The sequence below is a fragment of the Terriglobia bacterium genome, from assembly GCA_020073085.1.
Classification (GTDB): Bacteria; Acidobacteriota; Terriglobia; order JAIQFV01; family JAIQFV01; genus JAIQFV01.
Map to the genome: position 1 here is coordinate 297,378 of JAIQFV010000002.1, position 115,343 is coordinate 412,720.

Here is a 115,343-nt window from a genome sequence, read left to right on the forward strand (position 1 = left end):
CCTGATGGTTTTAAGGTCGACCGTCGTTTCAGGCGACTGGCGGGACAGCGCGTCGCGAACAAAGTGTGCCTGCCACAGGGCGAGCTGACTTCCCCGGGTGCCGATGATGATGCGTTTTACCATTCTTCTTTGTCCAGGTCGAAGAGATACCGTAACGCCTTGGCGTGGTCCTGGCGTTCGCTTTCATCTGCGGTGCGTTTGAGCCGGATGGTCGGCTCGTGCAGAATCTTGTTCACAATGGACTGCGTCAGGGCATCAATGATATTCCGTTCCCGCTCGCCCAACGGCCCCAGTTTGCGCAAGTGCGCTTCCAGTTCAGCGGTCCGGATCAGTTCCACTTTCTTTCGAAGGCTGGTGACGGTCGGAACGGCGGCCAGCCCCTCGAGCCAGCGCATGAAGAGGCGCACCTCTTCATCGACGATGCGGTCGGCCTTGGGGATGTCCTTCTCACGTTCGGCGCGATTGTTCTCGGCGATCGACTTGAGGTCGTCGAGATTGTACAGGTAGACGTTGTAGATTTCCTGGACGCGGGGGTCGATGTCGCGGGGCAGGGCGATGTCGATGAAGAACAGGGGACGATGTTTGCGCGCCGACATCAGCCGTTCCAGGTGCGCCTTGGTGATCACGAAGTCGGGCGAACTGGTGGAACTGATGATGATATCCGGTGGCAGCAGCGCCTCGTCCAGATTTTCCCAGGGGATCGCGGTGCCCTTGAACTTCGCCGCCAGTTCCTTCGCCCGATCGAACGAGCGATTCGCGACGGCGAAGTTTGTTACGCCGTGCAAGGAGAGAGACTCGACGGTCAGCTCACTCATCTCCCCCGCCCCGAGCACCAGCACGGCACGCCCTTCCAGCTTTCCAAAAATCTTGGCGGCGGTTTCAACGGCGACGGAACTGAGGGACACCGGCCGGCTGCCGATCTCCGTTTCCGCCCGGACCCGCTTCCCTACTTCCACCGCTTTTTGAAACAGCCGGTTCAGAACAATTCCCGTGCTCTTGTTTTCGAGCGCCAGGACGAACGCGTTGCGGACCTGGCCGAGGATGTGGGGCTCCCCCACCACCTGGGAGTCGAGGCTGGACGCGACCCGGAACAGATGCCGCACGGCCTCTTCCTGGGCCCGCTGGTAAAAGCAGCCGTTCAGGGTGGCCGGGGTGATTTGATGGAATTCGCAAATGAAATTCCGAATCTCCTCGAGAGGACTGGTTTCTCCCTCCGTGAGGCCGTAAATCTCGCTGCGGTTGCAGGTCGACAGGATGACGTCCTCGCGGAGCAATCCTCGCTCCGAAAGGGTGGTCAGGGCAGTCCGGCTCTGATCCGAATTGAAAACCACCCGCTCCCGGACTTCCACCGGGGCCGTGGTGTGATTGAGTCCAACTAAAAAGATCGGCATCCGAGTTCAATAAAATTTGTGGAAAGAGGAAAAGAACAGGTTCACCACGCTGTAACTGAAAATGATGATCAGGAAACCGCACACTGAGATGATGGCGGAGCGCTTCCCTTTCCACGTTCCCTGTTTCTCCAAATAGAGGTACCCGGCGTAGACCAGCAGGGTAATCAGCGACCACACGAGCTTGGGGTCCAAGGCCCAGTGGACATGAAGTTTCCGCGCCCAGAGCGACCCCAGCAGGATTCCGCACACCAAGACCGGGACGCCAATGGCGACGGAGGTGCGGTTCATGCGCTCCAAAAGCTCCAGCGAAGGCAGGCGCGAGAACAGAAGCCCGGAGCGGCGAATTCGAATTTGATGGTGCTGCAACAGGTACATCGCCGACAGGATGAAAGAGACCGTGAAGGCGGAGTAGGCAAAAATGTTGGAGGTGACATGGTACGCGAATAGTGCGCCGCGCAATTCGGCGGGCGGCGTGTAGCGTTCCGTCCGGTTCAACAGGGTGGCGAGGATCAGAAGGATGATGGGAATGGGCAGCAGGAACGCCCCGACGGACTTCTGGCGGTGACGGAATTCCAGCGCCAGGTAAATGATCGCCACCATCCACGCAAACAACGAAAGCGATCCATAGAGATCATTGTAAGGAACCACCTGGAACTGGCGCGACCGTGCCAGCATGGCGCCAAAATGAATCGCCATGCTGAGAACCAGAAACCGGGACGCCAGCTTGGCGAAGGCCGGCCTGCGCTCAACCAGGTTGAGTCCGTAAAGCACTTCAGTGATCAGGTACGAAAGGATGGCGATCCAGCTGAGGATGATGTACATGAAGGAGAATCCTGTTCACCGACGGAAGTCTTGGAATGTATGCCATCGCTCAAGATTGCGAAGCAAACTCTCCGGTGCTGTCGATGCTCATGCCAAACGACGCCCCGCAGGGCACCAGGGTCGGGCAGCGGGCACTTCCTTATTGCAGAGACAAGCTTGAACAGAATCACGCGCCCGGTCGAAGGTGACAACCATGCAAATGAGGAAGTATAGCAAAAGAGCCGCTTTCCCACAAACGACGCGGAGCGCGGAAGCGCGTGCGCCGGGCCTGCAATTGGCTTGACAGGTGGGCGGAGCGTCACTATAGTGGGGGTTTTGTAAGCACGCTGGAATCAAACTAGGAGCACACCTGATGCCGAAGAGAACATTTCAACCCAATCGGAGACGGCGCGCCAAAACTCATGGTTTTCGGGAACGCATGTCGACACGCTCGGGCCGCCTGGTTCTAAAGCGGCGACGGGCAAAAGGTCGTAAGCGGTTGATTCCTTAGGCAGAACCGTTTGGGGGATGAGGGTAGATGGTTCCTTGAGATTTCCCAAGCAAATTCGGCTGACTCGTAGAAGTGACTTTCAAAGGGTGTATAAGAACGGCCGTCGGGCAAGAGGATCTCATTTCGTTGTTTTCTTTGATCAGAATCATCTGGCGTACAGTCGTTTTGGAATGACTGTGTCGAAGAAGTTGGGGTCGGCTGTCCGGCGCAACCGGATCAGGCGCATTTTCCGGGAGGCCTTGCGCTTTCACCAAAGAGAGGCGATGCCAGGGTTCGACTTTGTCTTCAATCCCCATCCGTCCGCGGCCAACTTGAAATGCCAGGCGCTTGCGGAGGATGTCGCCCGGGTGCTCTCACAATTGAAGGGAAAGTACGATGCGTCGTTTGGTGTTAAGCGCTCTTAACCTATATCACCGATTCGTCTCACCCGTGCTCCCCCCCTCCTGCAGGTTTGTTCCATCTTGTTCCGTCTATGCCTCCGAGGCGGTGGAAAAGTATGGGATTTTTAAGGGGAGTTGGCTCGTATTGCGTCGATTGGCACGATGCCATCCGCTCGTTCAAGGGGGTTACGATCCCTTGCGTTGACCTGACTTGCGGGAATCAAAAAGGGAGAGGGGGTCGGTCCTCTTCGGAACACGAGATATCGGTTGATCCCTCCCCTATGAATTTTGTATTTCAGGTTTTATCCGCCGATCACTGATAAAGCTCATGGAAAAAAGATTCCTCCTTGCCTTTGTGCTGTCGCTGCTGGTGCTGGTGCTCTCCCAGGTCCTGATTGAAAAGAAATTCAAGCAGACCGCCCGGCCCGCGCAGCCTCCCGCGTCGGCAACACAGTCAATCCCTGCTGAAAAGCCGCCGGTGATCCCCACCCCTGCGGAGATAAAATCGCCCGCAGCGGCGTCATCCGCTACTCCGATCAAAGCTGAACGCGAACACGATATTGTGCTGGAAAATTCGCTGGTCAAGGTGATTCTCTCAAACCGCGGCGGGGTCGTGAAGAGCTGGATCCTGAAACAGTTCAAGGATTCGAACCGGCAGGTTCTCGACCTGGTCGCGGGGGGCGATCCTGCCAAAGGAGGACTGCCTCTTTCGTTGTACTTCCCTGACAACAACGATCTGACGAATGAGGTCAATTCGGCGCTCTTTGCTGAGGCCCCGGGAGACGCGAAAAACATTGCAGGGCAGAGAGCAACCGGGGTTGTCCTGCAATATTCCGAGAATGGCGTTGAGGTTGAAAAATCCCTCTCCCTGAAGCCCAATTCTTTCCTGGCCGAATTGAATATCCAGGCAAAAAGGGCTGGCAGCAGTGTGCCCTGTCTGGTGGAGTGGCCGGCACGATTTGGAGACAATGCCCTGGAGATCCGCGATGACCCGCGCGAGGTCGTGACCCTCACCGAAGGAAGGCCCACCAAGACCTCGCTGGCGAAGGTCAAGGATACCCAGGATCTGGCCGGGGGATTTAAGGTCGGGGGTGTAGAAGACCGATATTTTGTGGCGATCTTCCTTCCTCTTGCACCCATCTCGCGAGTTCAGGTCACTCAGAACGGTGCTCGCCTCGCACTCCCACCCGGGATGAACCGTTTGTACGTCGGTCCCAAAGAGATCAGCATCCTCAGGGGCGTCGATCCTCAACTGGAGTCACTCGTCGATTTCGGATGGTTCGGTATCATTGGAAAGCCATTATTTCTTGCGCTAAGATGGATCTACGGCTATTGTAAGAATTACGGGTTGGCCGTCATACTCCTGACAATCGTCATCAACATGGCAATCTTCCCCTTGCGCTGGAAAAGCATGGTTTCTGCTCAAAGAATGCAGAAACTCCAGCCTAAGATAAAGGCAATCCAGGAGAGATATAAGAAATATAAGGTCAATGATCCCAAGAAACAGGAAATGAATCAGGAGATGATGGCCCTTTACAAGGAGCACGGGGTCAATCCGTTGGGTGGGTGCCTTCCCATATTACTACAAATGCCGATTTTGATCGCTTTTTACAATGTCTTGACGGTAGCCATTGACCTGCGTCAGGTTTCATTCCTTTGGATCCCGGATCTGTCACAGTATGACAAGACCTTCGTTCTGGTGATCATCATGGTCGTCACGCAATTCCTGATGCAGAAACTCACGCCGACCCCATCGGCTGATCCTGCTCAGGCCAAGCTCTTCATGTTGATGCCCCTCGTCTTTGGATTCATGTTTGCGAAAGTGGCGAGCGGGTTGGTGCTTTACTGGTTGACAGGGAATGTGATCGGGATTATTCAACAATTGTACTTGAACAAGCACGGGATGGTAGCGGCGCCCGGCACCGCAAAAAAGTGACGAAGGGAAGGGTTTCAGCGTCCTTAGTATTTCAACTATGGAAAAAGAGACAGAGATTTCTAATCAGACGGATTTTCAAACGCGGCTCATGGGATTTGCCCATAATCTTTTTGAGACGATGGGGTTCCAGGTTCAATGCGCCACCTCCGTGACGGAGGGGATGCTATATCTGGATCTCTCCGGGCGGGATGTGGAAGAACTCATCGCGGACCGGGGTGAACTGCTCCATGCTGTCGAGTACCTGCTCAATAAGATTTTCCAGACGGACGTCAACGAGCATGGCATGATCAACTGCGACGTCATGGGCAAGAAACAAACGCGGATGACCGAGCTTCAACTGATCGCTCGCACTGCGGCGGAAAAGGTCCGGGACACCCGACTGCCGTTCAAATTAAACCCCATGGATTCGCGGGAGCGCCGAATCGTTCATCTCGCCTTGGCGGACGACCAGACCATTCGCACGGAGAGCGAGGGAGAAGGCGAATATCGAAAAGTAGTGATCTATCCCTCAGAGTAGATTCCGCTGTGGGGCCGACGTCCTCGTCGGCCTTTTCCGACCTATTCAGGGAATCCACAGAATTAATCAGAGCTGGCAGTTTGTTCTCGGCTCCCTCCCCCCACTTCCCCTTTCAAACTTCTCTCCCCCTTTCTCCCGCTTGATATAAAATCCAGGGGTGCTGGCCCACGACACGATCGTCGCCATTTCCACGCCCCCGGGACGGAGTGGTATCGGTGTTATCCGACTCAGCGGGGACAACGCCCTGGCGGTGGCGCGGAACCTCATGGCGGCCAAGGGCTCCCCCGAGAGTGTCGCGGCCCTCTCGCCGCGGTATGCCGAACGCATTGACCTTGTGGATCCCTCCAGCGGCGCCTTGATCGATGAGGTGGTAGTGACCTTCTTCAAGGGCCCGAAATCGTATACCGGCGAGGATGTCGTTGAGATCAGCTGTCACGGATCCCCCGTCGTCCTACATCACGTCGTTCAGCTCGCCATGGCCGAGGGGGCGCGGATTGCCGAACCCGGCGAATTCACCCTACGAGCCTTTTTGAACGGACACATTGATTTGGTGCAGGCGGAGGCCATCCAGGATTTGATTGATGCCCGGACCTTTTACCAGGCGCAGGTGGCCATCCAACAGGCACATGGGCTACTGTCGAAAACCCTGGGGCCACTGAAGGACCATCTGATTGACCTCATCTCCCTCCTGGAAGCGGGAATCGATTTTGCGGAAGATGATGTCCCGGTTCTCGCCGACGAAGCAATTAAATCCAGGCTGCAAGTTCTTCAGGGCGAGTTGGATCCCATCCTCCAGAGTTTTTCGGCCGGCCGCATCATCCGGGATGGGCTCACCCTGGCGATCATCGGCCGGCCCAATGTCGGGAAGTCGAGTCTCTTCAACCGCCTGTTATCGAGCGAGCGAGCCATCGTGACGGAGATTCCCGGAACGACCCGGGACCTGATCTCCGAGATGGCGCAGATTCATGGTCTTCCCGTGCGGCTGATGGACACCGCCGGGATCCGCGAGTCAATGGACCGGGTGGAACGCGAGGGCGTGGCCCGATCGTACGCCGCCCTGGCGGAAAGTGATCTGGTCCTGCTGGTGTTGGATGCCTCCGGGCGGTGGGATCCCGGAGAAGGGGACCTCGTCCGGGAGGTCCGGCCCCTGAAGCACGTGATCGTGCTGAACAAGTGCGACCTGGGCGTGCGGATTGAACCCTCCCGGCCGGAGTTCCTAGGCCGCCGGGTGCTGTCGGTTTCCGCCAAGACCGGCGACGGGATTGAGTCTCTTCAGGGGGTTATTTTCGAAATGGCTACCGGCCGGTCGGTAGGTAACGTCCTCCCCCAGTCCGTGGTGACCAACCTGCGTCATCACCAGTTGCTTTCGGAGTGCGAGGCAAAGCTTGGAGAGGCGCGGCAGGGGGTGGACGCCAAGGACCCCCATGAAGTAATCCTTCTGGCCCTGTATGGTGCGCTGAAATCGCTCGACACGATCACCGGGGCCACCACTGCCGAAGACATCCTGGGGAATATCTTTTCGCGCTTCTGCGTCGGAAAGTGAGCGAACCCGCGGGTGCCGCAGGCATGCGTTTTGTGGATGCCTGCGAATGAGCGACGAATGAATTCGTCACTCCCTCGGGTGCCGCAGGCATGCGTTTTGTGGATGCCTGCGAATGAAAACGAATGAATTCGTCACTACCCCGGGTGCCGCAGGCATGCGTTTTGTGGATGCCTGCGAATGAGCGACGAATGAATTCGTCACTACCCCGGGTGCTCCGACAGACCGGCGTGCGAAGGGTAAACAAGCTCCATCCGACGCAGCCTCAACGCGCCCTCCCCGAACGGCCCCCGCTTCCGTCAATGAGACGATACGTCGTAAAACGATATAATGAATTCCGAGGACAAGTGATTTTTTTCACGGAATGTCGGAGTGCCGACCTCCCCCGGCGCCGGCGCTTCCCTTTTGTCAGGCTCCGTACTAGAATGCAGGGTCCGAAGTGAGGGTGCGCTCGGGAGCGCCTGAAAGTTGATGGAAGTCATGAAATCTGCAGCGGACGAAAAATATGATGTCGTGGTGATCGGGGCCGGTCATGCCGGCTGCGAGGCGGCCGCCGCGGCCGCAAAGATGGGCCTGAAGACCGCCCTGCTGACCATGAACCTCGACCTCATTGCACAGATGTCGTGCAACCCCGCGATAGGCGGCATTGCCAAGGGCCACCTGGTCCGGGAAATCGACGCGCTGGGCGGGGTGATGGGGGAGGTGATCGATCGCACTGGGATCCAGTTTCGGCTGCTCAATACCAGCCGCGGTCCGGCTGTCTGGAGCCCCCGCGCCCAGGCGGACAAGCAGAAATACCGGGTGGAAATGCGCCGGGTCCTGGAACAACAGCCTCTTCTGACCATCAAGCAGGCGGAGGTCGTGGATTTGATTCTGGAGCACAATGGGGTCATGATCCGGGCTTCAGAATTGATGTTGAGTTCCCCGGAAAAGACCCATTTTGAAGGGAAACTGGATATCCGGGATTACCAGGCGCTGAGGGATGAGATTCTGCCAGGCGACAAGATCAGGGTCCGTGGCGTGGAATTGATGGACACACGCGTGATTGAGACCGGGGCCGTCATTCTGACCACAGGGACATTTCTCAACGGCTTGATTCACGTCGGAGAACGCCGCTATTCAGCGGGACGCAGTGGCGAACCCCCCTCCTGTCTGCTGGCCGAAGCGGTGAAGCGCATCGGTTTTCGTACCGGGAGGCTTAAGACCGGCACCCCCCCCCGTCTTGACGGGAGAACCATCGACTACACCCGATTGACCCCCCAGCCGGGCGACCTCCGGCCGACGCCGTTTTCCTTCCGGACGAAGGAACTGTCGCTCCGGCAGGTGAATTGTCACATCGCTTATACCACCCCCGAGACTCATGCCATCATTCGCCGCAATCTCCATCGCTCTCCGCTATACAGTGGTCAGATCCGCACCCTCGGCCCGCGCTATTGCCCCTCCATCGAGGACAAGATTGTCAAATTTGCCGACAAAGAGCGCCATCAGCTCTTCTTGGAGCCCGAGGGCTTGGACACCTATGAGGTCTATCTCAACGGATTGTCCACAAGCCTTCCCGTCGATGTTCAGATGGGGATGGTCCACTCCATCGCAGGATTGGAAAAGGCCGAATTAATACGCCCCGGATATGCCATTGAGTATGACTTTGTCCAACCGACGGAACTTCTATCCACGTTGGAAACCAAGCGGGTGGAGGCTTTATATTTTGCGGGTCAAATCAATGGCACCACGGGCTACGAAGAGGCGGCAGGGCAGGGGATCATGGCGGGTATCAACGCCGGCCTGAAGGTTCAGGGGCGAGAGGCGATAACGCTCGACCGGACACAGGCCTACATCGGGATCATGATCGATGATCTCGTGACGAAGGGGACAAACGAGCCCTACCGGATGTTTACCTCGAGGGCGGAGTACCGCCTCCACCTGCGGATCGACAATGCCGACCTCCGGCTCACCGACCTCGGCCATGAGGCGGGCCTGATCACTCCGGAGGAATACGCGGAATTCAAGAAGAAGCGGGAGCGGATCGCAAAGCTGAAGGAGCTGTTGCACTCCATCGCCGTGCCAAGGGACTCCAAGATGCGGGAGCAGGTGGACGCTCTGGTGGAGTCACGACTGACCGACAAGCCGAAACTCGCACAGTTCTTGAGGAAGCCGGAGATCCGCCTCGTTGAGGTAGCTCCCCTGATCACCGAATTTTTGAATTCGGAGATCAATACCACCCATCTGATCGACGAGGGAGAACTTCTCGTCGCCGCCATCCAGGTCAAGTACGAGGGATACCTCAACCAGCAGGTGCGGGAGATCGAGCGTATGCGGCGGTCCGCCATGAGGCCGATCCCTGCCGATTTCAACTATTCCTCGATTCCAGGGCTTTCCCGCGAAATGATTGAAAAACTGACCCTTGTCTCGCCTCAAACCTTGCATCAAGCGGGTCGAATCCCCGGGGTCACCCCTGCGGCAGTGCAACTGGTCGCAGTGTACCTGGAATTGGGGCGGCGCCAGAAGGCGGGTACTTCTCTGTCTGCGGAAGATGAATCCGACTCTCAGCCCTCCGCCTGAGAGGGGTGGTTCCACACCCGGGCGTGCCGGAGCCCCAATCGGTTTTTCATGAGGATTCCCGACTCCAGTTGTCGATTCATCGCCTTCGTTTCTGTCCGGAGGTTTTGAACTTCCAGTATTCCTGACCTCCAAATTTTGGATTCCCGTATCCTGTTTGACACCAACGCGGTCAGTCCACCCAACAGGGCTTGCATGCTCACCCTAGACCAGATGGCTGTTATCTTTCAACAGTTTGAGGTGTCCTTATCTACGGTGCAGATAGAGCAAGTCCGAAAATACACGGAATTGCTCGAGAAGTGGAACGCCAAGATCAATTTGACGCGAATTGTCGAGGCAAGACGCATTTACGAGGAGCACTTTGGCGAGTCCTTTTATATCTCGCGGTTTTTGCCCGAGCCGTGCCGAAGCCTGTTGGATGTGGGATCCGGGGCGGGCTTTCCCGGGGTGGCGCTGAAAATTATAAATCCCCGGCTGTCCTTGACCCTGGTAGAGTCGTCCACGCGAAAGGTTTTGTTTATGAATGAGGTGATCTCCATGCTAGGAATGGCAAGTGAGGCCACCGTGATACAAGCCCGTTTCCAGCAATTCGTCGAGGAGGGTGAAGGGGTTTTCGATGCCGCCACCGTGAGGGGGGTCAAGATTTCTCAAGAACTGATTGATTGTTTTAACGCGGTTTTGCGCCCGGGTGGACGGTTGATCGTGACCACGAGCCTGGCTTGGGCGAGGGAGTTCCAGAGACTCCGGCCGGACCGGATGGCCTGGGATGAGGTACATCAGATCCCGTCGGGCTCTTCACGCGTCGTCCTGGTCGGAGAAAAACGTTCCACGTGAAACCCGAAGCGGGTAAATTCCAAATTCCAAAGTCCAAAATCCAGATAAAGCCCAAAATCCAAATCTCAAACGGCTGGATCCACATAACTCCGGCTTGATAGAAACCCATGCAAGAACCTAAAAAGAGGTGAATTCCTATTTTGGAAAATTGCTTCGTTGATGTTTCTTGTTTGGGTATTGGAATTTGGTTTTTATTTGGATTTTGGACTTTGGACTTTGGGATTTACCCGCTCCGGGTTGTTCCACGTGGAACATCCAAGGCCTAAAACCGGGCGCGGACCATTTTACATTTTGTTGAGGCGGGTATTTGTGGTAGATTCCGACGCATCGACCATGGGCCAAGTCATTGCCATTGCCAATCAAAAGGGTGGAGTCGGAAAAACGACGACGGCGATCAATCTGGCCGCCGCCCTGGCATCGGCCGAAGCCCGCACGTTGCTGGTGGATTCTGACCCGCAGGCCAATTCCACCAGTGGTCTGGGATTTGGGCGTGACCCCGCGCGTCGGTCCATCTATCATGGACTGACCCTGTTCGAACCCTTTGATTCGCTGGTCCAGGCGACGGAGATGGAACATTTGTTCCTGATCCCGTCGGAAAGGAATCTGGTGGGGGCCACCGTGGAACTGGTCGGGATGGAAGACCGGGAGATCCGACTTCGCAATGGGCTCGATCCCCTGCGGGCGCAGTATCGCTATGTCTTGATTGACTGTCCTCCCGCGCTGGATCTTCTCACGCTGAATGCCCTGGTGGCGGCCGACTCCGTGCTGATTCCCATCCAGTGCGAATACTTTGCCCTGGAAGGAATCTCCGAGATCCTGGACACGATGGAGAGGATCCGGCAGCACCTCAATCCCCAGCTGGAACTGGAAGGGGTTCTGATCACAATGTATGATGACCGCACCAACCTGGCGACCCAGGTGCGTCAGGACCTGGTGGATTTCTTTGGGGAGAAGATTTTTACCACGGTCATCCCGCGCAATATCCGGCTGGCTGAGGCCCCCAGCCACGGCAAGCCCATCATTCTGTACGACGCCCGCTCCCGCGGGGCGGAAAGTTACATTCAACTGGCAAGGGAGATCCTCGAGCATGACCACCACAAAGAAGGCGCTCGGGCGGGGGCTTAGCGCCCTGATTCGGAGCGGTGACAGCGGCCAGGAAGGCGTTCGGGAGGTCGACATCGACCTGCTCGAGCCCAATCGTTTTCAGCCGCGGAGCGATTTTGACGAGGCCAAACTCAACGAACTGGCCCAGTCCATCAAGTCCAACGGCGTCTTGCAGCCCCTGCTGGTGCGAAAGGTCCAGGATCGCTACGAGATTGTGGCGGGGGAGCGGCGATGGAGGGCGGCTCAGCTGGCGGGTTTGTTTCGAATCCCCGTGGTCGTTCGCGCCATCCGGGATGAGCGGTTGCTGGAAGTGGCCCTGGTGGAAAACATCCAGCGGGAGAACCTGAATCCCATCGAAGCGGCCAAGGCGTTCCAGCGGCTCCATTCGGAGTTGGGCCTCTCCCATGAAGAAATCGCGCATCGCACCGGGAAAGACCGGACCACGGTCACCAACTACATTCGTCTTTTGAAGTTGCCCCGGGAGGTGCAGCACTTGATCGCGGAGGGTAAGCTGTCGATGGGCCATGCCCGGGCGCTTCTGGCATTGGAATCAGCCGCGGAGCAAAAGGAGCTGGCCCAGAAGGCGGCCCAGGGCAACTGGTCGGTCCGACAGGTGGAGCGGGCCGCGTCCCGGCGGCATGCTCCCAGACCCACCCCCTCAACGCACGTCGTGCCCCTCCAGGATCCGAATGTGGCTCATGCCGTCGAGGAGCTGGAGCGGGCCTTGGGAACCCGGGTCCGGATTTCACCGGACGGAACTAAAGGGCAAATCGAAATTGAGTACTATTCCCAGGATGATTTGATCCGGCTCTACGAATTGATCGTCCGGCCGGCTCAAAATCCTGAAGGCTGAGGTCGTGTTATGAACTGGAAAAAGGACAAAGGACCCGACGTGGTCACCGGGTTTCTGGACCAGGGGGTCTTCTTTGAAGGACACCTGGAGTTTTCCGGCACGTTGCGGGTCGACGGTTCCATCAAGGGAACTATCAAAACCGATGACCATCTGCTGGTCGGGGAGCACGGCGTCCTGGAAGCTGAAATCCATGCCGGGACAGTCTCCATCGGGGGCAAGGTCACCGGCGTCATCCATGCGAAGGAGCGGGTCCAGATTCATTCCAAGGGGCGGGTGAGTGGAGAAATCCATACCCCTGTCCTCGTCATCGAAACCGGTGCCATCTTCGATGGGAAGAGCTTCATGACGGAGCCCATGGAGTCTCACCCCGGCGTCGAGCAACCGGACCGCGTCGCAGCTCACGCAGGATGACGCGTTCGGAGAAGGAACGCCCGTTCCGATTTCGGATTGCGGGTTTTGGATTGCGAAAGAGAGGGGTAAAGACGCAGTTCCATGCGGTTTTTCCCGAGATCATCCACTGCGAAAGGACGAGGAACTCCAAGCCTGTTTTGCTGGGATTATGAGCACAACAAATAAAACCGTCAGGTTGACTAGCCTGGTAAAAGCCGCGGGTTGAGCCGCTAAGATTGGTCCAAAGGATTTGGACCAGATTCTCAGCCGGCTTCCCCGGCAACATGACAAGAATCTGTTGGTTGGCTTTGAAACCAACGACGATGCCGGCGTGTACCTGATCGCACCCGATCAGGCCCTGGTTCAGACCGTGGATTTTTTTACTCCAATTGTAGATGATCCCTACCAATTTGGCCAAATTTCTGCGGCCAATTCCCTGAGTGATGTCTACGCGATGGGTGGGACTCCCATCTCATCTCTTACTATTGTAGGATTTCCAAGGAGTGGATTGGATTTTGGAATTCTCGAGAGTATCCTTGCTGGAGGGATGAATAAGATGATGGAGGCCGGGTGCACCGTTGTGGGGGGCCACTCCATCGGGGATGAGGAGATTAAGTTCGGATATGCCGTTACGGGACTGATTGACCCCGGAAAGGTGATTCGAAATGTGGGAGCCAAAGAGGGGGATGTTCTCGTTTTAACCAAACCCTTGGGAACCGGGGTGATCGGCACCGCGTTGAAGCGGGAAGCGGTGGACGATTCAGTGGTTCAAGCATCGGTCCGCTGGATGATCCAGTTGAACCGCCAAGCCTCCAAGATTGCACGGGGCTACGAACTTCACGCCATGACCGACGTCACGGGATTCGGACTTCTGGGCCACGCTCGAATGATGGCGCAAGGTAGCAGCGTGACCCTCGAATTCGATCACACCCGGATTCCCGCCATTGAGGGGGCGATGGATTGTATCGAGAGGAAGATGATCCCGGGCGGGCTGGTCAATAACCGGAAGTACCTGGAGCCTCTCGTCGAATTCACGGCGGCAGTGCCTGAATCGATCCGCACGCTTCTTTACGATCCCCAGACCTCGGGGGGCCTGCTGATTTCCTGCCCCGTGGATCAGGCCGAGCCCATGATTCTCGAGATGCAACGTCACGAAATACCCGCCAGCGCCATTGGTAAGGCGGTTGAAATGGGTCCGATGCCTCTCCGGGTGATCTGACCAGTGGGTCCGGGAAGAGGGTGGGACGGAGCCCGGGCTGGGCGTTTCCATCGCCCGTGGAATTGCTCCCAAATGTGCCAAGCTGGAAAATTCTTTTGCGCGGAATCAGGTTCAACTCATACGGAAACAGAGGTAATTTGTGACGGGGAAACCCGTTGACACTGTTCTCTGCCCTATGCTAGATTCTGCGTTCTTTATTTCACAAGGACTTCCCCGTAGAGCAGAAGAAGAAAACCGATGCTTGAGCTCAACGCCACGATTGTAGTGGTCATGGTCCTGTTTGCGGTCCTGGCATGGGCCGTAAGCAGGCTCTATCTTCGTCCGGTGGGCGCGCTTCTCGAAGAGCGCCGGCAATCCACGGAAGGGGCCCTCGAGAAGGCCGGGCAGAGCACGGCGAAGATGGAAGAGACCCTGCGGCGGCACCATCAGCTGATCCAGCAGGCGCGACAGGAAAATTACAAGCACCAGGAGGAACACCGCCGTCAGGCGCTCGAGACCCGGCAGCAGACGGTTCAGCAGGGGCGGGAGGAGTACGAGCGGATCCTGGCAGAGGCCCGCCGCGAGATCACCGCGCAAACCACGCACGCCAAAGAGTGGATGGCGCGGGAGGCGGCAACCCTGTCCCGGGCGATTGTGCAGAAGCTTCTTGCCTAGTTCTGAAATTTCATTCGTCAGACCCGAGCGTAAACATGGTTGAGGCAGGACCTCGAAATATCGCACTGCGACACCTGGGAATGCTCCTGATCGCCGCCATCCTGCTGTGGCCGTCCGCTTCCCGGTCCGATCTCGCCAGCCATCATTTCCTGGATGGGCGCGCGAGGGCCACGTCCGAAAATAACCACTCGGAAGAGGGCGGGCTGAAAGAATCGCTTTTCAAATGGGTGAATTTCCTCGTCCTCTTTGGCGGCCTCGGATACTTCCTGCGAAAACCGATGCAGCAATTTCTGGCGGCACGCCGCGAGGATATCCGCAAGTCGCTGGAAGAGGCCCGGACTGCCAAGGAAAAGGCGGAACGGGATTTGGCGCAGGCCCTGGCCCGATTGGAGCAGGTTGAGGAGGAGATGGCCTCGCTGAAGACAGCGGCCGTGGCGGAGATGGAGGCGGATCGAAGGCAGATTCTCGAAGGCGCCCGTCGGGAAGCGGAACAGATCATCGCCTCGGCCCGCGACGAGGTGGCCCTTCTGGTGAAGAACGCGCAAAAAGATCTCCGGGAGCATTCAGCGGCGCTCGTGGTTGAATTGGCGGAGCAGCAGATCAAATTGCAGATCCGGCCAGAGAATCAGGGACGGCTGTTCCAGCAGTTTGCTTCTTCGCTCGAAGCGAAGACCCGTTCAAACCCTGATCCGGCCAGGAAGAGTTGAGATCGAATGGCGTCCGTTGCAATCCGATATGCCAAGGCCCTTGCGGATGTCGTGCTCGCGAAGCACGAGGTGGAACGGGTTCGGTCAGAGCTCCAGGGTTTTTCCTCCCTGCTGTCTCGATCTCCTGAACTCGTCAATGTGATGATCAGTCCCGCGGTGCCGGTTCCACAGAAGAAGAGCCTCCTCCAGGCCCTCACAGCGCGGGCGGGCTACAGCACGACCACTCGTAATTTCCTCAATATTCTGATCGACCATCACCGCATCAACGTGTATGAGGAGATTCTGGCCGCGGTCCATCGGGAACTTGACCAGCGGCTGGGGATTCAGACGGTGGAGATCACGACGGCCACGCCGCTCGACGAAGAACAAAAGGTGATCCTCGCCGCCCGCCTGCGGGATCTCATCCGGAAAGAAATTCAACTGGAGACTCAGACCGATCCCAAGCTGATTGGCGGGGTGGTGGCGAGAATAGGAAGCACCGTTTATGACGGATCGATTCGCGAACAGCTTCACCAGCTCCGGATGCAATTGAGCGGGGGATAGGCGGACCGTTTTTATTCTGAATGGACAGGGAGTTCTGATTCATGGCGGAAATCAAAGCCGAAGAGATTTCGAAACTGATACGCGAGCAGATTGAAAACTATGAGCAGGGGATCAGTGTGTCCGAGGTGGGGAGCGTCATCAACGTCGGGGATGGCATTGCCCGCGTCCATGGTTTGGAAAAGGTCATGGCGGGCGAGTTGGTGGAGTTCCCTCGAGAGGGAGGAAACTCCATTTCGGGAATTGCGTTGAACCTGGAGGAGGACCAAGTCGGCGTCGTCCTGCTGGGAGAGGCCTCCGAAGTCATGGAGGGTGATTTGGTGCGCCGGACCAAACGCATCATCTCGGTGCCGTGTGGCAAGGCCCTGATTGGCCGCGTGGTCAACCCCCTGGGGCATCCCGATGATGACAAGGGACCGATTGCGGCGGACGCCTTCAATCCGGTCGAGCGGCTGGCCCCCGGCGTGGTGGATCGACAACCCGTGAGGGAACCCCTGCAAACGGGATTGAAGGCCATCGACGCCATGATCCCGATCGGCCGCGGCCAGCGCGAGTTGATCATCGGGGACCGTCAGACCGGCAAGACGGCAGTCGCCATCGATACCATCCTGAACCAGAAAGGCGGCGACGTCATCTGTATTTATGTGGCCATCGGCCAGAAGCGGTCCACGGTGGCCCAGGTCGTCAAGACGCTGGCCGACTACGGGGCCATGGAATACACCATCGTGGTGTCCGCTTCCGCCTCCGACCCCGCCCCCATGCAATACATCGCGCCCTATGCGGGTTGTGCCATGGGGGAATACTTCCGCGACCAGGGCCAGCACGTCCTGCTGGTTTATGACGACCTCTCCAAGCATGCCGCCGCCTACCGGGAAATCTCCCTGCTGTTGCGCCGGCCACCCGGTCGCGAGGCCTATCCCGGAGACGTATTTTATCTTCACTCCCGCTTGTTGGAGCGGGCCGCAAAACTGAACGATGCCAACGGCGGCGGTTCCTTGACGGCGCTCCCCATCATTGAGACGCAGGCCGGCGACATCTCAGCGTACATCCCGACCAACGTCATTTCGATTACCGATGGTCAGATCTTTCTGGAAGCCGATCTCTTTAATTCCGGCATCCGCCCGGCGATCAATGTCGGCCTCTCCGTGAGCCGCGTGGGAGGCAACGCGCAGATCAAAGCGATGAAGCAGGTGGCGGGGACCCTGCGGTTGGAACTGGCTCAATACCGCGCGTTGGCAGCCTTTGCCCAGTTCGGCAGTGACCTCGATAAGGCCACGCAGGCCCAGCTGGCCCGCGGCCAACGCCAGGTGGAAATCCTCAAACAGGCCCAGTATTCGCCCCTCCCGGTGGAACGGCAGATCTTGATTATTTATGCGGCGACGAATGGCTTCCTGGACGACATTGCGGTGGAAGACTGCCGCCGGTTCGAGCAGGAGCTGAACACCTATGTCGACACGGCCGCCCCGTCGCTGGCTCGAAAGATCGTGGACAAGAAACAGCTCGATGGGGAATTGCGGGAAGAGATCAGCCGCACCCTCACCGTGTTCAAGGAAAAGTTTGCCCTCCAGAAATCCGCGGCCGCCTGAGGCGGGGAAGCGCATTTACCCGGCAGAGTAAAGGACCAGCCCTTTCGTTATGGCGAACATCCTCGACATCCGACGCCGCATCCGGAGCGTCAAGAACACGCAGCAGATCACCAAAGCGATGAAGATGGTGAGCGCCGCGCGGTTGCGCCGCGCCCAGGAGCGGATTGTGAATGCGCGTCCTTACGCGAACCGGATGCTGGCCGTGTTGAATTCCCTGGTGACCCGGGTCCAGGAGACCCTCTCCGAGGAGGAAGCTGAAAGGATCCATCCGCTGCTCGCCGAACGGGGAGATGACAAAATTGAGTTGGTGATCATCTCGGGGGACCGCGGGCTCTGCGGGGGCTTCAATACCAACATCATCAAGGCCGCGCAAGGGTTCCTCGACGGCCATGCGGACAAGCAACTCGACCTGGAGCTGGTGGGCCGAAAGGCGCGCGACTATTTCAAGCGTCGCCGCTGGAAGATTCACCACGAGTACGTCAACATCTTCTCCCGGCTCAAGTATGAGCATGCGCAGCAGATCGCCCAGGCGATCATCGAAGAATACTCCCGCTCCGAGCTCGACGCGGTCTATCTGGTCTATAACGAATTCAAGTCGATCATCCAGCAGCGCATCGTCGTCGAACGGTTGTTGCCGGTTGCCAAGCTCGAAAGCGCCGGACTGGAAAGCCAGGCGGATTATATTTACGAACAGACTCCCCGGGTGATCTTCAACGACTTGTTGCCCAAGCACGTGGAGGTGCAGGTCTACCGCGCCCTGCTCGAATCGGCCGCCGCGGAACATGCGGCCCGGATGACGGCGATGGATTCCGCCACCAACAATGCCGCCGAGATGATCGATTCGCTGACCCTCAACATGAACCGCGCCCGCCAGGCGGCCATCACCAAGGAAATCATCGAAATTGTGAGTGGCGCGGCGGCGCTATGAACCCCGGCTGCAAAGCCATCCTGAATTTATGACTGTGTGGAGAGAAGCATGAGCCAAGGCAAGGTCGTCCAGGTCATTGGGCCGGTTTTAGACGTGGAGTTTGAAGAGCAGCACATGCCGAAGATCTACAATGCGCTGCGGGTCACGAGCGCGGGTTTCGAAGTGCCCCAACCCATCGATGTGATTGCCGAGGTTCAGCAGCACCTCGGGGAAGGCCGGGTACGCGCCGTTTCGATGCAGCCGACGGACGGGATGGTCCGCGGGATGATCGCGGAGGATTTGGGGCAGGGGATCACCGTGCCCGTCGGGAAGTGCACCCTCGGCCGCGTCATGAATGTCGTCGGCGAACCGGTCGACAAGCTGGGGCCCATCCACGCCGAAAAGCGCTATCCCATCCACCGACCCGCTCCAGGGTTCGATGAACAAAGCACAAAACTCGAAATGTTCGAGACGGGAATCAAGGTCGTTGATCTGGTCGAACCGTATCTTCGGGGGGGGAAAATCGGATTGTTTGGCGGCGCCGGCGTCGGCAAGACCGTCATCATCATGGAGCTGATTAACAACATTGCCCTCAAACACGGCGGAGTCTCGGTGTTTGCCGGCGTGGGGGAGCGCACCCGCGAGGGGAACGACCTGTGGCTGGAGATGCAGGAATCCGGAGTGGTCAACATCAAGGAATTTGAGAAATCCAAGGCGGCGCTCATCTACGGTCAAATGACCGAGCCGCCGGGGGCCCGGCTGCGCGTGGGTTTGACCGGGTTGACGGTGGCGGAGTATTTCCGCGATGAGGAGGGACAGGACGTTCTGCTGTTCATCGACAATATTTTCCGGTTCACCCAGGCGGGGTCGGAAGTGTCAGCCCTGTTGGGACGAATGCCCAGCGCCGTCGGTTATCAGCCCAACCTGGCCACCGAATTGGGAGAACTTCAGGAGCGCATCACCTCAACGAAGAAGGGTTCGATTACCTCCGTGCAGGCGATTTACGTCCCCGCTGACGATTACACCGATCCGGCCCCCGCCACCACATTCACCCATCTCGACGCCACCACCAACCTCTCGCGCGAGATCGTTGAGCTCGGGATTTATCCGGCCGTCGATCCGTTGGCATCTTCATCCCGAATCCTCGACCCGCGCATCCTCGGCGCCGACCATTACAGCACCGCCCGCGCCGTGAAGTTGATTCTGCAAAAATATAAAGACCTCCAGGACATCATCGCGATTCTCGGGATCGATGAGCTGAGCGAAGAGGACAAGATCGTTGTGGCCCGCGCACGCAAGATCCAGAAATTCCTCTCGCAACCCTTCTTCGTGGCGGAACAATTTACCGGCCTCGAAGGGAAATACGTGAAGCTGGAAGACACGATCCGGGGATTCAAGGAAATTGTGGATGGGAAGCATGATGATATCCCGGAACAGGCCTTCTACCTGGTGGGGACCATCGAAGAAGCGCTCGAGAAAGCGGAAAAACTAAAAACCTCGGGACAGGAGAAATAAAGACAGCGGTTTCTTCGGAGGCTCAATCGGAGTGAGGCGGCATGTTGCCTGATAAAATTAGACTGGATATCGTCACCCCTGACCGTCTGGTGCTCCTGGAATGGGTCGATGAGGTGCAAATCCCCGGCCAGGAGGGCTACCTGGGAGTCCTTCCGGGTCACGCTCCTCTGATCACCGAACTTAAGATCGGTGAGGTCTCGTATCGGCAGGGGACGGAAGTCACCTATCTGGCCGTCGCGTGGGGGTACGCCGAGGTGTTGCCCGACAAGGTGACTATCCTCGCGGAGACAGCCGAGCGGGCCGAGGAAATCAATATCCAGAGGGCACTCGACGCCAAGGCCCGTGCCGAAAAACGCCTGGCAAAGGTCAATGATACCGAGATCGATTTCAATCGCGCCCAGGTTTCCCTCGAACGAGCCCTGATCCGTATCCAGGTCGCAAAGCACGCAAGCAGCCGCGTCTGACTCCGGCGTGAGGTGGACCCCAAAATTTTTTCGTCCACGATCTGATCGCCTTCCCAACACCCCCACTCCATTTCGAATTTACAGCTCAAACCTCGACTTTCCCCTGATCCCGCGGAGAGGGTCCAATTTCCGCGTGGCATCAATTGCCTTAACCGGTGCAGTAATCTCGCCCCGAGGGAACCCCTCATCCGTTTCTTCCTTCTGAAATTCAGACCTCACGAATTCACGATTTGTATGACAATAATATACTACATTATTAGTATTAATGATTTGTTGACTGAACCATGGAGTCTTGCAGGCTATATATTGATTCATGATACCGCAAAAGTTGCCTGAAATATCACCATGTATTTGTCAGTCTCCTGTCGAAGTCGCAAGATCATCCTCCGGGTAAGAGATTGACTGAGTTAAAAAAAACGACGTCATGTATTAATACTATATTAGTAGTTTATAAACTATAAATTATTTGTATTCATTAACAAAGCCATGTTCCATTCTGTAGAATGTGGCACTATCCAAGAATAGAAATTCCTGGAGCTCTATATTTCCTACTTGGGAAAGATCCCCTAATAGTCTTACACCTCAGGCCTCGTTGTTTCTGTCATGGGGGGTTACAGGCCCACGAAAGCACCGGCCTTCAATGAAAGAGCAGGGAAGAGCGTTGGAATCCTCGATGGATGACAGGAACCCGGATGGGGACCTTCAATCGAATTCATGAGATTGACGGAATTAAGGGCAAAATCACTTCGAAGGCGAACTATAGGTTGAGGGGGGCTTAGTCTGTGCCAAAGAGCGCGTTTGTTTCAAGAAGATTTAGTTTCACAAGTCTGCTCGCGATCTTCGTTTTGATATTCACGGTGGCCGCAGTCTCTGCAGTGGTCCTGTTTGGTTATGTAGAAGGACCCCCGGCAGGAGAAAACGGCTGGCCGGGCGGGTCAGGTCCGAATTGTACGGTGTGTCATTTTTCGTTTGCCCTGAATGATCCCACCAGCAATAGCGGGATAACCACTTCCGGATTCCCGACTTCCGGCTATGTCCCCGGTCAACAATACACCCTGAACATCACGGTCGGACTGGTTGGGCCTCAGACCTCGCCGCCGCGAAGGCGTTTTGGATTTCAGATTTCCGCCCGGTCTAGTTCGACTTCCGGCAACCCCCAGGCGGGAACTTTTGCTTTAATAGGGAATACAGGATTCGACACCCCGGGAGGATTAGGCACCACCACGTCTCCCACCCCAGTGAATGGAATTGTCTACGTGTCGCACAATGCCGCTGGAACCTGTACGGCTGCCACTTCCTGTACCTGGCAGGTCAGTTGGACCGCTCCTGCTGACGCGTCCTTGGGTACGATCGAATTCGATATTGCCGGGAATTCTGCTAACGGGGATTTGACCAACCAGAATGATTACATTCTGACCAAGGCAATTTCGGTGTCCGCGACGGTTCCCAGTCAGGCGCCACAGTTTGGTCCAACGAACCCGAGTTTCCCACACATTGGAAGCATCCGGGGAGGGACAACCGTGACTCTGGACGGGTCCAACTTTGTGAACGGGGCGGTCGTGTTTTTCGGATCGAATCAGGTCAGCGCCTCCTTTATAAGCTCCTCCCAACTGACGGCGGTTTCGCCTCCATCCAGCGCCGCAGGTCCAGTGGACTTGAAAGTTCAGAATCCGGATGGCAAATCGTCCACAATCGATGGCGCGTTTACGTATTTTGATGATTCAACCTTGAAGATTGCCTATGCGGTGGCCACTCCGGCGCCTTCCAAGCAGGCCGATGTGGCTGCCGGCGGTGAGGCCCCCGCCGGAAGTGGAATCTTTAGCTTCTCGCAGAACAACGTCCTGGTTACGACGGTGGGAACGGCTTCAGCGACCCCCACAAGATCCTTCTTGATGTTTGCCTCTTCGAAGCCTTTCAAAAGCGTGAACGGCCCGATCCCGAACAATACGGGGATCGCGATCATCAACCGCTCCGGAAGCACCGCGAACCTGACCTTCACGCTCATCAACAACGATGGAACCATCAAAGCGGGTCCGCAGCCCGGGCCTGCGCTTGCTGACGGGGCGCACCTTCAGGGGTTTGTAACGGACTCGAATTTCTTTGGCGCCGCGGCGGACAATTTTGAGGGGACCTTAAGGGTGGACAGCACGCAGCCGGTCAGCGCGCTGACATTACAGCTGACCAACAACCAGTTGCCCAGAAATGAAGCGCTGTTTACCTCTTTTCCAGTCGCCGATCTCACGCAAGCCCCCGCCGTGGGTGCAAAACTGGTCTTCGCGCACCTGCTGGGCGGGGGTGGATTTCAAACCGTGATTGTGCTGATGAACACCACCAACAGCCCGATCTCCGGGAATGTCCTCCTCTTCAAAGACAGCCCCTCGATGCCCGGTTTTGATTTCGGCACCGGACCGATCGCTCAGATCCCTTACTCCATTCCTCCGTTCTCGGAGCAATCCGCGACCTCGATCGGGACAGGGGCTCTGACGGATGGGTTTGCCGTGGTCGTCCCCGACGCCGGCAAGGCCACCCCTGTTGGAACCGGGGTCTTTGTCTTCACTCAAGGTGCGTTCACGGTTACCACGGCGGGGGTTCCATCTTCCCCGGCAATTCAGTCGGGATTGATCTTCGTGGATACCCATCCGACCTCCAGCGGGCTGGCCCAGGATACGGGGGTTGCGCTGGCGAATCCGTCATCGACCCAGACCGCTGATGTGTCGTTCAAGCTGCGCACTCTGGTTGATGGGCAGGTGGTGGCGAGCAAGGACCTGAGTCAGGTCCCTGGCCACCATGCGCTGGCGCCGAACAGCCATGACGCCTTGTTTGTCGACCAGATCTTCACCGGCGGGGAAGCGAGCAATTTTACCGGAACCCTTTCCATTGAAACCGCGAGCCCGGACGGCATATCCCCGTTGACCCTCCTGCAGACGAACAATCAGCGCGGGGATGCGCTCCTCACCACGCTGCCGGTGGCAACGGAATCTGCTTCCACGGCGCCGGTATTCTTCCCTCAGCTGGTTGCTTTTGGGGGATTCCAAACACAATTGATTCTGCTGAACCCGTCGGGAAGCGCCGCATCGGCCGGGACTTTAAACTTCCTTAATGAGCTGGGATCTCCGTTGGTCTTGCCGTTGAACGACGAGGTCAACAGTTCCTTTGCATACAATCTCCCGTCCAAGGGAGGATCAACCTACAAATAGGATCCTTGTGGGGGACACAGGAGTGCGCCCTTTCCGTGTCGCCTCAGGGAACTGGGCGACGATCCGTGTCTGTGGACGCGTCCCGCGTCCAAATGACTCGAGCGGCAGGGAGAATGCGGACGACCTTCCGCCAGGGCGACGCATCCCTCGACGTGTGCGGACTCCTGCGACCCGCCTTGTCAATTCCGGGTGGATGTGTTAAAAAAGAGCCCCTTGTCCGCTCCGAGTGCGCCGTGGCGAATCGGAGTGTGTAAGCCCGCCGAGAGTTGGGAGGTCGTCCAACGGTAGGACTGCAGACTCTGGATCTGCGTATCGGGGTTCGAATCCCTGCCTCCCAGCCAAGTTCCTTTTGACCGCACTGCTCGTCCGGATCCATGGGTTCCTTCACCTTCCAACTTGGAGTGGCGTGTCGCCTATGAGCGTTCCAGTATCCATTCACCACATCCGTGACCATTACGACCAGCTGTCCACATATTACCGGACCCTGTGGGGAGTACACCTCCACCATGGGTACTGGGAGGACAATGAGCCCCAGTCGGTGGCTCAGGTAAACCTCGTCAAGAAACTCGCAGGTCTGGCGGAACTCGCTCCTTCCATGCGGGTGCTCGACGTAGGCTGCGGGATGGGGGGATCATCCCTGTGGCTGGCCGAACACCTGGATGCCGCCGTCGCCGGGGTTACGCTCAGTGAGGTGCAGGCGAAAATGGCGAGCAAAAATGCGGAGCGCTTAGGACTGGAAGGACAAGTATCTTTTCATCTTGCCGATGCCAGCCATCTGCCCTTCGCAGGGAATTGCTTCGATGTCGTTTGGATCATTGAATGCAGTGAGCATCTGGAGGACAAGAGATCATTTCTCCGCGACTGCAGCCGCGTTTTAAGGAGGGGAGGAAAGCTTGCGATCTGCGCGTGGCTGAAGGCGGACGCCCTTTCGCCCGAAGAGGAGGAGGCGTTCATCAAGCCCGTTTGCACGGGCTTTCTATGCCCCTCGCTCGAAACCATGAACAATTACAGCCGCTGGATGGAGGAGGCTGGCCTTACGGTGCGTCACGCCCTCGACATTACCTCGCGAGTGGAGAAGACCTGGTCCTTGTGCACGAAGATTGTCCGACGACCGGAGGTAAAGCTTCTGGTGCGGTTTGGAGATGAGCATATTCTCAATTTTGTGAATGCCTTTGAGACAATCCAGAATGCCTACTCGCAGGGAAAGATGAGATATGGAATGATGGTGGCAGAGAAGCGCTGAGCGGGAAAGTCATTTGGGGGTGCGAAATGCAGACGGCAAAATAGGGGCCGCAACGGGCGTCTCGATTAGCGTGAACAGCGAAATTTACTTTTTGGTCAAGTTCAGATATTGTTAGTGTGGCGCTGACAAGGGATCGTCACCTGGGCACCCCCTTCACCCCCGAAATGGATTGCCTTTGGCACGACCTCGACGTCCTGTCGCCTTGTGAGGCATTATGCAGTTATCTCCTCCCTTTTAATCACTCGGGGTAATCACGCCTTCATAGGATAATTTCGATGAATAGAATCCTTCGTCTCAGCAGCCTTTTATTAGTCATTGTGGTGGGTCTCGTTCCACCCTCTCTCCTCGCGCAGCACCCCCTCGCCAAGCGCTATCGCGAACAAAGTACTTGGATCGGGCGCGCCGAACCCGGAATGCAAATGAAGTCAATGATGTTCGCATTCCAACTGCAAAACCAGCAGGATCTGGAACGATTGCTCCGGGAACAGCAGGATCCGCAGTCGCCCAATTATCACCGCTGGTTGACCCCCGAAGAATTCGGAAGCCGCTTTGGTATCCCCCAGGCGCAGTACCAGCGCGCGATACAGTGGCTGGAGGAGAACGGCTTTACAGTCAACATGGCGCTCGGGAACCGGCTGAGGATCTATTTCGATGGAGCCACCGGGGACGTCGAGCGTGCGTTTGGCACGCATATCCAGCTTTATGATTACAAGGGGAAGACCTATTTTTCCAACGACCTTGATCCTCGGATTCCCGCGGAATTCCAGGACCGGGGCTTGGGGATCTATGGGCTGGATGATTTTCCCAAGGAGCAACCACTCTTTAAGAACGGCAACAGATTTGGCTTGGCGCCCACCGACACCCATGTGGCATACAATCTTCAGCCCCTCTTTCAGAGCGGCATTGACGGCACCGGACAGAGCATCGCCATCGTGGCCCGGACCAACTTCAACATTGCCGACGTCCAATCCTTCCGGAGCACTTTTGGACTTCCTGCGAATGATCCCGTGAAGATCCTTGTGGGCAACGATCCGGGAGATCTTGGCGGTGGGGAAGAGTCTGAAGTACTGCTGGATACCGAATGGTCAGGCGCGATTGCGAAGGGTGCCACCATCCAGGTGGTGATCGCCCCCAATAAGAACATCCAGGCGTCCCTGGATTACATCCTCAATAACCTGTTCACGACCCGAGTCATGAGCCTCAGCTTCGGTTTGGGTGAAAGCGCTTTCTCGACGAGCGGCCAGGTGGACTTTATCAGCACCTTTTTTTCCCAGGCGGCTGCCCAGGGACAGACGGCCCTGGTGGCCTCAGGCGACCAAGGCGCACAACAGGGAATCAGTTCAGGGAATAGCTCGGGTGCCGACATCAACTATCTGTGCGCCTCTCCTTATGTGGTTTGCGTGGGTGGGACGACACTGGTTCCCCAACTCGACGGAACGAGCACGAATGTCATTGGGTACAACAGTGAGAGTGCCTGGGTTAAGAGTGGGGGCGGCAAGTCCAGGTTCATCGTTAAGCCCTCTTATCAGTTTGGGCCGGGTGTTCCGCTGATCAATGACGACGGGTTTCGGGATGTGCCGGACGTGGCCACAGTTGGGAATCCGGCCGGCGGGGCCTTTGTTTTTCAAGGGGGAAGCCTCAGTACAGGGACCTTCGGTGGGACGAGTTTAAGTGCTCCGCTCTGGGCTGGCGTCTTTGCATTGGTCAATCAAGCGAGCTTTTCGAATTCGCCGGGCGGGGTGGGATGGGCCAATCCGAGATTATACGAAATGGGCCGGGTGCAGTACGCGCAAAGCGGTCCCAAGTTTTTCAACGATGTCCTGGTAGGAAACAACAATACGGATACCGTCACCGGTTTTACCGCCGGCCCGGCCTACGATCAAGTCACGGGATGGGGATCTTTCAACGGAGACGTGTTCGTCAGGAGTTTCAGCCAGATCCCCGCTCCCCCGACCATCTCGATGGATGGCAATCCTCAAACGACCGGTACGATTCCCCCCGCGAACTCTGCGACGGAGTGCACCCTGAATTCCACCCAATACACGATCAATGTCCCCGCAGGGGCGGTGCAGCTGGTGGTGACCCTGGATGGACCTCCCGCCGGTGATGTGGATCTTTATGTCCGCAAGGCGCTCCAGGTCGGGAATGCCGGCTCGTTCAACCCCTTCGTTTCGGATTACCGTTCCGAAGGGTCCACGGCACACGAGGCGGTCTATGTGGGTCCGAATTCACTCAACCCGCTGACCCCCGGCGTCTATTTCATTGGTGTGTCCAACTGCGGGTCAACTCCAGGTGCATTTACACTTTCGGCCAGCGTGATTACAGGCTCCGCCGCAACCAAGGTGGAAGAACTCTCTGTCGATAACGGCATTGTTGAGGTTCCGTTTCCCCAGAGCTCGGCGAATGGAACGATCGTGGTGAATCGGCTGAGTCCGTCGCGTTATCCCTCCAAGCTGACGAAGATCCGAGTTTACTCAACCCAATGGGCCCAGACGCAGAATCCTATCGGACAAACCATCCGTCTCATTGCGTTTGCCGACCCTTCCGGTTCGGGAAATCCACCGTCTCCTACACCTCAATTCCTGGTGGATCAACAAGGCACGATTTCGGGCTCTAATGGATTCATGGAATTCACCGTACCCAATCCACCCACGATTACGAGCGGCGACTGGTATGTGGGCTTCCAGCATCCATCCACAGGCACTGCCGTCCTGGCCTCGATCAACACGAGTGGACCGCCCCGGCAAGCGAGCTTCATATCGATGAATGGAGGAGCGGCCTTTACGGGGCCTTTTATTCTGCCCTCAACCCTTGAACCTGCAAACTTCATGATCCGCGCCGTTGTGGAGAGTCATGTCGACACTCACAGCACGGTCAACCTCCAGATTCCACCCATCGGCGCAAGTACTGTGTCCACGAGCACAGCGAACACATTCGTGCAGGTGGGATACGCCACGGCAAACGCAACCAGCGGGGGCGTGCCATTCGGGACTGCGGTATTTACCCTTACCCAAGGTGGGACGGTGGTGACCGAAGCGGGTGTGCCCGCTTCGGGGACGACCACTCATGCCCGGATTTTTATTGATTACCGGACAGCAGTCCCGGCGAAGAGCAATGCCGTGGACGCGGGAACGATTGGGATTGACACAGGATTTGCAATGGTCAATCGCGGTGTGGGCCCGGCGAATATCACTTACACGCTGAGGGATTCCACAGGGGCAACAATACTCGCCAGTGGGGTCGGCACCCTAGCTCCAAATGCTCACGATGCACGGTTCATCGATCAACTCACCCAGGTGGCGCCGGCTTTCGTCCTGCCTGGAAATTTTCCTACGACCACAAAGTTTGGGACGCTTGACATTGTAAGCACTCAGCCCCTCGCAGTGGTGGCGTTGCGGCTGACAAACAACCAGCGGGGAGACACACTGATTACTACCACCCCGATTGCCGACTTGAACGCATCGTTGTCGTTCGACCCCATTAGCTTCCCGCAAGTGGTGGATGGGGGTGGATTCAAGACCATCCTGATTTTGGTGAACACCTCAAGCGTCTCCGAGACCGGCCTTGTGAAATTTTTGACCGACACAGGGATACCGCTGAACGTCCATCTAACCGACGACTCTGTCGGCAGCTCTTCCTTCCCCTATCTCATCCCGGCCGGCGGGTTTAGAGTGATGGAAACGGACGGGTCCCCGTCGAGCCAGAATGTGGGGTGGGCGTTGGTGACGCCCAGTTCAACGAACACGCCGGTGGGCGCCGGGGTATTCAGCTTCACACAGGGCGGTACGCTGGTCACCGAGTCGGGCATCCCCGCCGCCGTCCCTACCACGCATGCGCGGATCTATGTGGATAAAACGGTCAGTGCGGCCGGCACGCACAACACGGGACTGGCAATCGCCAATCCCGCCCAACCACAGAGCCTGAGTGTCACCATCAATGCCTTTCAGCTGGATGGCTTCACGCCCGTAGGCAGTAGTGCGGGACCGGTGGTTCTGAACGGGTTCGGACATACGGCGAAGTTTGCCGACCAGTTCATCAACGGGCTTCCCAGCGGATTCACAGGCGTGCTGGACATCAGCGCGTCGTCTCCCTTTGTGGCGCTTACCTTGCGCTCGCTCAATAATACTCGTCTCCCGAGCAGTGATTTTCTTCTCACGACGTTCCCTATTGCCGATCTCAATCAGATTTCACCGAACCCGTTAATCTTCCCGCAGATTGCCGATAGCGGCGGGTATCAGACGCAAATCATTCTTCTCAACACCAGCAATACAACCTCAAACGTCACGGTGAATTATTTTGATGGGAATGGCCAGCCGCTCGCGTTGAAGAGCGGAAGGGAAGATAAGTAACTTAGACGTCGGAAGGCGAGAGGTTTGGAAGGGCGGGATTTTAATCCTGCCGCTAAAGCGGCTTAAAAAAAAATTCTCGTGTGGGCCATCCTTCGGCCGGACTCAAGTCCGGCCCTTCCTGAAATCTTAAACTGATTTTTCTTCGTCTCAAGAGAACTCCTCCCAAGCCGACTATCGGTTCGTCTTTTCCAGGTATTCCCGCCACGGTTTCCAGTAATATTTCTCCCAACCCTCAGTGACCCCCTGAACATCGTGATCGGCCACGTTGATGTGCACCAACTCGATTCGACCTGCCTTTCCCTCCGGATAGAAGGTGAGTGTGAGGATGGAGTCGATATCTTCAGGTTTCCAGAGGTAAGCGCGCCAGGATTGAACGATCAGCCGATTCGGAATGGTGTAGAGCATCCTTCCTGAAAGCATGTCCCCAAAGGCTCGAAATTCTGATCCGGCGTCCGAGCTGATCGTAACGGGGGCTCCGGTGAAAGCGGCATGGAGTTTTGGGTCGAGATACATCTCATAGAGTCTCTCGGCGGGGGCTGGCAGCGTCACGCTTTGCTGAACGGTTTTGGGCATGCACTCTCCTCTGTGGCTCTTTGGGGCCCTGTCTAAATCCGCCTGTGCCTTCAGTTCCAGGTCTTTCTATCCATCCTTTCTCTTCAGAATTTCAGATAGAAGCTTTCTGGCTTCTTCCTCATCATGAGGTTCGACCTGCAGCTCTATCGGACCGGCAATGAGATTGTAGCCGGTTCCGATGCGCCCGGCACCGAACAAATCCTGGAGGCCTTCGCCTCTGACCAGGAATTGGATGCCAGCTCTCTCGAGCTGGGATTTGGCATAAGCAAGGATGGCGGGATCTTCAGTTGTCAGAATGGTGACCAGGGAGTCGGATTTTACTGCTTCCTCATTTTTCATCTGTGCCTCCTTTAAGGTCTATTCCAGCGTTAGTCTGTCATCTCACCGCACGCCCCCGTGCAATGGGTCGACGTTGCATTCGGCCATCCGACAAACGTGGACTTTCATTTAGGATTGGAACCAGGGTTGGGTTCCTCCAGGTATCGCAGAATCTGTTTCTCAAGATTATTTGCCTCGACTTTCTCTCGCAGCACGCCTTGTCGATCGATAATCCACAGGGTGGGGAAACCGTCCACGTTATACTTTGCCGCAATCGGATGAAGATCGTTCTCTGCGGTCAACGATCGATCCACCATTTCGGGCCAGTCATATCCTTTTTCGCGAAGGAGTGCCTTCGCCTTGTCAATCTTCTCGTCGCACAGTATCCCCACGATCTGCAATCCACGCTGATGGTATTTCTCGTGAGTCAGCTTGAGTTCAGGGAGAGCTTTCACGCACGGTTGACACCAGGTCCCCCAAAAATCGACCAATACCACATCCCCCTTCCATTGATCGGTGTCGATCTTCTCGCCCTCAAACCCGACCCCTTCCAGACGGATGGGTTTTCCAAAAGACCTCTTTTGAAGGACAAATCCATGGCCCATGCTAGCCGTTCCTAAATTGCTCATCATCCAGTCGTACCACTTGGCTTTTACCGCAGGGTCCGGCGTCAAATACAAGGCTTCAATTAGCAGGAGACCGGCCACGCGCTCGTCTTTCCGGGTAAGTTCTACCCTCGAGATCCGTTCATAGTCCTGTGGATCAACATGCATGTTGTTCGTACTCATGAAAAGGATGATATCGAGCAACGCGTCAGCCTCGGCTTTTACTGCGATCGGTTCTCCCGGATGACGCTCAATGATTTCCGTGCGGAGCGAGTTATACGCGTCCCATTCGTTCCGGTTCCAAACGGCATTGATGTCTTCGAGCTTCTGCTCCAATAATCCCTGCATCCTTGGCCCTTTGTATCCAGCCTCCTCCAACTCTGAAATCAAATCGATGCGGTGACGTCTCAGTTCGCGATTCTGCATCTTTGTTCGGATCCAAGTTGCCGGGTCATCCTGGAAAGTGGCCATTTGCTTTGGGAGCGCGTCGATCTCGGCAAGGATCTCTTCTGAGGGGCGGGGCGCTGGCCTTCGGAGGGCGGAACGATATTCTTTGTCAACCGGGCGTGGGAGAATCAGGGCACCAGGCTTCACTGCTTCACTCGACTGCGCAGAGACTTGCGAGGGATAGATGAGAATTGAGACCCCGAGCAAGATCCCCGCCAGGAGGACCCCCGAAAGAAGACCCGTTTTTCCCTTAGGCACACGCGAGGCATTCCTTTCATTATTCATCGTGTGACTGAACCTGGATTGTATCGGCCCTCTTTGAAGACAATGCGATGGCGCCGCACTAGAGCAATGGAACGGCAGCTCATTGGGTGGTGATTGTTTGTTCATGGATTTCTCCGGGGAGGGTAAGTGAACCAAGTGGAACGTTACGAGGAGAGTATATTCGGTTTCATGGTGTCAAACAAGTGGACTGTAGCAGCCCCCGACCGAGGCGCGAGATGAATTGATCAACCGCCATCTGGACTGATCAGATGATTGGGGTCGCATCTTTTCATTCTCCAATTTGGTGTGATGATGATGATTTACATGGAGTTATCCCTCGCGCGATTGTCCCAAACCTGGCTTCACGTTGGGTGTTGATCCCCGTAAAATATCTGAACTTTTTAGGGGGTTGGCACGTTACATAGGATAGGCACATCAAGAGAGGAGAGGGCAAACATGAAGAAGACACTACTGGGTCTAATTCTGCTGGTTTTGGCTGCCGGCATGGTGCTCGCGCAGACCAGCGACAAATGGCTTCACATTAAAGTCGATAACACGGGCGACAAAACGGAGCGCGTGCGTGTAAATATCCCGCTGGACCTGGCGGAGAAGATCCTCCCGGCAATTAACAAGGACCACCTCCACGGCGGAAAAGTCCGAATCGGTGAGGCGAAGTTCAACGACATCGATCTCCGGGCGATGTTGGAGGCGATTCGAAACGCCAAAGACAATGAGTTTGTAACGGTCGATTCGGAGCATCAAAACGTGCGTGTCGCCAAGCAAGGGGGCAACCTGATCGTCAAGGTGAGCGACCTCCGCCACGAAAAGAAAGAGCAAGAAGTGGATATCTCCATCCCATTCACGGTCATTGATGCCCTGCTTTCCAGCGGGAGAAAAGATGAGTTGGATCTCGTGGCAGCGGTCCGGGCTTTGGCGGCGCATGGGGATACGGTGTTGGTCACCGTCACGGATGGGTCGAGCAACGTTCGCATCTGGGTGGATTCAAACGCGCCCGCAGCGCAGTGAGGAGGTCATCATGCCTACAGGAATCGCAATTCTTGGCGGCGCAGGTGTTCTGGTGTTCGGGGGGATGGTTGCGGCAGGTGCTGCGGTTTACCAGGCGGGCGCCGTCCGAGTGAGCGTCGACGAGAAGAGACCTGATGGACATCACATCCATCTGATCGCCCCTGCAGCCGCTATCCCGATTGGGATAAGGTTTGTGCCGGATCGGGCGCTGCGACATGCCTCCTCGGAGGTGCGGCCCTGGCTCCCGGCCATCGAGGTCGCCGTCACGGAGTTGGAGAAGTATCGCGACTTCACCCTCGTGGAAGTCGAAGATGGGCAGGACCATGTGAAGATCCGGAAGATCGGCCCATCCATGGTGATCGATGTGGACAGTACGGACGCAACGGTACACGTGTCATTCCCGCTGAGAAGCGCGATGTCGGCCCTGCGCAGAATTGAGGCGCTTCCAAAGGACAGCAAAAATACCATTGTGGACGATCGGTTCTCCGATGAGGATGATTAGGTGTCTGAGAACAGTTCTCAGTTGCCAGTGCTCAGTTGTCAGTGAAAGGCACACAGAGTCCGAGTTGAGGCGCGCTGGCGGGATAAAACGTTAAGACCATTCTGCTGCAGCATATGCCACTGGGGTGGGGTGTCGCGTTTGGCACCGGATGGCCTCAGTGGCTGCTTTTTTTGATGGGCAGACTCAGCCCACCCTGCGTCAAGAGATTCCGATTGTATTCTTGAATAAGAGGTTCTCCCCTGAAAGTTCAGTCCCAAAGCAAAATATTCTGGTCTCCAAGCTCCACCCTCCCGAACTATTCCTTGAACTAATTCCAATGCGGGTTGAATTTATCCAATCAGGACAAATGCCCTGATTGACTGCAATCTACTGGCTCCAAGGCTGCTAGCCGATGGATGGGGTCGGGAATATTTCCCTGTCTTCTCATCCGGAACCTGGGGCGGATCACAGATCATATAGATCCTGGCTTCTAGGTGGCCTCGCTTTTTCTTTAGGATCCTATCTGAAAGCTTCCTAAAACTCGGGATATTGTGGCATGCTTGGGGAACCACTCTAATTTCATTGGTTTCCCGATTGCATTGGCATGAAGACGGCATCTAAAGTGCAAGATAGCGGAAAAAACAGACGAAACCTGACGATGCGCAATGTGTTGATAATCAACTTTCTGCTTTCAATCGGGACGGCGTTGGTTGCCTCTCTTGTCCCCCCGGCGATCTCCTTTTCGGCGGGGAGTCCGCAATCTCCGCAGTCGCCCTCTTACGACGGGGAAAAAGTTATTGTCGTGGACCTGATCGCGCGGCCCACCCTGGATATTGAAGCACTGCGTCCTCTGGTACAGCAAAAGGCGGGAGCGCCCTATTCAACCGCGAAGATTCGCGACACGGCAGCGGCTCTCGAAAAGACAGGGCTGTTCAGCAGGATTGACATCGAAGTGACACCGGAAGCCGCCGGGCTCCGGGTTGTGTTTGTGTTGCAGCCGGCGTACTACATCGGCATGATTGACTTTCCGGGTGGGCTCGATGCCTTCAGCTATCCACGCCTTCTCCAGGTTGTGAATTATCCTTCGGAACAGCCCTATGAAGAGAGTCGAATGAAGGCTGCGGTGCCGGCCTTGCTGCGTTTCTTTTCCAGCAACGGCTATTTCGCCGCCCATGTTCGAACTGAAAGCAAATTCGATGAGGCCCGCCAACTGGCCGACCTCGTCTTTCATGTCACCCTGAACAAACATGCGAAGCTCGGGCGCGTGGAAATCAAAGGCCCCGAGGCCCGGGAGGCGGCGCGGCTCGAGCGCGCCCTGCGCTCGATCCGGGCTCGAGCCAAAGGCGCCTCCTTGATCGCCGGCAAGCCCTATGACCCGGTGCGGATTCGGGCTGCGACAAAATTCATAATTGATCTGCTGGGCAAGGAAGATCGCCTGGCAAGCCAGGTCCGGATGGAGCCTCCGCGTTATGATCCTGAAACGAATCGCGCCCACCTCATGTTTCAGGTGACGCCGGGCCCATCGGTCTCCGTCCGTACGGACGGCGCCCATGTCTCCAGGGGAACGTTGAGGAAGATGATTCCTATTTACGAGGAAAATGCGTTTGACCAGGACCTCGTGGAAGAAGGCCGGCGCAACCTGATTTCTTATTTTCAAGGCCGGGGGTACTTTGATGTAAAAGTCAATTCGCAGATCGAGGATGAACCGGCTCGGGTGTCGGTGGTCTACCAAATCGAGAAGGGAGGCCGGCATCGCGTGGTCGAACTGGCTTTTCGTGGAAATCGCCAGTTCAGCGATGAGGATCTCCTGTCCCAGATTGAAATTCAGAAGGGTCAATTTCTTTCCCGTGGAAAGTTCAGCAACGACCTTCTCAATCGGAGCGTCGAGAAACTGACCGCCTACTATCGCGAGGCCGGGTTCTCGGACGTCGCGATCAAGCCCAGCGTGGTCGACCACGATCCCCAGGTCAACATAGTTTTTCAAATCACGGAAGGTGAGCAGACCCTCGTGGATACACTCCATGTGGAGGGCAACACGACCCAATCGATAAGGAAGTTGGCCCCGGGAGGGCTGAAATTGGGCCCCGGAAAGGCTTATTCGCAACAGCTTCGAAATCAGGACCGGAATCAGATCATGGCGACTTATCTCGACCTTGGATACCTGAACGCGGTATTTCGGTCAAGAGTCAGGCCGGTGCCGGGGCGCCCGCATCATGTGGACGTCACTTACACCCTTCAGGAAGGACCGCAGACCCGCATCCGAGACGTCGCCATTCTGGGAAGCGAGAACACCCAGCGGCAATTTATCAACCGGACTGCCGGGATTCAAAGCGGCGCGCCACTTAGCCAGGGGAAAATGCTTGAATCCGAAAGTGCCCTGTACGATGCCGGGGTTTTCGACTGGGTCAGCGTCGCCCCTCGAAAGGTCATCACGGAGCAGACGGAGGAGAATGTCCTGGTAAAGGTCCACGAGGCGAAGCGTAACACCCTGACTTACGGATTCGGATTTGAGCTGAGTCCGCGCACGGGAAACGTGCCGGCGGGCACCGTGGCTTTACCGGGTCTGCCGGTGGTCGGCCTGCCCGGCACGATTACCACCACCCAGAGGAACTTTGCCAGCCCGCGAGGATCGATCGAATACAGCCGGCGAAACATCCGCGGACGTGGCGAGACGGCTTCGGTCTCCATGTTTGCCGCCCGGCTGGATCAACGCGGATTATTCACTTATGGATCGCCTCACATCGGGGGCACCGAATGGAGTTCTCTATTCAGCGTCTCCATCGAGCGTACTAGCGAAAATCCGATTTTCACCGCGCGCCTGGGCGAAGCGGGGTTCCAGGTGCAGAAACCCTTGAACAAGGACAAGACCAGGACCCTGCTCTTCCGGTACAACTTCCGCCGCACGGTTTTGACCCAGCTGCTGATCCCCGAGCTTGTTCCGCCGCAGGACCAGTCGGTCCGCCTGTCGACCCTTTCCACCGCCTACGTGCGAGACACGCGCGATAAGCCCCTCGACGCGCACCGCGGGATTCTCCAGACGCTCGATTTCGGCATTACACCGAAGGTCCTCGGATCAAGCGCCAACTTCGCGCGATTTCTGGGTCAAATGGCCTACTACCGGCAGATCGGATCCTCGCTGGTGTGGGCCAACAACATGCGCTTGGGTCTGGCGAAGCCCTTCGGGGGAAGTGCAATCCCTCTCAGCGAGCGCTTCTACACAGGTGGCGCCGCCAGCCTTCGCGGTTTCCCGGTGAATGGCGCGGGTCCCCAGCGGGCCGTGCAGGTTTGCAGTAATCCAAGCAATCCTACCCCCTCAACTTGCACCAACATCCAGGTGCCGGTTGGGGGAAATGAGCTGTTCATTTTCAATTCGGAACTGCGTTTCCCGATCCCCCTGAAGAAAGGGTTGGGAGGTGTGCTGTTTTATGACGGCGGGAACGTGTACGAACGCATCGGATTCAGCCGGTTCTTCACGGATTACAGCAATACGATCGGCTTCGGCTTGAGGTACGACACCCCGGTGGGGCCAATTCGCATCGACCTTGGACACAATCTGAATCCGGTTACCGGGATCAAGTCAACACAGTTCTTTATTTCCCTGGGGCAGTCCTTTTAAATTCAACAAGCCCTCCGCCCAGTTTGGGTACGGCTGCACCAGGATGCGATTTCATGGCAATTGGAGAGAAGACCTTGAAACTTAAGAAGAATCTTCGACGAGTTTTCGCGGCCGTTCTTGTGCTATTGATGACGGCTGTCATTGCGATTTTTTTCATGGTGCGCAGCCGCTCGTTCCATCGTTACGTTTTGGCCAAATTGATTGAGAGGACTGCGGAAGCCACCGGAGGGAGGGTGGAAATCGGCGATTACACGTTTCAATGGTTTCCTCTTCGTGCCGACATTTATCGCGTCGTGATCCACGGCACGGAGACCGATCCCGCCGCGCCGCTGTTCGCCAGCGATCACCTCGGTGTGGGTTTGAGAATCATTTCCGTGTTCGAGCGTAAAGTGGATCTGACGGAACTGGTCATTGACCATCCGGTGATCCACCTTTTCGTCGACCCGTCCGGCCGCACCAACGTTCCCCAACCACGAGGTTCAGGTGAAGGGCAGACCCCCCTCAATGTTTTTGACTTCGCCATCAAGCACTTCCACCTTCAGGGGGGTGAGTTGTACTGCAACGATCGACAGATGCCGCTGGACGCAGAGCTTCACAATCTCGAGGCGCAAGCCGAATTCGATCCTGTCAAAACTCAATACACCAGCGCGCTCAGTTACCGTCGAGGCCGTCTCCGCCTGAGCGATCTCAATCCGCTGCAGCATGATCTGGAAGCCGGGTTCAATGCCTCCCCTTCCGGACTCAACTTTGATCACATCAAGGTGACCACCATTTCCTCAAGCCTGTCGGCTCAAGCGAGCGTCAGGGATTACAGCAATCCTGCGTTCGAAGCGACCTACCAGGCCACCATCTCGTTGGAAGAACTTAAAACCATTCTTAAAGAGGCCGCTTTGCCGATTGGGGAAGTGTCCGTGAATGGCACGGCGCGGTACCGCTACGCGCCCGGTCAGCCTTGGGTGGAAAGCCTATTTTTGGAAGGTCATTTCAGCAGTCCAGCGCTCGCTCTGCGGATGAAAGAGGTCCATGGCGTGATCCGATCTGCGCGGGGACAATACCGCCTGGAGAAAGGCAATTTCGACGCGACCCATCTGCAGGCAGAGCTTCTCGGAGGTCGCATCACGGGGGATCTTAGGACCCAGGGATTGTCGGGGAATCCTGAATCGTATGCGAGCGGATCCTTTAGCGCCATTTCACTCGAAGGGGTGAGTGCCAGCCTCGGCAGCAAACCGATCGAGGGGATCCCGGTCAGCGGACAGTTGGACGGAAAGGCGGAAGCGACCTGGCGCGGTGTTTTGAAAGGTCTGCGCGCTCGCTCTGATGCCACCATTGCGGGGAGTCCAGCCCCGTCGTCGGCCACCACTTCGAGGGCGTCGACGATCCCTTTGAATGGGACGCTGCACCTCGATTACGATGACGCCCGCAATACCTTGCTTCTGACTCAAACCCGTCTGCACACACCTCACACTACGCTCTTCCTCGATGGCACCGTAAGTGACCACTCGCTCTTGAATCTGGAAGCGAGCACCGACGACCTCCACGAGGTCGATGTTCTTGCGCTCAGTGCTCGGAGAATTACCGCCGGAACGACATCCTCTCTCCGGCTGCTGGGCGTATCGGGGAAAGGAGCGTTTAAAGGGCGAATGGGAGGTTCGATGAAGGAGCCGCGCCTTGTGGGCCAACTGAAGGCGGAAAACTTTCAATACGAGGGATTTTCCGGCCGGGCATTTCGGGCAGACATTGACGCCAGTCCTTCGCAAATCGCTTTTCATCAGGGAGAGCTTGAAACCCGCGCGTCAGGACGCATCCGATTTGATCTGGCGGCCGGACTTCATAATTGGTCTTATGAGCCTTCGGGTCCAGTTACGGGCCGGGTCTCGCTCACCCGGATCTCCATCGCTGAACTTGAAAGTTTCGCCAAACTCGAATATCCCGTCACGGGGTTGTTGACGGGAGAAGTTTCGATTCGCGGCTCGCTGTTGCATCCTGCCGGGCAAGGCTCGGTTCAACTGGTTGAGGCACGCCTGTGGAACCAGCCCGTTCGCAACATATCCCTCCAGTTCCAGGGAACGGGTGAGGCCGTCGATTCAACCATTGCGGTGGGGACGCCGGCGGGCAAAGCCACAGGACGAATTACGTATTACCCTAAAAACCAGGGATATGAGGGAGAAATAAAAGCGCCGGCAGTACGGCTCGATCAGCTGGAGCTGGCGCGCGTACGCAACCTGGAACTCAAGGGAGTGCTGACGGTGTCAGTGAAAGGGAGCGGGACCCTGCAGGCTCCCCAGTTGGAAGCCACGATGGAAATCCCTGAACTTCAATACCGTGACCAGACAATCAGCGGCATCAAGGCTCAGGCAAATATTTCCCGGGAGCGTGCAACGCTGACCCTCGACTCCCGAGTCGCCGAGGCTTACATCAAGGGAAATGGAACCGTCGATCTCAAACAGGGCTATTACACGACCGCTGCATTCGACGCGCGGGATGTCCCCCTGCGTCCCTTCCTCGCCACCTATCTTCCCAACCTGTCCCATGACCTCCAAGGGCAAACGGAAATCCATGGTTCGTTGAAAGGTCCCCTGAAAGACCCCGAGCACATGGAAGCCCATGTTGAAATCCCCACTTTGAGCCTTGGCTATCAAACCCTCCAGGCTCAGAATGCCACACCAATCCACCTTGATTACCAAAAAGGCGTTCTTAGCTTGCAGCGCACCGAGATCAAGGGCTCAGGGATTGATCTGCAACTGCAGGGGACAGTTCCCCTTCCGGGGCCGGGTTCAATCAATGCTTCCGCCCTGGGCACGCTTGATCTCCGTTTGGTGCAGATCTTCGACCCTGAACTGAACGGTTCCGGGGAAGTGAGGGTGGATGTCGCGGTGCGGGGTGACAGAGCTCATCCGGACGTTCAGGGGGGGGTTCGGGTGAATAATGGCGCGATCCAGGTCTCCAATGCCCCGCTGGGACTGGAGAGAGTGAACGGCGACATGACAATTCAGAACAACCGGCTGGAATTCAATCAACTCTCCGGTCAAGTGGGCGGGGGGTCTCTGTCGGCCCAGGGATATGTGATCTACCGTCCGGAGATTCAGTTCCATATCGGCCTTACGGGCAACTCCGTGCGTCTGCGCTATCCGGAGGGGGTCCGCGCCCTGCTGGAGGGAAACCTGGCATTGAGCGGTACTCCCGGCACTTCCGAGCTCAGCGGCCAAGTCGTCGTCGAACGCGTCTCCTTCACGAAGTCGTTTGATCTGGCAACCTTCATGAACCAATTCAGCGGGGAGTCCCCGGCCGCATCCGGTCCCCGATTTGCCAGGCACATGAAATTGAATGTGAGCGTGCAAACTACGGAAGATCTGGGACTGGAGAGCGCGAAACTGAGCGTCCAGGGAGCGGCCAGCCTGCGGGTGCGCGGTTCACTGGCGGATCCTGTTGTTTTGGGCCGGGCGAGTCTTACCGGCGGAGAAGTGTTCTTTCTCGGCAACCGGTATCAGATTCAGAAAGGGTTGGTGGACTTCGCGAACCCCGTTCGCACTTCTCCGGTGATAAACCTGCTGGTGACGACGACGGTGAATCAATACAACCTCAGCCTGAACTTTGTAGGCCCGATCGAACGCTTTCGAACCACCTACACGTCGGATCCGCCGCTTCCCCTCGTGGACATCATCAACTTGCTCGCTTTCGGAAGCACGATATCAACTTCCACGGCCAGCGCCAGCACGCCCACCAGCCTTGGAGCAGAATCCGTTTTGGCTCAAGGCCTGAGCAGCCAGTTCAGCAGCCGGGTTGAAAAATTCGCCGGACTCTCTCACCTTTCGATCAATCCCTCGATTGGCGGAAATCAACGAAATCCCGGGGCCCGGCTCGCGGTCCAGCAGCGGATTACCAAGAATTTGTTGTTTACCTTCGCTACGGATGTCACTTCGACTCAGGGTGAGACGGTTCAGATTGAATACCAGGTCAGTCCCAAATGGTCCGTGTCTGTGGTCCGGAATCAGACCGGAACCATTGCCGTGGACGCCAAGATGCGCAAGAGGTTTTGATGGCATATCTAAGGTGCTGGATTTATCGAAAACGATGCGGGCGCACTGACCCGCGGAGACCTTGATCGAGCGCCGTTCGAATGGAATTGTGGTAAACTATCCCTCCTAAGGATCGATAGATCAGCAATCGTGTTCGGGAAGAAATTCCCGTTTCCTCTGTCAGATTCAGGCCAGAACTGAAGGGACCTTGGACGCTGCGTTTTGTCTCGCGCGATGGGTGAATCCGTTCAACCCCCGCGAGAAGGCATGAAAGTGACAATCTTTACAACAGCTTGGATTTATCCTGCAACCGCATCGTAGGGAACGCCGGGAGTGAAGAGCGGGTCGGCATCGAAAATGCTCGACAGCAAGGACACAGGCGGAATTCATAAATGCGTATTTCACTGAGATTCATTCTGCTTTTGTTCATCGGGGTCACCGTGGTTTCCCTGTTTTTTGCGCGGTCCCAAGTGAAGGTTCAGAAGCGGGGTTTGAGGGCCGATCTGGAAAGGCGTGCCGACGTCCTGGCCGATAGCCTCCAGGAGATCATCGAACCGATGATGCAAAATGACGCCTCCAAGGATCTTCAGCGCGTTTTGGAGAGATTTGGAAACAGGGAGCGCCTCTCCGGCGTGGCCATCTACAGCTTGCAGGGGAAGCCGATTGCGATGACTTCGGGCCTGACCGGAAAACTGAATGGCGTTCCTGACACGGTTGCCCTGGCCATCGCCAAGAACGACGGTTGTGGAGAATTCGTGACGCTCGGGACAACCTACACACACATCTACGCCCTTCCCTTGCATCAAGATGGAACCACAGTGGGAGCGATGGTTCTGTTGCACAATGCCGATTACATCCTCGCGCAGAGCGATGACATCTGGCGTGATGCCTTTGTACGCGTGCTGGTCCAGACGCTGCTGATTTCGTTGATCACCCTGCTGATTGTGCGTTGGAGCGTTGTCAATCCGATTTCGAAGACGGCTCAATGGATGCGGGAGTTGCGCACGCGGGGAAGTCACTCCCCGCTGACCCTGCCGGAGGAGGAGCTGTTCAAACCGCTCATGCGGGAGGCGACTCACCTGGTCCAAAGTCTTTCCGCCGCCCGGGCGGCGGCGGAGGAGGAAGCTCGTCTGCGCGAAGCGTCCGAGTCCCTGTGGACGCCGGAGCGCCTTCGCGTTCATGTTCGCAACCAGCTTCAATCCCGTCCGATGATTGTGGTCTCGAACCGCGAGCCTTACATGCATGTCCACCGCGGCAACACCGTTGAGGTGATCGTTCCGGCGAGCGGGCTGGTCACGGCGCTGGAACCGATCCTGCGTGCCTGCGAGGGTACCTGGATTGCACACGGCTCGGGAGATGCCGATCGCGAGGTGGTCGACGGCCACGACCGGCTTCGTGTGCCGCCGGAAGAACCTCAATACGCGCTGCGCCGGGTGTGGCTCACGCGCGAAGAGGAAGAGGGGTATTACTACGGCTTCGCCAACGAGGGGCTCTGGCCTCTTTGTCACATCGCGCACACCCGTCCCACGTTTCGCAGCTCGGACTGGGAGGATTATCAGGCTGCAAATCAAAAGTTCGCCCGCGCGGTGCTGGACGAAATGAAGGACACCCACGAGCCCTCTCTTCTGATCCAGGACTATCACTTCGCACTTCTCCCCCGGATGGTAAAGAAAGAGCGACCGGACGCCCGGGTGGCCATCTTTTGGCATATTCCCTGGCCGAATCCGCAGGCGTTCAGCATCTGCCCCTGGCAGCGGGAACTCCTGGATGGATTGCTGGGAGCTGATTTAATCGGATTCCACATCCAGTCCCACTGCAACTATTTTTTGGAGACCGTGGACCAGACCATGGAATCGCGGATCGAGTGGGAACACTTCGGCGTGAGCCGGCTCGGCCATATGACCTTCGTCAAGCCGTTTCCGATCAGCGTCGCGTATTCCGAACCGGCCACGCCCCTGCCGGACGTCTTTTCCGGCGATCGGTTTGCTTTGATTAAAGAGCTCGGATTGGAGGCGACCTATCTGGGGGTGGGTGTGGATCGCGTGGATTACACCAAGGGGATTCTGGAACGGCTCCGGGCGGTGGAACGCTTTCTGGACAAATACCCAGCCTACCGTGGCAAGTTTACATTTGTGCAGATCGGGGCCCCGAGCCGGACTCACATTAAACGCTACCATGACCTTCAGGCCGAGGTTGAAGCCGAGGCGGAGCGGATTAACTGGCGCTTCGAGACGAGCCGCTGGAAGCCCGTCGTCTTTCTCAACAAACATCACAGCCATGAAGAGATTGAGCCCTATTACCGGGCGGCCGATGTCTGTCTGGTAACCTCGCTGCACGATGGCATGAATCTGGTGGCCAAGGAATTTGTGGCGGCACGGAACGACGAGCAGGGGGTGCTGATCCTGAGCCAGTTTGCGGGAGCGTCCCGCGAACTTCAGGACGCCCTCGCGGTCAATCCCTATGACACGGAACAACTCGCGGAAGCGATCCGGTTTTCGCTGGAGATGGACCCCCTCGAAAAGATGGCGCGAATGCAACGGATGCGGCGGATCGTCAAGGAGCATAACGTGTATCGCTGGGCGGCAAATCTCATCACGGCACTTTCCGAAATCCGCCTGGAGCCGACGGCGACCGGGAAAGCGGTGCGAGCCGGCCGGGGGTGACCTTTTGAGCCAAGTGGCATCGCCACCGTTAGGCTGGGGAAGATAGAACCGGAGATTCTTGCAGAGACGGAAAGAAAACATGGGTTGGTGAAGGGACGGATCCCTGCGAAAAGACGCTGTGATGGGATGGGCTCGCGCAAACAAAAGCTTGGAACCACGGAAGATCATTCGCTCATGACCCTCCGTCCGGATTTGTCCAGGGAACAGCGTCCCCGCTATCTCTTTGCCGAATGGAAAGGTGTAGTCCGGCGATTGCGGGCGGCGAAGCGGTTTCTCTTGATCATGGACTTTGACGGGACGCTGGTGCCTTTGCGCGCCCGTCCGGAGATTCCCCGCACGGACGACTCGGTCCGGCGTGTCCTGGCTCGCCTGACACAGGATCATCGGGCGACCTTGTACGTTATCAGCGGGCGCCGGCGTGATGACGTGCGCCGGCGTGTGGGAGTTCGCAAGATCCGGTATCTCGGATTGCATGGCTGGGAGGGGAGCGAGGAAGTCTCATCGAATGGCGCCAGCGCAAAGCTCCTGCGCCAAGTGAACAAACAACTCTCCCGCCGCCTGGCTGGCCTTCCTGCCGTCTGGATCGAGGACAAGGAGCATGTGCTCTCGGTGCACTTCCGCGGCTCGAATCCGGCCACGACGCGCCGCGCTCACCGCATTGTCAAGGAATTGATCAAGCCCCTGGAGGGTGAACTGCGCGTCGTAGCGGGCAAGAAGGTGTGGGAAGTGATGCCCCGCGAGATCGAAGGTAAGGGCGAGGCCGTGCGTGCAATCCTGGCGCGCTGCCCGGAAAAAACGCTGCCCATCTGCCTGGGAGATGACGCCACCGATGAGGCGGCGTTCCAGGCATTGAGGCGCGGCATGACGATCCGCGTGGGAGAACATCGCCGCACCCGGGCGCGCTATTACCTGCGCAATCCCGCCGAAGTGAAAGAATTTCTTGAAAGACTGGAGATCGAGATCCCATGAAGACTGCGGAAAATCCCTTCCGATTTGTGACCGCGGCTTATCTGACCCGCATCTGTAACCAGAAGGCGAGCACCCTGGCTGAGCTTTCTCGCGGCCTCGAAGAGTCGAGCGATGCCTCCATCTTTTATCACACCTTTCAGAGCCTGGGCCGCTACCACTTTCTGACCGAGGGATTCTCGAACGATTTCGCACAGTGGGCGCTGGCCTCCTGCAACCGTGCCGAACTCGCCGAAATGCTGGCTTCGCTGGATATCCGGGATTACCTCTCCCTGGCGGAACTCCGCACTGATCTTCGACGGCTGGTCGACAATTATTGCCGGCTCCACCCTCAATTTGCGGAGCAAGGTTCTTTTGAGCCCTTTTACTTCTGCGAAGGGATTGAAGTGATGGTCCCCCTGGACAAAGAGGCGCGGACCCTTGACGAGTTTTGTGAGGGTCTCCGGAACATGAGCAATGCCGCCTTCCAGTATCACTTCATTACCTCGCGGCTTCGTCTGCAACTGCGTACCAACGACTTCTCCCAATGGTTTGAAACGGAACTGGGGCTCCCCGCCCTGGCCAAGCGCGCCAACCAGATCGACATTTATACCAACACGCTGGATAGCGGTCGCGAGAAGCTGCTGTCCCTGGCAGAAAGGGAAATGACCCAATGAGCGCTGCGAGTCCTTCCACTCATGTCATCCGGTTGGATGATTACATGCCCTTGCTGGGGGCCCCTGAAATCTCACAACTGCGCGCCCTCGCCAGCCGCCTTCAAGGGCGGACGATGCAAATGGTGAATTCCACCGCGGTGGGTGGAGGCGTGGCCGAAATCCTGAATCGGGTGGTCCCGATCCTTGAGGAACTGGGGCTCTCCGTGAAGTGGGATGTCATCACCGGTGGGAACGATTTCTGGGAAATCACCAAGGCCTTCCATAACGCCCTGCATGGCGGCCCTTATGACATGCCGCCGGAAAGTTTTGACATCTTCCTGGCTTACAATGAGCAAAACCGTGCGCGCATGCAATTCGAGGCGGAGTTCATCCTGATCCATGACCCTCAACCGGTGGCGCTGGTCGAAGCGCGCCATGACCACTCGGGGCACTGGCTCTGGCGTTGCCACATCGATCTTTCACAACCCAACCCCAAGGTGTGGGAATTTCTGGAGCCTTATGTGGCCCGGTATGACGGGGCGGTGTTCTCGTCCCCTGCCTTTGCCCGCCAGCTTCCCATCCCTCAGTATCTCTCTTATCCGAGCATCGATCCTCTCGCAGAGAAAAACCGCGATCTCGAACCTGAATTCGTTCGCGAGGTCCTGGAACGATTCAACATCGATCCCAAGCGCACCATTCTGACGCAGATCTCACGTTTTGACCGGCTGAAGGACCCCGTCGGGGTGGTCCGCGCCTATCAGATCGTTAAACGTTATTTCGATTGCCAACTGGTCCTGGCGGGAGGGGGCGCGACGGATGACCCTGAAGGAGAGGTCGTTCTCCAGGAAGTGCGTCAAGCCGCCGGGAACGATCAGGACATTCATATTCTCAACCTTCCGCCCTGGAGCGCGATTGAGATTAATGCCCTGCAACGCGGCTCAACCATCCTCATCCAGAAAAGCCTGCGTGAAGGGTTCGGGCTGACCGTTTCGGAGGGCTTGTGGAAGAAGAAACCCATGGTGGCTTCAGCCGTCGGCGGCATTCCTTCCCAGGTCATTCATCAACACACCGGAATGCTGGCACATTCGGTCGAAGGCACGGCGTATCAGATTCGATTTCTATTGTCCAATCCGGCTCTCGCTCAAAGACTGGGCGAGCAAGGCTATGAGCATGTGCGCGAACATTTCCTCATCACAAGTCAGGTCCGGCGCCACCTGACCGCATGTTTGCATCTGATGAATCATGGATAGGGAGGGAAAGGATGGACGCGGGATGGTCTTCGGTGATTACGCGCAGAGGGGTGAATCGATTCAGGATTGACCCCGGGGAAGATCTTCAATTGCTCTGATGACCGAGGTGGCGAGACAGAGGCCCGACGCCCGAGTTCATTACTCCCCCCGCCTATCGTACTTTTTCCTCTTCCGGGATCTCTTCCACAACCGGCGTTCCCGTCTTCCACCACGAAAGCAGCCTTCTCCCCCAGTCATCCAGGAACGTGTAGACGACCGGGACGATGATCAGGGTCAGAAGCGTGGACGTGATGAGGCCCCCGATGACGGCGCGCGCCATGGGTGCCCGCATTTCCGATCCGGCCCCGATTTCAAATGCCAGCGGCAGCATGCCGAAAATCATCGCCAGCGTGGTCATGAGGATCGGGCGCAGCCGGATCTTGGCGGCGGCAACCAGCGCCTGTCCCCGCTCCATTCCTTCACGCCGCAGACGATTGGCGTAATCCACCAGCAAGATGGCGTTCTTGGTCACCAGGCCCATCAGCATGATCACGCCGATCATGGACATGATGTTGAGCGTGTCGCGGCTGAGCCACAAAAGGACCGCGACTCCGAGCAGGGACAGCGGCAAGGAGAGCATGATGGCCAGCGGGTGAAAGAAACTCCGGAACTGCGAGGCCAGGATCGCGTAGATGAAGATGACCGCAAGGATCATGGCGCGGTTGATGTAATAGAAAGTCTCGCGCATGTCCTCCGCCTGGCCAGTGTAATTGACCTGGACGCCGGCAGGGAGTTGGATCCCGCCGTTCAGGCCGCGCAGTTCATCCACCACATCACCCAGCGGACGATCCTGTGTGGAGGCCATCACCCGGACCTCGCGCATGAGGTCGCGGCGCCGGATCAGGGACGGGGCTTCAGATTCTTCCAGCTGTGCCACCAGGGAGAGGGGAACCATGGATCCCGTTGTCGGAAGAGCCGTCATCACCGGTACGGAAATGTCGGCTAGATCCTCACGCAAGCGTCGCTGGTCCTCCTCCAGCCGGACCCGGACATCGTAGGCATCCCCGTCCGCGTCCTGATACTGCGAGACCACTTCGCCGGCCACCAGCCCGCGCACGATGGAGGCGACGGTCCCGAGGTCAAGTCCGAGGTCGGAAGCGGCCTTGCGGTCCACCTGAATACGGATTTCCGGCCTTGGATCTTCGCGGCTGGTATCCACATCCGTTGTTCCCCGCACGCTTCGGGCGCGATCCATGATTTGGGCGGCGACCGAGTTCAGTTTATCGAGGTCCGTTCCCCGCACGCTGATCTGGATGGGTCGGGCCTCGCCCATCTGCTCAGCCTCTTCCACGCTGGATCGGAGGACCGGCCAGCGCGCAAGTTCTACACGCAATGCCTGCCGCAATTGCAGGTCGCTCAACTTGCGCTGCCGTTTGGGAGTCAGTTTGACGTAGACATTCCCTTCATTCACGGGGGTCGTTCCGCCGGCGCCAATCGTGACGAAGGAGTAAGCAATACCTGCCTGACGGCGGAGCATTTCGGTCATGCGGCGCCCCACCGCCGTGGTTTCACGCAGCGTGGTGCCGGGAGGCATCTTGAAGGAAATTTGAAATTCCTCGCGGTCATAGTCCGGGAAGAAAGCACTGCCCACCCGCCCAAAGAAGAAGACACTCGCCACCACCGAAAGCGCACCCATCCCCACCACCGCCAGACGATGCTTGAGAGCCCAGGAAAGACCTCCTCCCAGGACTTGCTGCAGCGATTCCACTTTCCGGTTCATTTTTTCGAGCTGGCGGCTGAGCCATCCTCTCCGGCGGCCGGTCTCGATGGCCGGATCGTACCAACGGGAGGACAACATGGGATCGAGGGTGAAGGAAATGAAGAGAGAAACCAGGACGGCAAAGCCCACCGTCATTCCGAACTGGTAGAAGAAACGTCCGACAATGCCGCCCATGAAGGCCACGGGCACAAAGACGGCAAGAATGGTGAAGGTGGTCGCCATCACTGCAAGGCCGATCTCTGTGGTCGCTTCAGCCGCCGCGGTCATGTGGTCGGTGCCGCCCTCCATGTGCCGCACGATGTTTTCGCGGACAACGATCGCATCGTCAATCAGCATTCCGATGGCTAAGGACAGACCCATCAGCGTGAGGACATTCAGGGTGAATCCCAGCGCCCGCATGATGATGAAGGCGCTGATCACCGACACGGGGAGGGTCAACCCGGTGATGACCGTGCTCCGCCAGCTGTTCAGGAAAACGAAAACGACCAACACGGTCAGGATCGCACCGAGAATCAGCGTCGTGCGTACATCCTCGACCGCATCCCGAATGAAAATCGAGTTGTCGCGGACCACGCGCAGTTCAACGCCTTTGGGCATCTCGGATTGCAGTTGGTGAAGGCCCTCCTTGACGTGATCGGCGACATCCACGGTGTTGGCCCCGGTTTGCTTCTGAATTTCGAGCGCCAGGGCGGGCTCCCCGTCCAGAAGCGAAAAGCTGCGCTGCTCTTCTATCCCATCCTCGACTTTCGCGATCGCGGAAAGCGGGATCGGATAACCGTTGCGCTCGGAAATAATGAGGGGTTTGAAATCACGCGGCTCTTTGGCCCGTCCGGCCACCCGGACCAACGACTCGCGGATCCCCTGATCCAGTTTGCCCGCGGGGACATCCAGGTTTTCCCGCCGCAAGGCTTCAAGGACCTCAGGGTAGCTCAGTCCAAAGGATTTCATCTTGTCGCGGTCCACAAGAATTTGAATCTCCCGGCGGGCCGCGCCCACCAGGCGAATCTGTCCCACCCCGGAGACGTTTTCCAGCCTCCGTTTCAACACCTTTTCGGAGAGGGTCGTCAGGGCCTTCGCATCCAGGTTCGGCGAAAGGACCGCCACCGACAGAATGGGCAATTCCTCCATGCGAAGCTGCTGGATCACCGGCTCCTTGACCTCGCGAGGGAACAGGCTGCGAACTCCGTTAATTTTATTCTGGATCTCCTGAAGGGAGGTCACGATGTTGGTTCCTAACTGGAACTCAACGACGACGCTGGAGAATCCCTCGGTGGTGGTGGAATTGATGTGACGGATTCCGCTGATCGGGTTGACGGCCTCTTCGATGCGCTTGGTGACTTCGGTCTCCACCGTCTCGGGTGCAACCCCGGGATACTGGGTATTGACGCTGACCACCGGGATATCGACGTTTGGAAAAAGATCGATCTTCAACTCCGTATACGAGAAGATTCCAATGACGACGAGGGCAACGACCATCATCGTGGCGAAGACTGGCTGTTTGATGGAGAGATTGGAGAGAAACATGTTAGCCTTTTCCTGCTGGGTTGGTTCCCGGTGATACAGAAATCAGAAGTCGGAGAAGAGGTGAAAGGGAATAGGTGATAGGTAGTAGGGGTTAAGGCTTCAAGCCCAATCGCAGATACAAAGACCTGAAAAATCCGATAGTATCTCTAAACTGAATACACACGGCATTTGATCCGCAGTGTCTATTGCCTATCACCAATTACCTACCACCTATTCCCTATCACCTCCCAGCCTACTTCTTCCCCGCCGCAATCCGCACGCCTTCCGCCAGTTCCAAATTCTGTTCCACAACCACCCGTTCTCCCGGCTTGAGACCCTGCGCCACCTCGATGGTGTTGGATTGTTCGAGCCCGAGGCGGACTTCACGCTTTCGCGCCTGGTCCTGCTCGACAATGTAGACGAAGGGAGGCTCACCGGTGCGGCGCCAGATCGCATCGGCGGGCACGACCAGCGCATTGAGTTTCTTGCCCACCACGATCCGCCCCTTGGCAAACATCCCTGCCTTGAGTTTTCCGGAGGGATTGGGGACCGCAGCTCGAACGGGAAGGGAGCGGTTTTGAGTTTGAACCCCGGAGCTGATGGTCAGGAGGGTGGCCGTGAACTCCTCGCCGGGGAACGCCGCGACTCCAAATCGGATCACCTGTCCTTTCGCGATGCGCCCAATGTCAGAGGAGGCGACCAGGGATTCAAGCTCCAACCGCTGGTTGTCGACCAGCCGATAGACGATCGCCATCACGTCGACATAGCTGCCCGGATTCCACGGCTTGCGTTCCACCGTTCCGGCGATGGGAGAGATAATGCGGCAATCATTGAGGTGTTTCTGCGCCATCTGGAGCGACTGCTTTGCCTGCTCGACTTGTGCCTCTCCCAGCTTGACCTGGGCGTGTGCATCCCGGCTTGCCATTTGCGCCGCCAGCAAATCCTTGTCGGTGATGCCGCCGGAACGCAGCAGGTTCTGGGCGCGCTCCTGCTCTGTTTTCGCATGCTCTTCCGCCACGTGCATGCGATCCAATGCAGCCTGGGCGACCTCGAGGTTGGCGTGGGCCTGTCCCACCGAAAGGCGGGCGTTGGCGTCGTCGAGTTGGGCCAGCAATTCGCCCTGGCTGACGGCATCCCCCTCCTGTTTCCGCAGGGCGATGATACGTCCCGCAAATTCGGTCTTCACGTCCACGGCAACCGAAGAAACCAGGGATCCGGTTACATCAACGAATTCCTCGAGGGCGCGCGGTTCCAGTTGGATCGTCTTCACATTCAACGCCGTAGCTGCCGCCGGTTTGGGATCTTGTTTGGAGCAGCCGGGAACAAAGATCAACAACAGGGCGAATAGGCTTCCGCAAAATCGGCATGCCCGGGGGCGCCAAATCCAGGGCGTCCCGGTCCCTGCGCGCGCCGCACCCTGGTATTGACGACTGAACGTTTTACTGGCTCGATTTTGCATCAGTGGCCTCTTGTGGTTCCACGGGATCCTGACCCATGACGAAACGGAGCAGTGCCCGGGCGAGGGTGTGATCGTAAAGCCCCTGCAGAAGGGTTTGGCGCGCCAGGACCAGCGCGAGCTGGGAATCAAAGACATCGAGCGTGGTGGCAGCCCCGTATTTGTAATTATTCTGCATCATCTCCAGGACCCGTTCCGCTTGCTGGACGTTCAGGCGCGCGGCCTCGATGGTCTTAGCCGCCCGTTCCAAATCGTCCAGGGCGGTCTGCGCCTCCAGCCGGACGACATCCTCCTGCGCTGTCCGGGTGAGGCGTGCAATTCGCTGCTGGGCCAGGGCTTGCTCTACCAGTCCAGACCGCCTGCCGCCGTCATATACTGGAAGCGTGAAATTGAATGAAAAATTCCAGCGGGTGAAGTCCCGGTTAGTCAGATTCGAAGGATCGCGAGCCTGCAAGCCATAAGACCCATTGAAATCGAGACGGAGTCCGCTTTCTGCATGCGCCAGACGAAGCGCCATCTCAGATTCCTGCTCGTTGATTTTCAGCCTCTTCAGCTCCGGCCTTTTGGCCATGGCGTCCTGGACGATGGCTTGGACATCCAAGCGGGTCCAGGGTATGAAGATCAACTGGCCGTTTGCCTGGGTGGGGAAGTCCACCGGCCGCACTAGCAGGTTATTCAGGACTGACCGCGCTTGACGAACGGCGTTCTCCGCCCGGATGAGATCGGGTTGGGCGTTGGCCAAACTTACCTGGGACCGCAGCACATCCACTTCCGTGGCGACTCCTGCTTGATAGCGGCTGCGTGCCAGCTGGAGTTGGCGTTCGCGTTGTTGGATGGTCTCGCGGCTCACCCCGAGCCGGTCCTCTGCCAGGAGGAGGTCATAAAAGGCCCGGATCGTGCGCAGCCGGATGTCTTGTTCGGCTCGAACCTGGTCCGTAGCGACCCCATCGTTTTCCAGGCCGGCCAGTTTGAGCGCTGTCCCCACCTTTCCCGAGGTGTACAGCGGCTGGGAAATCCCGATGCTGTAATCAAACAGGTTGGACCCTCGCGGGACCAGGCCTTCCCGGATGTCGGGCGGGATCGCATCAAAACTCGAGGCGTTCAAGAAGGACGGGTCGCGCAGCCGCAGTGCATTGGAATAAATCGTAATCTGGGGCAGGGCTTGAGCCCGGACCTCCCGTACACGACCTTTCATGGCGTCCACCTGGGCGCGCGCGATCAAGGCCTGCGGGTTACGCTCCAGAGCCAGGGCCACCGCCTCTTGCAGGGTGAGCGCCCGTTGCTCTTCCGGGACGGACGCGAATCCCGCCACGCCCCCCCAAACAATGATGAGGACAAGAAGTATTCCCTGGAGAGTCTTGTATCTTTTTCGTCGCATCGAGACTACCGCCCGGTAGGTTTGCCGGTACAACCCCGGAGGAGTAAATCCACCTGGCGCTGGGCGTGCGAGCGATCGAGGGTGGGTTTGCCCGTGATGAGAAAGTCCATGATGTGGAGCGCGGCGATTCCGCCCAAAGCCTCGGCAATTTCCGTGGGCCGCCCATGCAATTCGCCATTCTTGATGCCTTCGCGGACGATCTCTTGCATCAATCGCTGGTCGAATTGGCCCAGCTCGATAATGTCAATCGGGGGAGTGCCCTTCTCGGCTGCAAACATCATCCTGAATCCCAGCCGAATCAACTGTGGGCTCTTGCGGGTAAAGGTGAACATGGCGTCCAGCACGTTGACGATCCTTTGTTCGGCGCCCTTGCCTCGTCCCGAGGCCCGCAGGAGCGCCTTGCGATACTCGTTCGAGGCATCGAGAATCAACTCCTGGTAGAGCTGCTCCTTGCTGCCAAAATGGTAATACAGGACAGGTTTGGTAATTCCCGCCGCCGCGCAGATTTCACGCGTCGAGGTGGCGGCATAGCCCTGTTGGGCGAAGAGCGCCGTGGCGGCCGCATGAATCGCCTGCCGGGTGGTGCCGTTGCGGGGGTGTGTGCGCTCATTCTGCATACCGACCGGTAAGTATATAAAGTCAGGCAATATTGTCAAGGAAATTGTGATCCGGGAGAGCGCGAGGATGGACTTCCGAAGCTCAGGTAAATCCATCAATCCGCCGCGGTTTGGTGGCGGTGATGGTTGGTTTGGTAGCCCCGCCACGTTGTCGTGGCGGGGGCCTTTGTGCGCGGGATGCAAAGAACCAGGGTTTATGACGCACGGCAGGCAAAAGCCCCCGCCGGCAAAGAACGCAGGCGGGGCTACCAAAGCATTAGAGTGAAGTGAAGTATGGGTAGCCCCGCCACGTTGTTGTGGCGGGGGGCCTTTGTGCGCGGGATGCAAAGAACCAGGTTTTATGACGCACGGCAGGCAAAAGCCCCCGCCGGCAAAGAACGCAGGCGGGGCTACCAAACCATCGGAGCGAAGGAAGTGTGGGTAGCCTCGGCATGTTGCTGAAGAGTGCGCTTACTTGAGTTCAACATCGATCAGGTGGACTGCCGTTTTTCCCGCGTTGACGGCCGAATGGGTCGAGGGACCCGAAAAGGTGGCGGTGTCTTTCTTGAACTGAAGGGTTTCTTTCTTGCCGTCCTTGTCCGTGATCTCGGCGGTGCCATCAGTCAGGGCCACGGTAACATGGTCTCCATGGGTATGTGAGGCCATGCTTGCTCCCGGGGCGGAGCTGCCTTCAAACACACGGACATAGGCATTATCCAGCACCTGCTTGTAGGGGGCGGGTATGGCGGGATTTCGGCCTTTTCCCGCAGCAGGCGCGGGTTGCTTGAACTCGATGATGATCGCATGCACCGTGGTCTTGCCAATATTTTCAGAGGCGTGGGTGCCAGCGGGCGAGAACATCACCGAGCCGCGTTTTGAATCGGCGGGGGATTGAGTGGATTTGCCATCCGAATTCGTCCATTTGATGGTCCCCGGTTCGAGCATCACGACGAGGTTGTCGGGATGGGAGTGCTTCGGGGCGCTTGCTCCGGGTGCGACCTTTACGTCCAGTATTCGGACGCGGGCATTCTCGGAGATGACCTTGTAGAAGCCACCGGCCACCTTGACCGGATCTTGAGCCAACGAGGGGGAGACCATTGCCGACAGGATGCAGACAACCGCAATGGGCCACTTGAGAGCGGGAAGTTTCATGCGAACCATGCTTTCCTCCTATTGAGATTGTTGAAATGAGGGTTGATAGGTCTCTTGCAAAGACCTCTTCTGCGAAGCACAAACGAGCGCGTTGCACCTTCGACCTTGAGGGGACGAGCTGCCCGGGTCAGCTCAAGTTTTTGTTGAATTGGCTTGTTGGAACTTGACGAAGGCTACCGCAGACCCAGGCTCAAGTCAAGCCATCCACGTTATATCCACGTTTCAGGAAAGACGCGGTGAATCGGTGCCATCCGCGCGGGCTGCCCAGGTCGATCAGGGGAGATGTTCCAGGTCGTCGAGGTCTTTGTGCCTGCCGGCCGCCTGTTTGTTCCTTTTGAGGTGGGTCAGATCGATCAGATTCACCTCCACGTCGTCCCATTGATCCACGACCCGGGAGGCATAACACTCTTCAAAGGTGACTCCGGAAATCCCGGTGAGGATCTCAATCCGGATGGGCGGAAGACCCATGCGGACGATTTGATTCTCTTTGAGAAAGACATCAGTGGAAAGGGAGGGGAGATTGAAACCAAATTCTTTGAGAGCAGCAACGACTCGTTCAGCATTTGGCGGATTCGTGGCGATCCACACATCCAAATCGGCCGTGGCTCGCGGATAGCCGTGAAAGGCCACGGCGTAGCCGCCAATGAGGAGGTACTCAACGCGATGAAAGTTGAATAATTTCAAGAACTCTCTGAAGTCGGGTGGAAGACTGATGGTCGCCATAATTGAGTCGTCGGAAGCTCTCGACCGCAAGCAGGCGTTCCTGGGCAGACTGGGCTTGCCAAAATGCTCTGTCGTTTGACCCGTCATCCCGGGGCACAACCGTCACTGCGGTCCTGTCCAGCTTAAATGAATTGAACGTGGTCATGATCCCTCATGTTATCACAAAACCCTGGAGCAAGGAGTTCTGGAAAAGAATGCATTTTCTGCGTCGAGGGTCAGGGTTCAATCGCCGCGGGGGCGCGAAAGGGCCTGGAGGAGCGCGTCGACATCCAGGGCGCGCATTGCATCGACCGCCGATTCCCAGGCCCCTTCATGACAGAGCCCGCTCAGGGCGGCGCGCTCGTATCCCTTTAACGCCGCCTCCACACACGCGTCGCGCACCCCTTCGATGAGTCGCCGTTTTTCATGTTTGGAAAGTTCTGCGGTCATTCAGGACCTCATGGTTTGTAAATCATCCGGGAGGGACCATGGTATCACATCGTGGCACGAGGCAATGAACGAGAATCCGCTTCGTCCCGACAGCAGATCTTCACTTTTCGCTATACGAACCTCTGAAAAAATACGGTACACTGTCCAGCCACGCGTGCAATCAGGCGATTGAACTGCGGAATCCAGCCGCCATCCTCGTGCGGCCCTTCGGGGAAAGGCCATTTTCGCTGCTCCCGGATCGGACCGGACCGTGTGTCGCGCTGGATTAGGGCCGGTTGCCGCGTCAGCGCGCGCCGACGACCAACTCACAAATTCTCTTGAGGAGCGTTCTTCTGATGTTGCTGCGTTTCAATAGGAATACAGTTCGGGTCTCTGCTTTGGTGGTGGCCATATTATCCCTCTTGACGGGAAGCCTGTGCACCTCCCTTGTTGTCACCCCCAGCCTCTTTTCAGGAATGAAATGGCGCCTGATCGGCCCGCACCGCGGCGGGCGCGTTTTGGCCGTCGCTGGCGTTCGCGGGCAGCCTAACACATTTTACTTCGGGGCGGTCGGGGGTGGCGTGTGGAAAAGCACCAACAAGGGGGAGGTGTGGACGCCTATCTTCGACGGTGTGCCTATCGCTTCCATCGGCGCGCTTGCCCTTGCACCCTCCAACCCCGACATTATCTTTGTGGGCACGGGCGAAGCGGATATGCGCTCCGACATCTCCTTTGGGGATGGCGTTTACAAATCCACGGATGGCGGTCGTACCTGGAAGCATGTCGGCCTGAGAGACAGCCGTCATATTGGCCGCATCCTGATCGACCCAAAGAATCCGGATATCGTCCTTGTTGCGGCCCTCGGCCACGCTTATGGTCCCAACAGCGAGCGCGGCGTGTTCCGGTCCACGGATGGGGGCGAGACGTGGCAGAAGGTCCTCTACAAGAACGACGATACCGGAGCGGTCGACCTGTGTTTTGATCCCGTCAATTCTTCCATTGTGTATGCGGCTCTGTGGCAGACGCGTCGTCCTCCCTGGAGCGTTTATCCGCCGACCAATGGTCCGGGCAGTGGTCTATACAAATCCGCCGATGGCGGCATCTCGTGGAACCAACTCACCGGCCACGGGCTTCCTGCTGAACCGTGGGGGCGGGTCGGGGTCGTGGTGGTCCCGCCTCGCGGGAACAGCCAACGTGTTTATGCGCTGATTGATGCCGCGGAAGGTGGGCTCTATCGGTCAGACGACGCGGGCGAGACCTGGTCGCGAGTGGGAACGGATGCGCGCATCCGGGGCCGCGCCTGGTACTTCAGCGGAATAACCGTGGATCCGCACAATCCCGATATTGTCTATGTGCCGAATGTGGCTCTCTATCGCTCCACGGACGGCGGCCATAAGTTCGAAGCGATCAAAGGGGCACCCGGCGGCGACGACTATCACGACCTGTGGATCGATCCTGACGATTCCAACCGGATGATCGTGGGGAGCGATCAGGGCGCCGTGATCAGCGTCGACGGGGGCAAGACGTGGAGTTCTTGGTTCAATCAGCCCACCGCGCAGTTCTATCACGTCGCCACCGATAACCAGTTCCCGTATCAGATTTATGGGGCGCAACAGGACAGCGGCACGGTGGGGATCTGGAGCCGCAGCAATTATGGAAAGATCACCTATCGGGAGTGGACCTCCGTCGCCGGAGGGGAAAGCGGCTACATCGTCCCCGATCCCGTCGACCCGAACATTGTTTACGGCGGCAACACCGGCGGTCGCGTGTATCGCTGGAATAGACTGACGGGACAATCCCAGGATATTTCTCCCATGCCAATTAGGGATTGGGACGCCGATCCGGCGAAAGAAAAATACAGATTCACGTGGACGTCGCCAATGATTTTTTCACCCCAGGATCCCCACACCCTTTACTTCGGCTCCCAGTTCGTGCTCCGGACAACGGACGAAGGCCGAAGCTGGAAGGAAATCAGCCCTGATTTGTCCCGCCGGGAAGAGACCCAGAATCATGGAGTCGTGTACACCATCGCACCATCGCCACTGAAGGCCGGAGAGATCTGGGCGGGAACGGATGACGGAGTGATTCACCTGACTCGCGACGGAGGGAAGGCTTGGGAGAATGTGACTCCCCCGGCGCTTCCGTCATGGAGCAAGATCAGCCTGATTGAGGCCTCTCCGCATAATGCCGGGACCGCGTATGCCGCCATCGATCGTCATCGGCTCGATGATTACAGTCCCTACATTTACCGGACTCATGACTATGGCAAGACTTGGACTCAGATCACGGACGGCATCCAGGCGCCTGCTTTTGTACGCGCCGTGCGGGAAGACCCGGTGCAAAAGGGACTCTTATTTGCCGGTACAGAAACCGGGGCCTATGTCTCCTTTGATGACGGCGGGCACTGGCAGCCGCTGCAATTGAATCTACCGGTCTCGCCGATACATGATCTGGTCGTCCATGGAGACGACCTGGTGGTGGCGACTCACGGGCGTTCCTTCTGGGTGCTTGACGACATCACGCCGTTGCGACAACTCAATGCCGATATCTCGAATTCTGAGGCGCACCTTTTCAGCCCGGCGGTTGCGATGCGCGTGCGGCCCAATGTGAGCGATGAAACACCTTTGCCCCCGGAATTTCCAGCCGGACAGAATCCCCCCACGGGGGCAATCATCGACTATTACCTGAAATCGGTTCCGGCAGGCGACCTTTTACTGGAGATCCTCGACCGCGACGGAAAGCTTGTGGTGCAGACGTCCTCGTCTGCACCTTCGGTCAGCAGGTCTGAGCCGCCACCTGCATTCACCAGCGACTGGCTGCGTCCGCGAGAGCCGCTTTGGAAAGAGCCGGGCATGCATCGCTTCATCTGGAACCTCCGATACCCCAAGCCGCCCGCCCTTCGGCACAACTACACCATTGCGGCGGTTTCAGGGGAAGATACACCGGCGTTGCCGCTGGGACCGCAGGTCCTGCCTGGCGAATACAAGGTCAGACTCACTGTGGACGGGCATTCTTATACTCAATCCCTGATTGTAAAGATGGATCCGCGCGTGACCACCTCCGCCGCCGCTCTGGCGAGGCAATTCGATTTGGAGATGAAGATCTCCGATGCCATGGCGCAGGATTACGCGACGCTCATGGCGGTCCGTGATCTATGGAAGCAGATGGGTACAATTCGCGGACACCGGACCGAGGATCCCAAGACAACACTCTCCGCCGTGGTGGAGCTCGAAAGGAAGGTTTCATCCCTTGAACCCCGGGAGCCTTCTCCGCCAGGTACAGGCAACCATCTCTCCCGGATCAATGCATTTCTTGCCACATTGATGGAGGTTATAGACACCGCCGACCGGCTACCGACTGAACAGGCCCAGCGGACCTACAGTGATTTCCGCCAGAAGCTGGACGCCCAACTCGCTTTGTGGAAGGAAATCAGGGAAAAGGACCTGCCGGCTGTGAACGAAGTTCTGCGGAAGAACAAGATAGAGGAACTCCATCTTGGAACAAACTGACAAAGGGCGCAACAGGGACTGACACCTATTCGCTCGACCTCTTTGAAAGTTTCTCAAATCCGGGTGTCTGTCCCCATCCTGAACAAGGCTAATTCGGGGGTGGCGGGTGCCGCAGGTATGCGTTCTGTGCATGCCTGCGAAGAGAGGTTCCCGAAGCCGCTGCTCGCTGGACACCGCGGCTAACAGAATCCACATCGATTCCATGGATGCCCTGTTGATACTGGCCGACGCAGGCATGCACAGAACGCATGCCTGCGGCACCCCGCATTCTCAGAAAAGGACTGGGGCAGTCGCGAATTTCCCGGAGCCAATTCCCTTTCGACTCAATCTTGATTTTTGCTGGTGCATTTTGATGTGTGCTTGTAGCCTCGCCAAGGCATCTAATCACGTGAATTTCAAAATATCGGGTGATTCATTTCACACAGGAGCCATTGCATCATGAAGGAAATTCACCGAGAATGTGCCTGGAGGGACAGAGAGACTGTGGTCAAACAAGAAGGACTTATGAATAGATTCAGGACGAACCTATGTTTGGTCTGGGTGATCCCTGCCTTGTGGCTGATTATGCCGGTTGGCGTGAAAATGCAGGCCGCACAGCCCGCGGCATCTCAACAGAGGGTTGCATATCAATTGGACCCCTCCCGCAGCCGCTTCGAGGTGCGGACCTCCTCGGGCGGGGTGTTCCGGGCCTTCGGACATGACCACACCATCGCGGTCAAGGACTTCAGCGGGACTGCTGAGATTTCGCCGGCTGCCCTGGATCAGAGCTCTTTGAAGTTGAAAGTCAAAGCAAGCTCGCTTTCCCTCAGTGATCCTGAGGTCAATGATAAAGACCGGAAGGAGATCGAGGGCACGATGCGATCTCAGGTTCTCGAAGTGGATCGGTATCCGGAGATCCTATTTACAGGCACCCATGTCACTGCCCGTAAAATCTCAGAGAACGAGTACGAGGCGAAGATCGAGGGAGATTTGCAATTACATGGCGTGACCCGGCATGAGGTCATCCCCGCGCACCTCGTCATTCACGAAAATGAACTGCGCGCAAAGGGCGAGTTCATCCTCAAACAATCCGACTATGCGATTAAGCCGGTGTCCGCGGGTGGGGGCACTGTCAAAGTGAAGAACGAAGTAAAGTTCTCGTTTGAGATTATCGGTGTCCATCGCCCCTAGCGTGAGACTTCCAAGGGGTCCCGTCTTTCATGATGCGAAATACCTCAAAGCGGACCCGGTTACGATGGCCCCAACCCATCGGCAGCCCGGTCCTCGACAGTTTGAAGCCGGTGATCGAGGACTCGCGCGACGTCCACACCGATCTGACCAGGATTGTGGAACACGCGGGCTGGATGGCTTACGAGGAACTTCCAATTCCTGATTTCCAACTGCCCTTTGGAATCGGGCATGATACGGACGAAGCCATCGACTTCGGAATGGTTTCGACCTGCATCAATTTCGCGTTTACCGATTTTTCCACGCACGAAATGTTCCAGGTGGAGTATGCCGGGGGTCATTGGTCCGATTCGGATGCCATGTTCGCGTGCATTAAACGCGCCCTCGATGAAGGGATCCCTTTCCTGGAGGGAAAGTATCTGAAGGAGATCACTCTCGCGGATTTGCAGCAGGTCTTTCGAGGTAATATCGAAATGCCGATGCTCCGGGAGAGGGTGGACATCCTTCGTGAGGTCGGGGAAACCCTGACGACACGCTATGACGGGCACTTTTACAATTTCATTCGAGCGGCCTCACCCCGACTCTACGATCAGGGCAACGGGTTGATCGACAAGCTCGTAAAGGAGTTTCCACGGTTCAACGATATCAGCCTTTTCAACGGTCAGGAAATCAAGTTCTATAAGCTGGCCCAGTTGGGCATTTGGGTTATTTACCGGGCGCTCCAGCCCTCCGGCGGAATGCACTTGGAGGATGCGCCAAAGATGACGGCGTTCGCCGACTACATCGTGCCTGTGGCTCTGCGGGTGATGGAAATCGTGCGGTATTCTCCGGCCCTGGAGAAGGCAATAAAAAGTTTTGAGGTCATTCCGCGCGACAGCCCGCAGGAAATCGAAATTCGTGCCCACAGCCTTTATGCCACGGCGCTGTTGTGCGAAGAAATCAACAAGCTGCGCCCCGCCAACAAGCAAGTGATTATCCCCCAGATTGACGCCCGCCTGTGGACGCATTACCACACCACGCACTGGCCGCACCATTTGACTCGTACGATCATGTACTGATTATTGATGCGCGTATCCCCTTCCGCAATTCTGATCGCGAGTCTTGTCGAATCAGGAAAAGGGACTGTCCCTAGGGACAGTCCCTTTGAGATTCGGGCAATCCTGACCCGCTTAATCCCCAATTTGCACGAGCCGGAATCAAGAACCAAAAGAATTAGGAAACCAGGGAATGAGGAGGCGACAAGGGATCCGTCATCTCCGCAGGAAGGACAATGTGTTTGAATCCCGGGTTATCACTTTTATGGCCCTTTTGGAGTGCGGCAGCTTGCTGCCGCTTTCACAGCGTGAAGCAAAGCACAGGAAAAGGGACTGTCCCTAGGGACAGTCCCTTTGAGATTAGGGACAGTCCCTTTGAGATTCGGGCAATCCTGACCCGCTTAATCCCCAATTTGCACGAGCTGAAATCAAAAACCCATTGAATTAGGAAACCAGGGAATGAGGAGGCGACAAGGGATCCGTCATCTCCGCAGGAGGGACAATGAGTTTGAATCCCGGGTTATTATTTTCATAGCCCTTTTGGAGTGCGGCAGCTTGCTGCCGCTTTCACAGCGTAAAGCAAAGCTCAAGCGAGCTTGCGCACTCCAAAGGCGTTCCCGGAAAAGGTGAGGTGGACGGGAAAGGCGTAGTAGAATATTCAAAAAGACAAAGCGGATGATCCACGGAGAACAAAGCCATGTTTTCTTCAAAGATCTTTCTGGCCGGAAAGTGGCAGGAGACAAAGGACACCCTGGAAGTGCGCGCCCCCTTCAATGGGGAACTGGTGGGCACCTGCGGGCGGGCCTCCGCCGTCGAGATCGACGCGGCGATCACGGAATCGGAGCGCGGATTCAAGGTCATGAAATCGCTCCCCTCCTACCAGCGGGCAGCGATCTGCTCCCGTGTGGCTGCCGCCTTAAGGTCCCGCAAGGAAGAGCTTGCGAAAACCCTGGCGATGGAAGCGGGCAAACCCATCAAACAAGCGCGGGTGGAATTGGAGCGTGCCATCTTCATTTGGGCGGTTGCCGGCGAGGAGGCCAAGCGGATCGGAGGGGAGGTTCTCCCGCTTGATTGGATGGAGATCGGGACCCAGCGCACGGGCATCTTGCGAAGGTTTCCCATCGGCCCCGTGGCAGCGATCACTCCATTTAATTTTCCGCTGCATTTGGTGTCCCACAAGATTGCCCCCGCCCTGGCTGCAGGGAATTCCGTCGCCCTCAAACCGGCTTCTCAGACTCCGTTGAGTGCGCTCAACCTCGCCTCCGTGCTCGCTGAAACGGAGATGCCGCCGGCGGCGTTGAGCATCCTGCCCTGTACGGCCGCCGTGGCCGAAGCCCTGGTAACGGACGAACGGACCAAGCTCTTTACATTCACGGGCAGCCCCGCGGTCGGATGGGCGCTGAAGGCAAAAGCGGGGAAGAAGAAGGTGACCTTGGAACTGGGCGGCAACGCCGGGGTGGTGGTGCACAATGATGCTGATCTCGACTTTGCGTCCACACGAATTGTCACGGGAGGCTTTCTTTATGCCGGCCAGAGCTGCATTTCCGTGCAGCGGGTCTTTGTTCAAAAACAGGTGCACGACGACTTCCTCGAGCGCCTGCTCACAAAGACCAAGCGATTAAAGGTGGGGGATCCCCTTGATGAGTCGACCGACGTCGGGCCGATGATCCATGAAAGCGAGGCCGCCCGGGTGGAGAGCTGGTTGTGCGAAGCGGTCGATGGCGGTTCGACCTTGCTGTGCGGAGGAGGGCGCAGCGGGACCGTGCTCGAACCGACGATTCTCCTGAACACGAAACCTGAGATGAAGGTGAATTGCCAGGAAATCTTCGCGCCCGTTGTTACGGTGACCCCCTACGACACCTTTGACGAGGCCCTGCAGGCGATCAATCAGTCGCGCTACGGGCTCCAGGCCGGTCTCTTTACGCGCGATCTACACTCCGTTTTTCACGCCTATGAGGAACTTGAGGTGGGCGGAGTCATCGCAGGGGATATTCCGACCTGGCGGGTCGATCATATGCCCTACGGCGGGGTCAAGGATTCGGGATTCGGCCGGGAAGGTCTCCGTTTTGCTATTGAAGAAATGACCGAACCGAAATTGCTGGTGCTGAATCTGAATGTGAGATAGCAGGGTCAGTCTCGGTAAGGCGAGAACCTGAACGAGGTCGGAAGTCAGAAATCCAAAGTCAGAGGGAAGAAACCAGAAGGCATTGAGCGGGAGTAAAATCCTGCACGCAGCGGATGCTCCTTTTGAGGGAGCTGGGACCCAAATCAAAGCAGGCCATCCCCCATGACGAACCGTTTTGCCGCCGTTTTCAAATCATGTCTGCCAAATCCTTTGCGCAGCATCTCCAAATTATGATATCCATCTCCCTTTGACCTCGTTCCGAATTCACTCGAACCCGAATTCCATCCAGGACAGGAGCGCACATGAAGAAGCTCTTTACTCTCATCTTCCTTTTCCTTCTCAACGTCTTAACATCTGCCCAGACAGGGACCCTGATTGTGCTCAACAAATCGGACAACAGCGCATCATTGATTGACATTGCCACTAAGACGGTGATCGTTACAGTCCCGACGGGGGTGGCCCCGCATGAGGTTGCCGTGTCGCCCGACGGCACGCTGGCAGTTGTCTCGAACTACGGCGCTAAAGAGCCGGGCAACAGTCTCACCGTGATAGATATCCCGGCACGGAGGAAACGCGAGGACCTCGACCTCGGTGAGTACAAACGCCCTCATGGCATTGCCTGGTTGAAAGACGGGAAGCATGTCGTGGTGACTTCTGAGGCGAGCAAGGCGTTGCTGGTGGTGGATGTGGAATCGGGAACCGTTGTCCGCGTGCTGGAGACTCATTCGGACATCTCGCACATGGTGGCGTTGACCTCCGACAGCAGCCGCGCCTTCGTGGCCAACATCGGTTCAGGCTCGATCACGGAATTCGATCTGAAAGATCCAAAGCCGGGGACGAATCTGGCAACGGGGGCAGGTTCGGAAGGCCTGGATGTTTCGCCAGACGGCAGAGAAGTGTGGGTGGCGAGCCGGCAGGCCGACACGGTTTCGGTGGTGAATACCGCAAAGCTCAAGATCGTGGCGACCTTGGAATCGAAGTCGTTTCCTATTCGGGTGAGATTTACGCCGGATGGCAAGTACGTGCTCGTGTCCCATGCGCGTTCGGGGGATGTGGCCGTCTATGATGCCCGGAACAAGAAGGAGCTCCGTCGCATCAAAATGGATGTGAGCGCGGTTGGCGATGCCGGCCAGCGCGTGCTCGGAACTCAGTTCGGGTCCAGTCCGGCGCCGATCGGAATCCTGATCCCTCCGGACGGGAAGCGGGCTTACGTCGCGAACAGCAACGCCGATACATTGGCGGTGATTGATCTAAAAGACTGGACGGTTGTGGACCACATCAAAACCAGCAAAGAGCCGGATGGGATGGGGTATTCCAAGCTGGTGCTGGAAAAATAGGAGAAACAAAAAGTCCACCGCAGAGTGCGCGGAGAACGCGGAGCTCAGAGGGGTTTGAGACGGAGACCCATGGCCATAGGTCCGGATTTGGTTTCCAAGGGATCGAGGCCCCGCGCTGGTCCCGCGTCGCACCTTCTGAGTGTTCTTTCGGTCATCTCATCAACCGATAACCCGGTTCAATGGCGTGGGGCTCAGAGGCACGCGCCGGGGTCCATGAACAGATCCTAATTCCTCAGATATCGCTTCAATCCCTCCTCCAGCGATACGAATTTCATCCCAAAGACCATTTCCGCTTCGCTGGGATCGACGCGCTCTTCCATTAGGATAAAGTCAATGGCCGCAGGAGTCAGCGGCCGGCCGGGAAGGTACTGAAGGAACGTCGCCAGCAGCTTCATGAAGGCAGCCGGCTGGTGAAGCAGGAGCCGCCGCTTGCCTGCCACCTTGAGCGCGGTGCGGATGATTTCGTCCATGGTGAGTTCCTGCGGACCGCCCAGCTCGAATGTTCGATTGGCCGCCCTTGGTTCGTTCGCCGCCTTTGCAGCAACGCGCGCTACGTCAAAAACGGAGATCGGCTGGACCTTGTTCTTTCCATTGCCGACGACCGGCACAAAGGGAAGCAGTTTCGCAAAGAACAGAAACTTGTTGAGGCTTCGATCCTCCGGCCCATAGATCCACGAAGGACGCAGAATCACGTACTCCATCCCGCTTGAGCAAATGGCCTGCTCAGCCATCGCTTTTGCCCGGAACCAGGGCTCAGTCTTCTCTGGAGATGCTCCCGCGCCACTGAGATAGACGAACCGTCTGACGTCGTTCTTCCGGGCTGCAGCGACCATCCGCTCTGTACCGCGCCCGTCCACCTCGAGGTAGGTCCAGCCGCGCCGGGGATTCTCGATCGGATGATTGGGGAATTGCACGCAATGAACGACCGCATCGATTCCTTCGGTCACTCGTTCCAGCGAGGGGGAGTCGGTGATATCGCCCGCTCGCATTTGAACACGCTCGCCCCAGCGATTTTTGGAATCGCCTTGACGGGACATGCAACAGACGCGGTGACCTCCCCCGGCCAACAGTTCCTCAATAATATGTGAGCCGATCAGTCCCGTACCGCCTGCGACCAGGATGTTCATGTCGGCATCCCGTCAGCCTCGAATAAAGTTCCGAAAGTTCGAAGGAGCACTGTTGTATCCTGGAAACACCTTGGCCAGGTTCTTACACCCGAGATGCTTATCGACGACCTCGCCAAAGACATCGCGAAAGTCTGTGGTGAGAGCCAGGTCCCGGCCTTCATAGAGACTCTCGTTTCTTAGACCCGGCCAATGGCCATAAACCTTCCCGCCTTTTACCGGCCCGCCGAGGACAAACATGCAATTGGCATGTCCATGGTCGGTGCCGCGATTTCCGTTTTCGCGGGCGGTTCGGCCGAACTCCGACATGGTCAGCACCACGACATCTTCCATGCGGTCGCCCAGATCCGTGTATAGAGCGGCCAGTCCTTCGCTGAACTCTCTCAGCCGGTTGGCAAGCTGTCCTTGCGCGTTGCCTTCTCCGGCATGATGGTCCCAACCTCCGATATCTGTGAACGCGACTTCCAGGCCGACATTCGCCTTAATGAGTTGCGCGACCTGTTTCAACGCATTTCCGAATGGCCCGTTGGGATAGGTCGCCCCGTTCTCCGGTTGGAATTGCTGGGGGTTCATCTTTTTCAGGAATTCGACCGCTTCAAAACTTTCCGCTCCCGTGGCGCGCACCTTGTCGCCGGATGTGTTTCCATAGAGCATCTCAAAGGCCTCGGTCATCTGGTCGGAAAACCTGCCGGCGCGAATCCCAAAATCATTCAGGTTCGTGATGGCAACGGCCGGCGCCGGGCCATACAAACTGCGGGGCATCTGAGGGCTCAAAGCGATTCCACGGAAGGGAGTGGACTGCGGCGCCGGTTGAGCTTGCAGGATTCGATTGAGCCAGCCATCCCCCGTTGATTTCAACCCCGGAGTGGCGGACTCCATGAAGTCCTGCGCGTCAAAATGGGATCGGGTGTTATCGGGCGAGCCCGCCGCGTGGATGATGGCCAGGTGGCCGGCGCCGTAAAGGGCCTTGAACGACGCCAGTGAAGGGTGCAGGCCAAAGAATCCGTCGAGATCAATTGCCGTGGTGGAGTCGCCGCCGCGAGGCTCGGGAATGGCGATGGTCGGCCGCATCTGGTAATAGCTTCTCTCCCCGAACGGGACAACGATATTCAGTCCGTCGGCGGCACCCCGCTGGAAAATGGCGACCAGGATCTTGCGTCGTGAAGCGCCCCCGACATCCCCCGATTCATTCAGGGTCGAGGCACGGAGCAGGAACTTGGGCATCGCGGTGAGCGTCCCCAGGCTCGCGACAGCAAGTCCGGAGGATTTCAAGAATACTCGACGTGTGACGGTCATGACGTCTTCCTCTCAAAACAGAGCGCGACCCCTCCGGGGGAATCGCATGATGGCTTCTCTTAACGCCGCTGGAATTCAGGCGAACCCAGGATCAGGCCAGCGATCTCCACCGGGAGGGCTCTGCCGGCAACCGCCTGTGATGCACTGGCGGCCGATGGAATCCCATCGTCATTCCCGGGTCCGCGCAGTCCCGCGTTCAAGGCGGCACGCGTTTGACCACTGGCATCTCCCAACAAATACCGTTGCAGCAAGCGGCTGCGTATTTCGTCCGGCTGTGTGGGCGAGTCTTCACCCAAAAGCCGGGCAAGTTCGATGTTCGTCCCGGCGATCCTGTTCGCTGCAAAGGCCAAGGCAAAGTTCATGCGAGTCAGCAGAGTGCCCGTATTCAGCCACTCGCTGGCACGGTCGGGATAACCCGTGGGCGCCTGGTACATGAACAGGGGTTGGCCCATCCGAGCGACGAATTGCAGCAACGGAACCGAGGCATCGGTGTCGCCCCCCGAAGTACGAATCGCGCTGACGACGAGCTCGAAGGGTGATTTAACCTTGGCCCGGTAAGCATCCTTGGAATTGAACTCCGGCGAATAAAAAATCGTGCGCAGCATTTCCCGGATGTCCCCGTCGGTTTTCATATAGGTGGCGGCCACGCGACCCACCAGGGATTCGGGAGGCGCATCCGAAACAAACCGCGTCACCAGCTTTTGCGCGATGAAATGGGCGGTGGACGGGTGGTGCACGAGGAGATTGATGACCTCCTCCCCATCCTTCTCGCCGCCCGCATGGATCTTATGCCCGAGGACCAACTTCGGACCGTTGTCGTGAATCCGTTCGTTGAAGAAGAACTCGCCGCCCTGGCGGGGCTGCCGGATGGTCCACCCCGTGAAGCATCGCGCCACTTCAGTGACATCCTTCTGCGTGTATCCGCCCTCCACCCCCAGGGTATGCAATTCCATGAGTTCGCGGGCGTAGTTTTCATTCAGGCCGCGCTTTGGATTGGCGTTGGGTGGCGTCTTCGCCTGACGTCCCACGGGATTCCGTGAAGGGGGTATCGGCCGGCCTCCGAGATTGTACCGGCGGTTGCCAAACGGCCGGTTCCTGCCCCGGTTGGCGTTGGGGTGAGGCCCGTTCGGATCAGCGCTCAACCAGTTGTCCAGGTAGAACAGCATGGCGGAGGAATGTGCGGTCGCCTCCACCAGATCCTTGAACTTTCCCAGGGCGTTGGGACGGATCACCTCGCGGTCGTATTCCGTCAGCAGCCAACGGTCGGCGCCCTTGCCCGCAAAAATGTTGAAGTGATTTTCCCAGAAGTCCACCATCTCTTCGTAGAGTTGCCGCTCGCTGTAAACCGCACGCAGCACCTTGGCCTGCTGCAATTCCTTCACAATTTCCCGCGGCCCTTCAAACTTCATGTTCGGGTTGCGAGACATTTCCGTGGAGGCTGCGTCGGGGCGCCCGGGATTGAGGCGGGGAAACGGAGCGGAAGAAGTTTCGGATGGGGACTCCCTCGGCATCATCTCGCCGGACGAAGGGTCCTTGGGACGTCCCATTGCTTCGCCTTGTCGTTCCTGCAACCGCTTGGCGACCTGTGGTGGCGGATAGGCCAAAGCCAATTCGGAAGAGGTCATCCTTAACGTATCCAGATCAGCGAGCTTCTGCTCCACCAACGGATCCGGGAGACTCTCGGGATGAAGTTGCTGTTCAATGAATTTCTTCAATCCCATCTTTTCGGCCCGCTCGATATCGTCCGGGCGCGGACCGTACGTGAGCCGGTTCAAGACATGCACCACCTGCTCGATCCCAGTCAGGGAACCGGGTCGATCGGAAGCGGCGGACCGCTCGGGAAATGCGCTGAGCCGGACGGGGTGCCAGGGAACCAGGATCAATGAAAGGAAAATGAGCGCATAAATGGCGGCAGCCAGCACATTCCTCGTAAAGCATCGCATCGCGGATCGACACTGCCTTGATGTCATCGCATTGAAAGGAGGCATCTCAATCTTCTCCTTCATGGGTAATGTCCTCTGGACAACTATTCGCTTAGACCGAGTGAGGGAATCGAAGTTTAATACATAAAAGCTCCTAAATCCACGACATGGTGATGAGGGTAGTGGACTGGTTCCGGTTCGGGCGTTCTGGCGCTACGGGAACCGAGTCTTCTTTCACCGTCCCGATAGCGGGAACATGTCCTGATTGATTAGTCGAGCGGTCCGTTTGGGGCTATACTTTTGAGGAGTGTCGAAAACTCTGCAGGTTCAATTCGCGGGAGGCCTTTTATGCGTCGATTGACAATTTTTGCCTTGGGACTTGCGCTTTTCTCCCTGCCTGCTTTCAGCCAAACACCGACAACTGATTCTCAGACTCTTCAAGCTCTGCTGGCCGAGGTCCATCAACTCCGGCAGGACTTGCAGGCCCTTACTGCGGCCACACAAAGAGGCCAAATTCTCCTCTATCGCCTGCAAGTCCAACAAGCCGCGGTTGCACGTGCATCCCAGCGGTTGGAGGATGCCCGCTCAAGGCTTGCTGACACGCAGTCGAGTAGGAAGAGGCAGGCGGCCCAAGTGAAGAAGTACGAGGAGATGTCCGGCCACACCGGGAATCCGGCGGAACAGAAACAAATTGAAGAGTGGCTCCCCCGAGCTAAAGTGGAACTCGAACAGGCCACGAACGAGGAACAAGACCGACAATCGAGAGCGATGGAGGCGGAGGAACTATTGCGGACAGAGCAGGCCAGACTCGGCGAACTCCAGGAGCAGTTGGACCGACTCGACAAGGCCCTGGAGAGGTCTGGCCGCCAGTCGGGAAGCACCGCGCGGTAGGTGGCACCCGTGTATGTTGCCACGACAATGCAAGGGGACGAGTAAACCGATAGGTGCCATTCAACTTGAAACCAAGGATCGCAACGTGTGGTGGAAGGGGTCAGGCAAAAGTTCCGGGGTCTTTTACTGGAGAGGCGTTCGGCTGATTCAGTGATCGTAGACAATCAGATCAGTTTCTGAATGAGCACTTCCAGGTTCTTTCGAAGCCCGCGGGAGTAGCCGGGGTATTTCTTGACAATCCTTCCGTCCCGGTCAATGAGAAAACTGGTGGGGAATCCCGTAACGTTGTATTCATCTGAAATGTTCCCGTTATCAATCACCACAGGATAGTTCATCTTGTGCTCGTTGACAAAGCTCTTGATCTCGTTCAGATCACTCGGATCGGAGACGCCGACGATCACGAATCCCTTGTCGCGATAGTCGTTATACAGCTCCACCAGCTCCGGTATTTCCTCCTGGCACGGGCCACACCACACGGCCCAGAAATTCACCAAAACGACCTTGCCCTTGAAGTCACTCAGCTTGACGTCCTTGGCATCCAGGTTCTTGGCCGTGAATTCCATGGCCTTTTCGCCGCCGGTGGACGTCGTCTCGGGTCCCTTCTTCCCGCTGCTCATCTCCAGCCACGAGCAACTTTCGGTCACGAGGAGGGCCCCCAGCAGGGAAAGCGTCAAAAATATTCCAATGATCTCTTTGCAGTCAGGTTTTCTACTCAAGTCAGATTTCATGAAAGATGCCTACCTCTTTTGTCCGATGATTCCTGAGACGTCATTGGGCGGTCACAGGGCGAACCGATTCAAGAACGAAAACTTCTGGGCAAGCCAGTTCAAGTTGTTGGTCAAGATCAGGGCGCCGATTGCAATAAGCAGAATTCCGCTCACGACTTCGACGACCTGCAAGTGCTTTCGAAAGGTTTTATAGAATCCCAGGAAGCGATTGATGCTGAGGCCGACCAGCAGAAAGGGAACTCCCAGGCCCAGGGAGTAGATCGCGAGCAAAAGGATTCCCTGGGAGACCGACTCGCGCGTGGCAGCGATCGTCAAGATTCCGGCCAGGATGGGTCCAATGCAGGGAGTCCAGCCGAACGCAAAGGCCAGCCCAATGACAAACGACCCCAAAATACCGGCCTTGCCTGCCTTGTTGAAACGCGCTTCGCGATACAGAAAGCCGATTTTAAAAAGGCCCGTGAGATGCAGACCAAAGATGATGATGACAACCCCGGCAATTTGGAGAAAGAGCCGGTGATGACGCTGCATGACGTGACCCACGGTTGTCGCCGAGGCGCCCAGCCCAACGAACACCACGGAGAACCCGAGGATGAAGACAAGCGAATGCAGCAGGGTCTTGCCCATGACGCGGGCCGGCTGCGTCTCTTCCTGCTTGCGCATGTCCTCCACGGACACGCCGGTGATGTAAGAAAGATAAGCGGGCACCAGGGGAAGCACACAGGGGGAGAGGAAGGAGATGAGGCCTGCCACGAAGGCCGTTGCCAACCCTACGCTGCCATCTTCCATCTGAGTCGACCTCCACTCCTAGCCAATCCGTAAAGGGGTATGATAGCATACGTACCCTGAAATGGCAGTTTTCGTCCGAGGTCCCATCACGCTGCTGCGCTTCCAAGAGCACCCTGAAGATCGCTCCATAAATTCGGGTTTCTGGAACCTTCCCCAGCAATTCGGCGGCTGAGATTCAGGCATAACTTCCTTGAGTTCATGAAAGTCTTCATCGGTAAATTCACAAAAATCTTTGTGGCCGTCATCGGCGGCAATGCCATCTATTACATCTTTGAGGATAGCCTGCCCGACATTTTTCACCACAAGATCTTCACGTTCGACTGGGGACTTCTTCTGGATTTCTGGGTCTGTGTCTTCCTGTGGGTAATACTCGACCTCTTCAGCAAATTCAGATTCCGCCTCCGCACGAAGAAATAACATCTTCGTCCCGCCTGCGATTGTATGGTTTCCCACGTTCTTTACATCAGGGAGAAACTCTTACAGGCTTTTACAGCATTTCAAAACTCCAGGAAGAATGGGACGGAAGAGGGAAGAATCGCAAAAATTTTATTTGCATATTCGCTATTTCTTCGCCTATGATGAGGTAAGATGGTATCGGGCGCACGGCCCGTCATGCTGTGAGGTAGCCCCTGCAGGGATGCGTCTCGGAGGAATGAGACCTGCCGAAGACAAGGAGTGCGATATGCCACTGACGAGGCGACAGTTTGAGGTCTTAAGCTTCATCAAAAGCTTTACAGAGCAGAAAGGGTATTCCCCCAGTTTTGATGAAATCCGCAGAGGGCTGGCGCTGAGTTCGCTTGCCACCGTCCACAAACACATCAACACCCTGGAGCGAAAGGGATGCCTCGCGCGCGACTATAACCGCAGCCGCTCCATCGAAATTCTTTCCATGCAACCACGGGGTGAATTCGGGAGGCATGCACCGGGGGTGGAGGCAGCCGAGAAGTTCAGGGCATCCGGGTTGCGTCCAAGTGTTTCGCGGCGCGAGGCGCGCTTTGAACTTCCCCTGTTGGGGCGTATTGCGGCGGGCAAGCCGATCGAGGCCGTTCCCACCGATGAAACCCTTTCACTGGGTGATTTTGTGGGGAGTAAGAACGTTTATGTGTTGAAGGTGCGTGGAGACTCCATGATTGATGATCACATTTGCGATGGCGATTTCGTTGTGGTGGAGAGCGTCGCGGACGCCGTGAACGGCGAAACAGTCGTCGCGTTGGTGGATGACAGTGATTCCACGTTGAAGCGTTTCTATCGCGAGAAGAACGGCAAGGTCCGACTCCAACCCTCTAATCCCGGGATGCCTCCCATGGTGTATGAGGCCCAGCGAGTCAAGATCCAGGGTCGGGTTATCGGCGTGTTGAGAAGATTCTGACTTCTTCAGTCACCAAGGATGGGCTCAACCACATCGTCACTAAATGTCGAATTATTCCTTCACAGATCTGATCTTTTAGAATCTAATCTGCCACCCGGAATGCCCCATGGGAATCTCCCGCATTTTTCACGTCGATATGGACGCCTTTTTTGTCGCCGTGGAGGAACTGCTTGATCCCTCGTTGAGAGGCAAGCCCGTCGTGGTGGGCGCCCAACCCGGTCATCGAGGGGTTGTCGCCGCTGCTTCCTACGAGGCCAGAAAATTTGGTATCCATTCGGCGATGCCGGTCTCCGAAGCCGTGCGGCGATGTCCTCAGGCCATTTTCTTGCCGGGACACTCCAACCTGTATTCGAAGTATTCCAACGAGGTTCATAAAATTCTCTGCCGGTATTCGCCGATCGTGGAAATGGTTTCCATCGACGAAGGCTATCTCGATATGACCGGGACGGAGCGGATGTTCTCCACAGCCCGTGCGTCCCGAGTACCGTCTCAGCGTGCGATGAATCACGGTTTTCTCGAGGAGGGAGAGACCGGGGCGGATCCCACCCGGGAAGGAGGAGAAGATGCGGAGCAGCCTCCCGGGCGCCGGCGCCCGACCCCGATGGCGCTTGATCCTAGAAACCTCTTGGGGGTTTCAATCGCCTCCAGTGCGGCAGACGGTCGGAAAACAAGGAAGACATCGTCCGATGATGCCGATGATGAAGGCATGTCCAGGAGGGAGTTCGACATTCATGAGCTCGCCACCACAGGGCGGCCTTCGACGGAAGGGCGAATTGCCAACACGAAGGACCCCACCCCCACCTTCCAACCGGTCCGGGGACATGTCGACTCGGATTTTTTTATGATGTCAGTGGCCACGCGTCTGCGCGACGAAATCATTCAGCGCACCGGCCTGAGTGCGTCGGTCGGGATTGGCACTTCACGCCTGGTCGCCAAAGTGGCGTCCGATCTCGCAAAGCCCCGGGGAATTTTTTTGGTGGCCCCCGGCCATGAGGCCGCCCTTTTGGCCCCCTTGAACATCCGACGGATCCCCGGCATCGGCCCAAAGACTGAAAAACAGTTGAACGACCTTGGGGTCCGCACCGTGGGCGATCTGCAGAAGTTCGAGGCGAGCTTCCTTAAGGAGCAGTTCGGGAGTTGGGGCGAATCCCTGGCGATCAAGGCACAGGGCGGCAGCGACTGGCGCTATCAGGGCAATGAGGACCCCAAGTCCATCAGTCATGAGAACACATTTGCCGAGGACACCAGCGATCGGGAACAGATCGAATCCACCCTGGTGTATCTGATCCAGCGGGTCGGCAAGCGCCTCCGCGACCACCGGCTCTATGCCTCGACCCTCCAGTTGAAATTACGCGATTCAAAGTTCCGGACGATCACTCGAGCCGTCACCCTGTCGGAGCCGACAGATATTGATGCGGTGATCCTCAAGAACGGCCTGGGGCTGCTTCATCAGCACTGGGACGGAAAGAGCCCCGTTCGCTTGATCGGAATGGGAGTCAGTGGCCTCACGCCCCAGGGTCCCGCGGCCAGGCTGATCGATGGAGGTCAATCCGAAAGGCTCGAGAAACTCTATCAGGCTGCCGACACGATCCGGGAGAAATATGGATTTGACATGTTGAAATCACCTCGCGGGGGAAGGAGGGAGAAATAAGTTGTCAGTTCTCAGTTGCCAGTTCTCAGTACGAGCGGTCAGCCATCAGCCATCAGCAAACGCTCTCAGGACAACTAAGTGGGTTGGCTCTGAACTCCAAGCGGATAAGTCTCAGAGCAAAAATGATTGTCAGTGGTCTCAACTGAGCGCTGACAGCACGTTGCTGGCAACTGAGAACCGACAACTGACAACTGATTCCTCACACCGGCATCCTCATTTTGTGCTAAATTCTCCCTATGCCGGTCATTCAATTCATGGGGCTACCTGGTTCAGGCAAGAGCACCCTGGCTCGTGGGCTAAAGGCCTGGTTGGGATGGCAGCACAGCTTTCGAATTGGAACCTACCACAAAGGGTTTCCATCAACCGTGGAGGGCGATTTGGCCGCGTGGCAGGCCATGCTCGAAGACATGGCCGCTTCCGGGTGGGATCATTTCATTCTTGAAACTTCGGGAATGGATGCGCGATGGAACGATGTGCTGGAGCACTGCGGCCCCCGGAATGTCCTCACCTTCAAGTTGGAATGCGATCGGCGAGAACTGATCCGGCGTATCGCGGCCAAGAGTTCTGAAGATCAGGCGCATGGCGATTGGTTTCCCCCCGACCGGTTTGAAGACAAGATCGCCTATGTCCAGGCGGTCTTTGCGGAATTTTCATCGAAGCCGGCCGAGGTGGTGCTCAACACCACGCGTGCCTCGCACAGCGAGATGCTTGACCTGGTCATGCGATTCATTTCAACGCGCAAGTCCTTTCTCGAAGACTCATTTCACCTGGAATGCAAGGGTCAAGGCAGTGAACGATCTGTTCCGCTTCAAAGCTGACCCCAAGGCGCTTGGAGTGATGTCAATCGTAATTGAAGTTTCACCCAACCCCCCGTTCCTCTCTATATGACCGAATCCACGATTCTCTCTCCGTCCTCTGTCATGGAATTGCTCCGTTCCCGGTTCGGCTTTTCAGACTTCCGTGAAGGTCAGGAAGAAGTCATTGAGGCGGTGATGGCAGGGGAAGACGTCTTGACGATCATGCCGACGGGCAGTGGGAAATCGCTCTGCTACCAGCTTCCCGCCCTGGCCTTCGAAGGGATCACCCTGGTTGTCTCGCCCCTGATCGCCCTGATGAAGGACCAGGTCGATGCCCTGAGCCGCCGCTCCATTCCCGCCTCCTTCATCAACTCCACGCTGACCCTGGAAGAACAGCGAGGCCGCATCGCGGCGCTCCGCCGCGGCGCCTACAAACTTCTCTACGTGGCGCCGGAGCGCTTTCGGAGCCGGATGTTTACCGAAGGGCTCTCGGGCCTCAAGGTTGCTTTGTTGGCGGTGGATGAGGCGCACTGCGTTTCGGAATGGGGGCATGATTTTCGTCCCGATTACTTGCGGCTCAAACCCGCCATCGAGAACCTGGGGCGCCCCGTCGTGATCGCACTCACCGCCACGGCCACCCCCGAAGTTCGCAGCGACATCATCCTCCAGCTCGGTCTTCGCCAGCCCAGGCTCTTTGTCACCGGATTCGATCGGAAGAACCTCTTCCTCGATGTCATCCCTGTCTCCGGTGATATGGATAAACATGAAACGATCCTACGAATCATCGGGGACCTCAAGGCGAAACCGGTTTCCGACGCTTCCGCCCCGGGTAAAGCTCCGGATCCCTGCGGCATCATTTATGCCGCCACGAGGAAGAACGTGGAAACGATTGCCGACGTATTATCCACGGCTGGCCTGAATGTGGCGCCCTATCATGCGGGCATGGACGATGCCGACCGCCATCGCGTACAGAATGCGTTCATGTCGTCGCGCACGCCCATCGTCGCCGCCACCAACGCCTTTGGGATGGGGATCGACAAGGCCAACCTCCGGTTCGTGATCCACTTTGATGTGCCCGGCTCCCTTGAAGCCTACTACCAGGAAATCGGCCGGGCGGGTCGCGATGGCTTGTATTCACGATGTGCGCTGCTCTGGAATTATGCGGACGTTCACACACAGGAGTTTTTCATTGACTCCAGTTATCCCCCTCATGAAGTGATTGCAGAAATATATGCCATGTTGGTCCGCCTCAATGTGGATGAGGTCTTATTGACGCACAAGGAGATTCTGCAGCGGGTCCCTTTGGCGGAAAGTGAAATGGCGGTGTCTTCGTCGCTCAAGATTTTGGAGAAAGCCGGCGTGCTCGAACGGGGATTGGATCATGGCGCCGTGGCCCGGGTCACGGCCCTCCCGAAGCTGACGGCCGAGGCCCGGGCGGATACGCCGGCCCTGCGCTCGACCAGCGGCACGCTGGAGGAAGCGGTCCGATTGAGGACCCGGATCATCGATGCATTGATGCTCGATCTGGGGTCGCACCTGGGCGAGCCTCGCCATGTCGATCTCGAGGAACTGGCGGAATCCCTTGCGGCCGATCTGGACGCCGTGCGGCGGGGTTTACGCACCCTCGCTTCAGCCGGACTCATCCATTATGAGCCGCCCTTCCGGGGCCGGGGGCTGCGGATGCTCCAGCGCCTCCCGTTCAAGCAGGTTTCCATCCCGTGGGATGAACTGACCCGCCGGGCCGAGCTGGAACACCGCAAGCTGAGACGCATGATCGACTACGCCTGCCATTCCGGCTGCTCCCGGGCATTCATTCTGAACTACTTTGGAGAAAAACCGCGGCATCCGCACTGCGGGTTTTGCGGGAATTGCTCTCGTTTCGTGGTGGAGGAGGAGCGCGCCCTCACCCCGGAAGAAACACTGGTCGTGCGAAAGATTCTCAGCTGCGTCGCGCGCCTGAAGGGGCGCTTTGGAAGGATGCGTGTCGCCCAGGTGCTGACAGGGTCGAAAGTGAAACAGGTTCATGTGCTGGGCCTTGACCAGCTTTCCACTTATGGCCTGCTGTCTGAGTTTGCGCAGGAAACGGTTCTGGATTGGATCGAGCGCCTGATCCAGGCAGAGGCCATCATGGTTCGCGGTGAAGAGTACCCGACCGTCGAACTCACCCCGTTCGGGCGGGAGATCATGCACGAACGCGCGACCCTCAAGCTGTCATTTCCTAAAGATGTTTCCGTCTCGCCTGCGGACCGGCCTTCCGGCACGACAGGTCCGACAGTTCGCCGCGGAGGGAAGTGGGGGGAATCGATCTCTCTCAGGAAGAAGGCGGCGAAGGGTGAAAGCGATTTGGAAACCCTGGCCATGCTGCGGGAGGGGCTGACGATCGAAGAAATCGCCCGCCGCCGCCGGCTCCGGCCCTCCACCGTCTCCCGTCACGTCCTGACCCTGCTCGACGCCGGAGAAGACATCGACCTCTCTAAGCTCGTGCCCGCGGCAAAGGCCGACACGATCCGAAAAGCGATGAAGTCCACACACGATTTTTCACTAAGGGGCCTCAAAGCAGTGCTTCCTCCCCATGTCTCTTATGAAGATATTCAACTCGTCTTGGCTATGAGAAGACTGGAGTGGAAGAAGCAGTGAGGGCTGGCGGCGGGATCAGTCGGCCCTGTCAGATGTCCCCGTAATCCCGGATTCATGCGATAATCTCCGCATCATGACCGCCGTTCAGTTTCTGCTGGATACACCCCTGCTGGGGTCAGCCGCCGCGATCGTCAAGACGCTGCGCGACCATGATTTCGAGGCCTATTTTGTCGGCGGGTGTGTGCGTGATTTGGTTATGGGGCGCGCACCGAAAGACGTGGATATCGCGACCAACGCCACGCCGGACGTGGTGCAGGAGATCTTTCCCAACACCGTCGCCGTAGGTGAGTCGTTCGGTGTCGTCATCGTCCTCTGGGGAGGGATTCATTTTGAAGTCGCGACGTTTCGCTCCGAGACCAGCTACAGCGATGGCCGTCGACCGGACTCCGTGCGGTACTCTGCCTCTGCGGAGGAGGACTCGCGGCGGCGGGATTTCACCATTAACGCCCTCTTCTACGATCCGCTGGCGGGAAGGCTGCTTGACTTCCATGGGGGGTGGGACGACATCGAGCACAAGATTGTCCGGGCCATTGGAAGTCCCCGGGAGCGCTTTCGGGAAGACAAGCTGCGCCTGCTGCGCGCCGTTCGCTTTGCCGCGCGTTTTGAATCCGTGATTGAACCGGAGACGCGGCAAGCCATCGTCGACGCCGCGGCGGAAATCAAGCAGGTCAGCGCAGAACGTCAGCGCGATGAACTGACTCGAATTCTCACCGACGGTCACTCCCGCCGCGGGTTCCAATTGCTTGATGAGTTGGGCCTGCTTGCTCCTTTACTCCCCGAAGTCAGTGACTTGAAAGGGGTGGAACAACCCCCTGAATTTCATCCTGAGGGCGACGTGTGGGAGCACACGATGCTCCTGCTGAAGGTCATGGATGAGACTAAAAATAAGGTTTCAGGTGTCGGGTGTCAGGTGTCGGGGAAGAGAAGCGGAGGTCGGAAGTCGGAAGTCGGAAGCCAGAGGCCAGAAGCCGGAGGTCAGAGGTCGGAAGCTGCAGAAGGAAGCTCTGCGACCTTTTCTGGCAACTGGGAACTGGCAACTGGCAACTCTCCACCCCCCTGGAACCTGTCAGCAGACTCCTATCCTTCCCCGATCCTTGCTTGGGCAGCGTTGCTTCATGACATCGGCAAGCCGGCGACCTTCCGTCGCGCCCCGGATCGGATCCGGTTCGACGGTCACGTGGAAACGGGAGCCAGGATGGCGCGGCAAATCGGCCGGCGCTTCCGAATGTCCAATGAGGAGACCGAAGCCGTTGCCGAGCTGGTGCTCGACCACTTGAGGTTCAAGGATGTTCAGAAGATGCGTTCTTCCACCCTGAAGCGTTTTGTGCGCCGCGAGCAGTTTGCTGAACACCTGGAGCTTCATCGGCTGGACTGCCTGGCATGCCACGGCAATCTGGAGGCCTATTACTTCACGCGCGGGTACGCCGAGGCGCTCACACCGGAGGAGGCCCGCCCGAAGCCCATCCTTACCGGCAGCGACCTGATCGATCTGGGTTATGCCCCGGGCCCTGAATTCAAAAAAATCCTCACCGCGCTGGAAGACGCTCAGTTGGAGAACCAGATCAAAGATCGAGAGTCGGCCCTGGAATACCTGCGGAAGCGATATTCGCCATGAAGAGGAGTAGGACCGGGACGCATGCGGTAAGGGGATGAGAATCGAAAACAGGTAATTGGAAAATGGAAAGGGCTGATCCAAAAATTCTTTGTCCTATGTCCAGGCCTGACCCGAATGGCGCTTAGTTAAGAAATTGAGATGGAAATTGATCCGCTTCCCCGAAGGGGAAGTCTTCAATAGCCCAGGGTTGCCCCTTGGGCTACCCTGGGTGGGGATCGCCCTAAGAGAAGAAGGAACTCTGAAGGAGTTCCTTCCCCTTGAGGATCTGGGTTCGATCCCGCCCAAACAGGACCAAAGACACCTCCTCCAGCGCCACCCTGTGCGCTGATTGCGACGATCATAAGCGTCTTTTCAGGGATAAGGTTAGCTCCGTTTTCCCATTCTCTTAACTTAGCGCCATTCAGGCCCCAATACTTCTCTTCCTAGCCTGCGGGGGTACAACGGGAGTATGAAACGAATTCGAATTCTTAGTGGAGCGGCTGGCGGTGCGCTTCTTGTCATTGCGTTGATTCTCCAAAGCCTGCTGCCTGGTCGTGAGAAAGTGGTCCAAATCACAGTATGGACTTTGGCCGTGCTGACAACGGCTATTTTGGGCAATTACGAGCATTTTCGAGAGAAATGGTTCTGGAAGGGACTTCTGCTTGGATCATTGGTGCACATCCTTGTTGTCTACAGCTATAGATCTTCGCTGCCATTCTCAAGTTTGGGAATTGCAGGCTTGATGGGTTTTCTTGAGGCATTGGTCTGGCAGGTCATATTCCGAAGGCTATCGGCGACACCAAGTGGCATGATGTAAATCCAGTCTTTGGCAAAAAAGAATTTTTGAAATTTTAGGGTCACACATCTGTGCGCCAAGGAAGCTTGGCGTCAGCTAGCCGGGTGAGAGTCCCGGCGGGGAAAGGCCTAGCCAGCCACCCGTAGAAAAGATGTTTGGGATGTTTGGGGTCGGACCAAGGCAACTCACTGAAATCGACTGGGTGGCGCACATATCGCGTTTCTTGCGATGTGTGCGGGGGAGAGTCGAATTGCACTTCACCCTCAGAAGGAGATCTCCTTCAGAAAATGCCGCACACATGCCAAGAGCGCATGTGTGCGCCACCCGCCCATATTGTTCGGGATAGGGATTCCTTAAGGGCTTTTGAGGATTACATTCAGCAAAATCCAGTCCGAGCGGGATTGAAACGAGGCTCGTATGTCCTGGGTCGAGGAAAAGCTCGGTTTGAATGATGTGGGGCAGACGTCCCGTCTGCCGCTGTGACTTTTGAGCAAAAAAGAGAAGACTGGATAGCGAGCTGTTCTGAATTTCCTTTATGTTTGTCCTCTTTATAAAATTGGGCAGACGGGACGTCTGCCCCACAGCTAATCCACGTCTGATGCTGGCGAGCATTTACTGCTTCCACAGGGTGCCTACCGCAGTTCCACCCACCTGAAAATAAGGAAGTCCGGTTACCGGCTTTCCAAGCAAAGTAGCCCTCACCTGTTTGCAGTTGTCAAACAGTACCCCATAGATCACAAGCGGAAACTTTCCAAAGGGCGCGAGATCAATCACGCCGGAGACGGTAAGGGTTCCATCAGGGTTTACTTGGTAAGTAGCCTGGAAGGAGTATTGGAATTGGGTCCCATTGTAAGTCTCAATGAGGGATCCGGTGAGGCCTCCCCTCCCGTCCGCGACCACCCTACCGGTGGCACAGTAGGGCCCGTTCAACGCAGATAGAGGACTGCCGGCAGGGACGGGAAGATTGGTCGTTCCCGTCCATTGGGACGCAAAACTTCCATAAAAATCTGCATTTTTGTAACCCTCTGCCAGATCCGACATGCATTGGCCTTTCCCATCCCAAGCGATTTCAGACCGGTCAATAGCACTCTTTGTGGTTTGAGCCATCGCCAACGGTGGATTCACAAATTTAAAACCAACCCAGGCCAGGCCCAGCAAGACTAAAACAATGAGGAATGTTCTTTGACGCATGATGTCTTCTCCTTTCCGAAATTGACGGTCGTTTCACTTTCGAGGTTCGGTTATAGTTTTGATGGAGGACAAAGTATCTATTGGAGTGGACTCCTGCAAATCAGATGAACGCTTCAACCCTCTACTCCAATTTCTAAAGAGACTTCGGATCATTTCGGCGAGATACGACAGGAAGTGTGGCTTCATCATTTCGCCTGGACCATTTCTCGACGGGGTAGGCGCCTCAAGATGAGATGGTTTCTGCATGATCTGGGTCCTTCGGTAATGAACAATCTCAATGGTCCGAGTTCGCTTCATGCTCCACCCGCTCGCATCAACAGGCTCATAAGCGGTCTTTCAAATACTTGGACTCACACGCGGAACCGTATCAACTGGCCGGATGATTGTCTTGATGAAGGCGTGATATAATGCTGATCAATCCGTGAGCCCCCTCGGGGCAGGCTTTATGCTCAGTAAAATCACCAGTTATCAATTCTCCGAGTTCGTTTTAGACGTCGCAGAACGCTGTCTGAAAAAGGAAAGCCAGCAGATCTATCTGCCCCCGAAGACCTTTGCAACCCTCTTGTACTTAATTGAACGGCCTGGCCGCCTCGTCAAGAAAGAGGAACTTCTCGACGACCTCTGGCCGGATGCCGAGGTGACCGAGAACGCGTTGACCCGATGTATCAAGGAAGTCCGCGAGGCGCTTCAGGATGATGTGCATGACCCCCGCTACATCAAGACCGTCCCCCGGGTGGGATACAAGTTCATCGCTGAAGTGGAGCCGGTTCGAGAAGCCACTCCCGTCACGGTCGTCGAGGAGGAACTGACTGCGATGAGGGTGAAGGTCACGGATGAAGTGAATGGGGAGTTGCCATCCCCTCCTGACACCCGGACGCTCCCTGCGGAATCGTCCATGCTCGCGCTACCTGCCGCACCCGAAGGCCGGCTGAATCGATCCCGTTGGAAGGGCGCCGTTGGCATTGCCTTGACAGTTTTCACGGTATTGGCAGGGGCCTGGTATTACACCCGCGGACGCAAGGCCTCCTTGGGTTTTGCGGAACGCGACTGGGTCCTGATCGCGGACTTTGAGAATCTCACCGGGGAAAAGGTGTTTGACGCGGCACTGCGAACGGCGTTGGAACGTGAACTGAGCCGCTCTCGTTACGTAAACTACGTGCCTCAGGGAAGAGTCTTCGACACCCTCGCTCTGATGAAACGCAGTGCCGATACCCGGGTTAATGAATCCGTGGGCCGAGAAGTGTGCTTGCGAGACGGGAATATCCGGGCACTTCTGGTGGGTGCCATCCAGCAGATCGGTGGTATCTACGCCATCAACTTGAAGGTGATCGATCCGAAAACAGGGGTAGCGGTGAACAGTCTGGCCGAAGAAGCGGCGAATTTACAGGGGGTTCTCCCCGCGATTCGCCGACTGGCGGTGACGCTGCGAGAGACACTGGGCGAATCACTGGCTTCCATTTCCAAATCGGATCAGCAACTGGAACGGGTGACCACGCCTTCACTGGAGGCGTTGGAGGCTTATTCGAAGGGATTGCGTTTGAACGAGCAAGTTCAGTGGCCACAGGCGCTGGTTTTTCTTGATCAGGCTGTTGAACGGGACCCCAACTTTGCCATGGCTCACTGGGCTCGCGGCTGGACGCATCATTGGACGCGAAGGCCATTCGTGGCAGATTTCAATCGGGCCGCCGAGCTGGTGGGTGGGGTCACCGATCGGGAGAAGTACACCATTCTGGGAACGCAAGCGCTCTACTGTTTCGGCGATCTCCCTCGGGCCATTGAAATCCAGGAACGCCTTCTTCAGTTGTATCCCGACGATTACCATGCGAACGAGACCGTCGGTCGGCTCTATCTGGCGTTGGGAGATATGTCGCGATGGAGAGAGTGCTCTAAAAAAAGCGAGCGCATCCGTCCCAACTTTACAGGCAATCACTTTGAGAACGCCGTCGTCGCACTCTTTTCGGAGAGTGACGTCGAAAGGTATTATTCGGAATCCATGCAAGTTCTCGCCCTGAACCCCAATTACCCCGGAGGAGGCCCGCACGTGGCGGACCCCGTTCGGGACTGGATGCGTGGTGACGTGGCTCAGGCGCAGGAGAAAATTTCCAAATTCCGTGCGGGGGAAATGGCTTCGGCCTTGGGCCCGGCCTTTCAAATAAGCGTCCGCCCCTTTCTGGCCCGCTTCTATCTCTTCATCGGAAAACCGGAGGTGGCACTCGAGCTGCTTGAAACGACCCGTGGAATGGCGCCGCTAAACGCGACCGTCGATTTTTCAAAATACTGGCAACTGGAAAGAGCACTCATCTATCGAGAGCAAGGCAATGTCCGTGAATTTGAGCGCTTGGCCGGTAGCGCCGCATCGGAAGGAGTGGGAATCTCCCGGGTGGAAGCCCTCGGATGGCTGGCCATTGCTTCGGCCCAATCAGGTCGCTCCAATCAGGCCCTTGCCTTTCAAAATGAGCTTCTGAAAGAAGACCGCCTCCCGCCCGTTGGTTTTTTTAGTCCGCCGTTGCCTCGGGAGTTGGAACGTGCCAAACGCGCCTTTAGCCTTCAGATCGAGGGAGAAGTCGCGCTGAAAGACGGAAACCTGGATCAGGCAATTTCTCGCTTCAAGGGAGTGATCGATCTGGTTCCGCCTCAAGGGGTGTTTTTCACGACCAACCTTCAACCGCAGTTGTTTTTCGTGGCAAATCAATCACTGGCCGAGGCATTCGAAAAGAGAGGCGAGTGGGGGGAGGCGGTCAAAGCCGACGAAGCGATTCTCGCACAAAAGACTCAGACTATCGGAGTTACTGGAGCAGCACAGATTTGGGTGAAGGCGTTGAACTCCGCGGGCGAGGCCCTTGAGAAGATGGGAGAGACGTCACGGGCGGCCGTCTACCACGAGCAGTATCGCCAATTGCGGCCGGGGAGCAGCTAAGGTGTCAGGTATCAGGTGCCGGGTGTCAGAATGGAGCTATCAGCGATCAGCGCTCAGCTTTCAGCGGTCAGCTATCAGCTTGCAAGTTCAAAGCAGCCCTTGCAATGTCCAGCGGTTGGCTCCGGGACTGGAAGCCCGCTCTTCTAAAATATACCTCCCTAGTTTGTACAGGGGGCAGATGGCTGAGATCTGGTAGTGATCGCTGATAGCTGACGGCTGACCGCTGAAAGCTGACCGCTGCCTCACGGAATCCTACAATGTGCCAGCCCGCGCTTTTCGAGATACTGTTGATGGTATTCTTCGGCCCGGTAAAATTTTGAGGCCGGGACGATTTGCGTGACGATGGGTCGGCGGAATCGTCCGCTTTCTTCCAGGCTCTGCTTCGAGGCAAGGGCCGCAGCCAATTGTTCCGGGGTGTGATAAAAAATCGCCGAGCGATATTGCTCGCCCACGTCCGGCCCCTGTCGATTGAGGGTCGTGGGGTCATGATTTTCCCAGAACACATTCAGTAATTCTCCATAGGAAACCTGGGCCGGATCATAGTCGATCTCAACGGTCTCCGCGTGGCCGGTGGTTCCTGAACAAACGACTTCGTAAGTAGGGTTGGGGTAGTCTCCCCCTTCATACCCAACCGCAGTTGAGACAACCCCCTTGACCTGGCGGAAAGCCGCTTCGACTCCCCAAAAACATCCGGCGGCAAAATTCGCTTTTTCCATCTCGATCCTCCAAATGTTATTCGTGATTCAGCAAGGCTTCCGGAAAAGTGGCTCAGGATCCAACTTCGAGCCGGGCGTCAGGCGTCCTTGGAACCACCTGGACAACATAGCGGCCGTTAAAAGCCACGGCGACCTCTCCCGCCTGGCGTATCTCGGCGGAAAGAGCGATGCGGGCCTTCCCTTTCTTTTGCAGAGTGCTGAGCATCTTTTCCAAAGTGGCGGCGTCAGGCTTACAGCAGCACGCCTTGAAGTCCCTCGTCACGGGTTGCCGGTAGTGGATTCCACTGTCTTGGATGACAATGCCTGCCTCAATGTTGGCTTCCTTCAAGATCAGCCACACGAGGCTCCAACCCGCCAGGGTGAGAGTGGCGTTGAGACTTCCAGCGAAGGCTGTCCCCTGCTGGTTGATATTCTTTCCCAGGGGAACGCTTAGAGTGAGGCATCCGTTTTCGTACCGCTCAATGGTGAGCCCGATGACGCTGGAAATAGGTATCTCGGTCTTGAGTCTCTCGATGAGCTCCTTCAAAGGGCCTTTCATTCTGAATTGGTCCACCGCTCCCCTTCATATAGCTTAGCATGCAGCCGACGATTCGTGATCGGAAGAGACTTCCGCAAAAAGTACTACAGGGGACTTTGAAGCTGTCGGCTCACTGGCGAGAAATTGCGGTCCTTCGGCCGATCTACTTCTTCTCAGAATCTTTTTTCGTCCCCTCCGATGGCTCTGAGGCCATCTTCTGAATTTCAGGCATCAAGGCCATGACCCGTTTCTGGGTGACCTGCATCGTCTTTGCAGTCAGATCCGGGGTTTTCTCGAGGAGCTTCTGTCCGATCGGTGATTTATAAAACGAGGTCAGCTCCTTCATTTCTGATTCCGTGAACACCTCCATGTAAGCTTCGACAAAATCCGGTTTCAGAATGTCCCAGCTCATATTCTTATAAACAAAATCCATCACCTTCGATTGACGGGCTTCGACCTCAGAAGCCTGTTCTTTGGAGACGTTCGGCATCTGGAAGAACCCCCCGATCATCTTTCGCATGGATTCCATCTGCTTTGACATCATCTGTTTCGTCTGCATGGCTTCGAGAAGTTCTTCTGCCGCTGCGCGATGGGACGCTTCATCGGCATACAACACCCTGCTCAGGTGAGTGATCATGAGCAGGCAAAATACCCAGCATAATTTCCTTTTCATGGGCGGACCTCCAATTGAATGGTTGCAGTTCAGAGCAGACGGGGACGTCTGCTCCACGCTTACTTGGGCAGCTCCGCACTGGCACGGAATTGCGGTGGTCGCCGGTGCTTTGTGGCCTGCTCAAACGAGAAAGCCAGTTTGAGAAGTACGGGCTCGCTGTAGGGTCTTCCAAAGAAGGAAATACCGACGGGCAGGCCAAAAACATACCCAGCCGGAACCGTGATGTGGGGATATCCGGCCACCGCAGCCGGTGTCGAACTGCTCCCGAAGGAGGCATCCCCATTGACGAGGTCGGTAAAGGGGGGTGGTCCGGCAGTCGGCGTCACGATGGCATCCAGCTTATGCTTCTCCAGGGTGGCATCAATTCCTTTTTCCCGGGAAAATTCCAGATCCTTGGCCAGCGCTTTCCGGTAATCCTCGCTATCGAGCGCCCCTTTTTTCTCCGCCATCAGGAGAATTTCCTGGCCGAAGAAGGGCATTTCCCGGGCGCTGTTGCGCTGATTAAATTCAATGATGTCCTTGATCGAGCGGACGGGCGCGTTGGGCCCAAGGCCCGCCAGGTATTTGTTGAGGTCCGCTTTGAACTCGTACAGGAGAACCTCGAACTCGGAATCGTCAAACTGTCCGGCCGTCGCAATGTCGGCGGGGTCCACGATCACGGCTCCCTGCTGCTTCATCACATCGATGGCCGACTCGATCAAATGAACGGTCGCCCCGTTGTAGTCGAAGAACTTCGAACGGGCGATACCGAGACGTGCCCCACGCAATCCATCCGGAACCAGAAATCTCGTATAGTCGTTGAGGGCCTTGCCGGCGCTCTCATCCGTTGCTTCATCCAGCAGGTCGACGCCGGTCATGGCGCCCAGCAGGATGGCGGCATCGGTCACGGTGCGGGCCATGGGCCCTGCGGTGTCCTGGCTGTGGGCGATCGGAATGATGCCGGAGCGGCTGATGAGTCCGACCGTGGGTTTGATCCCGACGATGGAGCAGGCTGAGGAGGGTGAAACGACCGAGCCGTCTGTCTCTGTCCCCACGGCCACGGCGCAGAGGTTCGCGGCCACGGCCGCAGCGGAGCCTGAACTGGAGCCTGAAGGCGTGCGATCCAATGCGTAGGGATTACGGCACTGGCCTCCCCGCCCGCTCCATCCGCTGGAGGAATGCGTCGATCGGAAATTGGCCCATTCGCTCATGTTGGTCTTTCCCAGCAGGATCGCACCCGCATGCCGGAGCCGCGCCGCCACAAACGCATCCCGCGCAGGAATGGAACCCGCCAACGCAAGGGAGCCGGCGGTGGTAGTCATTTTATCTGCAGTGCCAATATTGTCTTTGAGCAGGATCGGGATGCCGTGAAGCGGCCCTCGGGGTCCTTTGGCCTTGCGTTCGGCATCCAGGGCGTCGGCCGCGGCAAAGGCTTCCGGGTTGATTTCAAGGACTTGATTGAGTACGGGCCCACGATGGTTCAAGGCATCGATCCTCGAAAGGTAGGCTTCGACAATCTTGCGAGCCGTGTACTTTCCGGACTGCATACCATCCTGAAGACTCCGCAGGGTCGCTTCCTCCAGTTCAAAAGGAGCGAATGCTGATTTCTCTGCGGTCCTCTGAGCAAATTCCAGGTGCGGTAAGAAAGGTTCAGCGACAGCGAGGGCTCCTCCCAGCAGACCGGAATTGACAAACACCCTTCGAGTCATGTGATGGCGAGCAGTGGCACGTTCTTCATCATGCGGCATTGTGATTCTCCTTGGTGTGCTTGCTTTTTCGACGACAAGCGATTGCATCGCAGCCCCCCGCTCAAGCGGAAGACGTTTCAAGATTTATTGCAGCGGGGAGTCTTTGCACAGATTTTCGATATTAATACAAACGTCTTTGAACATGTTACAAAATTGTGCATGATTGAACGTGGGGGCGTCCGCAGCGGCGGACGCCCCTAATCCGAAAATTTCGCAATTACACCTTGTAACTCTATTTCCAACGTTTGGGCTAGCCGTAAACGGGGCCGTTTGCAAAACATTCAGTTCAGCCTCGATTGGGCCTGCTCCCACATGAGTGACCCGGTTGGATGACGCGCTGCAGCGGCGACCCATGATAATCACCTGAAACCGAGAGTTTGGCCGATCGTCAGTCGCCTCCGGCCCTGGCATGGTCCGGAATGCGGAAATCGGTCAAGCTTGTCCCTGGATTTTGCTCCTCCTTGCCTTCTTCGGTGAAAACCACGCGGATCTGAAGTAGAATGCCGAGGGAGCGTTCGTCCATTTGGACCTCGTGCTCCCTCCACAAACTAAAAATTAACACAGAGAGAATCACTATGAATGATCATTCACAAAAGAAAACGATCTGGCGGCTTTTTTCACTGGCACTCTCATTCGTCATGATAACTGTACTGGCCGCAAGTTTATCGCCGGCCCAGGGAAGGTACGGAGGAGAGAGGGAGAAGGACAAGAAGAAAGAAGAGGAGAAACCGCAGTTTCCTTTTCAGAGGTTTAAAGGCACGATCAACACCGTCAAGCTGGAAGAACGACGATTTCTGCTGGACACCAGTGAAGGGTTCACGGTGCTCGTCCAGGTCGACGATAAGACCAAGATCAAGCACCGGAAGGAAAAGAAAGGCGGACCCGGCGTGCTCTTTGCCGATTTGAAGAAGGGCGACATCGTGGAGGTCAGCGGGCAATTACCTCCAACCCGCATCCTGCAGGCGGAGAAAATCTTTCTTGAAGCGGCGGACAAAAAGTAATCTTCAGCGTGAATGGGTTTTCCCGGGGCACGAAAAGGCATCAGGGAACAGCATTCGCGGGTCTTGTGCATGCTTGTGACAGAGAACTTGGTGTTTCTTGTACACGGAGGGAGCTGATGCGGAAATTCATTCTCGGGGTGATTTCGATATGCTTGTCTTTGCGTCTGATCGGTGCTCAGCCGGCCACTGCTTTATCTCCGGTCGTGAGGGCATTCGTGAGCGTCGATGCGCCGGTCTTCGCGTTGACGCATGTCCGGGTGATCGATGGGACCGGCGCAGCCGCCGTGGAAGATCAGACTGTTGTCGTTGAGAGCGGACGAATCAAGGCCATCGGAAGGTCGGCGGATATCAAGGTCCCCGAGAACGCCAAGGTCCTCGACCTCAGTGGAAGCACCGTGATCCCCGGCATCGTTGGGATGCATGATCACATTTTCTATCCCTCGGGCGGGGGGAGTGCGCTCTATAACGACTTGGCGTACAGCGCGCCACGGCTTTATCTGGCCGGCGGAGTGACAACCATCCGCACTACCGGCAGCCTGGAGCCTTACACGGACTTGAATCTGAAGAAGTCGATCGATGCCGGAAGAGTTCCGGGACCCAAAATGCACGTGACTGGCCCGTATCTCGAAGGTCCGGGGGCATTCACCCTGCAGATGCACGAGCTGACCAGTCCTGAGGATGCGCGGCGAATGGTCGAGTACTGGGCCGACCAGGGCGTGACCTCGTTTAAGGCGTACATGAACATCTCGCGCGCGGAGTTGGCAGCAGCCGTCGGGGCGGCGCATCAACGCGGATTCAAGGTCACCGGGCACCTGTGTTCGGTCGGATTTCGTGAGGCGGCCGGCTTGGGCATTGACGACCTGGAACACGGGTTATTGGTGGATGCCGAGTTTGTCGCCGGCAAGAAGCCCGACACATGTCCTCCGCCCCAGGAAGCCAGAGACAGCATTGCCAAGCTTGATCTGGAGAGCGCCCCGGTTCAGGAGATGATTCGCGACCTGGTCGAGCATCATGTGGCGATCACTTCAACGCTGCCGGTGTTCGAGATTTCCGTGCCCAATCGCCCGCCGTTGGACCAGCGTGTTCTTGATGCATTGTTGCCCGAAGCGCGGATAGATTACCTTTCCATACGCGCGCGGATCGGCCAGTCCCCTTTGCCGGGCCGAGAGGCGGCCTTCAGGAAAGAGCAGCAGTTCGAACGCGAATTTGTAAAGGCCGGAGGGATGTTGATTGCGGGGTTGGACCCGACCGGGTACGGAGGCGTGATCCCCGGATTTGGGGATCAACGCGAAATCGAATTGCTGGTTGAGGCAGGATTCACACCCCTTGAAGCGATCAAGATAGCAACGTCCAACGGAGCGCAGTTTCTGGGTGAATTGGATCATATCGGCACACTCGCGGCGGGGAAGCAGGCGGATCTGGTCGTGATCCAGGGGGATCCCTCTAAGAACATTTCCGACATCAAGAAAGTTACTCTTGTCTTCAAAGATGGCATCGGCTATGACTCGGGAAAGTTGATTGAATCGGTGCGGGGGATGGTGGGATTGCGGTGAAACAGGTGCCAGTTGTCGGTGAAGAGCAGTCAGCATTCAGCTCTCAGCCATCAGAAAACCCTATTGGGGCGACTAACGGGGTCTATTTCGAATTCTAGGCTGATCAGTCTCCCATTCAGATTCTTGGTCTACTGGTGTCAACTGATCGCTGAGGGTTGAGAGCTACCCACGGGCAACTGACAACTGAGAACTGACAACTTTCTTCAGAATCTCTTCCCGCTCCGCAGCCGTTGTCACCCGGTCCAGGGTCGGGTACAGAATCTGCTTTTCGCGCTCGTCGTGATGTTCGATGAGCCAGCGAAACATCGCTTCCTGGTAAAGGATCTCGATTGCCTGACGGGTGGCTTTCTTCCCTTGAATTTTTCCTCGGGGGAGCAGCTTCTTGAGGCGGTCGATGAATTCCACGATGCGCTGGTGCTCACCCAGAAAGAGCTGGGGGTCGCCCCCCGGCACCTTTCCGGCCCTCGAATAAACGGGCATGAGCAACCCTTCCTCCTCCCGAATGTGACGCTTGATCTTCCGCTCGTAGCTCTTCAGCCTCCGCAACGCCAGAGGAAAATCCTGGCGGAGCAAGGCTTCCTGGTGCTCGAGAAACACCTCGAAAATGTCATGATGCGTATTCAATAGATCAAGGAATGAAGCCGCTTGACCGGCGTCCCTTTCCCGATCCCTACCCTTTATGGTTTTTATGCGCATTGATTCTCCTCGAGAGGTCAATCCAAGAAAGAAGTGTCATAAGAGAGAACGCCGGGTCCCTGCAACCTGCCGCCACCAAAATTCCCTCACCATTTCACCGGGATTCTGCTAGTATTTTTGGCTCGCATTCACCTGAAATCAAGACTCAAAAGCAAAAAGTTATCACTGCCGTCTTGAAGCCGTCACCATCGGAAGCCGACCGCTGAATCTCATCCTGACCTGCGGGCCCGACAAGGGAGGAACAATGGAGCGTATTCTGTCGCACGAGTTTCTTAGAGTTGTGGAGCAGGCGGCCATTGCCACGGCTCACACCATGGGACAAGGGGACCGACATCTGTCCGACCAGGTCGCCGTCGAAGAGATGCGAAAGGTCATGGACACCCTCGAGATCGACGGAACCATTGTAATCGGAGAGGGAGAACGGGATGAAGCCCCCATGTTGTATGTGGGCGAGCGGGTGGGCCTGGGGGCGAAAAACGACGATCGAAACATGCCTCGAATTGACATTGCCGTCGACCCCCTGGAAGGAACGAACCTGTGCGCCATGGGTGCTCCCAACGCCATCGCAGTGCTGGCGGCCTCCGAAGGGGGGGGATTGCTCAATGCCCCCGATACTTACATGGAAAAGATCATCGTGGGCCCCTCATGCAAGGGGGCGGTGGAACTCGATGCTCCCCCCAAGGACAATCTCAGAGCCATCGCGCGGCGGCTCGACCGCGATGTGGAAGACCTCGTGGTCATCGTACTGGACCGCCCCCGCCATCAGAAACTCATCGACGCCATCCGAGAAGCGGGGGCCCGCATTCGCCTGATCGGGGATGGAGATCTCTCGGCCGGAATTTCGGCCGCGGTCGTCGGGACGGGCGTTCACGCCGTCATGGGGATAGGCGGCGCCCCCGAAGGGGTGCTGACCGCCGCGGCCTTGCGCTGCTTGAATGGGGAGATCCTGGGCCGCCTGGTGGTGGCCAAGGAGGGACAGCGCGAGCGGATGGAGGCGATGGGGATCAAGGATTTGACCAGGATTTACTCGACGGAAGACCTGGCCCCGGGAAAGAAAATCATCTTTGCGGCGTGCGGGGTCACGGACGGGAACCTCTTGAAGGGGGTCCGTTACTTTGGCGAGGGCACACGTACTTCCTCCCTGGTCATGACCCTGGAGGATCACAAGGTACAGTTCATCGATACCGTGCACTTGGAAAAACGGCCGGATATTAAAGTGCGGTTCTTTTGAAAGAAGTTGTCAGTTCTCGGTTCTCAGTTGTCGGTAAGAGCTTTCAGCTATCAGCCACCAGCTTTTGGCGGGAGGCTTACTGGGGGTTGTAAGCATGGTTCGAAGCAGCAATTGACCGCTGATTGGAAATCAGGTCCTTGAACAAGAAGGCGATCCTCTGGTTCGGTTGCTGATAGCTGACCGCTGATAGCCATTACTGAGAACTGACAACTGAGAACTGACAACTTACTTCAGGATTGAACCAGAATGACCGAGCAACACAAAACCCAAACAGTTTACGGGATCCTTCTCGCCGTCGCCATTCTCTGGAACCTGGCGTTCATTGCGGCGCCGTGGAGCTGGGCACAAGGGCATACGATTGTGGCTACAGGGTTGTACTTGATGTTTTCTCCGGTGTGTCATCAGCGGGCGGACCGGTCTTTCTTTGCATTCGGTCACCATCTGGCGGTGTGCCATCGCTGCACCGGGATTTACCTGGGGGCGCTGGCAGGCCTCTTGTTGGTTCCGCTGCTGAGCCTGGCGCGGCCCGGGAAAAGGGAGGGACTGGTTCGAGTTCGAATTCAGAACCGGGCATTGTTGTTGCTCGCCCTGGCGCTGATGGCCGCGGATGTGGGAGGCGAACTTTTGGGAATACGCCACAGCACCCCGATGTCTCGATTTTTGACCGGTGCCTTTTGTGGTATAGTGGCAACGTTCTATTTACTGCCAGCCATTTTCGATATCTTTATCAAGGTTTCCAAAGAGTCCAGACCCGCCGTCGCCACTGATGTTTCCGGAATCAAAATATTCTGAATGCAACCACGGCATTGAAAGCAGGGAGTTGTCATTGGAGACTGGGAACCGAGTGAAAACGCTGAGTGGGAGCGGCTTCAAGGCGCCAGTCAGGGTTCACTGAGTAGCCAAGACCAAGGAGGATCTTTATGGCTCTATTTTGCTCAAAGTGCGGGACCGCTATCGTCACGGGATCAAAATTCTGTCAGGCGTGCGGGGCGCCGGCGCCTCAACCGATGCAAGCTGCGCCGCCTCCCCCAGCCCAACCACAGCAGCAATGGGCCGCACCTCCGCCGGTTCCACCCCCTCAGCCACAACAGCAGTGGGCTCCACCGCCATATGCAGCCGGTCAGCCCGGACCTCCGACGAAGAAGACCGGAGGAGCCCTCAAAGTTATCTTGATCGTTCTTGGGGTCATCGTCATCCTCATCGTGGTGGCCGTCGTAGGCGTTAGCCTGTTTATCAAGAAGACCGTGCTCGATAACGTCTCGGTAAAAGAGGGGCCGGGAGGGAGAGCCGAGGTCTCCATCAACACCCCCAAGGGACAGATCAAACTTAACTCGAAGGCGGACATTTCTGAAGAAAAGCTGGGTGTCCCGATTTATCCGGGCGCCAGGGCCGAGGAAGGGTCAGGCTCTTTCAGCATCTCCGGGGGGGAAGGGGAGAAGGGCGGCACTTTGGGCGGCGCCACCTTCACCACAACCGACAGCATCGACAAGGTGGTCGAGTTTTACAAGAGCCGGCTGGGTAACAAGGTCAGTGCCTTTGATTCCGCTTCCGGAGGAAAACACACGGTCGTCTTGAATGTGGCGATCCAGAACGGCTGGAAGATGATCACGATCGAGGATGAAGGGACAGGCGTGACCAAGATTGCGGTCGCGAGCCTTTCCGGGAATTCGCCGCAGTAATCTATTCGGCGGAGTGTTCTAACTGGTGATGCAGATATGCATCGGGTTTCCAGAAACAGAGCGATAGACACTTAATCAAGGGAGAGTGACATGGCCGCTTTTTGCCCGAATTGTGGAAACACGATTGATGAAGGAGCGAGGTTTTGCCAGAAGTGTGGAGCCGCATCGCCGCAGCCTGCCGCAGCGGCCCCTCCGCCCCCACCGCCACCTCCTGCTCCGGAACCACAGTGGACTCCCCAACCCCCTCCTCCACCCCAAGGACAATGGACGCCACCTCCCTCGGGGTTTCCTGCGGCGCCTGCGGGCGCCCCTTCAAATAAGATGAAAGCAGCACTGTTGGGAGGGCTGGTGGGGGGCCTTTTGTCAGGTCTTCCGTTTATTAAGGCCGGCAACTGTTGCTTCTGCCTTTGGGTCATGCTCGGCGGGGTCATCGCTGTCTATATATACAGCAAACAGCTTTATGCAATGACGGGGGGCACGGCGGCTCTCCTGGGTATGCAGAGCGGAATGGTCTCGGCAGTGGTCTCCACGATTATTTCCATCCCTTTTCAGCTCATCATGACCCGTGTGGCGGGGGGATTCCAACGGGAGATGATCGAGAAGATGATGGAACAAAATCCCGACTTCCCACCTCAGTTTCGGGACTTTATGCTCAGGATGTTTTCTCCGGAATTTGCTGTCGGATTGATTATTTTCGGTTTCATCATCTCGCTGGTTGTTTTCTCACTCTTTGGCGCCCTTGGCGGGATCATTGGGAGGTCGCTATTCAAATCCCATATGGTCGGCGATGTGAAGAGACCGAGTTGAACTGACAAGGGCCTTCGAAGACCCGGCTGAAGCGGGTCATGACAAGGGTTCCGAGGGGTTCAAGCCTTGAATTGCTTTGGGAACTGATCCTTAGGGAAATTACTTTTTTAAGGACGGGCCTGAGAATTTTGAATCCCGGTTGTTTCTACTGGTCAACTCCAAGTGCATGATGAGGAACTTGGACGCCGCGAGCTTTTGCGATCGATATTCAAGGGCGTTCGTTGTCCTCTTGCTGCTCCTTTTCTTCTTCCACGCCGTAACCCAGATTCCCCGGAAATCTCTGACCGTCGATGAGCCCGCCAACGTTGCGGTGGGCTATGCATTCCTGAAAACCGGCGATGTCAACCTGGGGGAAGACACTCCGCCGCTGGTGCGTGTGATCAGTGCCCTGCCGCTGCTGGCCCTGCACCCCCGGCTGCCGCTGGAAGATGCGAGCTGGCGCGACCGAATCCACTGGAAATTCGGAAACGTGTTTTTCGATTCCAACCCGCCCCCGCTCTACTTCCGGATGATTTTTTGGTCCCGGGTGCCTATGGTGCTTATTGCCTGTGCCCTGGGAGGATGGGTCTATTTTGTGGCGCGTCGTTTCTTCGGGAGCTGCGCCGCTTTGGTTGCGCTGTTTTTGTTTACCCTCGAGCCCAACATCCTCGCCAACGCGATGCTGGTCAAGAACGACCTCGCCTCGGCTCTCGTTTACTTGTGGTTTTTCTATGCGGCATGGCTCTATCTGCTTTCTCCCGATCTGCGGAGAGCATTGCACGTGGCCGCGGTGCTGGCGATCGGGATGATGACAAAATTCTCATTGTTGTTGCTTTTCGGCCTCGCAGGGATCGTTTTCATCACTGCATTTCTTCTCCATCGGGAGAGGAGATCCTCGAAACCCACCATCGCTCACCCCACTATTCTCAAGAACCACCTGATGCATGGCCTGGCAGGGGCGGTCCTGATTATCGGGATCGCGAACCTCGGATATGGGCTGGAGCTGTTCCGCCCGCACCTTTCGCATGTACCGCTCCATTCCAGTGTATCTCGAGTTCTGGTGCATCTTCTTCCCATAACGCTGCTGGCAGGAATCGAGAGCGTGTTTCAAGTCACGGGTACGGGTTGGCCGGCCTTTCTGGCGGGGCACTATTCGAGTACCGGTTGGTGGTATTACTATCCGCTTGCCCTTGCCATCAAACTCCCGATCCCGATCCTTGTTTTTTTCATCTCCGGGTTTGTCTACGGTCTCTATGTGGTCGTCCGGGACAGGGATTGGCGGTGGTTTCTTCTTTTGCTCGCCGTAGTCATCTATCTCGTTCCCAGCCTGGGCAGCAAGGTGAACGCCGGCCTGCGCCATATTCTCCCGATCTTCCCGCCGATGTGCATCCTGGCGGGCGCGATGGTCGCACGGATCCTTGAGCGGGGTCGGAAACCCGTGAAGGTGGCGGTTGCAATCTTACTGGTGGCGCTGCCGATTTTGGTGTTGAGGACATATCCGGATTATCTGGCCTATTTCAACGAGATCATCGGAGGACCACGGAACGGATGGAAATACCTGAGCGATTCCAATTTGGACTGGGGGGAAGAACTCCCTCGCCTGGCTTCCTATGCTCGTGAGAATCAGATCGATGATCTCAAGCTGGCCTATCTGGGCGGGGGCAATCCGGAGTTTTATGGGATGCACGCTACGATGTTGGAGGTTCCTTACGCCTGGGAGCCGCACGATCTCCCTCCGAAAATGTCTCCCTCATCAGGAACTTATGCGATCAGCGTGACGCTTCTCCAGGGCACTGTCTTCGGAGATCGTCGTGACTATTTTCAATATTTTCGGGATCGAGAGCCGATGGCTCGGCTGGGGGAGTCGATTTTTGTTTTTCAAGTGCATTAGTGTATTTGACGGGAAATTGGAACGGCCGGAGAGTAGAGGTGATAGGTAATAGGTTATAGGAAGAAACAGGAAACCTGACGTTGGCTGTTTGAGGAATGAAGCGAGCGTCGTTGTCTGTTGCGGAGAGTTCAACTCCCGTACCGAGCTTCTAAGACCTCTCGCCGACCTCTGTCTTTGTAGTTCATTGGGTGAAACCTAACACCAAACACCTAATACCTATCACCTCTTTCCTCATTAGAAACCTATCTCTTATGCAACAGCGACGTGGGGACACCACAAAAATTCCTGGAGACTATCAATACTGCGCATTGACTCGGGGGAATCCGGTCCAGCGGTTCTGGCATTACAGCAAACAGCTGGCGATAAAGAGATATCTCCCGCCTGGGTCCGGCGAACGCATCTTGGATGTTGGATGCGGCTCCGGCGTGATCACTTCTTTTCTGGGGGAATCCGGCGCATCGGTTCTGGGAATTGACAGCAGCGAAGACGCCATCGCATTTGCCTCTCAAGAATTCTCCGCCCCGAATGTGAGGTTCGAGCGACTACTGGTTGACGACCTGGTCGGTCTGGATCACTTGTCGTTCGACAAGATTTATTGCCTGGAGCTCATTGAGCACATCTACCGGAACCAAACCCGGGAGTTGTTCCAGCAATTCCGGACACTGGTCAAGCCCGGGGGAAAGGTTTTTGTCACCACGCCGAATTACCGATCTCTTTGGCCTCTGATCGAATGGATCATGGATACGGCGCGGCTTGCGCCTCAGATGTCGGAGCATCAGCATGTGGAATTCTTTAATGCCCGGAAGCTGCAGGACACAGGCCTGGAGTGCGGATTTGAAATGGAGGAAAGTGTCTCCATGTGCTTTCTCGCCCCCTGGCTCGCCCCCCTGAGCTGGCGCCTGGCCGAAAAAGCGGACGTACTCGAAAGCCGTTTACCATTCCACATGGGATCGATTTTGATTGGAGTGTTCGCAAAAAAGGAAGCTGGACAGGGATTAGCTTCTGCTTGACTCGAATGCGATTGAAATGACGGTAAAGGGCGCAGAGATGTTTGGCGGGGGCGCATCTTTGCTCCATTTGGCGGAAGCGCAGGCTTGATTCGTAGCCGTCCGCAGACATGGACGCTGGGGCGGTCATGTCTGCGCCACCAGACGATTCAATCATCCGAAGGGCAGTTGCTGTCAGAAGAGAACGGATCGCTATTGCTGACAACTGACAACTGACAACCGGCAACTATTCCAACCGCCTGCCCGTCAGGCGTTCAATGCGCTTGGCGATGGGAGGGTGGGTCGAAAAGAGATTTCCGATAGCGCTCATCAGGCCCCCGCCGGTGAAGGGTTGAATGATAAACAAGTGGGCCGTCGAGGGGGAAGCCACCATCGGAATCCGCTTCGAGTAGGCATCCAGCTTTTGAAGCGCGCTCGCCAGTCCCTCAGGGTTGTGCGTCATTTCAGCGCCACTGGCATCGGCCTGGTATTCGCGAGACCGTGAAATCGCCAGTTGGATCAAGAGGGCGGCAATCGGCGCTACGATAATCATCAACAGACCGGAAAGCACGCCGCCACCCCGTTCGTTGTCGCTGCTGCGTCCTCCAAAACCCCCAAACAACTCAGCCCAGTAAGCCATGCGTGCAATCATCGTTAACGCGCCGGCAATGGTCGCTGCCACGGCGCTGATCAGGATGTCGCGGTTCTTCACATGGCTGAGTTCATGGGCCAGCACACCCTCAAGTTCCCGCTCGTCCAGGATTTTCAAAATACCCTGGGTGACGGCAACTGAGGCATGGTCGGGATTCCGTCCCGTGGCAAAGGCGTTGGGTGAATCCGTCGGAATCATATAAATCTTCGGCATCGGCAGTTGATTGTTGGCCGCGAGCCGTTCGCAGATGCGATAGACCATGGGCGCTTCTTCGCGTGAAATGGGAACGGCGCCATTCATCGCGAGGGCGATCTTGTCGGACCAGAAATAACTTGCGAAATTCATCACAACGGCGAGTCCGAGGCCCAGCATCAAGCCGTTTTGACCGCCAACGGCCTCACCTACAAACAACAGCAAGCCTGTCAGCAAGCCCAACAGTAAAACCGTTTTCAGTCCATTCATAGTCGTGCGTGCCTTTCGTTCCTGCAATGGATTGGATTTGTGCAGGTGGCCAGAGGTTGTCTCCAAGATGTTAATAGTAAGATTCAAAAGCGAATTGTCAATGAAGCGAAGGTATCAGGTGTCGGGCAAGCTGTCAGCTTTCAGCTCTCAGCCATCAGCAATCAGCTTCGGACTTATTGAATGGGTGTATCCAAAGATGAATAGGCTTCTAATTTCATGAAATCCCGTCTCATTAAGCAGCAGCTCCTCTTCCTTGTGTTATCTGACAGCTGATAGCTGATCGCTGAAAGCTGGTCTTCAAAAACAATCCATAAATGCGCTGACTGAAAACACGGCCTTTCCAATTCCGGGCTCACCATAGCCGGGAGGAGGCGTCAGCTTGTACTTACGCAAAATGCGGTGGTAGGTTTCCAGCAAGCGCACGTGGTACTGAAGCGGTGCGCCCTGCGGGTTTGTTTTTCCCAGCACGCTCAACGGCTCCGGACACCACGTGGTGAACCGCGGTTTGATCCCCTGAGACATGAAAAACTCCAGTCCCTCGGCCGTCGATGCCATGGCGTCTTCAACCTCAGTGAAGCCGTGAGGCTGCGCCATTTCGATGCCGGCAACGAAGTTCGGGATCACGTGGTCGGGACCAAACACCCGGGCGGCTTCCACAATCCGGCGGTGCCACTCCTCGCGTCCCACGTACCGGCCCTTTCCCGCACAGATGATTCCGAACAACCGGTCATCCCAGATTTCATAATTGGGATGATAAATTTGCACGCCGGCATCTTTGAAACGTTTCACGTCGTCCAGGGGCAGCGCCTGCACCACCAATTTAGAGATCCAGCGGCGCGGAAATCTTTTCTCAATGGCGAGGGGATAGCGTTCGTAAAAGTCCGCCTCCGTTTGGCCACGGAGCTTGGAGGTGATCGATCCCCCCGTCACCGTGTAAGCCCTTGCTTCCTGGTCCGTCTCGGCGATGATCTCCAGCGCTTCAAGAATCTCCTCGGGGGTTTTAACAATCTGATACGGGCGCCCGGCGGATATCTGTTGGCGATAATTTTCGTTGATGTCGCAAAACTGGCACTCTTCTTCAAATCCGAAATACTGGCACTTCCGATAGACCGTCAAATAGAGCAGATAACCCCACTCGATATTGGGTGCTACCTCGTCGAGCGGCCGTCCGCTGGAGAGAGCGCGGTCGTAATACCGTGGCCGGGGCCGGTATTGAACCTCACAGAGAACCTCCCGGCGCGAATCCGCCATTCCATCCTCGCGCTGTCCGGCTTGAATAGTAAGGGCAAGCTTGCCGTTCGTATCAATCTCGACGCGATAGGGGGAGTGTGGATTGAGCCGCACCGACACAATCGTCTTCCGAAATCCTCTGGGTCCTTCTGTCAGGCAAATCTCTTCGGGGGCGCTCAGATCCTCACGCCGCTCGCCCATCTCTTTGATGGGAATCATGTCAAATGAAAAAATGAAGTAGGACTTCGGCTGCATCCCCGCCGCCACGCGCAGGGCATCGTCGCTGAACGACACCCCCCCGCGCAGAAGGTCCTCTTTGACGATGGCCTCCGGCGGGATCGTGGGATGGTCAGCAATAAGCTGTTCGATGAGATCTATCCTGGGGGTCTCGACTGACTTCGTCATGCAACCATGGTCCCTTCTCTGCTTCCTGGGATGCGGAGAGAACGGCAACTCGCTAGCATATCATTGGGATCAGGGGGAAGGGAATAGATGATAGGGAATAGGGAATAGGTGGAGAAGCTGGCAGCAAATAGGCGATTAGGGTTAGATAATAAGTGCCATGACCTCGTGCACGAATTCTAGTGAGACGTGGTGCAGCAACGGTCAAACCATTTGAACTCCATACCTAAAACCCATTCTCACTCACCCGTCACCTACCTGCTATTTCCTATCACCTATCATCTATTCCCTCACACCGCTCGAGCTTTTTTCGACGAGACGTCCTTCTCCGACTGGGGTTGAAACAGCATGACACCCCTTTCGAGGTCGGCATCGACCTGCAGCATGTCTCCCGTATGGACAATCCCTTCCAGCAGCTGCATCGACAACGGATTGACGATCAGGCGCTGGATGGCCCGTTTCATGGGACGGGCCCCATACTGCGGATCAAATCCCTCGCGCAACAGCAGCTCGCGGGCAGGGTCGGTGAGGGAGATCCCGATGTTGCGTTCCGTCAGCATCCGCTCGAGGTGGAAGATCTGGAGGTCGATGATCTTCTGGATTTCGTTCCGCCCCAGCGAATGGAAAATAATGATGTCATCCACGCGATTCAGGAACTCGGGCTTGAAGTTTTCCTGCATGATCTGCATCACCTGTTCCCTCAGGCGCGACTCGATGTCGCCTGCGGAGACTCCATGTTTCCGGTCCTCTTTGTGCGAGCTGCTGAACCGCGCCTGAAATTCCTGGATCATCGAGGAGGCGAGGTTCGAGGTCATGATCAGGACGGTGTTTCTGAAATCGATCGTCCGCCCTTTGCCGTCAGTTAGTCGGCCATCATCGAGGATTTGCAGCAGCACGTTGAACACGTCGCTGTGCGCTTTCTCAATTTCATCAAACAAAACGACGGAGTACGGGCGGCGCTTGATCGCTTCCGTCAGCTGCCCCCCTTCCTCATATCCCACGTAGCCGGGCGGCGCCCCGATCATGCGGGACACGGAATGTTTCTCCATGTACTCGCTCATGTCGAGGCGCACCATGGCATGTTCGTCGTCGAAGAGGAATTCCGCCAGGGCGCGGGCCAACTCCGTTTTTCCCACGCCGGTCGGCCCCAGAAAAATGAAGGACCCGATGGGACGCTTGCGGTCCTGCAGCCCCGCCCGACTCCGCCGGATGGAATTGGAAACCGCCACCAGGGCTTCTTCCTGTCCGATGACCCGGGCCCGGAGGCGATCCTCCATCTTGATCAGCTTGGCCACCTCTCCTTCGAGCATCTTGGAGACCGGGATGCCGGTCCAGCGCGAGACGACCGCCGCAATATCCTCTTCGTCCACTTCCTCCTTGAGGAAACGCCCATTCTCAGACCGGGCCAGGAGTTCGGCGTTCTGTTTCTCCAGCTCTCTTTGAGCGCCCACCAGCGCGCCGTAGCGGATTTCTGCCACCCGCTGGTAATTCCCCTCGCGTTCCGCCTTCTGCTCTTCCAGCCTGAGGCCCTCGATCTGTTCTTTCAGCTGCCGAATCCGGGCGATGTGCTCCTTCTCGGACTGCCAGCGCAGCTTCATCTGGCTGGACTTTTCCCGGAGTTCGCTGAGCGAGAGCTCGATCTTCTGCAGCCGCTCTCTGGAGGCCGGATCGTCCTCACGCTTCAACGCCTGCTTTTCGATTTCGAGCTGCATGATATCGCGTTCGAGCTGATCGATCTCCGTCGGCATCGAATCAATCTGAATCCGCAGGGAGGATGCGGCTTCGTCGACCAGATCGATGGCCTTGTCCGGCAGAAAACGGTCGCTGATATAGCGGTTCGACAGGGTAGCCGCCGCGATGATGGCGCTGTCCTTGATTTTCACGCCATGATGAACCTCGTAACGCTCCTTCAGTCCCCGCAGAATCGAGATCGTATCCTCGACTGTGGGCTCTCCGATATAGACCTGCTGAAAACGCCGTTCGAGGGCGGCGTCTTTCTCAATGTATTTCTTGTATTCGTTAAGGGTGGTGGCGCCAATGCAGTGCAATTCGCCGCGTGCCAGGGCCGGCTTCAACATGTTGGAGGCATCGATGGCGCCCTCGGCGGCGCCCGCGCCGACCACGGTGTGGAGTTCGTCGATGAAGAGAATCACCTGGCCCTCGGCTTCATTGATCTCCTTCAAGACGGCCTTGAGCCGGTCTTCGAACTCGCCCCGGTACTTGGCGCCTGCCACGAGCGCCCCCATGTCGAGGGCCACGATCCGCTTGTTCTTGATCGTCTCCGGGACATCTCCCGCCACAATGCGGCGGGCGAGTCCCTCCACGATGGCGGTTTTTCCGACGCCCGGCTCGCCGATCAAAACGGGATTGTTTTTCGTGCGGCGCGACAGGACCTGGACCACGCGCCGGATCTCATCATCGCGGCCGATGACGGGGTCCAGCTTTCCCTTGCGTGCCAGTTCGGTCAGATCGCGGGCGTACCGCTCCAGGGCCTGGTATTTGTCCTCGGGATTCTGATCGGTCACCCGCTGTGAACCACGGATGGTTTGAAGCACCTTGAGAATCGCATCCCGGGTGACGCCGTGCCGCTGGAGGATCTTCTGGGCGGCGTCGTTTTTCTGGTCAGCAATGGCCAGCAGCAAGTGTTCTGTGGAAACATACTCGTCCTTGAACTGATCGGCTTCCTTGAATGCCTTTTCAAACACCTGGTTGAGCGTGGGGGCGATGAATTGCTCGAAGCCGCTCGTGACCTTGGGCAGGCGCGACAGTTCGGTCTCCACCTCGCCCAGCACAGCGTTGGTCGAGACCCCGAGCTTCTGCAGCGCCGGCACCACCACGCCTTCGGGCTGCAGCAGAAGCGACATCAGCAGATGGATTGGCTCCAACTGCTGATGGCCTTGCTTGGAGGCCACGTCCTGCGCCGCCTGAACGGCTTCCTGACCTTTCAATGTGAATTTATCGAATCGCATAAGTAAATAGAGTCAACGAATAGTATAGGAGAAAACTTGTGGCTTTCCCCTCTCCTTTTCATGCAAGATCAACTCGGCTCCCCGGAGGCGGGTGTCCCCGCCCGAGGGTCAATCCCGGGCCTGCTGGCCGGAGGATCAGCTGATGTTCACCTTGATTTGTTTTGACTTGGTCTCCACCTTCTTCGGCAAAGTGATTTTCAAGACCCCATCTTTGTACTCGGCACTGATTTTGTCTTGGTCGACCGAAGTGGGGAGAGTGAAGGATCGCGAAAAGGCCCCGTAGGCCCGCTCCACGCGATGGTAGTTTTCCTCCTGGGTTTCCTTTTCGAACTTGCGCTCCCCTTTCAGGGTCAGGGTGTTGTTCACCAGCCGGATGTCAAGGTCCTTCTCCTTCATTTCGGGCAGTTCCGCCTTCACCACGATGTCGTGGTCGGTTTCGTAAATGTCCACCGCCGGCGACCAGGCCCCCGAATCCATGGATTCATTCCCGGTCCGCAGCCGGCCAAACCGCTCATCCAACAATCGATTCATACGGTCCTGCAACGTAATCAGGTCGCGAAACGGTTCACACCGGACGATTGCCATGATGACCTCCCTTGTCGCCCAATACCTGCCGTGCAATCCGATACTAAGATTCGGGTTTTGTGCTGTCAAGGGAAGCGAAGAGTTGTCAGTTCTCAGTTGTCGGTTCTCAGAATGCAGTAGCTAGTTCTAAGCCCTCATTTACTGATCGGCGGGGAGAGTGAGGCACAATATCGCCAAGGTCAAGGGCTCATCGGTTACAACCAAATCTCTTGTCCTGGCCTTTGCTGACAACTGGGAACTGACAACTGAGAACTGCTTTCCGGCAACTGAGGACTGACAACTTCACTCCACCGCCTGCAGGACCACGCACTTGAGATACAGCGTTTCCGGCATGGACAGAAGAAACGGATGATCGCTGGACTGGGTTCGTTTTTCAATCACAGCAAAATGGCGGTGCGCGTCGGCGGCGGCTTCTGCGAGTAAGTTGAGGAAGTCAATTTCGGAAACATGTTGGGAGCAGGAGCAGGAAATGAGAATCCCGCCAGGGGCCAGCATTTTCATGGCGCGAAGGTTGATTTCTTTGTAACCGCGCCGCGCGTTTTCGAGATTCGTTCGCTTCTTTGCAAAGGCGGGGGGATCGAGGACAATCGTGTCAAATCTTGCCTTCATGGTATCGAGGGCCTTTAATTCGTCAAAGACATTGGCTTCCTTGAATTGCACGTTCTTCACCTCGTTGAGCTGGGCGTTGCGCTCACCCAGGTCCACGGCGGAGGCCGAGCTGTCGATGGCCAGGACATGTTCTGAGCGAGCAGCGATGTTCAAGGCAAATCCGCCCGCGTAGGAAAAGCAGTCCAGGGCGACCCCGCGAGCATATCCCCTTGCCATCAGATGATTTTCACGCTGATCGAGAAAGGATCCGGTTTTCTGCCCCTCAAGAAGCCGGGCGATGAACCGGATGCCATTTTCCCGGTAAATGATCTCTTCGGGCACCTCTCCATCGACGAGACCGCATTTCAGGTCCAGGCCTTCCAGTTCGCGAATGCCGGCGTCGTTGCGTTCCACGATCGCCCGGGGATGGAACTCTTCCTTCAGAATCCGGATGATCCACGGCTTGACCTTGTCGGCACCCTGGCTGAGCGTCTGGAAGACCAGGATATCGACAAACCGATCAATGATGATTGAGGGCAGCCCATCGCCTTCCGCGTTCACCAGCCGGTAGGCTTCAGTCTCCTGCAAGGAGGATTCCCGGCGGTGCACTGCGGCCAGAATTCTCTTCCGGAAAAACGCCTCATCCACGACCTCGGTCTCGCGCGCCGTCAAGAGACGCAAGGCGATTTGTGATGTTGAGCTGTAAAAGGCACGACCTAAGAACCGGCCACGGAAGTCCCAGACTTCAACCGTCATCCCCGGTTCCACACTCTCCGGACGCTCGAGGTCGCTCTTGTAAATCCAGAGATGGCCCGCCTCGACGCGCGCCGCAGCCTTGTGGTTGACTCGGATGGTGGCCGATGGAGTGGTATTCGACATTTTTCCCTACTTTATCACACAACCGGGAAGTCTCCATGTCTCGCGGAGCATCGTTAGCGTCTCCGGTGTTTGTCGGTATCACTGAGGGCCTCGACGCGGTGGGTGCTCAAGCCTCCACTTCTCTCTGGGGCGCCTGCCGGTTTCATGGAGATGAAAGCATACCACGGTTTTCTCAGGTCTGGCCGGCAGGTGTGGGGCCGAAGCCGATCGGGTCATTGCACGGTCTGGTGGAAATAATCCTTAAATTTGGTTTTCACGGAAAGCGGTTGCGAAGAACTTCTGAAGTCACAGGGAATAAAAAAGCGCTCGCGTGGTCTTATAGATAGTGGCCGATCGAAGGGTTTAATAAAAAAAGTTTATTTGAAGGGAGTCTAATAATCGTTCGGCGGCATCAAAGTATATGCTAGTATGAATCAAGATTAAGCGATGAATGCCAATTGTGGCAGAGTTCGTGGCTTGGGAGGGCCGGGAATAGCACGAGGATGAGCAGGGCAAATCTGCCCCGACGTTCCGTGCCACTTCATACATCCCGGGGATCCATTACGGTCCAGCTCCTGCATCTGATACTGGTTTTTTGCCCGCGATTCCAGACTAGCTTTCGAGTGCTTGCGCTGTCTATTTTGGTTTTGTTCGAAAGGGGGACCGAAACATGAACAAAAGGATGACGCAGCCGTTCTGGTATAAGACCTCGACGGGAAGGTATGTGGCGAGGGACAATCGGGCCCGCCTGGACGCCTCAACCGTAGCGCTTGTCCGGGACCTGTTGAAAGAAGACCGGGAACTTGAACCCGCCCGGCCACCGGCGCAAAAAAGTGATCCGACCATTCCACTCGGAATTGCCGAATCGCCGCTTCCTTTTGAAGCCGTCCACCAGTGGGTGACCTGGGCAATCCGGGGAAATAATCACAGCCATTGATCAACTGTAACCGTCGCACCTCATTCCGGGGCCGGACGACTCTCGGGTCATCGGGATGCCCGCGCTGGTATCGGGGTGTGGAAGAATTGAAGATGACCGTATCCACCCGGCACGCCATCAGCGGCAGAGGGATGACCCTGCCTGTTGGCTTGGCTTTCCCCGCCCAGAGTCCTTCCATCCTCGATTCATCTGTTGGCCCGGTGCCCCCTGACAGGGAGCGGACGGAAAAGAATTGGTAGAACGATGAAATCCTGCCCTTAGATCCCTCGCTTGATTTGCCTCATCGGAGAATGATAGATTAAATGGACTCTTCACCCAATCGAAGAATCTGTTTGGATTGACTCACCTCACTGCCAGAGAGCGTCCGGGTTTCCTATGAAGAAGGAGGCTTCATCGCACCCACGGCCTATCGCTGATGGAGTTCCTTCCTCGAACCAGCAATTCAGACTGCGCGATGGAAGGGTGTTGGGATTTGCGGAGTTCGGCGACCCGCGGGGCAAGCCTGTTTTCTATTTTCATGGGTTCCCCGGCTCGCGTCTTGAAGCGCAGGTCGCTGCCGATCTTGCCTCCCGGCACATGGCACGCCTCATTGCGGTGGATCGCCCGGGGTACGGTCTTTCGGATTTCAAGCCCGATCGCTTGATCGGGGAGTGGCCGGCGGACGTCCTTGAATTCGCAGACTCGCTCCGGCTGGGCCGGTTTATCGTCCTCGGACTCTCGGGGGGAGGCCCTTACGCCGCGGCCTGTGCCTTGAAGATCCCCGACCGCCTGATTTCTGTCGGCATCGTCAGCGGCATGGGGCCGCCCGAAGCCCTGGCGCAATCAGGCTCGATGACGTGGATGAATCGCGCCGCCCTCTTCCTCGCGCGGCGCATACCGGTTCTCGTGGATTGGGCTTGTGCAGGATTTGCAAGGTCCATCCGCCGCCGGCCCGACCGCGTGATCTCCCGTCTGAGGCGCCTGGTATCCCCGGTCGACAGGGAAGTCCTCAACCGAAAGGAATTTCAGGAGACCCTCTGCCGTTCATTTCGGGAGGCCGTGCGCCTTGACTCTCGAGGACCCGCGAGGGATTTGTTTCTTTATGCGCGACCGTGGGATTTTCGACTTCAGGATATTAAGATGCCGGTGCATCTATGGCACGGTGAACTTGACAGGATCGTTCCGCCCTCCCTGGGCCGGTTCCAGCAGGGCGCAATCCCCAATTGCCGGGCAACCTATTACGGGCAGGAGGGACACTTTTCCCTGATTATGAATCACATGAAAGATATTTTCGACACCCTGACCGCCTAATTGGACTCTGGGCGCGTTCGTGCTAAATAAGGTCGGCACGGGCGGAGGCACCCCAAAGCGGGGATCATCCGTTTTCCAGTCTGCTTCCTGAATTCCACTCATACCGATACCGAGGAGAGGTCCGATGGGTCTCACAAGTGAGTTTGTCGATTCGTTGAACAAAGCAAGCGGGGCAATCATCGCCATGGCCACGGCCACTTCAGCGGCGGCGACGGTCGCTCTGATCTACTGGACCATCAAATACGTTCGTTTGACTCGCCATCTGGTCGCCTCAACGGCCGAGCATGTGCAACACACGATTCGGGAGCAAAAGGAGAAGCTCGATGCCAACCGGCAGGGCCTGCATGAACTGACAAAGATCATTCTGATTACGCTGAACAAATTGCCCACTTCCAGCGAGAGGGTGGTCGACATGATGGGGGTGACCCTGTGGACCGAAGGGGATCTGCTGGATATGAGGCATTTGGCCCGCGGTCTGAGTGGCAAGGTGATTGGAAATGTTTTCTGGGCGATCTACCACTTGAATGGCATTGGGGAATGGGTGCGTCAGGTCCAGCAGGATCATCCCGAAAAGGAGAAGGACCTGACCCGGTTTGCCTGGGAGGACTACGTCGGGACTCTCCAGCAGGCTAAGCAGGAATTGAGTCACCTGCTCGAACTGTTGTAGCGATTCTAATCAAGATGAAAGTCGCCGATTTTGATTTCGAACTGCCCCAGGATCTGATCGCGCAATATCCGCTGCCGGAACGCGACCAGGCTCGGTTGATGGTGGTGGACCGCAAGAGCGGACAAATCTCCCACCACTATTTTCACGAATTGAGCGAGTTTGTTTCGGCGGGAGATCTCCTGGTATTGAACAACACCAAGGTGTTGCGGGCGCGATTGTTTGGCCATCGTTTGGGGACCACGGCAGACCCCCACACCCGCAAATCCAGCATCCGGTCGCCGATTGAAGTATTGCTGGTCAAAGAAATTCAACCCTTCCTTTGGGAAGTCCTGGTAAGACCGGGAAGAAAAATGCGGGTGGGCGAAGTTGCGGTGTTTGGAGATGGAGAACTACGGGGAGAAGTCGAATCCCGCAGTGAATTCGGGTTGAGATCGATGCGCTTTGAGTGCGCCGGGGATCTGATAGAGACCATTCAGTCTTTGGGACATGTCCCTCTCCCCCCGTACATCCGGCGAAAGGATGTTCCAGCTGATGCGGCTGACTATCAGACCGTCTATGCGCGTCAGGTCGGGGCGGTGGCCGCCCCTACAGCGGGATTGCATTTTACGGAAAACCTGTTGAACCGGCTTCAGGCGAAGGGCGTTGGACGGTGTGAAATTACTCTTCACGTCGGCCTCGGAACGTTCCGGCCGATCCACGTGGAAGAGGTGGAACAGCACCTCATGCATAGCGAGCGCTATGAAATCCCCGCAGTCGCGGCCAAGAAGATCAGCAATGCCCGGCGAGATGGCGGTCGCATCGTTGCCGTGGGAACCACAGCGGTCCGTACCCTGGAACATGTGGCCCGCGAAGCGCGCGGAGACATTCCAGAGAGCCGCGGAGAGACCGATCTCTTCATCTACCCGGGTTTTCGATTTGAGGTGATCAGCGCCCTGATCACCAATTTCCACTTGCCGCGCTCCACGTTGTTGATGCTTGTTGCCGCCTTTGCCGGGCAGGATCTGATCTTGAAGTCGTATCGTTGTGCGATCCAGGAACGGTACCGGTTCTTCAGCTATGGCGACGCCATGCTGATCCTCTGAAACGAAGGGATTCAAGTTATATCAGCTGCAAATCGGCCGCGCCGGCGCCGAGATCAGACCTTACCCGGTCGCCAGGAAGCCGGAGGATGCGTCAGCGGGGAAAACTCCGCCGCGGCGGGATCATCAGGTTCCCTTCGGAATGCGGGTTTGTAACTTCCTGTGTTCCTGGTCGCCTAATCCAGGGTTTGTCTTTGCCATGATCGGCACAAGTTTTGTTGATACGGGGTTACTGGGAGACCTTTACACGGCCTTTGTGGCGAATTTGGAAGATGTTTCACAAGGGTACCGCGCCGTTTTTCCCTTGACAAGGCCCTCCACGGGGTATAAAACAACCCAGCATCTAGTGTTCCAGAGCGGCAAGCATACAATATATTAACATTCCTGAAACAATATCTTAATATTCACTTTCGCTGTAATCTGACATTCCCCGGGCCCCCTTGCCGCATTGATTCGTTGATTGAAGATGTGGAGTTGGTGTTGAGGCTTCCATTTCTTCGGCCAACTTTTTTCGTCTTCCTTCAGGGTTGATGATTTGAACCGACGAGATGATAAAAAAATAAACATGAAGAAATTCAGGAGGGTTCATGGCTAGTACCGAGATCGAGCACAAGATTCAACCTTCGGAGATATTTCCGCTTTCATCCGTCCCGTTTGAGCCCAAACTTTCGGACAACGCGATCAAGGTCCTGGAACGCCGGTACCTTATCAAAGGGGCGGACGGAAGGGTTGTAGAAACGCCGGCGGAAATGTTTCGAAGGGTGGCCATTAACCTATCCCAGGCGGAGTTGCTCTATGGCGCCACCGAGGAACAGCGCCAGGACATCGAGAATCAGTTCTATGCCTCCATGGCCGCTTTGGACTTCATTCCCAATTCCCCCACGATGATGAATGCCGGGCGAGAGCTGCAACAGCTCTCCGCGTGCTTTGTGTTGCCGGTTCCGGATTCCATTGACGGGATTTTTGAGGCGGTTAAGCAGGCGGCCCTCATTCATAAGACCGGCGGAGGGACGGGCTTCGCCTTTTCGCGCATCCGGCCGGCCAACGACATCGTCATGACCACTCGTGGCGTGGCCAGCGGGCCCGTGAGTTTCATGAAGGTGTTTGACGCAGCCACCGAAACCATCAAGCAGGGCTCCACGCGCCGCGGGGCCAACATGGGAATCCTGCGAGTGGATCATCCCGATATTCTGGAGTTCATCGCGATGAAGGCGGACATGAAGACGCTGACCAACTTCAATATCTCCGTGGCCATCACGGAGAGATTCATGGAGGCGGTGGAAAAGAATGAAGATTACGAACTCGTCAATCCCAAGACGAAGGAGTTGGAAGGGAAACTCAATGCGCGGGACGTGTTCAACCTGTTAGTCCGGAATGCGTGGAAGAACGGAGATCCGGGGATCATCTTCCTCGACCGCATCAACCGCGCCCACACGACTCCGCACGTGATGCCGATTGAGTCCACGAACCCGTGCGGTGAGCAGCCGCTGATGCCGAACGAGAGCTGCAACCTGGGTTCGATTAATCTCGGGAACATGTTGAACGAAAACAGCAGCCGCCTCGACTATGAACACCTGCGCCGGGTCATTCAGCTGTCCGTTCGCTTTCTCGACAACGTGGTGGACATGAACCGGTATCCGGTCGACGCCATCCGCGAGGTGACGCTGGGCTCCCGGAAGATCGGGTTGGGGGTCATGGGTTGGGCCGATATGCTCTATCGGATGGAGATCCCCTATAACAGCGAAAAGGCCATTCAACTGGCGGAGACGGCGATGGCGTTCATTGAGGATGAGGGGCATCGCTGCTCTCAAATGCTGGCGGAGGAGCGGGGGGTCTTCCCCTACTGGAAGGGCTCCACTTACGAAAAGCGCGGAATCAAGATGCGCAACTCCACCGTCACGACGATTGCCCCCACTGGAACGATTTCGATTATTGCCGGCTGCTCCGGTGGAATCGAGCCCCAGTTTGCATTGGTATTTTTCCGCAATGTCATGGACAACACCAAGCTTCCGGAGGTTCACGGGTACTTCAGGCAGGTGTTGGAACGCGAAGGCCTCTACTCGGAAGAACTGATGGAAAAGATCGCCGAGCACGGTTCGGTCCAGGACATGGAGGCCATCCCGGAAGCGCTCCGCCGGGTCTTCGTCACCTCGCATGACATCACGCCGGAATGGCACATTCGGATGCAGGCGGCGTTCCAGAAATACACCGACAACGCGGTTTCGAAGACCGTGAACTTCCCCTCCAGCGCCACCCCCGAAGAGGTGGAGCGGGTTTACATGCTGGCTTACGAGCTGGGCTGCAAGGGCGTCACGATCTACCGCGATGGAAGTCGCGACAATCAGGTCCTCAATGTGGGCCGGATGAAGGAAGGAAAGGTCGCCAAGGAGGCGGCCCAGCCCCCCGTTGCGGTCCAGGAACCGGCGACGAAAACGATCCCGTCCGGAGCGTTCGTCCGCCCGGACTCGATGGATGCCAGCCCGACGTTGAAACCGCGCCCGGATGTCGTCAATGGGAAAACCTATCGACAGCAAACCCCCCTGGGGACGGCGTTTGTCACGGTGAATTCGAACGGGCATTTGGAGCCCTTTGAGGTTTTTACGAATGTGGGCAAGGCGGGCAGCGATACCGCGGCGGTGGCCGAAGCCATCGGGAGGCTGGTGTCGCTCGTGCTCCGACTGCCATCCAGTCTTTCACCCACTGATCGGATGAAGGAAATTGTCAAACAGCTTTCCGGCATTGGTGGAAAACACTTCGTCGGGTATGGTCAGAAAAGCGTCCGGTCATTGCCGGATGCCGTGGCACAGGTGCTGGCACAGCATCTCGGCCTGGTGGAGCCGGATCTGCCGGCGACGAATGGAACCATTTCCACGCGGATTGGTGATCTGTGTCCGGTATGCGGAAATGCGACGTTCGTCTATCAGGAAGGCTGCCAGAAGTGTTATTCCTGCTCTCATTCTGAGTGTTGATGTAGTGCCCCGATGTAGTGCCGATGTAGTGTCGATGTAGTGCCGACTTCAGTCGGCTATATAGGCCTCTAAATCAGACCGTCGGGAAGAACGGAACCACTCCCGCTTCCCAACCCTTCCTGTCTCGACACCGGCTACCCGCCTCTGCTGTGGTGGTCCGGTGTCATACCCCTCCTTCGATTTCTCCTGAACCCGGATTCTCTGTTCTGCGAAAACACTCAACTTGTCGTATCATAGCAAGAGGTTCGGGGCAGGAGGTTCATTTACCCCAGGAGGCCCACTCAATGAGACTGTCACACGTCGTAATCTTTTTTATTGTTTTTTCTTTCATCGGAATCACCCCCGGCAAGGCACAGAGTTCCGGCACTTGGTCACTCGACAAGGATGGTGAGAAATGGGTGGAGGCTACGCTGAAAACGCTCTCACGCGACGAGAAGATTGGCCAACTCCTCATTCCGGTCACAACCGGGCAATTCACTGCCCTCGACAGTGATGCATTTGCGAAGATCAAGGAAAACATCCAAAAATACCATGTCGGGGGATACCACGTTTTTGGAAATGAACTGGTCAGCGGCGCGTTGCTGATCAACCGCATGCAGGACCTTGCACAAGTCCCTTTGATGATCACGGCGGATTTCGAAGGGGGAGTAGGGTACCAGTTCCGGGATGCGACACGGTTGCCGCGAGCCATGGCCATCGGGGCCACCGGGGATCCCAACTTTGCTTACCAGGCAGGCAAGACGGCCGCCGAGGAAGGGCGGGCATTGGGCGTGCTGGTGAATTTCTATCCGGTCGTGGATGTAAATAACAATCCCCGCAACCCCATCATCAATATCCGCTCATTCGGGGAGTCGGTCGACGCGGTAGAGAAGATGGCGGTGGCCTACATTCAGGGAACCCATGACGGCGGCATGATGGCAACCGCCAAGCATTTTCCCGGCCATGGAGACACCAGCGAGGACACGCACTTGATGTTGCCCACTTTGACGATCGACAAGGATCGGCTCGAAAAGGTGGAACTTCCCCCCTTCAAGGCCGCCATACACGCCGGGGTCGATGCCGTGATGAGCGCGCATATTTATTTTCCGGCCCTCGAACCGGAAAAGGGCGTTCCCGCGACCCTCTCAAAAAACATCCTCACCGGACTGCTGCGCGATGAGCTGAAATTTTCGAATCTGATTTTCACTGATGCGATGGATATGCATGGTGTGACGGCCTCGTTTTCCCGGGAGGAAGCCACGGTTCGCGCGGTCCAGGCGGGGGTTGATTTTGTCCTCTTTATTCCGGACGTTGCAACCTCCTTCAATGCGCTGAAAAAGGCATTGGAGACCGGGGTCCTCGACGAAGCCCGAATCGACCAGTCCGTCCGGCGAATCCTCCGGGCCAAGGCGGCCATGGGCCTTCACAAGAACCGCTATACCGACATCACCCACCTGGATATGGCTATTTCTACGAAGCCACACCTCAAGGTCGCACGCGACATCGCTGAGAATGCCACGACGCTCATCAAGGATGAGAAAAACGTCCTGCCGCTCCAACTGAAGCCCACGGACCGGGTCCTGATCCTCAACGTTTACGACAGCGCCACAGGCTGGCGCGAGGGCAAGCCGGGAGGCGTCTTTGTGCGGGAATTTCAGACGCGGCATCCCGGCAGTTTGGTGATTGAACTTTCGGATTTGACGACGCTGCCGGAATTCGAATTAGTCCGCAAGGTGCTCCCGGATTTCAACATCATTCTGATCAACACCTTTGCCCGGGTCGCTGCCTACCGCGGCTCGATCAACCTGACCGAAAACGAAACTTTTTTCTTAAAGCAACTGGCCACTGTGAACAAACCCGTGATCACCACGGTGTTTGGTAACCCTTATATCCCGATGTCGGTTCCGGAGTTGCCGGCGTTTGTCCTGACATTTGAAATCTATCCCGACGCGGAGCTCGCGGCGGTCGAAGCCCTGACAGGCGAGATCCCGTTCCGGGGAAAACTCCCGATCAGTTTGCCGGGTATGTTTGAGTTGGGATGGGGGATGAAGAAGTAGGGAGGGTTTACGATTTCGTTGGAGGGGCGCCCGCCGCGGCGCGCGCCCCCTTTGAATTCGAATAATCCCCTAACCCACCGTCGTAGGTTCCCGCCTCTCTACCAGTCTCGGTTCCATCGAAGCAGACTCCTTAATGAGACTCCGGGCAATGACCAACCGCTGAATCTGATTGGTTCCTTCGTAGATCTGCGTGATCTTGGCGTCCCGCATATACTTTTCGATGGGATAGTCCTTGCAATATCCGTACCCCCCGAAGAGCTGCACCGCATCAGTGGTCACCCTCATCGCGGTGTCGGTGGCGAAGACCTTGGCCATGGCCGCCACTTTGGAGACGTTCTTGGCTCCCGTATCGAGCAATCGCGCGGAGTAATAGACCAGCTGACGGGCCGCTTCGACCTGCGTCGCCATGTCGGCCAGCATGAACTGGAGACCCTGAAAAGAAACGATGGGTTGCCCGAACTGCTCGCGGCCCCGTGCATACTCCAGCGCCAGATCGAGGGCGCCTTGCGCTAATCCCACCGCCTGGGCCGCGACACCCGGCCGCGCATTATCGAGCGTCTGCATCGCCAGGGCGAAACCAATCCCTTCCTTGCCTCCCAGCAGATTCGCAGCCGGAATGGAACAATCCCGAAAGTGCAGGTTATGAACGCTGACGCAGCGGATCCCCATGAGATCTTCCTTTCGGCCGATCACAAACCCGGGGGCGCCCTTCTCCGCCACGATGGCGCTGATGCCGCGCGTGCCTCGTTCCGGATCGGTGACGCAAAAGATGGTATAGATCTCCGCCGCCCCGCCGTTCGTGTTCCACTTCTTGTCTCCATTGAGGACATAGCCCTCCCCGCGTTTTTCAGCGCGAGTTTTCAAGCTGGCCGCATCACTGCCGGCCGTGGGTTCCGACAGCCCGAAGCTGATTAACCGCTTCCCGGTGGCGATATCCGGCAACCAGCGGCCTTTCTGTTCCTCGGTGCCTCCGAAAATAATGGGGAAGGATCCCAACGCGTTGACGGCATAAGCAACCCCAACGCCGCCGCAGGCGCGCGAGAGCTCTTCAACAATCAGGCACAGATTCAAGACACCGCCCTGACCCCCGCCGTATTCCTTCGGGATCCACTCGCCCATGAGTCCGTATTCCTTCAACTTTTCAATGATCTCCCAGGGATAGCGGGCCTCACGATCCAATTCTGCGGCAAGCGGGCGCACAAATTTCTCGGCTACCTCACGGGCGCGGGCACGGTAGTCAAGGTTTTCTGCGGTCAGCAGTTC

89 protein-coding genes and 1 tRNA gene (2 of these 90 cut by a window edge) are annotated in these 115,343 nt (G+C 56.9%); 58 read left to right on the forward strand and 32 right to left on the reverse strand.

Annotation, left to right across the window (positions count from 1 at the left end):
* The 3 genes in view from hemC to LAO21_03715 are tightly spaced (at most 6 nt apart) and all read right to left on the reverse strand, a layout consistent with a single transcriptional unit that may run on beyond the window.
* On the reverse strand, window positions 1-123 hold the 5' portion of the coding sequence (hemC, locus tag LAO21_03705; protein MBZ5551802.1) for a hydroxymethylbilane synthase. Its footprint begins 828 nt before the window's first position; the window shows 123 of its 951 coding nt (coding positions 1-123); it begins with the start codon at window positions 121-123; the stop codon falls past the left edge of the window.
* Window positions 117-1,391 (reverse strand): glutamyl-tRNA reductase, encoded by a 1,275-nt coding sequence (hemA, locus tag LAO21_03710; GenBank protein ID MBZ5551803.1) that lies wholly within the window; start codon window positions 1,389-1,391, stop codon window positions 117-119. Before hemA ends, hemC begins: the two co-directional genes overlap by 7 nt.
* Window positions 1,392-1,397: 6 nt before the next feature.
* On the reverse strand, window positions 1,398-2,213 hold the full coding sequence (locus tag LAO21_03715) for a cytochrome c biogenesis protein (protein ID MBZ5551804.1): 816 nt from the start codon (window positions 2,211-2,213) through the stop codon (window positions 1,398-1,400).
* 352 nt (window positions 2,214-2,565) lie between these two features.
* Between LAO21_03715 and rpmH the strand changes: the two genes are divergently transcribed.
* The 23 genes from rpmH to LAO21_03830 all read left to right on the forward strand — a co-directional run bounded on the left by rpmH (window position 2,566) and on the right by LAO21_03830 (window position 29,194).
* Window positions 2,566-2,703 carry a 50S ribosomal protein L34 gene (gene rpmH / locus LAO21_03720; protein MBZ5551805.1) on the forward strand — a complete coding sequence of 46 codons (138 nt, stop codon included), beginning with the start codon at window positions 2,566-2,568 and terminating at the stop codon, window positions 2,701-2,703.
* Window positions 2,704-2,738: 35 nt separating this feature from the next.
* Window positions 2,739-3,107 (forward strand): ribonuclease P protein component, encoded by a 369-nt coding sequence (rnpA, locus tag LAO21_03725; GenBank protein MBZ5551806.1) that lies wholly within the window; start codon window positions 2,739-2,741, stop codon window positions 3,105-3,107.
* Window positions 3,079-3,288 carry a membrane protein insertion efficiency factor YidD gene (yidD, locus tag LAO21_03730; GenBank protein MBZ5551807.1) on the forward strand — a complete coding sequence of 70 codons (210 nt, stop codon included), beginning with the start codon at window positions 3,079-3,081 and terminating at the stop codon, window positions 3,286-3,288. The genes rnpA and yidD overlap by 29 nt, the downstream gene beginning before the upstream one ends.
* 123 nt (window positions 3,289-3,411) lie before the next feature.
* Complete coding sequence (yidC, locus tag LAO21_03735; GenBank protein ID MBZ5551808.1) at window positions 3,412-5,019, forward strand: membrane protein insertase YidC; 1,608 nt, start codon at window positions 3,412-3,414, stop codon at window positions 5,017-5,019.
* Window positions 5,020-5,056: 37 nt separating this feature from the next.
* Entirely contained in the window at window positions 5,057-5,536 is a 480-nt protein-coding gene (locus LAO21_03740) for a hypothetical protein (GenBank protein MBZ5551809.1), read from the forward strand.
* Window positions 5,537-5,693: 157 nt separating this feature from the next.
* Window positions 5,694-7,079 (forward strand): tRNA uridine-5-carboxymethylaminomethyl(34) synthesis GTPase MnmE, encoded by a 1,386-nt coding sequence (mnmE, locus tag LAO21_03745; protein MBZ5551810.1) that lies wholly within the window; start codon window positions 5,694-5,696, stop codon window positions 7,077-7,079.
* A 477-nt stretch (window positions 7,080-7,556) separates the two neighbouring features.
* Window positions 7,557-9,635, forward strand: a complete 2,079-nt coding sequence (gene mnmG, locus LAO21_03750) for a tRNA uridine-5-carboxymethylaminomethyl(34) synthesis enzyme MnmG (protein MBZ5551811.1) — start codon at window positions 7,557-7,559, stop codon at window positions 9,633-9,635.
* A gap of 135 nt (window positions 9,636-9,770) precedes the next feature.
* Window positions 9,771-10,466 (forward strand): 16S rRNA (guanine(527)-N(7))-methyltransferase RsmG, encoded by a 696-nt coding sequence (gene rsmG, locus LAO21_03755; GenBank protein ID MBZ5551812.1) that lies wholly within the window; start codon window positions 9,771-9,773, stop codon window positions 10,464-10,466.
* Between the two features lie 333 nt (window positions 10,467-10,799).
* A complete protein-coding gene (locus tag LAO21_03760; protein MBZ5551813.1) occupies window positions 10,800-11,591 on the forward strand; it encodes an AAA family ATPase in 792 nt (263 codons plus the stop codon).
* Window positions 11,554-12,423 carry a ParB/RepB/Spo0J family partition protein gene (locus LAO21_03765; protein ID MBZ5551814.1) on the forward strand — a complete coding sequence of 290 codons (870 nt, stop codon included), beginning with the start codon at window positions 11,554-11,556 and terminating at the stop codon, window positions 12,421-12,423. Before LAO21_03760 ends, LAO21_03765 begins: the two co-directional genes overlap by 38 nt.
* Before the next feature lie 9 nt (window positions 12,424-12,432).
* A complete protein-coding gene (locus LAO21_03770) occupies window positions 12,433-12,834 on the forward strand; it encodes a polymer-forming cytoskeletal protein (GenBank protein ID MBZ5551815.1) in 402 nt (133 codons plus the stop codon).
* Between the two features lie 214 nt (window positions 12,835-13,048).
* Entirely contained in the window at window positions 13,049-14,032 is a 984-nt protein-coding gene (selD, locus tag LAO21_03775; protein ID MBZ5551816.1) for a selenide, water dikinase SelD, read from the forward strand.
* Window positions 14,033-14,269: 237 nt separating this feature from the next.
* Window positions 14,270-14,686: an ATP synthase F0 subunit B gene (locus tag LAO21_03780; protein MBZ5551817.1), complete on the forward strand. Its 417-nt coding sequence runs from the start codon at window positions 14,270-14,272 to the stop codon at window positions 14,684-14,686.
* A gap of 35 nt (window positions 14,687-14,721) precedes the next feature.
* Window positions 14,722-15,393, forward strand: coding sequence for an ATP synthase F0 subunit B (locus LAO21_03785; GenBank protein MBZ5551818.1), 672 nt, complete (start codon window positions 14,722-14,724; stop codon window positions 15,391-15,393).
* A gap of 6 nt (window positions 15,394-15,399) precedes the next feature.
* The gene (gene atpH, locus LAO21_03790; protein MBZ5551819.1) at window positions 15,400-15,936 is read left to right on the forward strand and encodes an ATP synthase F1 subunit delta; all 537 of its coding nucleotides are present in this window, start codon (window positions 15,400-15,402) and stop codon (window positions 15,934-15,936) included.
* Window positions 15,937-15,977: 41 nt separating this feature from the next.
* Window positions 15,978-17,519 carry a F0F1 ATP synthase subunit alpha gene (gene atpA, locus LAO21_03795; GenBank protein ID MBZ5551820.1) on the forward strand — a complete coding sequence of 514 codons (1,542 nt, stop codon included), beginning with the start codon at window positions 15,978-15,980 and terminating at the stop codon, window positions 17,517-17,519.
* A gap of 49 nt (window positions 17,520-17,568) precedes the next feature.
* Window positions 17,569-18,447 (forward strand): ATP synthase F1 subunit gamma, encoded by an 879-nt coding sequence (gene atpG, locus LAO21_03800; GenBank protein ID MBZ5551821.1) that lies wholly within the window; start codon window positions 17,569-17,571, stop codon window positions 18,445-18,447.
* Between the two features lie 48 nt (window positions 18,448-18,495).
* Window positions 18,496-19,941, forward strand: coding sequence for a F0F1 ATP synthase subunit beta (gene atpD / locus LAO21_03805; protein ID MBZ5551822.1), 1,446 nt, complete (start codon window positions 18,496-18,498; stop codon window positions 19,939-19,941).
* A gap of 44 nt (window positions 19,942-19,985) precedes the next feature.
* Window positions 19,986-20,405 carry a F0F1 ATP synthase subunit epsilon gene (locus LAO21_03810; GenBank protein MBZ5551823.1) on the forward strand — a complete coding sequence of 140 codons (420 nt, stop codon included), beginning with the start codon at window positions 19,986-19,988 and terminating at the stop codon, window positions 20,403-20,405.
* Window positions 20,406-21,187: 782 nt separating this feature from the next.
* On the forward strand, window positions 21,188-23,602 hold the full coding sequence (locus LAO21_03815) for an IPT/TIG domain-containing protein (protein MBZ5551824.1): 2,415 nt from the start codon (window positions 21,188-21,190) through the stop codon (window positions 23,600-23,602).
* Window positions 23,603-23,869: 267 nt separating this feature from the next.
* Window positions 23,870-23,943, forward strand: a tRNA-Gln gene (locus LAO21_03820).
* Between the two features lie 74 nt (window positions 23,944-24,017).
* A complete protein-coding gene (locus LAO21_03825) occupies window positions 24,018-24,845 on the forward strand; it encodes a methyltransferase domain-containing protein (protein ID MBZ5551825.1) in 828 nt (275 codons plus the stop codon).
* 275 nt (window positions 24,846-25,120) lie between these two features.
* Window positions 25,121-29,194: a hypothetical protein gene (locus LAO21_03830; protein MBZ5551826.1), complete on the forward strand. Its 4,074-nt coding sequence runs from the start codon at window positions 25,121-25,123 to the stop codon at window positions 29,192-29,194.
* Window positions 29,195-29,365: 171 nt separating this feature from the next.
* Here LAO21_03830 and LAO21_03835 read toward each other — a convergent pair whose 3' ends face one another.
* The 3 genes from LAO21_03835 to LAO21_03845 all read right to left on the reverse strand — a co-directional run bounded on the left by LAO21_03835 (window position 29,366) and on the right by LAO21_03845 (window position 31,116).
* A complete protein-coding gene (locus LAO21_03835) occupies window positions 29,366-29,767 on the reverse strand; it encodes an SRPBCC domain-containing protein (protein ID MBZ5551827.1) in 402 nt (133 codons plus the stop codon).
* A gap of 66 nt (window positions 29,768-29,833) precedes the next feature.
* Window positions 29,834-30,106 (reverse strand): DUF2007 domain-containing protein, encoded by a 273-nt coding sequence (locus LAO21_03840; protein MBZ5551828.1) that lies wholly within the window; start codon window positions 30,104-30,106, stop codon window positions 29,834-29,836.
* A 104-nt stretch (window positions 30,107-30,210) separates the two neighbouring features.
* Entirely contained in the window at window positions 30,211-31,116 is a 906-nt protein-coding gene (locus tag LAO21_03845; GenBank protein MBZ5551829.1) for a TlpA family protein disulfide reductase, read from the reverse strand.
* Between the two features lie 741 nt (window positions 31,117-31,857).
* Between LAO21_03845 and LAO21_03850 the strand changes: the two genes are divergently transcribed.
* From LAO21_03850 to LAO21_03885, 8 genes are all read left to right on the forward strand, one after another.
* A complete protein-coding gene (locus LAO21_03850) occupies window positions 31,858-32,427 on the forward strand; it encodes a hypothetical protein (protein ID MBZ5551830.1) in 570 nt (189 codons plus the stop codon).
* A 10-nt stretch (window positions 32,428-32,437) separates the two neighbouring features.
* Window positions 32,438-32,929, forward strand: a complete 492-nt coding sequence (locus tag LAO21_03855; protein ID MBZ5551831.1) for a hypothetical protein — start codon at window positions 32,438-32,440, stop codon at window positions 32,927-32,929.
* 583 nt (window positions 32,930-33,512) lie between these two features.
* Entirely contained in the window at window positions 33,513-36,524 is a 3,012-nt protein-coding gene (locus tag LAO21_03860) for a BamA/TamA family outer membrane protein (protein MBZ5551832.1), read from the forward strand.
* Between the two features lie 53 nt (window positions 36,525-36,577).
* A complete protein-coding gene (locus LAO21_03865) occupies window positions 36,578-40,561 on the forward strand; it encodes a translocation/assembly module TamB domain-containing protein (GenBank protein MBZ5551833.1) in 3,984 nt (1,327 codons plus the stop codon).
* A 395-nt stretch (window positions 40,562-40,956) separates the two neighbouring features.
* A complete protein-coding gene (locus LAO21_03870) occupies window positions 40,957-43,203 on the forward strand; it encodes a trehalose-6-phosphate synthase (protein MBZ5551834.1) in 2,247 nt (748 codons plus the stop codon).
* Window positions 43,204-43,377: 174 nt separating this feature from the next.
* Window positions 43,378-44,172, forward strand: a complete 795-nt coding sequence (gene otsB, locus LAO21_03875; GenBank protein ID MBZ5551835.1) for a trehalose-phosphatase — start codon at window positions 43,378-43,380, stop codon at window positions 44,170-44,172.
* A complete protein-coding gene (locus LAO21_03880; protein MBZ5551836.1) occupies window positions 44,169-44,825 on the forward strand; it encodes a DUF5752 family protein in 657 nt (218 codons plus the stop codon). Before otsB ends, LAO21_03880 begins: the two co-directional genes overlap by 4 nt.
* Window positions 44,822-46,054: a glycosyltransferase gene (locus LAO21_03885; GenBank protein MBZ5551837.1), complete on the forward strand. Its 1,233-nt coding sequence runs from the start codon at window positions 44,822-44,824 to the stop codon at window positions 46,052-46,054. Before LAO21_03880 ends, LAO21_03885 begins: the two co-directional genes overlap by 4 nt.
* A 151-nt stretch (window positions 46,055-46,205) precedes the next feature.
* Here LAO21_03885 and LAO21_03890 read toward each other — a convergent pair whose 3' ends face one another.
* The 7 genes from LAO21_03890 to LAO21_03920 all read right to left on the reverse strand — a co-directional run bounded on the left by LAO21_03890 (window position 46,206) and on the right by LAO21_03920 (window position 55,050).
* A complete protein-coding gene (locus LAO21_03890; protein MBZ5551838.1) occupies window positions 46,206-49,337 on the reverse strand; it encodes an efflux RND transporter permease subunit in 3,132 nt (1,043 codons plus the stop codon).
* Window positions 49,338-49,569: 232 nt separating this feature from the next.
* A complete protein-coding gene (locus LAO21_03895) occupies window positions 49,570-50,775 on the reverse strand; it encodes an efflux RND transporter periplasmic adaptor subunit (protein MBZ5551839.1) in 1,206 nt (401 codons plus the stop codon).
* A complete protein-coding gene (locus tag LAO21_03900) occupies window positions 50,756-52,150 on the reverse strand; it encodes a TolC family protein (GenBank protein MBZ5551840.1) in 1,395 nt (464 codons plus the stop codon). The genes LAO21_03895 and LAO21_03900 overlap by 20 nt, the downstream gene beginning before the upstream one ends.
* A gap of 5 nt (window positions 52,151-52,155) precedes the next feature.
* Complete coding sequence (locus tag LAO21_03905; GenBank protein MBZ5551841.1) at window positions 52,156-52,767, reverse strand: TetR/AcrR family transcriptional regulator; 612 nt, start codon at window positions 52,765-52,767, stop codon at window positions 52,156-52,158.
* 450 nt (window positions 52,768-53,217) lie between these two features.
* Window positions 53,218-53,907, reverse strand: a complete 690-nt coding sequence (locus LAO21_03910; GenBank protein MBZ5551842.1) for a hypothetical protein — start codon at window positions 53,905-53,907, stop codon at window positions 53,218-53,220.
* 264 nt (window positions 53,908-54,171) lie between these two features.
* A complete protein-coding gene (locus LAO21_03915; GenBank protein MBZ5551843.1) occupies window positions 54,172-54,621 on the reverse strand; it encodes a hypothetical protein in 450 nt (149 codons plus the stop codon).
* 222 nt (window positions 54,622-54,843) lie between these two features.
* Window positions 54,844-55,050, reverse strand: coding sequence for an acetyltransferase (locus LAO21_03920; protein MBZ5551844.1), 207 nt, complete (start codon window positions 55,048-55,050; stop codon window positions 54,844-54,846).
* A 389-nt stretch (window positions 55,051-55,439) separates the two neighbouring features.
* On the opposite strand from LAO21_03920, the gene LAO21_03925 reads away from it, so the two are divergent.
* The 5 genes from LAO21_03925 (at window position 55,440) to LAO21_03945 (ending at window position 64,201) form a co-directional block, all read left to right on the forward strand.
* Complete coding sequence (locus LAO21_03925) at window positions 55,440-58,538, forward strand: hypothetical protein (GenBank protein MBZ5551845.1); 3,099 nt, start codon at window positions 55,440-55,442, stop codon at window positions 58,536-58,538.
* 504 nt (window positions 58,539-59,042) lie between these two features.
* A complete protein-coding gene (locus tag LAO21_03930) occupies window positions 59,043-59,708 on the forward strand; it encodes a YceI family protein (protein MBZ5551846.1) in 666 nt (221 codons plus the stop codon).
* Window positions 59,709-59,737: 29 nt separating this feature from the next.
* Window positions 59,738-60,763 carry a queuosine salvage family protein gene (locus LAO21_03935; protein MBZ5551847.1) on the forward strand — a complete coding sequence of 342 codons (1,026 nt, stop codon included), beginning with the start codon at window positions 59,738-59,740 and terminating at the stop codon, window positions 60,761-60,763.
* Window positions 60,764-61,436: 673 nt separating this feature from the next.
* Complete coding sequence (locus LAO21_03940) at window positions 61,437-62,864, forward strand: aldehyde dehydrogenase family protein (GenBank protein ID MBZ5551848.1); 1,428 nt, start codon at window positions 61,437-61,439, stop codon at window positions 62,862-62,864.
* A gap of 302 nt (window positions 62,865-63,166) precedes the next feature.
* Complete coding sequence (locus tag LAO21_03945; GenBank protein ID MBZ5551849.1) at window positions 63,167-64,201, forward strand: beta-propeller fold lactonase family protein; 1,035 nt, start codon at window positions 63,167-63,169, stop codon at window positions 64,199-64,201.
* A 224-nt stretch (window positions 64,202-64,425) separates the two neighbouring features.
* Here LAO21_03945 and LAO21_03950 read toward each other — a convergent pair whose 3' ends face one another.
* From LAO21_03950 to LAO21_03960, 3 genes are read right to left on the reverse strand one after another with little or no spacing between them, the layout of a single operon-like run.
* Window positions 64,426-65,328, reverse strand: a complete 903-nt coding sequence (locus LAO21_03950) for a complex I NDUFA9 subunit family protein (protein MBZ5551850.1) — start codon at window positions 65,326-65,328, stop codon at window positions 64,426-64,428.
* 12 nt (window positions 65,329-65,340) lie between these two features.
* Window positions 65,341-66,621: a DUF1501 domain-containing protein gene (locus LAO21_03955; GenBank protein ID MBZ5551851.1), complete on the reverse strand. Its 1,281-nt coding sequence runs from the start codon at window positions 66,619-66,621 to the stop codon at window positions 65,341-65,343.
* A gap of 59 nt (window positions 66,622-66,680) precedes the next feature.
* Window positions 66,681-68,627 (reverse strand): DUF1800 domain-containing protein, encoded by a 1,947-nt coding sequence (locus LAO21_03960; GenBank protein MBZ5551852.1) that lies wholly within the window; start codon window positions 68,625-68,627, stop codon window positions 66,681-66,683.
* A 264-nt stretch (window positions 68,628-68,891) separates the two neighbouring features.
* Here LAO21_03960 and LAO21_03965 point away from each other — a divergent pair, with 264 nt between their 5' ends.
* Window positions 68,892-69,434, forward strand: a complete 543-nt coding sequence (locus tag LAO21_03965; protein ID MBZ5551853.1) for a hypothetical protein — start codon at window positions 68,892-68,894, stop codon at window positions 69,432-69,434.
* Between the two features lie 164 nt (window positions 69,435-69,598).
* Here the strand turns inward: LAO21_03965 and LAO21_03970 are convergent, their stop codons facing one another.
* Genes LAO21_03970 through LAO21_03980 form a run of 3 tightly spaced genes read right to left on the reverse strand, consistent with a single transcriptional unit; the run spans window position 69,599 to window position 71,368 of the window.
* Window positions 69,599-70,162 carry a TlpA family protein disulfide reductase gene (locus LAO21_03970; GenBank protein ID MBZ5551854.1) on the reverse strand — a complete coding sequence of 188 codons (564 nt, stop codon included), beginning with the start codon at window positions 70,160-70,162 and terminating at the stop codon, window positions 69,599-69,601.
* Between the two features lie 51 nt (window positions 70,163-70,213).
* Window positions 70,214-70,948 carry a cytochrome c biogenesis protein CcdA gene (locus LAO21_03975; protein ID MBZ5551855.1) on the reverse strand — a complete coding sequence of 245 codons (735 nt, stop codon included), beginning with the start codon at window positions 70,946-70,948 and terminating at the stop codon, window positions 70,214-70,216.
* 18 nt (window positions 70,949-70,966) lie between these two features.
* Window positions 70,967-71,368: a hypothetical protein gene (locus LAO21_03980; GenBank protein MBZ5551856.1), complete on the reverse strand. Its 402-nt coding sequence runs from the start codon at window positions 71,366-71,368 to the stop codon at window positions 70,967-70,969.
* Window positions 71,369-71,630: 262 nt separating this feature from the next.
* Between LAO21_03980 and lexA the strand changes: the two genes are divergently transcribed.
* The 6 genes from lexA (at window position 71,631) to LAO21_04010 (ending at window position 79,813) form a co-directional block, all read left to right on the forward strand.
* Window positions 71,631-72,317, forward strand: a complete 687-nt coding sequence (gene lexA / locus LAO21_03985) for a transcriptional repressor LexA (GenBank protein ID MBZ5551857.1) — start codon at window positions 71,631-71,633, stop codon at window positions 72,315-72,317.
* A 106-nt stretch (window positions 72,318-72,423) separates the two neighbouring features.
* Window positions 72,424-73,968, forward strand: a complete 1,545-nt coding sequence (locus tag LAO21_03990) for a DNA polymerase IV (protein ID MBZ5551858.1) — start codon at window positions 72,424-72,426, stop codon at window positions 73,966-73,968.
* A gap of 254 nt (window positions 73,969-74,222) precedes the next feature.
* Window positions 74,223-74,786: an ATP-binding protein gene (locus tag LAO21_03995; GenBank protein ID MBZ5551859.1), complete on the forward strand. Its 564-nt coding sequence runs from the start codon at window positions 74,223-74,225 to the stop codon at window positions 74,784-74,786.
* 66 nt (window positions 74,787-74,852) lie between these two features.
* Complete coding sequence (locus LAO21_04000; protein ID MBZ5551860.1) at window positions 74,853-77,402, forward strand: RecQ family ATP-dependent DNA helicase; 2,550 nt, start codon at window positions 74,853-74,855, stop codon at window positions 77,400-77,402.
* Window positions 77,403-77,475: 73 nt separating this feature from the next.
* Window positions 77,476-79,017, forward strand: a complete 1,542-nt coding sequence (locus LAO21_04005; GenBank protein MBZ5551861.1) for an HDIG domain-containing protein — start codon at window positions 77,476-77,478, stop codon at window positions 79,015-79,017.
* A gap of 448 nt (window positions 79,018-79,465) precedes the next feature.
* Window positions 79,466-79,813: a hypothetical protein gene (locus LAO21_04010; GenBank protein MBZ5551862.1), complete on the forward strand. Its 348-nt coding sequence runs from the start codon at window positions 79,466-79,468 to the stop codon at window positions 79,811-79,813.
* Window positions 79,814-80,404: 591 nt separating this feature from the next.
* Here the strand turns inward: LAO21_04010 and LAO21_04015 are convergent.
* Entirely contained in the window at window positions 80,405-80,983 is a 579-nt protein-coding gene (locus LAO21_04015; protein ID MBZ5551863.1) for a hypothetical protein, read from the reverse strand.
* A 445-nt stretch (window positions 80,984-81,428) separates the two neighbouring features.
* On the opposite strand from LAO21_04015, the gene LAO21_04020 reads away from it, so the two are divergent.
* Window positions 81,429-83,900, forward strand: a complete 2,472-nt coding sequence (locus tag LAO21_04020; GenBank protein ID MBZ5551864.1) for a winged helix-turn-helix domain-containing protein — start codon at window positions 81,429-81,431, stop codon at window positions 83,898-83,900.
* Between the two features lie 242 nt (window positions 83,901-84,142).
* Here LAO21_04020 and msrA read toward each other — a convergent pair whose 3' ends face one another.
* The 4 genes from msrA to LAO21_04040 form a co-directional block, all read right to left on the reverse strand.
* Window positions 84,143-84,616, reverse strand: coding sequence for a peptide-methionine (S)-S-oxide reductase MsrA (gene msrA / locus LAO21_04025; protein MBZ5551865.1), 474 nt, complete (start codon window positions 84,614-84,616; stop codon window positions 84,143-84,145).
* A 52-nt stretch (window positions 84,617-84,668) separates the two neighbouring features.
* Complete coding sequence (locus tag LAO21_04030) at window positions 84,669-85,154, reverse strand: thioesterase domain-containing protein (GenBank protein MBZ5551866.1); 486 nt, start codon at window positions 85,152-85,154, stop codon at window positions 84,669-84,671.
* Window positions 85,155-85,296: 142 nt separating this feature from the next.
* Window positions 85,297-85,806 (reverse strand): DUF2059 domain-containing protein, encoded by a 510-nt coding sequence (locus LAO21_04035; GenBank protein ID MBZ5551867.1) that lies wholly within the window; start codon window positions 85,804-85,806, stop codon window positions 85,297-85,299.
* A gap of 59 nt (window positions 85,807-85,865) precedes the next feature.
* Window positions 85,866-87,494, reverse strand: a complete 1,629-nt coding sequence (locus LAO21_04040) for an amidase (protein ID MBZ5551868.1) — start codon at window positions 87,492-87,494, stop codon at window positions 85,866-85,868.
* A gap of 614 nt (window positions 87,495-88,108) precedes the next feature.
* On the opposite strand from LAO21_04040, the gene LAO21_04045 reads away from it, so the two are divergent.
* Window positions 88,109-88,534, forward strand: coding sequence for a hypothetical protein (locus LAO21_04045; protein ID MBZ5551869.1), 426 nt, complete (start codon window positions 88,109-88,111; stop codon window positions 88,532-88,534).
* Between the two features lie 116 nt (window positions 88,535-88,650).
* The gene (locus tag LAO21_04050; protein ID MBZ5551870.1) at window positions 88,651-90,087 is read left to right on the forward strand and encodes an amidohydrolase family protein; all 1,437 of its coding nucleotides are present in this window, start codon (window positions 88,651-88,653) and stop codon (window positions 90,085-90,087) included.
* A gap of 162 nt (window positions 90,088-90,249) precedes the next feature.
* Here the strand turns inward: LAO21_04050 and LAO21_04055 are convergent, their stop codons facing one another.
* On the reverse strand, window positions 90,250-90,783 hold the full coding sequence (locus tag LAO21_04055) for a hemerythrin domain-containing protein (GenBank protein ID MBZ5551871.1): 534 nt from the start codon (window positions 90,781-90,783) through the stop codon (window positions 90,250-90,252).
* Between the two features lie 244 nt (window positions 90,784-91,027).
* On the opposite strand from LAO21_04055, the gene glpX reads away from it, so the two are divergent.
* The 6 genes from glpX to LAO21_04085 all read left to right on the forward strand — a co-directional run bounded on the left by glpX (window position 91,028) and on the right by LAO21_04085 (window position 97,380).
* Window positions 91,028-92,014 carry a class II fructose-bisphosphatase gene (gene glpX, locus LAO21_04060; GenBank protein MBZ5551872.1) on the forward strand — a complete coding sequence of 329 codons (987 nt, stop codon included), beginning with the start codon at window positions 91,028-91,030 and terminating at the stop codon, window positions 92,012-92,014.
* A gap of 246 nt (window positions 92,015-92,260) precedes the next feature.
* Window positions 92,261-92,806 carry a DUF2085 domain-containing protein gene (locus LAO21_04065; protein ID MBZ5551873.1) on the forward strand — a complete coding sequence of 182 codons (546 nt, stop codon included), beginning with the start codon at window positions 92,261-92,263 and terminating at the stop codon, window positions 92,804-92,806.
* Between the two features lie 128 nt (window positions 92,807-92,934).
* On the forward strand, window positions 92,935-93,693 hold the full coding sequence (locus tag LAO21_04070) for a zinc ribbon domain-containing protein (protein MBZ5551874.1): 759 nt from the start codon (window positions 92,935-92,937) through the stop codon (window positions 93,691-93,693).
* A 90-nt stretch (window positions 93,694-93,783) separates the two neighbouring features.
* A complete protein-coding gene (locus LAO21_04075) occupies window positions 93,784-94,500 on the forward strand; it encodes a zinc ribbon domain-containing protein (protein ID MBZ5551875.1) in 717 nt (238 codons plus the stop codon).
* Between the two features lie 139 nt (window positions 94,501-94,639).
* Window positions 94,640-96,370 carry a glycosyltransferase family 39 protein gene (locus LAO21_04080; GenBank protein ID MBZ5551876.1) on the forward strand — a complete coding sequence of 577 codons (1,731 nt, stop codon included), beginning with the start codon at window positions 94,640-94,642 and terminating at the stop codon, window positions 96,368-96,370.
* A 251-nt stretch (window positions 96,371-96,621) separates the two neighbouring features.
* Entirely contained in the window at window positions 96,622-97,380 is a 759-nt protein-coding gene (locus LAO21_04085) for a methyltransferase domain-containing protein (GenBank protein MBZ5551877.1), read from the forward strand.
* A 223-nt stretch (window positions 97,381-97,603) separates the two neighbouring features.
* Here the strand turns inward: LAO21_04085 and LAO21_04090 are convergent, their stop codons facing one another.
* From LAO21_04090 to LAO21_04110, 5 genes are all read right to left on the reverse strand, one after another.
* Entirely contained in the window at window positions 97,604-98,470 is an 867-nt protein-coding gene (locus LAO21_04090; GenBank protein ID MBZ5551878.1) for a zinc metalloprotease HtpX, read from the reverse strand.
* Between the two features lie 297 nt (window positions 98,471-98,767).
* Window positions 98,768-100,105, reverse strand: coding sequence for a radical SAM protein (locus LAO21_04095; protein MBZ5551879.1), 1,338 nt, complete (start codon window positions 100,103-100,105; stop codon window positions 98,768-98,770).
* Between the two features lie 287 nt (window positions 100,106-100,392).
* The gene (gene clpB / locus LAO21_04100; protein MBZ5551880.1) at window positions 100,393-103,071 is read right to left on the reverse strand and encodes an ATP-dependent chaperone ClpB; all 2,679 of its coding nucleotides are present in this window, start codon (window positions 103,069-103,071) and stop codon (window positions 100,393-100,395) included.
* A 135-nt stretch (window positions 103,072-103,206) separates the two neighbouring features.
* Window positions 103,207-103,656, reverse strand: a complete 450-nt coding sequence (locus LAO21_04105) for an Hsp20/alpha crystallin family protein (protein MBZ5551881.1) — start codon at window positions 103,654-103,656, stop codon at window positions 103,207-103,209.
* A gap of 282 nt (window positions 103,657-103,938) precedes the next feature.
* Window positions 103,939-105,123 carry a class I SAM-dependent rRNA methyltransferase gene (locus LAO21_04110; GenBank protein MBZ5551882.1) on the reverse strand — a complete coding sequence of 395 codons (1,185 nt, stop codon included), beginning with the start codon at window positions 105,121-105,123 and terminating at the stop codon, window positions 103,939-103,941.
* Between the two features lie 649 nt (window positions 105,124-105,772).
* Here LAO21_04110 and LAO21_04115 point away from each other — a divergent pair.
* From LAO21_04115 to queA, 4 genes are all read left to right on the forward strand, one after another.
* Window positions 105,773-106,039 (forward strand): hypothetical protein, encoded by a 267-nt coding sequence (locus LAO21_04115; protein ID MBZ5551883.1) that lies wholly within the window; start codon window positions 105,773-105,775, stop codon window positions 106,037-106,039.
* Between the two features lie 375 nt (window positions 106,040-106,414).
* On the forward strand, window positions 106,415-107,329 hold the full coding sequence (locus LAO21_04120; protein ID MBZ5551884.1) for an alpha/beta hydrolase: 915 nt from the start codon (window positions 106,415-106,417) through the stop codon (window positions 107,327-107,329).
* 124 nt (window positions 107,330-107,453) lie between these two features.
* Window positions 107,454-107,996, forward strand: a complete 543-nt coding sequence (locus LAO21_04125; GenBank protein ID MBZ5551885.1) for a hypothetical protein — start codon at window positions 107,454-107,456, stop codon at window positions 107,994-107,996.
* A gap of 14 nt (window positions 107,997-108,010) precedes the next feature.
* Window positions 108,011-109,078 (forward strand): tRNA preQ1(34) S-adenosylmethionine ribosyltransferase-isomerase QueA, encoded by a 1,068-nt coding sequence (queA, locus tag LAO21_04130; GenBank protein ID MBZ5551886.1) that lies wholly within the window; start codon window positions 108,011-108,013, stop codon window positions 109,076-109,078.
* Between the two features lie 394 nt (window positions 109,079-109,472).
* On the opposite strand, the gene LAO21_04135 is transcribed toward queA, so the two are convergent.
* Window positions 109,473-109,664, reverse strand: a complete 192-nt coding sequence (locus LAO21_04135) for a hypothetical protein (GenBank protein MBZ5551887.1) — start codon at window positions 109,662-109,664, stop codon at window positions 109,473-109,475.
* Between LAO21_04135 and LAO21_04140 the strand changes: the two genes are divergently transcribed.
* Both LAO21_04140 and LAO21_04145 read left to right on the forward strand, forming a co-directional pair.
* Window positions 109,663-112,044 carry a vitamin B12-dependent ribonucleotide reductase gene (locus LAO21_04140; protein ID MBZ5551888.1) on the forward strand — a complete coding sequence of 794 codons (2,382 nt, stop codon included), beginning with the start codon at window positions 109,663-109,665 and terminating at the stop codon, window positions 112,042-112,044. The two genes, LAO21_04135 and LAO21_04140, sit on opposite strands and share 2 nt — an antisense overlap.
* Window positions 112,045-112,328: 284 nt before the next feature.
* The gene (locus LAO21_04145; GenBank protein ID MBZ5551889.1) at window positions 112,329-114,080 is read left to right on the forward strand and encodes a glycoside hydrolase family 3 protein; all 1,752 of its coding nucleotides are present in this window, start codon (window positions 112,329-112,331) and stop codon (window positions 114,078-114,080) included.
* 69 nt (window positions 114,081-114,149) lie between these two features.
* On the opposite strand, the gene LAO21_04150 is transcribed toward LAO21_04145, so the two are convergent.
* Window positions 114,150-115,343 carry the 3' portion of an acyl-CoA dehydrogenase family protein gene (locus LAO21_04150; protein MBZ5551890.1) on the reverse strand. It continues 6 nt past the right edge of the window, so 1,194 of the gene's 1,200 nt are visible here — the last part of the coding sequence; the start codon falls outside the window, past its right edge — the gene reads right to left on this strand; its stop codon occupies window positions 114,150-114,152.

What these genes read in the sequence shown, in the direction of transcription:
- hemA (MBZ5551803.1), bottom strand. Translation starts at nt 1,391, where the DNA reads ATGCCGATCTTTTTAGTTGGACTCAATCACACCACGGCCCCGGTGGAA.
- LAO21_03715 (MBZ5551804.1), bottom strand. Translation starts at nt 2,213, where the DNA reads ATGTACATCATCCTCAGCTGGATCGCCATCCTTTCGTACCTGATCACT.
- rpmH (MBZ5551805.1), top strand. Translation starts at nt 2,566, where the DNA reads ATGCCGAAGAGAACATTTCAACCCAATCGGAGACGGCGCGCCAAAACT.
- yidD (MBZ5551807.1), top strand. Translation starts at nt 3,079, where the DNA reads ATGCGTCGTTTGGTGTTAAGCGCTCTTAACCTATATCACCGATTCGTC.
- yidC (MBZ5551808.1), top strand. Translation starts at nt 3,412, where the DNA reads ATGGAAAAAAGATTCCTCCTTGCCTTTGTGCTGTCGCTGCTGGTGCTG.
- LAO21_03740 (MBZ5551809.1), top strand. Translation starts at nt 5,057, where the DNA reads ATGGAAAAAGAGACAGAGATTTCTAATCAGACGGATTTTCAAACGCGG.
- mnmG (MBZ5551811.1), top strand. Translation starts at nt 7,557, where the DNA reads ATGAAATCTGCAGCGGACGAAAAATATGATGTCGTGGTGATCGGGGCC.
- LAO21_03760 (MBZ5551813.1), top strand. Translation starts at nt 10,800, where the DNA reads ATGGGCCAAGTCATTGCCATTGCCAATCAAAAGGGTGGAGTCGGAAAA.
- LAO21_03765 (MBZ5551814.1), top strand. Translation starts at nt 11,554, where the DNA reads ATGACCACCACAAAGAAGGCGCTCGGGCGGGGGCTTAGCGCCCTGATT.
- LAO21_03770 (MBZ5551815.1), top strand. Translation starts at nt 12,433, where the DNA reads ATGAACTGGAAAAAGGACAAAGGACCCGACGTGGTCACCGGGTTTCTG.
- LAO21_03780 (MBZ5551817.1), top strand. Translation starts at nt 14,270, where the DNA reads ATGCTTGAGCTCAACGCCACGATTGTAGTGGTCATGGTCCTGTTTGCG.
- LAO21_03785 (MBZ5551818.1), top strand. Translation starts at nt 14,722, where the DNA reads ATGGTTGAGGCAGGACCTCGAAATATCGCACTGCGACACCTGGGAATG.
- atpH (MBZ5551819.1), top strand. Translation starts at nt 15,400, where the DNA reads ATGGCGTCCGTTGCAATCCGATATGCCAAGGCCCTTGCGGATGTCGTG.
- atpA (MBZ5551820.1), top strand. Translation starts at nt 15,978, where the DNA reads ATGGCGGAAATCAAAGCCGAAGAGATTTCGAAACTGATACGCGAGCAG.
- atpG (MBZ5551821.1), top strand. Translation starts at nt 17,569, where the DNA reads ATGGCGAACATCCTCGACATCCGACGCCGCATCCGGAGCGTCAAGAAC.
- atpD (MBZ5551822.1), top strand. Translation starts at nt 18,496, where the DNA reads ATGAGCCAAGGCAAGGTCGTCCAGGTCATTGGGCCGGTTTTAGACGTG.
- LAO21_03825 (MBZ5551825.1), top strand. Translation starts at nt 24,018, where the DNA reads ATGAGCGTTCCAGTATCCATTCACCACATCCGTGACCATTACGACCAG.
- LAO21_03830 (MBZ5551826.1), top strand. Translation starts at nt 25,121, where the DNA reads ATGAATAGAATCCTTCGTCTCAGCAGCCTTTTATTAGTCATTGTGGTG.
- LAO21_03835 (MBZ5551827.1), bottom strand. Translation starts at nt 29,767, where the DNA reads ATGCCCAAAACCGTTCAGCAAAGCGTGACGCTGCCAGCCCCCGCCGAG.
- LAO21_03840 (MBZ5551828.1), bottom strand. Translation starts at nt 30,106, where the DNA reads ATGAAAAATGAGGAAGCAGTAAAATCCGACTCCCTGGTCACCATTCTG.
- LAO21_03845 (MBZ5551829.1), bottom strand. Translation starts at nt 31,116, where the DNA reads ATGCAGAATCGCGAACTGAGACGTCACCGCATCGATTTGATTTCAGAG.
- LAO21_03850 (MBZ5551830.1), top strand. Translation starts at nt 31,858, where the DNA reads ATGAAGAAGACACTACTGGGTCTAATTCTGCTGGTTTTGGCTGCCGGC.
- LAO21_03855 (MBZ5551831.1), top strand. Translation starts at nt 32,438, where the DNA reads ATGCCTACAGGAATCGCAATTCTTGGCGGCGCAGGTGTTCTGGTGTTC.
- LAO21_03860 (MBZ5551832.1), top strand. Translation starts at nt 33,513, where the DNA reads ATGAAGACGGCATCTAAAGTGCAAGATAGCGGAAAAAACAGACGAAAC.
- LAO21_03865 (MBZ5551833.1), top strand. Translation starts at nt 36,578, where the DNA reads ATGGCAATTGGAGAGAAGACCTTGAAACTTAAGAAGAATCTTCGACGA.
- otsB (MBZ5551835.1), top strand. Translation starts at nt 43,378, where the DNA reads ATGACCCTCCGTCCGGATTTGTCCAGGGAACAGCGTCCCCGCTATCTC.
- LAO21_03880 (MBZ5551836.1), top strand. Translation starts at nt 44,169, where the DNA reads ATGAAGACTGCGGAAAATCCCTTCCGATTTGTGACCGCGGCTTATCTG.
- LAO21_03885 (MBZ5551837.1), top strand. Translation starts at nt 44,822, where the DNA reads ATGAGCGCTGCGAGTCCTTCCACTCATGTCATCCGGTTGGATGATTAC.
- LAO21_03890 (MBZ5551838.1), bottom strand. Translation starts at nt 49,337, where the DNA reads ATGTTTCTCTCCAATCTCTCCATCAAACAGCCAGTCTTCGCCACGATG.
- LAO21_03895 (MBZ5551839.1), bottom strand. Translation starts at nt 50,775, where the DNA reads ATGCAAAATCGAGCCAGTAAAACGTTCAGTCGTCAATACCAGGGTGCG.
- LAO21_03900 (MBZ5551840.1), bottom strand. Translation starts at nt 52,150, where the DNA reads ATGCGACGAAAAAGATACAAGACTCTCCAGGGAATACTTCTTGTCCTC.
- LAO21_03905 (MBZ5551841.1), bottom strand. Translation starts at nt 52,767, where the DNA reads ATGCAGAATGAGCGCACACACCCCCGCAACGGCACCACCCGGCAGGCG.
- LAO21_03910 (MBZ5551842.1), bottom strand. Translation starts at nt 53,907, where the DNA reads ATGGTTCGCATGAAACTTCCCGCTCTCAAGTGGCCCATTGCGGTTGTC.
- LAO21_03915 (MBZ5551843.1), bottom strand. Translation starts at nt 54,621, where the DNA reads ATGGCGACCATCAGTCTTCCACCCGACTTCAGAGAGTTCTTGAAATTA.
- LAO21_03920 (MBZ5551844.1), bottom strand. Translation starts at nt 55,050, where the DNA reads ATGACCGCAGAACTTTCCAAACATGAAAAACGGCGACTCATCGAAGGG.
- LAO21_03930 (MBZ5551846.1), top strand. Translation starts at nt 59,043, where the DNA reads ATGAATAGATTCAGGACGAACCTATGTTTGGTCTGGGTGATCCCTGCC.
- LAO21_03935 (MBZ5551847.1), top strand. Translation starts at nt 59,738, where the DNA reads ATGATGCGAAATACCTCAAAGCGGACCCGGTTACGATGGCCCCAACCC.
- LAO21_03940 (MBZ5551848.1), top strand. Translation starts at nt 61,437, where the DNA reads ATGTTTTCTTCAAAGATCTTTCTGGCCGGAAAGTGGCAGGAGACAAAG.
- LAO21_03945 (MBZ5551849.1), top strand. Translation starts at nt 63,167, where the DNA reads ATGAAGAAGCTCTTTACTCTCATCTTCCTTTTCCTTCTCAACGTCTTA.
- LAO21_03950 (MBZ5551850.1), bottom strand. Translation starts at nt 65,328, where the DNA reads ATGAACATCCTGGTCGCAGGCGGTACGGGACTGATCGGCTCACATATT.
- LAO21_03955 (MBZ5551851.1), bottom strand. Translation starts at nt 66,621, where the DNA reads ATGACCGTCACACGTCGAGTATTCTTGAAATCCTCCGGACTTGCTGTC.
- LAO21_03960 (MBZ5551852.1), bottom strand. Translation starts at nt 68,627, where the DNA reads ATGAAGGAGAAGATTGAGATGCCTCCTTTCAATGCGATGACATCAAGG.
- LAO21_03965 (MBZ5551853.1), top strand. Translation starts at nt 68,892, where the DNA reads ATGCGTCGATTGACAATTTTTGCCTTGGGACTTGCGCTTTTCTCCCTG.
- LAO21_03970 (MBZ5551854.1), bottom strand. Translation starts at nt 70,162, where the DNA reads ATGAAATCTGACTTGAGTAGAAAACCTGACTGCAAAGAGATCATTGGA.
- LAO21_03975 (MBZ5551855.1), bottom strand. Translation starts at nt 70,948, where the DNA reads ATGGAAGATGGCAGCGTAGGGTTGGCAACGGCCTTCGTGGCAGGCCTC.
- LAO21_03980 (MBZ5551856.1), bottom strand. Translation starts at nt 71,368, where the DNA reads ATGTTATTTCTTCGTGCGGAGGCGGAATCTGAATTTGCTGAAGAGGTC.
- lexA (MBZ5551857.1), top strand. Translation starts at nt 71,631, where the DNA reads ATGCCACTGACGAGGCGACAGTTTGAGGTCTTAAGCTTCATCAAAAGC.
- LAO21_03990 (MBZ5551858.1), top strand. Translation starts at nt 72,424, where the DNA reads ATGGGAATCTCCCGCATTTTTCACGTCGATATGGACGCCTTTTTTGTC.
- LAO21_03995 (MBZ5551859.1), top strand. Translation starts at nt 74,223, where the DNA reads ATGGGGCTACCTGGTTCAGGCAAGAGCACCCTGGCTCGTGGGCTAAAG.
- LAO21_04000 (MBZ5551860.1), top strand. Translation starts at nt 74,853, where the DNA reads ATGACCGAATCCACGATTCTCTCTCCGTCCTCTGTCATGGAATTGCTC.
- LAO21_04005 (MBZ5551861.1), top strand. Translation starts at nt 77,476, where the DNA reads ATGACCGCCGTTCAGTTTCTGCTGGATACACCCCTGCTGGGGTCAGCC.
- LAO21_04010 (MBZ5551862.1), top strand. Translation starts at nt 79,466, where the DNA reads ATGAAACGAATTCGAATTCTTAGTGGAGCGGCTGGCGGTGCGCTTCTT.
- LAO21_04015 (MBZ5551863.1), bottom strand. Translation starts at nt 80,983, where the DNA reads ATGCGTCAAAGAACATTCCTCATTGTTTTAGTCTTGCTGGGCCTGGCC.
- LAO21_04020 (MBZ5551864.1), top strand. Translation starts at nt 81,429, where the DNA reads ATGCTCAGTAAAATCACCAGTTATCAATTCTCCGAGTTCGTTTTAGAC.
- msrA (MBZ5551865.1), bottom strand. Translation starts at nt 84,616, where the DNA reads ATGGAAAAAGCGAATTTTGCCGCCGGATGTTTTTGGGGAGTCGAAGCG.
- LAO21_04030 (MBZ5551866.1), bottom strand. Translation starts at nt 85,154, where the DNA reads ATGAAAGGCCCTTTGAAGGAGCTCATCGAGAGACTCAAGACCGAGATA.
- LAO21_04035 (MBZ5551867.1), bottom strand. Translation starts at nt 85,806, where the DNA reads ATGAAAAGGAAATTATGCTGGGTATTTTGCCTGCTCATGATCACTCAC.
- LAO21_04040 (MBZ5551868.1), bottom strand. Translation starts at nt 87,494, where the DNA reads ATGACTCGAAGGGTGTTTGTCAATTCCGGTCTGCTGGGAGGAGCCCTC.
- LAO21_04045 (MBZ5551869.1), top strand. Translation starts at nt 88,109, where the DNA reads ATGAATGATCATTCACAAAAGAAAACGATCTGGCGGCTTTTTTCACTG.
- LAO21_04050 (MBZ5551870.1), top strand. Translation starts at nt 88,651, where the DNA reads ATGCGGAAATTCATTCTCGGGGTGATTTCGATATGCTTGTCTTTGCGT.
- LAO21_04055 (MBZ5551871.1), bottom strand. Translation starts at nt 90,783, where the DNA reads ATGCGCATAAAAACCATAAAGGGTAGGGATCGGGAAAGGGACGCCGGT.
- glpX (MBZ5551872.1), top strand. Translation starts at nt 91,028, where the DNA reads ATGGAGCGTATTCTGTCGCACGAGTTTCTTAGAGTTGTGGAGCAGGCG.
- LAO21_04065 (MBZ5551873.1), top strand. Translation starts at nt 92,261, where the DNA reads ATGACCGAGCAACACAAAACCCAAACAGTTTACGGGATCCTTCTCGCC.
- LAO21_04070 (MBZ5551874.1), top strand. Translation starts at nt 92,935, where the DNA reads ATGGCTCTATTTTGCTCAAAGTGCGGGACCGCTATCGTCACGGGATCA.
- LAO21_04075 (MBZ5551875.1), top strand. Translation starts at nt 93,784, where the DNA reads ATGGCCGCTTTTTGCCCGAATTGTGGAAACACGATTGATGAAGGAGCG.
- LAO21_04085 (MBZ5551877.1), top strand. Translation starts at nt 96,622, where the DNA reads ATGCAACAGCGACGTGGGGACACCACAAAAATTCCTGGAGACTATCAA.
- LAO21_04090 (MBZ5551878.1), bottom strand. Translation starts at nt 98,470, where the DNA reads ATGAATGGACTGAAAACGGTTTTACTGTTGGGCTTGCTGACAGGCTTG.
- LAO21_04095 (MBZ5551879.1), bottom strand. Translation starts at nt 100,105, where the DNA reads ATGACGAAGTCAGTCGAGACCCCCAGGATAGATCTCATCGAACAGCTT.
- clpB (MBZ5551880.1), bottom strand. Translation starts at nt 103,071, where the DNA reads ATGCGATTCGATAAATTCACATTGAAAGGTCAGGAAGCCGTTCAGGCG.
- LAO21_04105 (MBZ5551881.1), bottom strand. Translation starts at nt 103,656, where the DNA reads ATGGCAATCGTCCGGTGTGAACCGTTTCGCGACCTGATTACGTTGCAG.
- LAO21_04110 (MBZ5551882.1), bottom strand. Translation starts at nt 105,123, where the DNA reads ATGTCGAATACCACTCCATCGGCCACCATCCGAGTCAACCACAAGGCT.
- LAO21_04115 (MBZ5551883.1), top strand. Translation starts at nt 105,773, where the DNA reads ATGAACAAAAGGATGACGCAGCCGTTCTGGTATAAGACCTCGACGGGA.
- LAO21_04120 (MBZ5551884.1), top strand. Translation starts at nt 106,415, where the DNA reads ATGAAGAAGGAGGCTTCATCGCACCCACGGCCTATCGCTGATGGAGTT.
- LAO21_04125 (MBZ5551885.1), top strand. Translation starts at nt 107,454, where the DNA reads ATGGGTCTCACAAGTGAGTTTGTCGATTCGTTGAACAAAGCAAGCGGG.
- queA (MBZ5551886.1), top strand. Translation starts at nt 108,011, where the DNA reads ATGAAAGTCGCCGATTTTGATTTCGAACTGCCCCAGGATCTGATCGCG.
- LAO21_04140 (MBZ5551888.1), top strand. Translation starts at nt 109,663, where the DNA reads ATGGCTAGTACCGAGATCGAGCACAAGATTCAACCTTCGGAGATATTT.
- LAO21_04135 (MBZ5551887.1), bottom strand. Translation starts at nt 109,664, where the DNA reads ATGAACCCTCCTGAATTTCTTCATGTTTATTTTTTTATCATCTCGTCG.
- LAO21_04145 (MBZ5551889.1), top strand. Translation starts at nt 112,329, where the DNA reads ATGAGACTGTCACACGTCGTAATCTTTTTTATTGTTTTTTCTTTCATC.